This is a genomic window from Acidianus manzaensis (assembly GCF_002116695.1).
In the GTDB taxonomy this organism is placed as follows: Archaea; Thermoproteota; Thermoprotei_A; order Sulfolobales; family Sulfolobaceae; genus Acidianus; species Acidianus manzaensis.
On the sequence record NZ_CP020477.1, the window covers coordinates 1184217 to 1299559 of the forward strand.

100 protein-coding genes (1 of these 100 only partly in view) are annotated in these 115343 nt (G+C 29.7%); 41 read left to right on the forward strand and 59 right to left on the reverse strand.

Annotated features, from left to right (window positions below; all coding sequences use genetic code 11):
- Both B6F84_RS05520 and B6F84_RS05525 read right to left on the reverse strand, forming a co-directional pair.
- Positions 1 to 725, reverse strand: partial view of an enoyl-CoA hydratase/isomerase family protein gene (locus tag B6F84_RS05520; protein ID WP_148691315.1) — the 5' portion only. It extends 52 nt beyond the left edge of the window; only the first 725 of its 777 coding nucleotides appear in the window; the start codon lies at positions 723 to 725; its stop codon lies off the left edge, out of view.
- 262 nt (positions 726 to 987) lie between these two features.
- Positions 988 to 1761 (reverse strand): DODA-type extradiol aromatic ring-opening family dioxygenase, encoded by a 774-nt coding sequence (locus B6F84_RS05525; RefSeq protein WP_148691316.1) that lies wholly within the window; start codon positions 1759 to 1761, stop codon positions 988 to 990.
- Positions 1762 to 2041: 280 nt separating this feature from the next.
- On the opposite strand from B6F84_RS05525, the gene B6F84_RS05530 reads away from it, so the two are divergent.
- A complete protein-coding gene (locus B6F84_RS05530) occupies positions 2042 to 3841 on the forward strand; it encodes a phosphoenolpyruvate carboxykinase (GTP) (protein WP_148691317.1) in 1800 nt (599 codons plus the stop codon).
- Positions 3842 to 3848: 7 nt separating this feature from the next.
- Here B6F84_RS05530 and B6F84_RS05535 read toward each other — a convergent pair whose 3' ends face one another.
- The 14 genes from B6F84_RS05535 to B6F84_RS05595 form a co-directional block, all read right to left on the reverse strand.
- On the reverse strand, positions 3849 to 5522 hold the full coding sequence (locus B6F84_RS05535; RefSeq protein WP_236749107.1) for an AMP-binding protein: 1674 nt from the start codon (positions 5520 to 5522) through the stop codon (positions 3849 to 3851).
- Between the two features lie 253 nt (positions 5523 to 5775).
- Positions 5776 to 6768, reverse strand: coding sequence for a CBS domain-containing protein (locus B6F84_RS05540; protein ID WP_148691319.1), 993 nt, complete (start codon positions 6766 to 6768; stop codon positions 5776 to 5778).
- Between the two features lie 10 nt (positions 6769 to 6778).
- Positions 6779 to 8641 carry a 4Fe-4S binding protein gene (locus tag B6F84_RS05545; RefSeq protein ID WP_148691320.1) on the reverse strand — a complete coding sequence of 621 codons (1863 nt, stop codon included), beginning with the start codon at positions 8639 to 8641 and terminating at the stop codon, positions 6779 to 6781.
- A 769-nt stretch (positions 8642 to 9410) separates the two neighbouring features.
- Positions 9411 to 9605: a hypothetical protein gene (locus tag B6F84_RS05550; RefSeq protein ID WP_148691321.1), complete on the reverse strand. Its 195-nt coding sequence runs from the start codon at positions 9603 to 9605 to the stop codon at positions 9411 to 9413.
- 4 nt (positions 9606 to 9609) lie between these two features.
- On the reverse strand, positions 9610 to 9888 hold the full coding sequence (locus B6F84_RS05555) for a hypothetical protein (protein WP_148691322.1): 279 nt from the start codon (positions 9886 to 9888) through the stop codon (positions 9610 to 9612).
- Positions 9881 to 11986, reverse strand: coding sequence for an AAA family ATPase (locus B6F84_RS05560; protein ID WP_222703221.1), 2106 nt, complete (start codon positions 11984 to 11986; stop codon positions 9881 to 9883). The genes B6F84_RS05555 and B6F84_RS05560 overlap by 8 nt, the downstream gene beginning before the upstream one ends.
- A gap of 132 nt (positions 11987 to 12118) precedes the next feature.
- Positions 12119 to 13894: a cbb3-type cytochrome c oxidase subunit I gene (locus B6F84_RS05565; RefSeq protein ID WP_148691324.1), complete on the reverse strand. Its 1776-nt coding sequence runs from the start codon at positions 13892 to 13894 to the stop codon at positions 12119 to 12121.
- 85 nt (positions 13895 to 13979) lie between these two features.
- Complete coding sequence (locus B6F84_RS05570; protein ID WP_148691325.1) at positions 13980 to 15752, reverse strand: hypothetical protein; 1773 nt, start codon at positions 15750 to 15752, stop codon at positions 13980 to 13982.
- Positions 15753 to 15825: 73 nt separating this feature from the next.
- On the reverse strand, positions 15826 to 15981 hold the full coding sequence (locus tag B6F84_RS13840; RefSeq protein ID WP_187152762.1) for a hypothetical protein: 156 nt from the start codon (positions 15979 to 15981) through the stop codon (positions 15826 to 15828).
- Between the two features lie 64 nt (positions 15982 to 16045).
- On the reverse strand, positions 16046 to 16648 hold the full coding sequence (locus B6F84_RS05575) for a DUF1404 family protein (RefSeq protein WP_148691326.1): 603 nt from the start codon (positions 16646 to 16648) through the stop codon (positions 16046 to 16048).
- The gene (locus B6F84_RS05580; protein WP_148691327.1) at positions 16639 to 16836 is read right to left on the reverse strand and encodes a SepZ protein; all 198 of its coding nucleotides are present in this window, start codon (positions 16834 to 16836) and stop codon (positions 16639 to 16641) included. Before B6F84_RS05580 ends, B6F84_RS05575 begins: the two co-directional genes overlap by 10 nt.
- A gap of 84 nt (positions 16837 to 16920) precedes the next feature.
- A complete protein-coding gene (locus B6F84_RS05585) occupies positions 16921 to 17718 on the reverse strand; it encodes a hypothetical protein (protein WP_148691328.1) in 798 nt (265 codons plus the stop codon).
- A 43-nt stretch (positions 17719 to 17761) separates the two neighbouring features.
- Positions 17762 to 18214, reverse strand: coding sequence for a hypothetical protein (locus tag B6F84_RS05590; protein ID WP_148691329.1), 453 nt, complete (start codon positions 18212 to 18214; stop codon positions 17762 to 17764).
- Positions 18211 to 18417, reverse strand: coding sequence for a hypothetical protein (locus B6F84_RS05595; RefSeq protein ID WP_148691330.1), 207 nt, complete (start codon positions 18415 to 18417; stop codon positions 18211 to 18213). Before B6F84_RS05595 ends, B6F84_RS05590 begins: the two co-directional genes overlap by 4 nt.
- A gap of 815 nt (positions 18418 to 19232) precedes the next feature.
- Between B6F84_RS05595 and B6F84_RS05600 the strand changes: the two genes are divergently transcribed.
- The 5 genes from B6F84_RS05600 (at position 19233) to B6F84_RS05620 (ending at position 24570) form a co-directional block, all read left to right on the forward strand.
- The gene (locus B6F84_RS05600; protein WP_148691331.1) at positions 19233 to 19826 is read left to right on the forward strand and encodes a cupredoxin domain-containing protein; all 594 of its coding nucleotides are present in this window, start codon (positions 19233 to 19235) and stop codon (positions 19824 to 19826) included.
- A 3-nt stretch (positions 19827 to 19829) separates the two neighbouring features.
- Positions 19830 to 20087 carry a hypothetical protein gene (locus tag B6F84_RS05605; protein ID WP_148691332.1) on the forward strand — a complete coding sequence of 86 codons (258 nt, stop codon included), beginning with the start codon at positions 19830 to 19832 and terminating at the stop codon, positions 20085 to 20087.
- Complete coding sequence (locus B6F84_RS05610; RefSeq protein WP_236749087.1) at positions 20080 to 21756, forward strand: DOMON domain-containing protein; 1677 nt, start codon at positions 20080 to 20082, stop codon at positions 21754 to 21756. Before B6F84_RS05605 ends, B6F84_RS05610 begins: the two co-directional genes overlap by 8 nt.
- A 2-nt stretch (positions 21757 to 21758) precedes the next feature.
- Positions 21759 to 22763: a hypothetical protein gene (locus B6F84_RS05615; protein WP_148691333.1), complete on the forward strand. Its 1005-nt coding sequence runs from the start codon at positions 21759 to 21761 to the stop codon at positions 22761 to 22763.
- A 541-nt stretch (positions 22764 to 23304) separates the two neighbouring features.
- Complete coding sequence (locus tag B6F84_RS05620; RefSeq protein WP_148691334.1) at positions 23305 to 24570, forward strand: MFS transporter; 1266 nt, start codon at positions 23305 to 23307, stop codon at positions 24568 to 24570.
- Between the two features lie 97 nt (positions 24571 to 24667).
- Here B6F84_RS05620 and B6F84_RS05625 read toward each other — a convergent pair whose 3' ends face one another.
- Together B6F84_RS05625 and B6F84_RS05630 are read right to left on the reverse strand one after the other, a co-directional pair.
- Positions 24668 to 25663 (reverse strand): alcohol dehydrogenase catalytic domain-containing protein, encoded by a 996-nt coding sequence (locus B6F84_RS05625; protein ID WP_148691335.1) that lies wholly within the window; start codon positions 25661 to 25663, stop codon positions 24668 to 24670.
- Between the two features lie 128 nt (positions 25664 to 25791).
- Positions 25792 to 26427, reverse strand: a complete 636-nt coding sequence (locus tag B6F84_RS05630) for an MBL fold metallo-hydrolase (protein ID WP_148691336.1) — start codon at positions 26425 to 26427, stop codon at positions 25792 to 25794.
- Positions 26428 to 27016: 589 nt separating this feature from the next.
- Between B6F84_RS05630 and B6F84_RS05635 the strand changes: the two genes are divergently transcribed.
- Together B6F84_RS05635 and B6F84_RS05640 are read left to right on the forward strand one after the other, a co-directional pair.
- Entirely contained in the window at positions 27017 to 28822 is a 1806-nt protein-coding gene (locus B6F84_RS05635) for a S53 family peptidase (protein WP_148691337.1), read from the forward strand.
- 329 nt (positions 28823 to 29151) lie between these two features.
- Positions 29152 to 29928, forward strand: a complete 777-nt coding sequence (locus B6F84_RS05640; RefSeq protein ID WP_148691338.1) for a dienelactone hydrolase family protein — start codon at positions 29152 to 29154, stop codon at positions 29926 to 29928.
- Positions 29929 to 30407: 479 nt separating this feature from the next.
- Here B6F84_RS05640 and B6F84_RS05645 read toward each other — a convergent pair whose 3' ends face one another.
- Positions 30408 to 31115, reverse strand: coding sequence for a helix-turn-helix domain-containing protein (locus B6F84_RS05645; RefSeq protein ID WP_187152763.1), 708 nt, complete (start codon positions 31113 to 31115; stop codon positions 30408 to 30410).
- Between the two features lie 179 nt (positions 31116 to 31294).
- Between B6F84_RS05645 and B6F84_RS05650 the strand changes: the two genes are divergently transcribed.
- Entirely contained in the window at positions 31295 to 32287 is a 993-nt protein-coding gene (locus B6F84_RS05650) for a mannonate dehydratase (protein ID WP_148691340.1), read from the forward strand.
- Positions 32288 to 32295: 8 nt separating this feature from the next.
- On the opposite strand, the gene B6F84_RS05655 is transcribed toward B6F84_RS05650, so the two are convergent.
- Together B6F84_RS05655 and B6F84_RS05660 are read right to left on the reverse strand one after the other, a co-directional pair.
- The gene (locus B6F84_RS05655; RefSeq protein ID WP_148691341.1) at positions 32296 to 33438 is read right to left on the reverse strand and encodes an LUD domain-containing protein; all 1143 of its coding nucleotides are present in this window, start codon (positions 33436 to 33438) and stop codon (positions 32296 to 32298) included.
- The gene (locus B6F84_RS05660; RefSeq protein ID WP_148691342.1) at positions 33431 to 34333 is read right to left on the reverse strand and encodes a heterodisulfide reductase-related iron-sulfur binding cluster; all 903 of its coding nucleotides are present in this window, start codon (positions 34331 to 34333) and stop codon (positions 33431 to 33433) included. The genes B6F84_RS05655 and B6F84_RS05660 overlap by 8 nt, the downstream gene beginning before the upstream one ends.
- A gap of 327 nt (positions 34334 to 34660) precedes the next feature.
- On the opposite strand from B6F84_RS05660, the gene B6F84_RS05665 reads away from it, so the two are divergent.
- The 6 genes from B6F84_RS05665 (at position 34661) to B6F84_RS05690 (ending at position 41998) form a co-directional block, all read left to right on the forward strand.
- A complete protein-coding gene (locus B6F84_RS05665) occupies positions 34661 to 36007 on the forward strand; it encodes an MFS transporter (protein WP_148691343.1) in 1347 nt (448 codons plus the stop codon).
- Between the two features lie 189 nt (positions 36008 to 36196).
- The gene (locus B6F84_RS05670; RefSeq protein WP_148691344.1) at positions 36197 to 37219 is read left to right on the forward strand and encodes an NAD(P)-dependent alcohol dehydrogenase; all 1023 of its coding nucleotides are present in this window, start codon (positions 36197 to 36199) and stop codon (positions 37217 to 37219) included.
- A 206-nt stretch (positions 37220 to 37425) separates the two neighbouring features.
- A complete protein-coding gene (locus B6F84_RS05675) occupies positions 37426 to 38187 on the forward strand; it encodes an MBL fold metallo-hydrolase (protein WP_236749089.1) in 762 nt (253 codons plus the stop codon).
- 86 nt (positions 38188 to 38273) lie between these two features.
- Positions 38274 to 39386, forward strand: coding sequence for an L-rhamnonate dehydratase (locus B6F84_RS05680; RefSeq protein ID WP_148691346.1), 1113 nt, complete (start codon positions 38274 to 38276; stop codon positions 39384 to 39386).
- A gap of 162 nt (positions 39387 to 39548) precedes the next feature.
- Complete coding sequence (locus B6F84_RS05685; RefSeq protein WP_148691347.1) at positions 39549 to 40946, forward strand: MFS transporter; 1398 nt, start codon at positions 39549 to 39551, stop codon at positions 40944 to 40946.
- A 50-nt stretch (positions 40947 to 40996) separates the two neighbouring features.
- Complete coding sequence (locus tag B6F84_RS05690; RefSeq protein ID WP_148691348.1) at positions 40997 to 41998, forward strand: NAD(P)-dependent oxidoreductase; 1002 nt, start codon at positions 40997 to 40999, stop codon at positions 41996 to 41998.
- Between the two features lie 237 nt (positions 41999 to 42235).
- Here B6F84_RS05690 and B6F84_RS05695 read toward each other — a convergent pair whose 3' ends face one another.
- Positions 42236 to 43288, reverse strand: coding sequence for an AAA family ATPase (locus B6F84_RS05695; protein ID WP_148691349.1), 1053 nt, complete (start codon positions 43286 to 43288; stop codon positions 42236 to 42238).
- 232 nt (positions 43289 to 43520) lie between these two features.
- Between B6F84_RS05695 and msrA the strand changes: the two genes are divergently transcribed.
- Entirely contained in the window at positions 43521 to 44063 is a 543-nt protein-coding gene (msrA, locus tag B6F84_RS05700; RefSeq protein WP_148691350.1) for a peptide-methionine (S)-S-oxide reductase MsrA, read from the forward strand.
- Positions 44064 to 44286: 223 nt separating this feature from the next.
- Positions 44287 to 45669 (forward strand): cbb3-type cytochrome c oxidase subunit I, encoded by a 1383-nt coding sequence (locus tag B6F84_RS05705; RefSeq protein WP_148691351.1) that lies wholly within the window; start codon positions 44287 to 44289, stop codon positions 45667 to 45669.
- Positions 45670 to 45679: 10 nt separating this feature from the next.
- On the opposite strand, the gene B6F84_RS05710 is transcribed toward B6F84_RS05705, so the two are convergent.
- The 5 genes from B6F84_RS05710 to B6F84_RS05730 form a co-directional block, all read right to left on the reverse strand.
- Entirely contained in the window at positions 45680 to 47800 is a 2121-nt protein-coding gene (locus tag B6F84_RS05710; protein ID WP_148691352.1) for a hypothetical protein, read from the reverse strand.
- 195 nt (positions 47801 to 47995) lie between these two features.
- Positions 47996 to 48643: a hypothetical protein gene (locus tag B6F84_RS05715; protein WP_236749091.1), complete on the reverse strand. Its 648-nt coding sequence runs from the start codon at positions 48641 to 48643 to the stop codon at positions 47996 to 47998.
- Between the two features lie 61 nt (positions 48644 to 48704).
- Positions 48705 to 50000, reverse strand: a complete 1296-nt coding sequence (locus tag B6F84_RS05720) for a TrpB-like pyridoxal phosphate-dependent enzyme (protein ID WP_148691354.1) — start codon at positions 49998 to 50000, stop codon at positions 48705 to 48707.
- A gap of 231 nt (positions 50001 to 50231) precedes the next feature.
- The gene (locus B6F84_RS05725) at positions 50232 to 50957 is read right to left on the reverse strand and encodes a lycopene cyclase domain-containing protein (protein WP_148691355.1); all 726 of its coding nucleotides are present in this window, start codon (positions 50955 to 50957) and stop codon (positions 50232 to 50234) included.
- Entirely contained in the window at positions 50918 to 51766 is an 849-nt protein-coding gene (locus tag B6F84_RS05730; RefSeq protein ID WP_148691356.1) for a phytoene/squalene synthase family protein, read from the reverse strand. Before B6F84_RS05730 ends, B6F84_RS05725 begins: the two co-directional genes overlap by 40 nt.
- Positions 51767 to 51943: 177 nt before the next feature.
- Here B6F84_RS05730 and B6F84_RS05735 point away from each other — a divergent pair, with 177 nt between their 5' ends.
- Genes B6F84_RS05735 through B6F84_RS05745 form a run of 3 tightly spaced genes read left to right on the forward strand, consistent with a single transcriptional unit; the run spans position 51944 to position 54682 of the window.
- On the forward strand, positions 51944 to 52411 hold the full coding sequence (locus tag B6F84_RS05735; RefSeq protein WP_148691357.1) for a sterol desaturase family protein: 468 nt from the start codon (positions 51944 to 51946) through the stop codon (positions 52409 to 52411).
- Positions 52408 to 53799, forward strand: coding sequence for a phytoene desaturase family protein (locus B6F84_RS05740; RefSeq protein ID WP_148691358.1), 1392 nt, complete (start codon positions 52408 to 52410; stop codon positions 53797 to 53799). The genes B6F84_RS05735 and B6F84_RS05740 overlap by 4 nt, the downstream gene beginning before the upstream one ends.
- Entirely contained in the window at positions 53789 to 54682 is an 894-nt protein-coding gene (locus B6F84_RS05745) for a glycosyltransferase family 2 protein (RefSeq protein ID WP_148691359.1), read from the forward strand. The genes B6F84_RS05740 and B6F84_RS05745 overlap by 11 nt, the downstream gene beginning before the upstream one ends.
- Before the next feature lie 123 nt (positions 54683 to 54805).
- Here the strand turns inward: B6F84_RS05745 and B6F84_RS05750 are convergent, their stop codons facing one another.
- The 9 genes from B6F84_RS05750 to B6F84_RS05790 all read right to left on the reverse strand — a co-directional run bounded on the left by B6F84_RS05750 (position 54806) and on the right by B6F84_RS05790 (position 65455).
- The gene (locus B6F84_RS05750; protein ID WP_148691360.1) at positions 54806 to 55696 is read right to left on the reverse strand and encodes an aminotransferase class I/II-fold pyridoxal phosphate-dependent enzyme; all 891 of its coding nucleotides are present in this window, start codon (positions 55694 to 55696) and stop codon (positions 54806 to 54808) included.
- Positions 55671 to 56585 carry a radical SAM protein gene (locus tag B6F84_RS05755; RefSeq protein WP_148691361.1) on the reverse strand — a complete coding sequence of 305 codons (915 nt, stop codon included), beginning with the start codon at positions 56583 to 56585 and terminating at the stop codon, positions 55671 to 55673. The genes B6F84_RS05750 and B6F84_RS05755 overlap by 26 nt, the downstream gene beginning before the upstream one ends.
- Before the next feature lie 191 nt (positions 56586 to 56776).
- Positions 56777 to 57343, reverse strand: coding sequence for a hypothetical protein (locus B6F84_RS05760; RefSeq protein ID WP_148691362.1), 567 nt, complete (start codon positions 57341 to 57343; stop codon positions 56777 to 56779).
- Between the two features lie 107 nt (positions 57344 to 57450).
- Positions 57451 to 58569, reverse strand: coding sequence for an aminotransferase class III-fold pyridoxal phosphate-dependent enzyme (locus tag B6F84_RS05765; RefSeq protein ID WP_148691363.1), 1119 nt, complete (start codon positions 58567 to 58569; stop codon positions 57451 to 57453).
- Between the two features lie 217 nt (positions 58570 to 58786).
- Entirely contained in the window at positions 58787 to 60523 is a 1737-nt protein-coding gene (locus B6F84_RS05770; RefSeq protein ID WP_148691364.1) for a chloride channel protein, read from the reverse strand.
- Positions 60524 to 60774: 251 nt separating this feature from the next.
- Positions 60775 to 61458 (reverse strand): hypothetical protein, encoded by a 684-nt coding sequence (locus B6F84_RS05775; protein WP_148691365.1) that lies wholly within the window; start codon positions 61456 to 61458, stop codon positions 60775 to 60777.
- 179 nt (positions 61459 to 61637) lie between these two features.
- Positions 61638 to 62711, reverse strand: a complete 1074-nt coding sequence (locus B6F84_RS05780) for a glycosyltransferase family 4 protein (protein WP_148691366.1) — start codon at positions 62709 to 62711, stop codon at positions 61638 to 61640.
- A gap of 185 nt (positions 62712 to 62896) precedes the next feature.
- Positions 62897 to 64627: a prolyl oligopeptidase family serine peptidase gene (locus tag B6F84_RS05785; RefSeq protein WP_148691367.1), complete on the reverse strand. Its 1731-nt coding sequence runs from the start codon at positions 64625 to 64627 to the stop codon at positions 62897 to 62899.
- A gap of 45 nt (positions 64628 to 64672) precedes the next feature.
- The gene (locus B6F84_RS05790) at positions 64673 to 65455 is read right to left on the reverse strand and encodes a hypothetical protein (protein WP_148691368.1); all 783 of its coding nucleotides are present in this window, start codon (positions 65453 to 65455) and stop codon (positions 64673 to 64675) included.
- A 224-nt stretch (positions 65456 to 65679) separates the two neighbouring features.
- Between B6F84_RS05790 and tfs4 the strand changes: the two genes are divergently transcribed.
- Positions 65680 to 65946: a transcription factor S4 gene (gene tfs4 / locus B6F84_RS05795; RefSeq protein WP_148691369.1), complete on the forward strand. Its 267-nt coding sequence runs from the start codon at positions 65680 to 65682 to the stop codon at positions 65944 to 65946.
- Positions 65947 to 66179: 233 nt separating this feature from the next.
- On the opposite strand, the gene B6F84_RS05800 is transcribed toward tfs4, so the two are convergent.
- Together B6F84_RS05800 and B6F84_RS05805 are read right to left on the reverse strand one after the other, a co-directional pair.
- A complete protein-coding gene (locus B6F84_RS05800; RefSeq protein ID WP_148691370.1) occupies positions 66180 to 66416 on the reverse strand; it encodes a hypothetical protein in 237 nt (78 codons plus the stop codon).
- A gap of 348 nt (positions 66417 to 66764) precedes the next feature.
- Positions 66765 to 68225 carry an MFS transporter gene (locus tag B6F84_RS05805; protein ID WP_148691371.1) on the reverse strand — a complete coding sequence of 487 codons (1461 nt, stop codon included), beginning with the start codon at positions 68223 to 68225 and terminating at the stop codon, positions 66765 to 66767.
- A gap of 921 nt (positions 68226 to 69146) precedes the next feature.
- On the opposite strand from B6F84_RS05805, the gene B6F84_RS05810 reads away from it, so the two are divergent.
- The 3 genes from B6F84_RS05810 (at position 69147) to B6F84_RS05820 (ending at position 72816) form a co-directional block, all read left to right on the forward strand.
- Positions 69147 to 69878 carry an HAD-IIB family hydrolase gene (locus tag B6F84_RS05810; RefSeq protein WP_148691372.1) on the forward strand — a complete coding sequence of 244 codons (732 nt, stop codon included), beginning with the start codon at positions 69147 to 69149 and terminating at the stop codon, positions 69876 to 69878.
- Between the two features lie 121 nt (positions 69879 to 69999).
- Positions 70000 to 71010: an alcohol dehydrogenase catalytic domain-containing protein gene (locus B6F84_RS05815; RefSeq protein ID WP_148692850.1), complete on the forward strand. Its 1011-nt coding sequence runs from the start codon at positions 70000 to 70002 to the stop codon at positions 71008 to 71010.
- A gap of 459 nt (positions 71011 to 71469) precedes the next feature.
- Positions 71470 to 72816, forward strand: coding sequence for an FAD-binding oxidoreductase (locus B6F84_RS05820; RefSeq protein WP_148691373.1), 1347 nt, complete (start codon positions 71470 to 71472; stop codon positions 72814 to 72816).
- A gap of 22 nt (positions 72817 to 72838) precedes the next feature.
- Here the strand turns inward: B6F84_RS05820 and B6F84_RS05825 are convergent, their stop codons facing one another.
- The gene (locus B6F84_RS05825) at positions 72839 to 74236 is read right to left on the reverse strand and encodes a sugar porter family MFS transporter (protein WP_148691374.1); all 1398 of its coding nucleotides are present in this window, start codon (positions 74234 to 74236) and stop codon (positions 72839 to 72841) included.
- Between the two features lie 343 nt (positions 74237 to 74579).
- Here B6F84_RS05825 and B6F84_RS14060 point away from each other — a divergent pair, with 343 nt between their 5' ends.
- On the forward strand, positions 74580 to 76139 hold the full coding sequence (locus B6F84_RS14060) for a hypothetical protein (protein ID WP_236749093.1): 1560 nt from the start codon (positions 74580 to 74582) through the stop codon (positions 76137 to 76139).
- Positions 76140 to 76335: 196 nt separating this feature from the next.
- On the opposite strand, the gene B6F84_RS05835 is transcribed toward B6F84_RS14060, so the two are convergent.
- Positions 76336 to 77511: an FAD-dependent oxidoreductase gene (locus B6F84_RS05835; RefSeq protein WP_148691375.1), complete on the reverse strand. Its 1176-nt coding sequence runs from the start codon at positions 77509 to 77511 to the stop codon at positions 76336 to 76338.
- A 321-nt stretch (positions 77512 to 77832) separates the two neighbouring features.
- Here B6F84_RS05835 and B6F84_RS05840 point away from each other — a divergent pair, with 321 nt between their 5' ends.
- Entirely contained in the window at positions 77833 to 79416 is a 1584-nt protein-coding gene (locus B6F84_RS05840; protein WP_148691376.1) for an APC family permease, read from the forward strand.
- A 12-nt stretch (positions 79417 to 79428) separates the two neighbouring features.
- On the opposite strand, the gene B6F84_RS05845 is transcribed toward B6F84_RS05840, so the two are convergent.
- Positions 79429 to 80598, reverse strand: coding sequence for an MFS transporter (locus B6F84_RS05845; RefSeq protein ID WP_148691377.1), 1170 nt, complete (start codon positions 80596 to 80598; stop codon positions 79429 to 79431).
- A gap of 234 nt (positions 80599 to 80832) precedes the next feature.
- Here B6F84_RS05845 and treH1 point away from each other — a divergent pair, with 234 nt between their 5' ends.
- Positions 80833 to 82623: an alpha,alpha-trehalase TreH1 gene (gene treH1 / locus B6F84_RS05850; RefSeq protein ID WP_148691378.1), complete on the forward strand. Its 1791-nt coding sequence runs from the start codon at positions 80833 to 80835 to the stop codon at positions 82621 to 82623.
- Positions 82624 to 82631: 8 nt separating this feature from the next.
- Here the strand turns inward: treH1 and B6F84_RS05855 are convergent, their stop codons facing one another.
- The 4 genes from B6F84_RS05855 to B6F84_RS05870 form a co-directional block, all read right to left on the reverse strand.
- Positions 82632 to 83225, reverse strand: a complete 594-nt coding sequence (locus tag B6F84_RS05855) for a YkgJ family cysteine cluster protein (RefSeq protein ID WP_148691379.1) — start codon at positions 83223 to 83225, stop codon at positions 82632 to 82634.
- Between the two features lie 163 nt (positions 83226 to 83388).
- Positions 83389 to 83745: a NifB/NifX family molybdenum-iron cluster-binding protein gene (locus B6F84_RS05860; protein WP_148691380.1), complete on the reverse strand. Its 357-nt coding sequence runs from the start codon at positions 83743 to 83745 to the stop codon at positions 83389 to 83391.
- 377 nt (positions 83746 to 84122) lie between these two features.
- A complete protein-coding gene (locus B6F84_RS05865; RefSeq protein ID WP_148691381.1) occupies positions 84123 to 86135 on the reverse strand; it encodes a DEAD/DEAH box helicase in 2013 nt (670 codons plus the stop codon).
- Between the two features lie 65 nt (positions 86136 to 86200).
- Positions 86201 to 87385 (reverse strand): MFS transporter, encoded by a 1185-nt coding sequence (locus B6F84_RS05870; RefSeq protein ID WP_187152764.1) that lies wholly within the window; start codon positions 87383 to 87385, stop codon positions 86201 to 86203.
- A gap of 126 nt (positions 87386 to 87511) precedes the next feature.
- On the opposite strand from B6F84_RS05870, the gene B6F84_RS05875 reads away from it, so the two are divergent.
- The gene (locus B6F84_RS05875; protein ID WP_148691383.1) at positions 87512 to 87931 is read left to right on the forward strand and encodes a hypothetical protein; all 420 of its coding nucleotides are present in this window, start codon (positions 87512 to 87514) and stop codon (positions 87929 to 87931) included.
- On the opposite strand, the gene B6F84_RS05880 is transcribed toward B6F84_RS05875, so the two are convergent.
- Complete coding sequence (locus tag B6F84_RS05880; protein ID WP_236749094.1) at positions 87926 to 88810, reverse strand: DMT family transporter; 885 nt, start codon at positions 88808 to 88810, stop codon at positions 87926 to 87928. The two genes, B6F84_RS05875 and B6F84_RS05880, sit on opposite strands and share 6 nt — an antisense overlap.
- A 234-nt stretch (positions 88811 to 89044) precedes the next feature.
- On the opposite strand from B6F84_RS05880, the gene B6F84_RS05885 reads away from it, so the two are divergent.
- The 5 genes from B6F84_RS05885 (at position 89045) to B6F84_RS05905 (ending at position 94514) form a co-directional block, all read left to right on the forward strand.
- Entirely contained in the window at positions 89045 to 89740 is a 696-nt protein-coding gene (locus B6F84_RS05885) for a creatininase family protein (RefSeq protein WP_148691384.1), read from the forward strand.
- 59 nt (positions 89741 to 89799) lie between these two features.
- Positions 89800 to 91068, forward strand: a complete 1269-nt coding sequence (locus B6F84_RS05890; RefSeq protein WP_148691385.1) for a cryptochrome/photolyase family protein — start codon at positions 89800 to 89802, stop codon at positions 91066 to 91068.
- A 46-nt stretch (positions 91069 to 91114) separates the two neighbouring features.
- Positions 91115 to 92239, forward strand: coding sequence for an MFS transporter (locus B6F84_RS05895; protein ID WP_148691386.1), 1125 nt, complete (start codon positions 91115 to 91117; stop codon positions 92237 to 92239).
- 112 nt (positions 92240 to 92351) lie between these two features.
- Positions 92352 to 93149 (forward strand): zinc ribbon domain-containing protein, encoded by a 798-nt coding sequence (locus B6F84_RS05900; protein ID WP_148691387.1) that lies wholly within the window; start codon positions 92352 to 92354, stop codon positions 93147 to 93149.
- Between the two features lie 123 nt (positions 93150 to 93272).
- On the forward strand, positions 93273 to 94514 hold the full coding sequence (locus B6F84_RS05905; RefSeq protein WP_148691388.1) for an MFS transporter: 1242 nt from the start codon (positions 93273 to 93275) through the stop codon (positions 94512 to 94514).
- A 10-nt stretch (positions 94515 to 94524) separates the two neighbouring features.
- Here B6F84_RS05905 and B6F84_RS05910 read toward each other — a convergent pair whose 3' ends face one another.
- Together B6F84_RS05910 and B6F84_RS05915 are read right to left on the reverse strand one after the other, a co-directional pair.
- Positions 94525 to 96126, reverse strand: coding sequence for a cytosine permease (locus tag B6F84_RS05910; protein ID WP_148691389.1), 1602 nt, complete (start codon positions 96124 to 96126; stop codon positions 94525 to 94527).
- A gap of 339 nt (positions 96127 to 96465) precedes the next feature.
- Entirely contained in the window at positions 96466 to 97365 is a 900-nt protein-coding gene (locus tag B6F84_RS05915) for a pirin family protein (protein ID WP_148691390.1), read from the reverse strand.
- 313 nt (positions 97366 to 97678) lie between these two features.
- Here B6F84_RS05915 and thsA point away from each other — a divergent pair, with 313 nt between their 5' ends.
- Complete coding sequence (gene thsA / locus B6F84_RS05920) at positions 97679 to 99322, forward strand: thermosome subunit alpha (protein WP_148691391.1); 1644 nt, start codon at positions 97679 to 97681, stop codon at positions 99320 to 99322.
- Between the two features lie 167 nt (positions 99323 to 99489).
- On the forward strand, positions 99490 to 100941 hold the full coding sequence (locus tag B6F84_RS05925; protein ID WP_148691392.1) for a hypothetical protein: 1452 nt from the start codon (positions 99490 to 99492) through the stop codon (positions 100939 to 100941).
- A gap of 141 nt (positions 100942 to 101082) precedes the next feature.
- Here B6F84_RS05925 and B6F84_RS05930 read toward each other — a convergent pair whose 3' ends face one another.
- Positions 101083 to 101742, reverse strand: coding sequence for a DUF72 domain-containing protein (locus B6F84_RS05930; protein WP_148691393.1), 660 nt, complete (start codon positions 101740 to 101742; stop codon positions 101083 to 101085).
- Positions 101743 to 101848: 106 nt separating this feature from the next.
- On the opposite strand from B6F84_RS05930, the gene proC reads away from it, so the two are divergent.
- A complete protein-coding gene (gene proC, locus B6F84_RS05935) occupies positions 101849 to 102643 on the forward strand; it encodes a pyrroline-5-carboxylate reductase (protein ID WP_148691394.1) in 795 nt (264 codons plus the stop codon).
- A 131-nt stretch (positions 102644 to 102774) separates the two neighbouring features.
- Positions 102775 to 102927: an AbrB/MazE/SpoVT family DNA-binding domain-containing protein gene (locus B6F84_RS05940; RefSeq protein WP_148691395.1), complete on the forward strand. Its 153-nt coding sequence runs from the start codon at positions 102775 to 102777 to the stop codon at positions 102925 to 102927.
- Between the two features lie 48 nt (positions 102928 to 102975).
- Here the strand turns inward: B6F84_RS05940 and B6F84_RS05945 are convergent, their stop codons facing one another.
- The 6 genes from B6F84_RS05945 to B6F84_RS05970 all read right to left on the reverse strand — a co-directional run bounded on the left by B6F84_RS05945 (position 102976) and on the right by B6F84_RS05970 (position 108234).
- The gene (locus B6F84_RS05945; RefSeq protein WP_148691396.1) at positions 102976 to 103614 is read right to left on the reverse strand and encodes a CHAD domain-containing protein; all 639 of its coding nucleotides are present in this window, start codon (positions 103612 to 103614) and stop codon (positions 102976 to 102978) included.
- On the reverse strand, positions 103595 to 104212 hold the full coding sequence (locus tag B6F84_RS05950; RefSeq protein WP_148691397.1) for a dTMP kinase: 618 nt from the start codon (positions 104210 to 104212) through the stop codon (positions 103595 to 103597). Before B6F84_RS05950 ends, B6F84_RS05945 begins: the two co-directional genes overlap by 20 nt.
- Positions 104209 to 104835, reverse strand: a complete 627-nt coding sequence (gene tmk, locus B6F84_RS05955; RefSeq protein WP_148691398.1) for a dTMP kinase — start codon at positions 104833 to 104835, stop codon at positions 104209 to 104211. Before tmk ends, B6F84_RS05950 begins: the two co-directional genes overlap by 4 nt.
- Complete coding sequence (locus B6F84_RS05960) at positions 104832 to 106088, reverse strand: Ppx/GppA phosphatase family protein (RefSeq protein WP_148691399.1); 1257 nt, start codon at positions 106086 to 106088, stop codon at positions 104832 to 104834. Before B6F84_RS05960 ends, tmk begins: the two co-directional genes overlap by 4 nt.
- Positions 106089 to 106568: a phosphohistidine phosphatase SixA gene (sixA, locus tag B6F84_RS05965; protein WP_148691400.1), complete on the reverse strand. Its 480-nt coding sequence runs from the start codon at positions 106566 to 106568 to the stop codon at positions 106089 to 106091.
- Positions 106569 to 106665: 97 nt separating this feature from the next.
- Entirely contained in the window at positions 106666 to 108234 is a 1569-nt protein-coding gene (locus tag B6F84_RS05970) for a thiamine pyrophosphate-requiring protein (RefSeq protein ID WP_148691401.1), read from the reverse strand.
- Positions 108235 to 108428: 194 nt separating this feature from the next.
- Here B6F84_RS05970 and B6F84_RS05975 point away from each other — a divergent pair, with 194 nt between their 5' ends.
- Positions 108429 to 108710: a hypothetical protein gene (locus B6F84_RS05975; RefSeq protein WP_148691402.1), complete on the forward strand. Its 282-nt coding sequence runs from the start codon at positions 108429 to 108431 to the stop codon at positions 108708 to 108710.
- Here the strand turns inward: B6F84_RS05975 and B6F84_RS05980 are convergent.
- Together B6F84_RS05980 and B6F84_RS05985 are read right to left on the reverse strand one after the other, a co-directional pair.
- Positions 108705 to 109109 carry an acyl-CoA thioesterase gene (locus B6F84_RS05980; protein WP_148691403.1) on the reverse strand — a complete coding sequence of 135 codons (405 nt, stop codon included), beginning with the start codon at positions 109107 to 109109 and terminating at the stop codon, positions 108705 to 108707. The genes B6F84_RS05975 and B6F84_RS05980 overlap by 6 nt on opposite strands.
- 209 nt (positions 109110 to 109318) lie before the next feature.
- Positions 109319 to 109837, reverse strand: a complete 519-nt coding sequence (locus B6F84_RS05985; protein ID WP_148691404.1) for a DUF1286 domain-containing protein — start codon at positions 109835 to 109837, stop codon at positions 109319 to 109321.
- 77 nt (positions 109838 to 109914) lie between these two features.
- Here B6F84_RS05985 and B6F84_RS05990 point away from each other — a divergent pair, with 77 nt between their 5' ends.
- From B6F84_RS05990 to B6F84_RS06000, 3 genes are all read left to right on the forward strand, one after another.
- Positions 109915 to 110352 carry an EVE domain-containing protein gene (locus B6F84_RS05990; protein WP_148691405.1) on the forward strand — a complete coding sequence of 146 codons (438 nt, stop codon included), beginning with the start codon at positions 109915 to 109917 and terminating at the stop codon, positions 110350 to 110352.
- A 371-nt stretch (positions 110353 to 110723) separates the two neighbouring features.
- Entirely contained in the window at positions 110724 to 112139 is a 1416-nt protein-coding gene (locus B6F84_RS05995) for an MFS transporter (protein WP_148691406.1), read from the forward strand.
- Positions 112140 to 112287: 148 nt separating this feature from the next.
- Complete coding sequence (locus tag B6F84_RS06000) at positions 112288 to 112938, forward strand: HAD family hydrolase (protein ID WP_148691407.1); 651 nt, start codon at positions 112288 to 112290, stop codon at positions 112936 to 112938.
- On the opposite strand, the gene B6F84_RS06005 is transcribed toward B6F84_RS06000, so the two are convergent.
- Positions 112930 to 113982, reverse strand: a complete 1053-nt coding sequence (locus tag B6F84_RS06005; RefSeq protein WP_148691408.1) for an amidohydrolase family protein — start codon at positions 113980 to 113982, stop codon at positions 112930 to 112932. The two genes, B6F84_RS06000 and B6F84_RS06005, sit on opposite strands and share 9 nt — an antisense overlap.
- A gap of 14 nt (positions 113983 to 113996) precedes the next feature.
- Positions 113997 to 115286: a glutamine synthetase family protein gene (locus B6F84_RS06010; RefSeq protein WP_148691409.1), complete on the reverse strand. Its 1290-nt coding sequence runs from the start codon at positions 115284 to 115286 to the stop codon at positions 113997 to 113999.
- Positions 115287 to 115343 lie beyond the last annotated feature (57 nt).

Sequence of the window (115343 nt, forward strand, 5' to 3'; positions counted from 1 at the left end):
TCTTTGAAATCATCTGAGTATCTTAATAGACCGAACGTTTTTCTCTCTAGATCATAACCTACTAACGTCGGTGAATCTTGAATTAAATTTATAGTATATTTCATTGCTTTAATTGCTAGTGGAGATAATGAAATTAAGTCTTTAGCTATTTCTTTAGCTCTTTCGTATGGATTTTCTGATAATTCGTTTATTAAACCTAAATTTAAAGCTTCTTGAGCTTTTATCCTTTTCCCTAGTAATAAATAATATTTAGCTCTTAGTGGACCTAATGCTTTTACTATTTTAGTTAAACCTCCACTAGCAGGCACCATTCCTAATCTGATCTCTGGAAGACCTATTTCAACATTTGGAGAAGCTATTCTAATATCCGTAGCTAAAGCTATTTCTGTTCCAGCTCCTAAAACATATCCTTGAAGAATTGAAATTGTAGGTTTGCTTAAATTTTCTATGCATTCGATTGATTTCCCCCAATCAATCAAATCTTTTGGAGAAGTCTGTAAAAATTCACCTACATCGCCTCCACTGCTGAACGCTTTTTCACCTTCTCCCCTAATTATAACTACTCTTATGTTAGTATCATTATCCAATTCTTCACAAATTTTACCTAAATCTCTTCTCATTTCTAAAGATATGATATTTAATTTTTCCGCTCTATTAAGCACTATTTCTGCAATATTCTCATCTTTCTTTACAATTATTTTTCCATTAGAGTACTCTGTTTCCATACTTATCTTATTTTATAAAGATTTAAAAATTTATTTAGAAACATACTATGCTAATTTATCTGTTATGTTATCCTCATCACTTTCTATTAGTAGATTTAAAATCAAAAAACATTGTTAATCAAAAATTATGGAATAAGATATAAATAACAGTAAATAAAATCAGATATTATTATACTATCTTATATTAAAATAAGATATCCAGTATAATACATTGGTCACTCAATTTAGAATTTTTTTTAAAAAAATCAATAAAACTAATTATTTAATCGTAAAATTCTGACGCTATCATACTCACTCCAGCCCAAGGCGTATCGTAATTAAGAAGTTCCGCTTTTTTAGGTTTTACGTAACCTAATAGCATATATAATGTATTTAAATCACCTTCCGGTGTCGCAGATTTATATTCTTTGGGATATAATTCTTTTATATGCAGTATTTCATCGAATCTTCCTGATTTTATTAAATCTATTAAAATCATATCGAATTTTGTAGGTTTAGGTAATATTTTAAAGTAGAATAAATCTAGCCTATGAGTAGGTGATCCAGTAGCAATAAAAATTGCATTTCTTCCTATTTTATCCACTGCTTTTCTTATTATTTCTCCTATTTTATAGTGTTGTTCTGCAGAATTTTCTGTTATAGATATAGTTACAATTCTAGGTTTATTATCAGGGAACATATAATAAAGTGGAATCCAAGCCCCATGATCTAACCCCCATTTAGTATCTCCTTTAATTTTACCGTCAGATTCCTTGATAATTTCATTTACTAATTCAACATCGTTAAATGCATCATAACAGTACTTATATGTTTCGTCAGGAAATCCATAGTAGTCTTGTATACATTCTAATTTTTCACTTTGCTCTATATAATATGTTCCAGTCCATGATATAAAATGTGGACTTGCTACTATAATAGTTTCTGGCTTAAATTTTTCCATAATACTTTTACCTATATTTCTATATACATCTTTCCAATTGTTATTTTCAATTAAAATATTTGGAGAACCATGAGATATAAATAATCCAAAAGCCATATGTCTTAATTTATATATAAATTTTAAAGATTAAGTTTCCTTTAGGTAACTTACTTTAAAGAGAACTATTATGTATAATCTTAGTATTTCTATAAATTCCTAAATTATTAAGACAATAGTACCCAAGGCATATTAAATACTCAGCAAGCATAATGTATCTAAATTTTAATAATTTAATTCAATATAAAAATGTAATACTAACCTAAATTATTCAATTAAATTTTAATACATGTGTTAGTAAACCACAAAAAATTTATACTATTTAAATCTTACATATATTATGAGTCATAGTTTACTTTTTTTAAATGATCTATCCCAAAAGGAAAAAGTAAAGGAAATTGAAAGTCTTAATAATTCAGAATTAAATGAATTTATAATTAATACAGTAAAATTATGTAAACCAAAAAGTGTTTATATATCCATAGGGGATAAAGATGATAAAGAATACGTTAAGAAAAAAGCAATAGAAACAGAAGAGGAAATAGTACTAAAAACGGAAGGTCATACTATTCATTTTGATCATCCATTAGATCAAGCCAGAGCTAAAGATGATACTTTTATACTTTCCTCTTCTCCAATCCCTTACGTGAATACCAAAAGTGAAAACGAGATAGATATATACAAGTTATTTAATGGCTGTATGGTAGGAAGAGAAATGTATATAGGATTTTTCTCATTAGGACCTAGAAATTCTCCTTTTCAAATACTTGCTGTTCAAATTACAGACTCTCCTTATGTACTTCATAGTGAAAATATTCTATATAGAAATGCTTTTGAAGATTTTTATAAAAACTCTTCTTTCCTTAAATTTATTCATTCAAAAGGAAATTTAGATATAAAAAACAGAAGAATAATTATAGACAGAGAAAATAACACAGTATATAGTATTAATACCACATACGCTGGAAACAGCGTAGGACTAAAGAAACTAGCTCTAAGGCTAACAATAACGAAATCAGTAAAAGAAGGATGGCTATCTGAACATATGGCTATTATAGGATTTGAAGGAAAAAAAGGAAAACATTACTTTACGGCATCTTTTCCTTCAGGATCAGGAAAGACATCTACATCCATGTTAGGAAGATTAGTTAGTGATGACTTAGCATTTATAAGAGAATTTAATGGAAAAGCATTAGCAGTTAATCCAGAAATAGGAGTTTTTGGAATTATACAAGGTATAAATCAAAGAGACGATCCAATAATCTGGAAAGTACTTCATACTCCAGGTGAAGTGATCTTTTCTAACGTATTAATGACTGAAGATAAGAGCGTGTATTGGGAAGGAAGCGAAGTTGAAAAACCATATAGTGGAATTAACTATGAAGGATACTGGTCGAAAGAGAGTGGAAAGCCTGCCTCTCATCCTAATGCTAGATTTACAACTCCTATTACAGCTTTTGAAAACTTGGACGAGAATTATGATAATCCAAATGGTGTAGAAATAGAAGGTATTATATTCGGAGTAAAAGACTACAGTCTTTCTCCTCCAGTAATTGAAGCATTTTCATGGAATCATGGAATTATAACTATAGGAGCATCAATGGAATCAGCTAGAACAGCAGCAGTAATAGGAAAGAGTGACGAATATGAATTCAATCCAATGGCTATTCTAGACTTTATGCCAGTTTCTCTCGGCATATATTTAAAAAATTACATAGCATTTGGAAGAAAACTTACTAAAACTCCTAAAATATTTGGCTTTAATTATTTCTTAAAAGACGAAAAAGGATTTCTAAATAAGAAAGAAGACAAAAAAGTATGGATAAGATGGGCAATAGAAAGAGTAGAATCCAATTTAGATGCACTATTAACTCCTATTGGATTTATACCTAAATATGATGACCTTGAAAAATTATTTCTAGAAACACTTAATAAGGAATATAAAAAAGAAGAATATGAAAAACAATTCACAATAAAACTTAGAAAGTACTTAGAAAAAGTAGATCGTATAAAATTAATATATTCACAAATCTCCGATACTCCAACAGAGGTTATTGAAGAACTAGAGAAACAAAAGGACAGACTTCTAAAATATATGAAGCAATATGGAGATGCAGTATCCCCCTTTGATTTATACTGATATACCTTTATTTTTTCACTGAATCAGGATTCTCTAATGTACTAATATCGCCTAAATCTTTTCCGCTTTCGGCAGATCTTAATACTCTTCTCATTATTTTACCACTTAAAGTATGGGGAAGTTGATCTACGAATTCGATTTCCTTAGGATAAACATGAGAAGCTAATTTTTCCTTTACGTAATTTTGCAATTCCTGCTTCAGTTCTTCTGTCGGAAAATAACCAGCCTTTAAAACTACATAGGCTTTGATTTTTGATCCCCTTAGCTCATCTTCAATTCCTATGACAGCAGCTTCAGCTACAGCAGGATGTAAACTTAATATACTTTCTATTTCAATTGGGCTAACCCTATATCCTGAGACCTTAACAATATCGTCTGCTCTACCAATATACCAGAAATAGCCATCTTCATCTATGTACCCTTGATCTCCTGTTATATATAATCCATTCTTAAAGTTGCTTTTCCACCTTTCTGAATCATTCCAAATACCCTTAGCCATAGCTGGAAAATCAGGTTTTAATGCGATATTCCCTATAGTATTAGGTGGTAAAATATTGCCTTTATCATCTACAATATATGCTGTAACTCCAGGTAAAGGCTTTCCCATTGATCCTACTTTTATAGGCATAGAAATATAGTTGGCTATTACATAAGTTCCAGTTTCTGTTTGACCATAAGCATCGTGAACTGGGACTCCGAATACTTCTAACCCCCATTTTACTGTATCTGGATCAACGTATTCACCACCTGCATGAATAAATCTTATTGATGACAAATTATACTTATTAGCTAAAGTTTTCCCTTCTTTCTTTAGTAATCTTAATGCAGTAGGGGCAGTGGATATTATACTAACTTTATATTTTTCTATTATAGAATACCATATGTCTGGATTAAATCTTCCCTCATAGGAAACTATAGGAATTGAATTAACCCATGCTGTCCAAACTCCTGCAAATCCTGCAACCCACGCTGGATCTCCAGTATGCCAAAATATATCTTGAGAATGCATATCAAAATGATACTGACCAGATACGTAATAGAAAGTCAATAAGTCTTGAGAGTGCCATATACCTTTAGGCTTTCCTGTAGTTCCAGAAGTATAAAGAAGAAGAAAAGGATCATTTATATCCCTATATGTATAATCTATATCACTTCTAGAAGTTTCTCCTTGAATTCCTTCATCATATAAAATAATCTTTTTTATCGAGCTAATGTTATTAAACTTATACTTTAAATCATCATGAATTAGAGCTATTTTAGCTCCACTATTTTCAACCCTATACTTTATGGCTTCTTCTCCAAAGGAAGTAAATATAGGTAAAATTACTCCTCCAGCCATATTAATTGCTAACATAGAAAAATAAAGAGAAGGCACTCTCTTAGACATCAATACTACTACATCACCTTCCTTTAAACCATTATCTCTTAGCACTAAAGAAAAAGTCTTAGCTTTAGCCTCTAAATCATGAAAAGAAAATAATTTTCCTTCCATTTTTTCGCTAACCCAAATAAGACCTAATCCTTCTTTTCCAGCTATTGCAAACTTAGAAGAATTAACTAAATTATTATACTTTAACTTCTCTCTTATATTACTCCAACTAAACGCCTCCCTTAACTTGTCATAATTATCTAGATTTGGTTTGAGTATGATTTTCTTATCTTTAATTATCTCCACGAGTATTATTATTTATAAATCATATATTTAAGTATTCATAACATAGATACATTTTAAAAATAATCATCGACTAATATAATAGTAAAGAATAATATTATGAATTTTCAAAAGATCATTTCGACATATGTCAGTATTCGATAATTAATATATACTTACGCCACTATCAATATTAATCTAGTAATTAATTTGAAATATCTATAATTTCTCCATATATATTATTATAAATGAGAAAAATATATAATTCTAAAGGAAAACTACCTCAAATATATGTATTATAGTTTAATATTACCCATATAGCATGCTTTGTTATTTCTTTTACACTTAGTATTTTAAGTTCTCCATCATCGTTTACTGGTAAATGCCTTAAATTATGCTCTGACATTAAAGCTATCGCTTTAGACATTTCTTCATTAGCTGATATAGGTTTTATCCATCTAGGGTCGATATTGTCTTCTATTGATTTTCCTTCTGACAAATATTTTGTTAAATCTCTTATGGAAATTATACCTACTTTATCCATATCTTTTACTACTATCGCTTTCAAATTTTCTGAGAGTAATATTTTATACACATCTATTATTTTTATTATACCTATTACTGGAGATTTTAATGAGTATTTCCCTATTTTTTCTTTCGGATTTACAGAAATAACTGAATTACCTAAAGATGACGTAGAAGAAAGCGATCTTAATACATCTGTAATTGATAATACACCTGCTAATTTTCCATTTTCATAGACAGGTAAATGTCCTATTTTATATTCAAGCATAATCTGAAGTGCATCATTTACAGTTTCTTTACTATCTATTGTAATGGCATTTTTTGCGAAATTAATTATTCGCTCTCTTTCTTTCCCATGAATCCATGCTTCTAATAAATCAGTTTCAGTAACTATCATAGGCTTTCCTTGAATTATAAGCGAACCTATTTTTTCTTTTACCATTATTTCTGCTCCTTCTTTTACAGAAGCATTAGGATTAATTGTTATCAATCTTTTGTTCATGAATCTTCTTACTCTAGATAGTGTAATCTTAGCTCTCGTAGGTACTTCATTTTCATCACTCAATACAATTATACAATTATATGGGCACGCTCTTTCGCATGCTTTACAACCCGTACAGTCCTCTGGTCTTACTACTTCTGCAAATCTAGTAGCACTATTTATTTCTATGCATTGAGCTAATGCACATGCTTTTTGGCACATATAGCAACCTACACATCTATCTAAATCAATTATTACTATTGGATCCATTTTAATAACCTCAGAAAGGCGGCATTGCTTGGAATGGATTATATATCAGATTACCTAAGTATTGATTATAGAATGGTAATGATGGAGACGCTGGTGAAGACATCCAGTAAGTAACTAAAATGAAAATTATTCCAAAACTAATAACTGCGATGTAATATGATTTTTTGCTAATTCCATCTGTCTCTGATAGTATATTTGATGCCTTAATTCCAAGATATATTCCAAAGATTATTATGGCTTCCATCAGTAGTAATACCCACCATTCAGCTGTAGCATTCAATGGATTACTTCCTAAATAGTGTAGAATTGATCCCCAGAATGACTTGTATATTGCTTGATTATGTGTCCCATATCCAGTTGGATTAAATATTTCATTTAGTAATAATAAAGATCCTCCAAAGAATTTAGGTAAGTTTCTAGCTAATATCGTAGCAGCAAATATTGGTATTAAAGAATATGAAATCGATGTAAAGCTCCATTTTAATGGAATTCCTTTCTTCTCTTCAAATTTCGCCATTATTAATATTACTAGAAGTGGAATCATGGTTAGAATAACGTAATCTAAAGGATTGGGATAACCAGAAGTTGAGAATCCAAATTTTCCTAGTCCAGGCACTAGCATTTGTGCTATATTTTTCCATCCAGTAATATTATTTAACCAAGAGTCTAACATTGTGTAGAAAGGTAAAGCATTCAAGAATTGAAATAATACTACACCTAATAATATCGTAATAGATAAGGCTATGTCAAATCTTTTTCTTGATGTAAATATATCATCTAACCATGGAAATCTTTTTACATTCCAGTCTATATTATCGTAAGGGCAGGCTTTATAGCAGTCTGACGCTAATCCGCACATAGGCGAATTCTCTCTACTACCTGGTGATGCAAACCATGGACAACCATGAGCTTTTTCGTTTCCTTTCATACAATCTTTAGTATTACATCTTTTGCATGTTTCAGGATTTTTAGTTCTAAAAGTTCCTATTGGTGATATCATAGTATTTATACCGAGAGGTGCACTAAGTGGACACAATGTTCTGCAAAATGTTCTGTCTTGAAATAATATGCTAATAAATAATTCTAATGCTGCAATGTAAATTAAAACTACTGATGTTAACTCTGGCACTCCTGGTCCTCCAATATTATAAAACTCTTCTACCCAAGTTAGTATGGAAAATCCTATAGCAGAGTAAAGTATCGTGCTATACTTTATAGGCCATCTTATGTTTAAACCTAGTTTTTTATTCACTTTCTTCCAAGGGTGTAGTCTATGTATCCATTCCGCTTGTCCGCTAAAAGGACATGTTTGGCACCACATTCTACCATTACCTAACCAAGTTAATAACCATAATAGGGGAAACCAAAATAGCCAACTTATATCCGTAGCAAAATTTACTAAAGATATCTCAGTGGCATCTAATTTCTGATTGCCTATTAATCCAGTTATCATAACTATATAAAATATAATAAAGCTAGGGAAAATTATTGCAAAATGAGCCCATGATTTTTTAAATAATTGTGATATAAATTTACTTACAGGATTTTTGGAATTTAAAAGAGAAGGTATATGTTCACATTTTTCTGTTATAACATTATGATGATTTTTTTCTATTACATGGCTAGGAGGCGAAGCATATATCCATGTATTACTGTGAGATTTTACTTTCCAGTCTACGGCAAGATTTACGCTCAAAACTGTAATTAATGTAGTAAATAATAGTATTCCTGATTCTATCATTAAGGTTTCCTTAAAGACCATTGATATCCATGTATATATACCAGAGCATACAGTAGAAATTAAAATATAAAAATTGAACTGCCTTTCATAATTTTTCACTTTTTGAGTAATTTTATATTTCCCCTTTTCCATTATATCACCACATTTATATATATATGTATATATTTAACCATATTTATGTACTCCATATTATACTGTTAAAACACTTATTTATAAGTATAACTATATAATGATAATTATAAATTTAAATTAAGTAAACATTATAATTATAAAATCAAAATTATATAGACTATCATCAAGTAACATTAAAGATATTAAATCATTTAAATCCCTAGATAATGTGATGGAATCTCTAAAAAGAAATAATATATCAAAATTAAATTCTAGTTAAATTACAAGGAAAATAGATTGAGTCTTAAGAAGCTAAGAAAACTATTAAAGAAAGTTTGATACAAGTCAATACTCGCTCTAAAATAGAACCAACACGATAATCATACAGTGACTCATATTTTGAAAATTAAGATATTAACAAACTTTATAACTTTTTAAGTCTAAATCAGAATTATGTAAAATTAACGATAAGTGTTTACATAAAATGACACCGTCATAATAATTTAGCAGTATTTTAATATCAGTAAAAAATTTTTAGCGTAAGTTCTATGTCTTCGCTAATAAGTCGTTACTTATAGTACCAAAATATTTATAAGGTATATTTATATAGTTTAAATTTCTTAATATTTTTAACATAGAATTTTTCAATATTTTTAGTAGAATTTTGAAAAATTATCAACAAAATTCATTTTATATCGTAAGTAAATTCATGAGAAGCAATATGTACTATATCTATAAAATTATAGAACTATAATACATCATATCTAATAGTTACATTGAAAGATATTATTCAATAATTAAAATATTTTGATACGCTTTTTGCTAGAAGATATCCTAAATACATAGAAATTCCTACACCTAATATTAAAATAAGATAAAACAAAATACCATTCTTTATATATAAAATGTCAAATAAATATAGAAAGACAAATATAAACACTATTTCTACACTATATACCAAACTTCTAAATCCTTCAGATGTCATTTTATCACCTAATCTTTCCTGCGAATATTACAATTAAATATGGAATAGACTCTAAACTTAAAACTATTCCAAAGGGATTAAGTACAAATGCCTCTAGAACTCCTGCAAATATAGAATATAATGTTAATATAAATATTAATCTTAATTCTATTCTTGATATAAAATCTATATTTAATGAATCTACAATATCATTTTCTGCAACTCCTAACATGACTAACGTCATAATTCCGGCAAGTGTTAGTGAAAACGCTAATAACCCAAAAACAGCGTATACTTCAAGCATATCCACCGCCACTTTGTCTTATCCTGTCTGTAAAATGCTGATAATAAGAGAGCGTAGAAGCATTCAGGGTAGGTCTTATAAAGTTTATAGATGCTACAATATCGTCTTGGGTTAATTTAGGTTTTTGATTCGAAATCATACCTTTCCTTATAGCCAGAAGAACAGCTCTATTTACTACACCCTTTATGTCTGCTGGAGTATAAAATTCTGTAATTTTTGCTATATAATTATAATCTATCTCTTCTTCATGCGGATGCTTAGATATTAAATTGACAAAAATTGCTTTTCTACCATTAAAATCTGGTGGAGGAACATAAATTATTTTTTCTAATCTTCCTGGCCTCAAAAGTGCTGGATCTAGTATATCAGGCCTATTTGTTGCTGCTATACTAATAACTCTTTCATTTCTTTTGCTTATCCCATCCATTTCAGTTAGTAGCTGACTCACTATCCTTTCTGTAACTTTATTTGGATCACTCCCTCTAGCTACTGCTAAAGAATCTATTTCATCAAAGAATACTATCGTAGGTGATGCTTGCCTAGCTTTCTTAAATACTTCTCTTACTGCTCTCTCACTCTCTCCAACCCACATATTTAATAGTTCGGGCCCATTAACAGCAATGAAATTAGCTCCACTTTCGTGAGCAACTGCCCTAGCTAACATTGTCTTACCAGTACCTGGAGGACCATAAAGCAGTATTCCACTAGGAACTTCTGCATTCATGTACTCATATAAACTAGGATTTTTTAGAGGCCATTCTACAACTTCCTTTAACTCTAATTTGATATCATCTAACCCAATTATATCTTCCCATGTTGTATTAGGTATTTCTACCCTAAATTCTCTTAATCCAGATGGTTGAACTCTTTTCATAGCATCAATAAAATCTGATTGAGTTACTATAACATCTTCGTAATTCTTTACTCTCTTTAACGCATTCATTACAGCCTCCCTAACTAGGGCTTCTAAATCAGCCCCAACAAATCCATGTGTTATTTCAGCTAACTTTTCTAGACTAACGTCGTTATCTAGTTTTAGTCTCCTAGTGTGAATTTTTAAAATATCTAATCTTTCTTTTTTACCTGGTACTGGAATTTCAATTTCCCTATCAAATCTACCAGGTCTTCTTAAAGCAGGATCTATTGCATTAGGTCTATTAGTAGCGCCTATAACTAAAATACCACTTCTTGATGAAACACCATCCATAAGAGTAAGTAATTGAGCAACTATTCTTCTGTCAGCTTCTGATGATGCTGCATCTCTGCTTGGTGCTATTGCATCTATTTCATCTATAAATATAATTGATGGATAATCTTTTGCAGCTTGTTCAAAGATTTCTCTTAATCTTTTTTCGCTCTCACCATAATATTTTGATGCTACTTCAGGTCCACTTATATAAAAGAAATTAGCCATTGTAGAGTTTGCTATAGCCTTAGCTAGTAATGTCTTACCAGTACCTGGAGGACCATAAAGCAAAACTCCTTTTGGTGGCCTTAAACCAAATAGTCTAGGTATTTCTGGTTTTAAAAGAGAAATCTCTGCTATTTCTAAAAGAGTTTGTATCTGCTCTGTTAAACCACCCACATCTTCCAAAGTTACGTATGGAATATCTTTTTGAGCAATCTTAACCGACGAAGACGCAATATTTATAACTGTGTCTCCTGTAACTAAACCTACTTCTCCTTGAGGAGAAAACGCGACAACTACAAATTCACCGTCTTTTGTGTAAATAGGTAATCTTCGCATAACTGGTTTTCCTCTCAGATCTATACTTATTTTCCTTACATCAAATTGTTTCTGTGTTGTGGGAGATAATGTAATACTATCTAAAGAAATTGCATCTACTTTTCTAAAAATTACTTTTTCACCATCTCTAACACTAAGCCACCTCATATCTTCTTCAGATACAACAATTCCACCTTCATTATCCCTATTTTCTTGGACTAAGAAAGGAGCAAACTTATCTCCATATATTATTATAGTATCACCAGGTAGTATATTATACTCTTTCATAAGCGAAGAGTTAGCTAATGCAAGATATCTCTGTTTTATTTTTCTATTACTGTAAATGTTTGCAAAGTGCAGATCCTTTTCCATGATTATTATTAGTGATAACATAGGTTTTTAGATTTTCTTTTAAAAAACTATTGTGATGGTGTAATAAGGAAAAAATATATTTATTTTATATAAAACTTTTTACATCTTTTAAAGTAGTTGACTTTAGATTCTCTATTTCTTGAGATTATTAGGTTCTAATTTCTTTAAACTGCTATCATTAACTTTTATACTACTCATGCTCTTTCCTCCAGAGGCTTCAATTTCCCTTTGCTTCTCTGCTACCCTAATTCCGCCATTGTTCTCAGTAATTATTTTTATCATTCCGTCAGCAGGTAAAGCTATTGGCATTTCTTCTTCTTTGTATCCTTCCCTTCTCATTCCTAGCCTTTCTAGAGCAATAGTTTGAACAGCCCAGAGTGGTATGTCTGTTTCTTTAACTTTTTCTCCATATAATAGCGTCAATATTAGATTGTACGCAAATATTATAGTAGCAAATCCTGCTAACCAACCTCCGATCATTGCTAACTGATAATAGACCTCGTAGAATGCTGGCCATGCTACTTCTCTCCTTATAGCGCCATAGAATCCGCCTATAGCAAACGCAGTTACTAATAATCCCATTCCTGCTTGCCATCCCCAGAAATGTAACCAACCTAATCTTTCACTATACCATTTCTTACCCCATAAATCTGGACCTACTACATATAATACGCCTAATAAACCTCCTACTGAATATAATGCTAGCATTATATGGAAGTGACTAGGCAACCACAAAGTATTATGTACAGTTGGATCTACGCTTGGAGTTGGCTGAGTAGGTTCAGCTTGAATTCCGCCTATTATATTCCATACTGCTGCAGCAAATATAAATGCTAATCCTACATCCCACTTTAACTTTCTTGGATCTCCCAGAGTAATGAAGAACAATAACCATAACGCCGCAAATGGAATTGCTATTAATGCAGTTGAAGTCTGTGCGAATATATCTCTTAGAACTAATGGCCATGGATCGTCCACTAAATGATGAACGTATACGCTAGCACCTAATACGAAAAGTACTGGAATTAACCATCTAGTAAACCTTACACTATACATAGGCCTTTTCGCATATAGTGGAATTATTGCTATTATTGCTCCTGTTAATGTATAAGGAGCAAAATATACTAATGGATGATCCGCAAACCAGAATAATCCTTTCCATACTTCTGCGTTTGGCACTCCGAAAATATATAGTCCTATTCCTCCGATAGGAGATAACAAGCTCCATATTACATCAATAAAAACTGATATGTTAGCTAATGCCATCATTATCATATCCATTACTATGAATCCTATTGCTGTAGGAACTAATCTTCCTTGTATTCTGCCTAGGAAAGACGTCCCTAATACTGACGCCATCTCCATCCATTCACCTATTACCATAACAGCATAGCCTATATACCACGTAGGAGAAGCTTTTAACGGATTCAAGAACGTAAATAAGTACTGATTTTGAACTCCTCCTAGATTCATCATAAATAATCCTATAGTTGCTATCCACAATCCAGCATTAGCTATCTTAGGCCATTTTATTAGTCTAGATCCATTAAGTGCTGGTATAACGTAAAAAGAAACTGCAAATACTGTAGAAAATACTGCGCCAAATATCATATCCATAACATGGTTTGTCATTGCTTGAAAATAATATTGGGGAGATACTATTACTGGAGCTCCAGTTGATGTAAGTCCAGCTTGCGTTCTTAAAAACAGTGCAAATGCTCCACCTACAAATAACCAAAATATAGCAAATAATACGTTCTTTAAGGCTAGCATTTTGTAATCTTCACTATAAAACACCTTTAATAACATGGGTCTTTTGCTTTCTCTTTGTTTTACTTCTTCGTATTGTTGAGCCCATTCAGATAATTTTTCTAATTCTTGCCTTCTTAACTCTTCTCTAGATGCCATATTAAATTAATTAATAAGATTTCTGATATTTAAAGTTTATTAGCTTATTAATACAAAAATTTTTTAAAAAAAATAATAATCTATTTTAGTTAGAATGAGATACAGACTTAAAATCAACTTCACAATATCCTTTGCTTTTCCTTAATACTAGAATTAAAGATAAAAAGAGTATTATATCAGCTGAAAATGAAATTAATAGTTCGTTCGAAAGACTAAATAATATCGATGCACTTAATGACGCAGATACTGCTGCAAAAACATAAGTTGATAAAAAGCATGCTGGACAGATACCTAATGCTCCAAGACTAAGAGCATACGCGTTTCTTTTAAGCCCAGAGTAAACTCGTAATACAGAAATTAAATATCCTCCTACTATAGATACTAATATTAGCTGTAATAGCTCTAAGGGGTTAGCGTATATACCTATATACGGCGGAAAATATAGGAGAACTGCAGGGTTCATCATTGGAATTCCAAATGAAAATAGATAGAAATGAGGATAAGGAAATCCAGTTACATTAAAGTGAATTATCCCTCCAAGTACAGCCACAATAAATCCATAAAGTATAGAAAATAACATCATATCTCTCTTTTTAACTGTAATTAATGTATATTTTCTTTTTAAGATTTCATAAATCCCATATCCAATTGATACTGAACCAAATATAATAAGAAGAGTAGAAGTAATTGTCATTGATACTAAGAATATATAGTCGTTTCCATTATAATCGACAAAATACGCTGTATGTGTAATAAAAAATAGTACTTGAGACAATATTGCCAATCCTCCAAGAGTAATCCACTTAATATATGGCATGTCTTTTAAGTTACTATTTCCAAAGCTAATTCTATCCAAATTTATCTCAGACATAGAATCCCTTAAATATTGCAAGTAATAAATACCTGCGAACCAAGCTATTGGAGTTCCAGCTATCCATGTGTAAATCCATAATTGTAATAGATTAGCAGTGGAAAAATTGAAAAAAGGTATAGGATAACCTATGAGGAGAGAAATAGGCCCTGGCATTATCATCGTCCAAGCAGTAACATGTAATATACCTAGCTTTACCCATTTTTTCATATCTAAAAATCCTATACTCCCTATAAAACCAGTTATAAAAGATATTGGAATAATAAAAATAGATAAATACAACTGAGGATAAAATAAGAATATTAGTAATACTCCAGCTGTAGCTAAATAAAATAAATATTTATTTTTTCGATTTATAAGAGTAGCAAATATACCTCCAGCTAACATAGCAGAAATTATTTTTAAAAATGAAAAGGAAACGGAATATGGTATCATAAATGAAATAAATATGAAGATTATTGAAATAAGAATTTTCTTCGATAGTGTAAAATTTATAGATAAAGGCTTCTTATTATTAACCTCGTTATAGAGAACATAAGTAGACAATGAAAGTAAAAATATAGCTAGAATTACTAAACTTTCAGATAATCTGTCCATGAAGGAGAGTGAAAATAAGAAAGGCAAACTAGATGTAGCAGAGCCTATCAATGCAGTAAATAATTCACAAGAACAAGATAATGACGTGGCAATTAATCCTAACGATCCTACTAGCGATCTTTTAGCACCTACTTTTAGAAGTTTATAATACATAACATATAACGTAATGTTTACTGCTACAAGCAGTGACAAAAAAATAGATATAGATAGAGATACTGGAGTCAATGCCCAAGTAAAAAATGAGGTAGTTATAGACATAAATGGACCCCATAATGGAAATGGCATTTGAGATGGAGCTACAGGTGTAGATGTACTAACTATAATTCCTAAGTTAGAAGGAAATATTATTCTTGTAAAAATAATTAATCTATCAGCATATTGAAAGAACATAAAATAAATAAAAAAAACAGATAAAAAAATATATTTATATGGTTTATGCTTTATTATATCCAATATTTCCATTCTATTCACCGGACTCTTGCTTGGCTATCTGATTAAGATCTACTTGCTTATCTTTATCTGCAAATACTATTAATAAAATGAACCATATTGGATATATTAACGCCATCAGTAAAAAACCTATAATCCATAGATCTGCTTCACTCTCGAAGATAGCCATTTCGCATCACTTAAAAGAAAATAAAGAAATAATCATTAAAAAAGCTATCTTAAAAAAATTTACCTTAGAAGATATTCAAATCTTTCAGCCATTTTACCATATAAAACGTGGACGGCGCAAACGCCATAGCAAACAAAAAGTAGGATGTATCTACAAATTGCGATATAGAATAGGCAGAATACAAATTAGTTTCGTAATAAGTTCCTAATTCCAAGAAAATCTCAGCCATAGACGCCATCATACTAAATATAGCAAACATAGAAATGCTTTTCCAAACATTAGTCATTCCATACCATCCTATTCCACCTATTATTCCAGCTATAAAGAAAGATAATAATTGTAGAAATCTATATGTAATATAAAGAACTGAAAGATCAAACATATTTGGTACATACCATAAGCATACCATAGTTCCAGCAATACCCCATGCCAGTATTAATCCTCTTGTAGTAAAGTTGAATTGTAAAAATGATTTCCCGATTCCCTTTTTAAACATATAGTCGGCAATCCATATGCCTATAAGTCCAGTTCCCCAGACTAAGGACATATCGAATGATACTCTAATAATTTCTAGTAATTCAGCTAAATATAGTGACAAAGGATTTATTGATGCTATAACCATTGCTATGCCTATAAATAAATAAGGCTTTTTATCTCTCAACTCCATAACCCCACTAATAAACCGCCTACAACTAATACAAGACCAGAAATTGGAACTAGCGCTACTAATGTGTCGTCACCATATTCAGAATATGGCAATGTAAACGTTAACATTAAATCTGCTATCCACATTGAAACACCTATAGCTGCAATTACTGAACCTAGAATTCTTCTTGCTAATTTTATCCCAGCCATTATTCCTCATTATTTTTCTTTTTTAAGGTGATTTAAAAATTTTTCGTTAATTTAAATGTCATCAAAGTTTATGAAAGATAATCTCTAATGCTTATGTGCTCTTCTAGTTCTTAAATCAGGTAATATAGAAAAATAATAGAAAACCATTAGTATTGACATGATGCTTCCAAAAAATATATCTATATTAAATATAATTGGAATTAGACTTAACGTTAATATTGAATATAGAATCTTCCATGTTTTATTAGATTTTAAAATACCATATGCGACAAATATTATATCTATACCGATAGCTGAATATGTCCATAAGCTAAAATTAAGTATAGTTGGCGGAAAAGCAGAAACTGCTATCAACGGAAGTGCAAAATAAATCAAATCGTAAAATTCATTTTTTGATAAAAATATCCCCAAAACAATAGTGAAGAGCATTTCTATCATCATCGGATAAAAGAACCATATCGAATTAAGCGAAATAGATATGTCTGTTACAGCATTGCTAAATGCGTATTTTCCTAACTGAGCTAAGGAGAATGCCCCACCCATTAACGCTTCATTAATGACAATTAATATGGAGAACGTTATGTTTATTTTATTTGTTATTATCACTTGTTTTGATAAATTTTCTGCCACTGAAAAGAAAAACGCTAAAATTATTATCATAGAAATCATATTAATTGCAACAGCAATACCTAAAGAGAAAGTCGAAGGAGAATAAAGGTATACTATTGCTCCTATTAACATAAGACTCATCATTATTAATACAAAAAAGGAAAAAAATAACTGCGTATAGTTCTCAACTTTTGTTTCAGTATAGTAAATAACTCCAATTATTGTAGTAACCATTATTGAAGCAAAAAATACAAGTAAATATAAAGATACCATAATATATTATGTTATAAAATAAATTAAAAAGACTTACTTGCTTTTAACTTACATTAATGCTAAAGAAATTCCCATCACTTAAAATTACAGTATAGTTACCAGGAGAAAGTTTTATTGGTACTAGCACCGTTACTTCTCCTATATATACTTCTTTAGTTAATATGAAAGCAGAGATAACGTTGCCACTGTTAGATACTACAGATTGTTTCACATAAAAATTATTTATAGGTATAGTTGTTGTAGAATTTTGAATACATGTAATTGTTAGCTGTTGTTCATCGATATTATTAATTACCATCATTATTCCAGTTATATTTTCAGATTTTATACTAGAATTTGTATATACTTCTACTGTGTAAGTACCATATGAAGCCTGGTATATTGGAGATCCAGAATTAGGAGATAGAATTGATGAAATAGTAGGATATGTTAAAATAATGATTCCTACAACAGCAATTATGGAAATTAAAAAAATTACTATTTTTCTTTTATTCATCTCTTAAGGGCGCCTCCAATCATTATAAGCGCTAAGCCTACTACAGATAGAGCCATACCTAAATAGTCCATAGTTCCATAAGAAAAGTCAAAAGATGCTGGACTTGGTTGCAAGAACGAAAATCCATATCCTACCATCAATATGATCGATATAGCTATTATCACTGCACCTGCTAATATAGGACCCCACATTTTTAAGTTCATATCAAAACATTTGTTTTAAGCTATATTTAAAAATTTTTCCTTAACAGTTCCTTGAATTAGATTTAAAGAACTTTTTTACAATAGCATAACATTCGTTCAACTCTTCATAAATCGACAAAAATGTTAGTTCCTTTTCTCTAACATAATTGGATAAATTTTCTTTAATCGTTATCATAATTTTAGTCAAAGATATTTTAGTTCATGGATTGCCTTATTTCTCTTCTTCATCAAATAAAATTTTAATTTACGTAAATTTGGTTCAAAGGCTATACAAACTTCAGTTTTAACATAGATATTGCAAATTACACATATACTTTAATTTAAAAATAAAGAATCTATAACTTCAATTACGACATATCGTAATTTAAGAAAGTCTATACTGCCATAAAAACTAAAAATATGTTATTTTAATGCTTAAGAATTTTAATATATTAAAATAATGTAATAAAGTTTAAACTATAAACATTAGTGAATCTTATAAAACGATAAAGGTTGTTAATATTTTATCAGATTTCGTAAGTGACAAATAGGTTTTGTAGTTGTCTGAATATCAATAATGTTTTAGTTCATTTCTTCTTGTTAAAGAGAACGTATAATTCAATGTTTACAAAGATCACATAAACTAGTAATAAATATCTTATACTAAATCTATATTATTTTATCAATAAAATTTTGCGTTTTATGACTATAGTTTTGAAAGATTAATCTTTTCTTAGTTTTTTTATAAAAGTAAAAGTTTATTACTTTTATATCAAAAGAAACGAAAATCTTTTAAATTAAAGATTCAATCAATTTAGTTAGAGAGTGATAAAAAAGTGAAAAGAGGTACTGTTATAGCTTTATTTTTCATCTTAGTAATTATAGCTGCATTATCCTTAGAAATTCAGTATAGCTCATATGATTATATAGGATACAATCCACACAATAATGCAGGAGAAGGTGTAGTACATGCAGAATTCTCTAATGCTTTAGGCTCATATAAAGGACCATATGTTATTATTTATGTTACCGGACAGCAATGGCACTGGGACTTCTATCCTCATCAAAAAGTTTGGACTAATCTAACAGTAGTTCCTGTAGATGAACCAGTAGTCTTTGTAATACACAGCATTGATGTATTTCATGAATTCTTTATTCAATCAGCAGCTAGTAACATGTCATTAGGGTTTAATTTTGGTGCAGAAGCAGTACCTGGATATTATTCCTATATAGTTCTAGTATTCCCTAAACCGGGCTACTATCACGTAGCATGTGCTGAATATTGCGGAACTGCTGGATATGGACTAGGCCATTCATGGCTAACTGGAACAATATTAGCAACGTCTAATATGACGCTAGCTTCAGAAATTACTGGAGGAGTACTACCACAAGGAACATGGGCACCATACTCAGTTAATGGGACGGTGTAAAAAATGAACAAGGTAATTGTTTATATATCTGCAGTTCTTGTAATAATTGGAATAATCCTAATGATAGCAGGGACTAGAACAGTGACATTCGCAGAAGAACATTTTGCAATAAATGGTATGTATGAGACAGAAGGTAGTACAACTAACTACTTTTGGAACTTTTTCGGATTAGCTATATTTTTATTTGGTATAGGTGGATTTTTATCATATTTTGAACTAAATAAAGGAATCAATAATAAAAAAGGTGGTATAAATGGCTAATGGATATCTAAAATTATTTGTATTAGGACTGATTATAGTATTAGTTATATTAGGAGCAGCATATGGCATAGATTACTTACTTAATGCTGCATCAAACGCATCAACTAGTCTTACTGCATATTACGTACCTAACGCTCAAATAGATTTAGGTGCTCCTGGCCAACAATTATTTTGGCAATCTATACCATGGTCTACTGTTCCGTTAGTTCCTACTGTACCTGTACCAGGTGGAATATCTGGACATACCAAAGAAGTAGATGTTAAAGCAGCATGGACATATGTAGATGGTGTTCCTTATATTATGATATTAATGAAGGCACCAGTAGTTGGACAAGAATCTTGGATGGCTTGTGCAGAACAAACGCCAAATCATATATTTTGGCAACCTGATAGTGATGTAGTACCAGAAGGATGGTGGGTAGTAAATGTCTCATATAATGCATCGGATCAAGGAATAGCTTCAGTATATACTTTACCTAAGTCAGAACAATTAGGATATCCACCTGGCCAAGCGTTAACTAACGCAATAACGATATATGTGTATAATGTAAGTGGAAAATTATATGGCCAGATAGATGGTGCAATAAATCCAGATGGATATCCATTAAATAATGGACAACCAATAAATATTACAAGTATAGACATAGATTACAATGGAACTAATATTACATCATTGAATCAATTTCTCTCTTTAGGATTAAATGGTACAACATGGTTCCAGGATGAATATAATAACTTTTATCCAGAAGATACTGCTGGCTATGTATCATTATATTATAATAATAGCTATATGTATCCAGAAAGATTTGCTATAATGTGGTTATTAGGAGGAGTTCCTAGTGATTGGACTCAAGTTGCTTATACACCACATATGATGCCAGGAACTTCTGGAGCTTTATCTGCTGGAGAAGCTGAATTATGGATATTTAATGATAATCCTAGAGGTAATAATACTCAAGATTTTGGCTATCCTGGACCTACATTCTTTAGTAGAACTTCTCCGCCTCCATATATACACTGGCCTACGTATAAAGATCCATTAAATTTAGGGTATCTACCAGATCAAGGTATAGCTGCTGATGCCTTTGTAAACGGATCATCAATATACTACATTGGAGGAAACTACTTAACTTCATTTCCATCCATTGATAATCCTCATGTAAATCCTTGGGCTGTTTGGAATGGAAAAGCTAATGATTCTCTATTGTGGGATCCTTCAGTAATAGCTACTGGATTTACATTCGTTAACACGCCTACTGGACCATATATGTGTCTAGAATATGCTAGGACATTCACTACTACTGGTGTTTCTAACGGTCAGGGAGAATCTCATTATCAAATTCAGTTACAACAAGGAGAGACTTATCATGTTGCGTTTGCAGTTTTCCAAGGAGGTGCAGGAGAATCAGTAGACTTTAAGTCCATATCATTCTGGTGGACTATTTACATACAACCAGCTAACTCAAGTAATAGTCAATTCTTACCATTATTCTTAATAGGAAATTCAATAACAGCTCCTGCAATAGCCTTGCTATTATCTAGAAAATACTTCAACTTTAAGTTAGACGCTAAACTTGCCCCAATAATATCTCCAATATTACATATGATACAGCAGATAAGGAAACTAGAAATTAAATTACAATACATAATGCAAGATAAGGGTAACTGAAAATGAAAGGTAATATTTTTAATAAAGATATAAATTTTTTAAATGTTTTATCTTTTATTTTTGTTTTCTCAGTATTATTTGAGCTTTTCTTTAATAGAGAATTTCTAGCAGGAACAATTCCAATTGGTTACGCTTCAGTAGTTAATCCTATGGTTAAGCAAATTTTATCAATATCTTTTTTTATAGGCGCTATTGCTTTTGGATTAGTATTAATATTAGAACCAATTTTAATCGCTGGTGCAACCATATATTCTAAGATATCTAAAACAAGCAAAGCATTACTAGCTACTTCACTATATCTATCAATATTATTGGATGGCGTACACTGGTATTATGGAATAAATAATACCGCATTTCAACCACCAGTAATTTTTTCCCTTATCTACATAATAATAATGATTACTACTTTGATAATGATTTCTATAGAATTTAAAAATTCTCTATTACTAGTTGTGCTAATACCAGACTTCTTAGCATATTTTACCTTAATAGGAAATTGGTCAGTTGAATTATCTAGAATAAGTTTATTAGGTAATATAACATTTTGGAGCTCTTTTCTAATGCCTTATACGATAATGGCTGTTGGAACTATTTTTACTATTTATAGCATATACTCTAGTCACAAACTAGGGCTATTAAATAAGAAATATTTAGGATTATTCTTATCTTTTGCGTGCTTAGCAGCAATAATAGGTAGTATAGTTTACTTAAATTTGGTACCAGGATTAGGAATTATGATAGGTATTATGTTTCCTTATATATTAGGAATCTTAGGAATAAGAAATTGGATGCCTCCACTATTATTTGGCATAGCAATACTATCAATAGGAGCTAGCTTCCTAATGTACAAGAGAGATAAAGGAATGGCATTATTTGCATTAACATTATTCTTTGGCGCACTAATTTTTGATAGTGTCAGTACAACAGTATATCTCTTAATTCCATTATCCGCCATATCGATATATAGTATAGTAAATAAAGCGAATAAGCTTAAAAGTAAGATTTAGTTTTTTTTAAAAGATTTTCATTTATATAAATTGATAATAGATTTGTTAGTATTTTTAAAGTCTATAATCAGAAATATATTCTGCTTATTTATTTTAAAACTATATATACTATTAAGTAAATCATAATGGCCAGAATCGTTTGATTAAATAAAAAAGACTTTTTTAACTAATTATTTTTACTACACTAAATTTGTGATTAATATTAAAAGATTTATAATTTTTCCTGGTAAATTATAAATATTTTTTAATTCATATTAAATAGGTAAAATGAGATTTTTGAATAGCCGATTTTTTATGAGTATAATTAGGTATTCTAAACCTTATAACTTACGACGTTAAAAAGATAACAGTTTTAGTTGGACTATATTTAATCACTTCATAATTACAATAAGATTAATGTTTCTTCGTAAAACTAAAAAATTTTTTTATATTTTTTATTAATAAATAAAAAAAGAGATAAATATACATAATAATCTTAAAACTTAATCTTCACTTTTACTGTTAAACATTTATAAATAATTATATAGAGAATGTGAATCTGATGAAATCATTAATAGATGTATCTAGACCAAAGAGATTAATTAGATTGCTTCCTATACTTTTCTTCTTGTATTTAGTAAATTTCTTAGATAGAGTAAACATCTCATATGCTATAGATGCAGGTATGTTTCAGTATCTTGGTGTTTCTAAGGCTGAAGTTGGGATTATAGCATCTTTTGCTTCTTCATTATTCTTCGTTGGATATTTCATACCTCAAATATTTTCTAATCTTGGAATAAACAAATATGGAGTAAGAAAAATTTTCGCTATAGCATTCACAGCTTGGGGTATAATCACTATCTTAACTGGATTTGTTACTAGCGTAATTCAGATTGAAGTACTACGATTCGTTCTAGGAATAGCTGAAGGTCCGTTTTATGCTGGAGTAATATTTTATCTTAGCTTATGGTTCTTAAAACCTGAAAGGGCAACTGCTAATAGCCTTTTTAATGCTGCTATTCCAATAGCTGGAATATTTGGAGGCCTAATAGCTGGTGGTATATTTTCTGTATATGGAGATTATCCTGGATGGAGATATCTATTCATATATGAAGGAGTACTAGCTTTAATTGGAGCAGGATTAGCGTATTTTCTTTTAACTGATTTCCCTAAGGATGCTAAATGGTTAAGCAAAGATGAAAAGATTGCATTAGAAGAGGCTATAAAGGAAGAATCAGTGAGTAAAGCTAAGATAAAGTGGACTACTGCACTTAAAGATAGAGATGTAATTCTTTTAACTATAGTATATTTTTTAGGTGTAACTAGTCTATATGGATATTCTATTTGGTTACCGAGCATTATAAGTTCTATAGCTAAAGTTAACGCTAGTTTAGCCAGCTTTCTCTCTATAATACCTTATGTAATAGCTTCAATTTCTCTAATATTTATTGCTAGATATTCAGATAATCACGGTAATCATAAATTCATTACTTTTATCGTATTTTTAATAGCTGGAATAGGATTAGCATTAAGCGCTTTAACTGAAAGCATATTTATTGCATCATTTATACTGTTTTCCTTAGCAGCAATAGGAATATTTAGTTTTCTTTCTCCATTTTGGGCAGTGCCACAAAAGTTTCTACAGTCTGATGCTGCAGCAGCATCAATAGGTTTAATTAACGCTGTTGGAAATTTAGGAGGAATTGCTGGACCAATAATTGTAGGTGGATTACAGAGTCTTACCAGTTCCTTCGTAGCTGGAATCTATTCTATGGCAGTTTTTGCATTTCTAGCTGGAATTGTAATGCTTTTGGTAAAAAGAGAATGAGTGAGATTTTTTGTTTTAGATTTATCTTTAAAATATTTAAAGTATGTCACTATTAGTAGAGAAATACTAAATATATTTCACTTTTTTCTAAAAATATTTAATATATTTTTATCATTATTCTTCCGTCTCTGTTTTTATCTTGTAAACTATTTAGAGCTTCTTTACCTTCTTCTAGGGAAAAGGTTCTCCATACTTTCAATTTGCAGTCTTTACATAAATCTAGTAATTCGACGAAATCTTTTCTGTTTCCTCTATTAGTACCTAATATTGTCTGATGCATGTTGTAAAGTTTGCTTAGGTTTATTTTAACTTCTGATCCTGTAAGTGTTCCGAATGTTATAATTCTACCTTTTACACCAAGTATTGATAAGCCTTTTTCCCAAAATTGCTCTCCTAAACTATCTATAACTACATCTGCCATTTTTCCTTTGGTGAAATCTCTTATTTTTTCTTCTGCTTCTTCATAATTTACTATCAAATCTGCTCCAAAATCTTTTAGCCAAGATTTTCTGCTTATCGCTATTACTTTTGCTCCAAATTTCTTACCTAATTGGACTGCAAATTGTCCTGTATTTCCTGAAGCACCGAAAACAACTAGTGTTTCTCCTGGCCTTAAATTTGCTTCTTTTAACGCGTGATAAGCAGTAAGGCCAGCTACTGTCATACTTGATCCTAGTTCCCAGCTGTAATCTTCTGGAAGTTTAAATACGTATTTTTCTTCTACTGATATATATTCTGCCATACCTCCATTAGTGTTAACTCCTATCCTTCCACCGTTTCTACATAACGTCTCATACCCAATCATGCACATGTCACAATTTCCGTCAAATAATCTACCATAAATTGTTACTCTATCTCCGGGGCTTACTGAATTTACATGTTCTCCTACTTTTTCTACTATTCCTGCAAACTCTACGCCAGGTATATGGGGAATTGGAGACACACTAAGTGAATTTACAGTTATATAGTCTACTGGGTTTACTCCTATCATTTTTACCTTAATTAAAACGTCGTGCGAATTAATTTCTGGTGTTTTATATTCGGTAAGTTTTAAATTATCTATTCCGCTCTTTTCGAAGACTAATGCTTTCATAGTATATTATTTGGCATAGACTAAAATTAAGTTCTTGTGCACGATAAAAATCTACAAAAAATTGAGAATTTATTCATCAAGGAAAATTGCATATTCATATCTAGAATTAGAATGTTATTGTATTTTTATTATAATTCGCTAAGGTCTATTTCTCCATTTAGAAATGGATTATGTAATTTTTCATATCCTAATGTAGTAAAGTTTCCGTGACCAGGATATACGATAAGTTCATCAGGTAATTGTTTTAATTTTTCTAGACTATTTTTCAGAAAATCTGTTGACCCGCCCAAATCTGTTCTTCCTACTGTTTCGTTAAATAGTGTATCTCCAGTAAATATGGAATTTTTAGTTAAAATGCAAATGCTACCCATAGTGTGACCTGGAGTTTCAATAATTTTTAGTTCTTCGTCATTTAATATTATCTTATTTCCATCTTTTATAAATTGGTCTGGAAATGGGATTTCTTCCATTTCTACACCTAGAGAAATTGCCATACGTTTTGAATCTTTAACTAAATCTATATCTTTCTCATTAATAATAAAAAGTGTTGAAGGATAAAATTTTTTAAGCTGTGGCATACCTAAAATATGATCAAAATGACCGTGCGTAGCTATGATGATTTTTGGTGTAATGCTTTTTGCTTTAAGATAGTTTATTAGTTCTGACATGTCTCCTCCGGCATCTATTACTATAGCCTCGTTATTGGAAATTAGTAAATAGGAGTTAGTATTTAATGGGCCAGAAACAAAGTTTTCTATAATCATAAATATTAATTGATTAAAGAGAATATAAAACTATACTAAATTCCATAATCTTATATAATTAGTTTTTAAATATCTTCTAAGAATTATTTTGAATTAGTTTGTTAGAGACAGAGTAGTGAAACTCCTACATTTCGCACGAATTCATTAAGGTCAAGAGAGAAGCAGCCAGGCATTGACAATGATTCAACTTTGTCTTCTGCTTTAGACAAGATATGGAAAAATAGTTCGATTATAAGATGTGAAGCATATAATACTTCTTTACTCGAATAAACTTATATTGTATTGCTTAAAGATTTTAAATATAAAAGTGAAATTGATAATTTTTATGTTTCTTAACATTATTTTAAGTATAATGTATCTTTCAACTCTGATTACTTACTAGCTGGATATATAACTTTTTCATATGTTTTGTTCTACTATTTTTTAGTTAAGTGCAAAATGTTATACGTTTAATTTTTACAAATATTTTTATAGTTTTTAAATAGTATAAATAGTTTTTAAAAACCTAGGCTTCATATACAATTTTTTCAAAGAAAAATTGCTTAGATGTTCCACAAAGTTTATAAAATTACGTTATTACTTTAACATAATGAAGTCTATATATGCTGTTATTTTAATCAGCTTTTTATTAATAATTAGTTCTCTAAGTTTTATAACTATAGCAAAAGCACAAGGAGGATATTATTGCATCCAAACTACATCACCTCAATATTCAATAGTACCAGGTTCAGTGTTTATTCAACCGCTTAATTCAAGTTATCAACTTTATATTGCTATATTGCTCAATTTTACAAACTATGGATCATTACAGTCCTATCTATACAATATATATAATACGCCTAATAATTTTCACAAATGGTTAACTCCAAATCAATTTGATAAAGATTATTATCCTTCATCATCATACGTCCACAATTTGATAAAGTACTTGACTTCATATAATCTACAATACGATGGACAGTATGGCTTAGTCTTAGTGTTTAACGGCACTGTAGGAAATATAGAACAAGCTTTCAATACGTATATTAATATATATTATTATCCATTTACTAACTTATACTGGTTTGGTTTACCTGGAATAACGAATATAGGACCATTCTATTACTACGCTAATAATGTTACAGCTTCATTGCCATATAATGTAGGCAAACATGTACTAGGAATTGTTGGATTAGACAGTATAGATCCTAAAATAATTCCGGCAATAGAAGAAAGTTGGCAAATAAACATAACAAAGCCTTCCTCCGATTCGCTTGTCTCACCAGTAATAATTTCTCCAAATACGATTCAACAGTACTTTAATTTTACCGAGGCGTATTCTCACGGATATAATGGCAATGGAAGTACAATTGCAATAGAAGGAGTACCAGAGTGTTTCGTAAACACTTCAGATATTTATGCTTTCTGGGAATTATATCATATACCTAGGACTGGACATCTATCAGTGATCTATTTTGGTACTGATACTTCTGGAGGTCAATCAGCAGAAAATGAGTTAGATGCAGAATGGTCTGGCGCCTTTGCTCCAGCATCTAATATTACTATTGTTTTTAGTGATGGATATGTAGGAGGATATCCTCTAGTTGGAAATCTGTTAAATTATTGGTATGAACTATATTACATGGTTAATTATCTTGATCCTACTGAAATATCAATTTCTGTAGCATTACCTGAATCTTTTCTTGCAGCTTACTATCCAGCTATGCTTGATATGATTCATAATACAATGATGCAAGCTGCGGCAGAAGGAATAAGCGTTCTGGCTGCATCTGGTGATTGGGGATTTGAATCAGATTATCCACCACCCAACTTTATTATAGGAACGTATAATACTATCTGGTATCCTGAAAGTGATCCATTTGTAACTGCTGTAGGTGGGATATTTCTTGACGCAACTTCTAACGGAAGTATAGAAAGTATTAGCGGATGGGATTACAGTACTGGTGGTATAAGTGTCGTATTTCCTGTACAATCCTATGAGTTTACATCATTAATTCCATTTACTCCAGTAATAGCAAGGACATATCCTGATATTGCATTTGTATCTGCTGGAGGATATAATATTCCAGAATATGGTTTTGGATTGCCTCTTATCTTCCAAGGTCAATTATTTGTATGGTATGGGACAAGCGGAGCAGCACCAATGACTGCAGCAATGGTTGCATTAAGTAGTGCCAGATTAGGGGCTCTTAATTTTGCTCTATATCATATTTCATATCAAGGATTAATAATATCTCCAATAGGTATATTCCAAGGTTTTCCAGCGTGGATTCCTATATCTTCTGGAAATAATCCAACTCCTGCTCATTATGGCTGGAATTTTGTCACTGGACCAGGAACATATAATGCTTATAATATGGTTAGAGATTTGTTAATATATTCTGGAGAGTATTAAAGATAAATAGGAACTTAAGAAATAAAACTTTTTTATTTAATTTTTTCTATAAAAATTAACTAATATATGTCATTATAAGAATACAAATAGACAATTATTCATATAATCGTTTAAACTAAAATAGTTATCGCATGCTGTGTAGAATATACCTTATAATAAATATGCGTATTTATTAATGAGAGAAAATATCTTAATTATAGTTCTTCAAAAGAATATATCACGAGTTAGTTTGCATGTTAGACGAAAGTACTAATTGTTAAGGAAAATATGTAACTGCTACTCTTCAAGTTAAAAGTTAAATTTTTTATTTGGTATCAAATTATTAACTTATGAAAGAATCAGAAGTTTCATATGATTCTTATAATTCTAAAATAAATTCATTCATAGCCTCTTCTGAAAATCCTAACTTAGGTGTAATTTTAGTCCATGAAATATGGGGATTAAATGAAAATATTAGAGATGTTTCAAGGAAGCTAGCTAATGAGTTAGGGGTATTAGCATTAGCTCCTCATCTTTATTCTAGATATGAGTTTCTAACTCCAGAAAATATTCAGAATGTAATGTATAAAGTTTGGAATCTTCCTCCGGAAAAGAGGACAGATCCAAATGCATATCAAGAATTAATGTCGTCGTTAGATGAAACTCAAAGAAAGGTTGTTGAAGTTTTAGTCACAAATAGAAGTAATCTTGAAGAACAAATGATGAAAGACTTAGAAAAAGCTTATGATTATCTCAATTCTCAAGGTATTAAAAAGATAGTTAGTATGGGTTTTTGTATGGGAGGAGGATTAGCGTTTCAGTTAGCTACTGAAGTACCATTAGATGGAACTATAGTGTTTTACGGAAGAAATCCCCAGCCTATAGACTCAATCCAAAAAATAAAAGGGCCAATTCTAGGTCTTTATGCATTAGAAGATCCTCCAATAATATCTGGATTACCTGAGTTAATTTCATCGATAATAAAATATAAGAAAGATATAGAAATTAAGCTATATCCAAATGCTTATCATGCATTCTTTAATAATAGAGGGAGAACTTATAACAAAGAAGCATCAGAAGATGCATGGGAAAGGGTAAAGAGCTTCATAAGGAGGTTATCTAAATGAGTGAAAATAAGCAGAAAGTAGATCCGTGCTTTCTAGCATGGGTACATGTACTAGAAGTACTAGAAAAAAATAAATCTGAAGGTACTAAAGATAAAAAAGAGGTACCATAACAATATCCTATATTCTTTTTTAATTTGTTCTGAAAATTAGTGCTATTTAAGTTGTTATAGAGAAAATGCTCTTTAAAAGAGTAAGAGAGTTTCTATTATTCCCTGATTAGTGCTTATTGATGTGACAGTAATTCTAATTTGATGTAAATATAAATTTTACTTTTTGCATATTATATAATATTTCCAATTATAAAATATAATGATTTTTTATAGATATTAACGAAATATCATTATATATCTTAAACAGATAGCACCTTATATAAAATCTCTAAATAAGTAATATGTAATTAGTAAGTAATAATAAATATTCTCAAATATTTTTATATATTTTATTTAACTTAATTTATGAGTAATATTGAGAAATAGTAATTAATTTTCGTCGTTTAATGAATCTACTACGCTTTTTACTATTTTCTTAAGTGCTTTTCTTAAAAATTCATTAAATGAAGATTTAGATATTCCAATTTCCTTTGCTACATCATTAATATTATTTTCTTTTGGAAACTCGAATAATCCTCTTTTATATGCTATATTAAGAATTTCAAGTTCTCTAGGAGTAAATATAGATATATTTTTGAATTCATACTTAGATAATATATTCACAGTTTTTATTTCTTTTATCTTTAAATTTCTTATCTTGCCATGTATTTCCATGTAATTTTTCATTGCCTCTAAACCGTATTTTTGTAAAAATATAAAGTTCCAATATTCTTCTCCTTCATAATAGATTGCATTATCTGCAATTGCCCCTAAAGTGTAAGCTGTAGCTCTAATACTATCTCTAAGATCGCCTATTACACCTAATTTTAGGATTTTAGGATATCCATCATTAATAGGATTAAGGAATAATATTCTCTTAATTTTCCAGTTATTTTTTAGAATCTTTTCTAATAGTTTTAACACTTCTTTTGAAGTTACTCTAACTGTAGATATCTCTATTTCTCCTTCAGGAGACAAATAACTGCTAAAAGGTGAGACTTGCAAGTCATGGCGATCAGTATCTAAGAGCTTATATGTCCAATCATTCTCATGAAAATACCTAGCAGACAGCTCATATAAAGTAAGCTCATCTTCCATGACATTTAGTATGTTTAATAAATTAATATATTTTATCATTTATACATTACATCAGCGTTTAAACTATTTTGACATTAGTAAGAAAGATATATAATTGCTGTATATGTTGTATTGTTAAAAACTTTAAATTGTCTTATAAAGAAAGAAAATCTAAAAAAGAACCAATGAAATATACTTGTATGGAGCTAAATATAGCTGAAATAATTTTAGAGAATAGACCATCTCCTTTTTGGGATATTTTAAAGCAAATAGGAGTAGATAAAGCAGTAGGTGTATTGCCCAGAAATTTTAAGGACTGGAGACAACAGATGGAAGAATATCCTTGGGAATATGGGCCATTATTAAACTATAAGAATATGCTAGAAGATAATGGAATAAAGTTAGTTGCAATAGAAGACAATCCACCAATGGACGGAATAAGATATGGTATTAAAGAAAGAAAAGATGAAGAATTGGAATATGTATCTCATCTGATAGAAAATATGGGAAAACTCGGTATTAAAATATGGTGTTATAGTTGGATGGCTGGATTTGGATGGAGCAGAACTCATACTCACATAAAAGGAAAAAATGGAGAATACATAACCGGATTTAATATTAAGGACATAGAGAACGCGCCTCCTCCAAGATTAGGTAAAATCGACTCAAGGACTTTATGGAATAATCTTAAAGATTTTTTAGAATATATTGTACCTATAGCTGAAAAATATGATGTTAAATTAGCTATGCATCCAGATGATCCACCAATTGAAGAATATAGAGGAGTAGCTAGAATCATGAATAGCATAGAAAATTATGATAAATATCTAAATCTAGTAAAAAGTGATAATGTAGGAATTACTTTTTGTCAAGGTAATTTTACTTTAATGACAGATGACTTACCTGGAGCAATTAGGCATTTTAAAGATAGAATCTTCTTCGTTCATTTTAGAGATGTTAAAGGAGATAAATATAATTTTGTAGAAACGTTAATAGGAAATGGAAAAACTAATCTGGTAGAAGTTATGAAAGCCTATATAGATATAAATTTTAATGGAATAATGAGAGTAGATCATACGCCTACATTAGAAGGTGACATAGAATTTCTTCCTGGATATTCTTATTTAGGCAGAATATATACTATAGGGTATATAAAAGGACTATATGATTCATTAACAAGAAGTCTAAAATAGAAAGTAACTTATTGTTTTCTTATTGATTCAAAATATTTCGATTTTAGATATTCTAAAACCTTAGGTATATTTATTTTCATTGGACATACTTCTCTACAATTTCCAGCATGACTACACAATAATGCAGGCTTATAATCTTGATAAACTATTCCACTCCACATAGCACCCATTGGCCCAGAATATGGTGGATCTCCCATTTTGCCATCTATAGCCCTATAAACTGGACAGTGGAAATGACATCTACCGCATCTTATACACAAAAGTGCTTCTCTCAATACAGGATCTTCATTAGCTTTTTTTCTTCCATTATCAACGAGAATAAGATGAAATTCTTTTGGTCCGTGAGCTGGAGACACTCTTTTCTGTTCTACATCACCAGTCGAAGATGGACCAGATGTAATATTTACATAAGTAGGAGGATATAGGCCAGCATATGCAGCTTGAACTAAAGCTTCATTCATAGCGTATTCTAGATTGGGCAAGATCTTCTCCACTCCAGTAATTGCTATATGAATAGGGGGAACTACAGTAGTCATTCTTATATTTCCCTCATTTTCAACTAAAACAATTGATCCACTATCTGCTGCTACAGCATTAGCTCCAGTTATCCCTATATCTGCTGTAAGGAATTTCTGTCTGAGAAAATCTCTAGCAACTTTTACAATATCTTCATGCGTATCTCCAGGGTCAACGCCTAACTTTTCTTTAATTAGATCTCTTATTCTCTCTTTCGTCATATGAACTGCAGGAGCTATAATATGAGATGGTGGTTCATCAGCTAACTGTATTAGTAATTCCCCTAAGTCTGTTTCCCATACTTCATTTCCTTTAGATTGAAGATACTTCCTTATTCCAGATTCATAAGCTACCATTGATTTTCCTAAAACTACTTTTTTATTAGTTCCAACTATTTTGCCTACTATTTCTCTTACGTCCTCTGTATTTTCTGCAAAGTATGCCTTACCTCCTATACTCTCTACAGACTTCATTGTCATATCAATGTAATAGTCTAATTTACTTAGAACCTCTATCTTTCCTTCCCTTACTTTTCTTGCCAAATCCTCTAGATAGGGATGTTCTTTCAGAACTTTATATACTCTTGGTATATTATGTTCAATTCCTCTCTTTATTGCTATATCCCAATCACTCATTACTTATCACCTCAGCTATATCATAAGATTCGACATACGGAGAAAGGTTAACGTAACAAAAGGGACATGCTAACAAAACTTTTTTGCTAACTGTTTTTAAAGATTCTGCTCTATTTTTTGCTATTTTTTCACTAATCTCTTTATTTATTGGAGCTAATGGACCACCACAACACATAGAAGTTTCCTTTCCCGTAATCATATCGTCTTCTTTTATTGTTATTCCTGCATTCTTGATCACTTCTCTTATTACGTCCCTCATTCCTAAAAATCTAGAATATAAGCAAGAGTCGTGAAATACGTATTCTTCTTTATATGTAGAATGTAAGTCTTTTCCTGATAATATCTCTAAATAATTCTTTATTTCTACATCAAAAGAAAGTAATTCCTTTAATCTATATAAAGTATAATGAGTATGAGGATCGACTGTTATTATATTCTTTACTCCATGAGAATTAAATAGATCAATGAGTTTCTTTCCATATTCCTTAAATTCTTCGAGCATTCCCATTTCAAGAAGTATAGTACCACTATATGGTTCATCTTCATATAAATATCCAAAATCTACGTTGGCTTTCTTTAACAATAATGAAATGTTTTTTAGAATTTTAATAGCTCTTTCATCCCTAATTTTAAGGAATTTCTTTCCGAAAGTTGATAGACTTTCTATTCCTTTTATTTTATATATTTTTGGTAGAAAATCGTCAAATTTCTGACCTATTGATGCTAATTGATAAGAACAACCAGTATAAAGAATAGTTTCTCCTCCTTTTTTAATATTTAAACCATTTGCCCACTCGTAACAAGACGTTTTATTTACAGGGAAAGGCATGTAATCCTCCATCAAATACTTAAAAACTAGTCTTCTAATGAAATCTAATTGGCCTTCTTCAATCATGATTATAGATTAAAATTTACCATAATAAGCATTGCACCTTACTAGTTATACACGCTTTGAACAAATGAATGTAAAGGTAATGAATACTAGACAGTAAATGTAATTTCAGAATCAAACTATTTTTAAGATAAGGAGTAAAATGGATAAATATCTTTTGCTTTAAGTATAAAAACCAAAATATATATTTTTCTAGAACTGTATAAGCTTTTACTTTTCTTATTAGTATATTTCAAACTTATTTAATGATTATGCTAGTAAGAAAAGAAATGATATACGCTTTTTTCTTATTTTTTGCTTATTTACCACGGTAACTATCATTTTTTTGCGATGACTGAAGAGAAGAAATCACAAATTAATTCTATAGGAAGATTAGAAAGACTTCCATTTACTCTAATGCATACAGAATTTCTTCTGCTTATAATGGGCGGAGAATGGGTTGAAACGATGATGCTATTAGGAAATGGAGTTATAGCTGCATTATTAGCTAAAACTACGTCTTTAGCTATTGCAGTTACTGCAGTTACTACGTCGTTCTTTTTAGGTGAAACAGTGGGTAGTATATTATTCGGAAGATTAAGCGATTTGAAAGGAAGAAGATTTGTATTCCTATATGATTTATTAATATTTGGAATAGCTTCAATTATTGCTGGCTTCATGAATAATATATACGCTATAGCGTCTTTCATTTTTATTTCTGGAATTGGAGTAGGAGGAGAATTTCCAGTAGTTGATGCTTATAGTTCAGAGATGATGCCTGGCAAATTAAGAGGTAGAGGAGTAGCATTAGTGTACACTTTAGCCGTTACTTCAGCTCCAGTTATAGCTTATTTAAGTTATTATTCTTCTGGTTTTGGTTACTATTCATGGAGAATTCCGTTATGGTTTATGGGTGCTTCTGCTATAGTAGTGTGGGCATTAAGAACAAAGTTAGACGAGTCTCCTAGATGGTTAGAGTCAAAAGGAAAATTTGAAGAAGCTAATAAAATAGTGGAAAAATGGGAAAATTACGCTGAGAAAAAGTACGGCAAATTACCTCAAGCTCCCTTAATTGATTCTGGGGAAACAAAATCTCATTTTAAGGAATTATTTTCTAAAGATTTAAGAAAGAGAACAATAATGATGCTAATTTTTCAGTTTTTCCAGAGTGGAATATTTTATGGTTTTGTTAGTTTAGCTCCTGAATTACTATTAGCTAAGGGAATAAGTTTAGTAAATACTTTATTCTTCACAATGATAATCTATACTGGATTTATAGTCGGTAGTATATTTAATATCTTTATAATAGATAAAATATCAAGAAAATATGGAATAATACTATCTGCAATAGTTGCTGGTGTTTTAGGTACTATTTTTGCATTAGTTGATAGCAATTTATTAACAGTTATATTAGGATTTCTAGTAGCTTTTACTCTGTGGAACTTTTCTAACTTCTTCCATACTTATCAAGTAGAAATATTTCCTACTAGAGTAAGATCAAGTGGTGCTGGATTAGTATATAGTGTCAGTAGATTCTCTACATCAATATTGGTATTGTTAATTGCGGCATTTTTCCTACCTCATGGTCTATTAGCTACGTTCGGAATTATCTGGATGTTCATAGCTATAGTAGGATTAGATATAGGTATTCTAGGACCTAGCACAACTGGTAAAAAATTAGAAGAAATTTCTAAATGATATGAAATAATACATTTTTTATTAATAAAAATTATGGATTTTTTATCTCTATTATCAGATATAAGTATATTCATACTTTTAATTTACTATCTTTTTTATATGATAAGAATACATATATCCTATAATGTTTATTTCTATTCCTTCTTTGTAAGGATACTGATTTAAAGACATAATAAAATTTATTGATATATGGAATCTAAAGCTGCGATATTGAAGGAATTTGGAAAGCCAATTGAAATAGGAAACATAAACATACCAGAAATTAGAGATGAGTCAGTACTTATAAGGGTAGAAGGAGCTGGTATGTGTAGAACTGATTTAAGATTATGGAAAGGAACAGAGCCTAGACCTGGTTTAAAGTTGCCTTTCGTTTTAGGGCATGAAGTTGCAGGTACTGTAATAGAAACTGGAGAAAATGTAGAAGGTTTAAAAAAGAATGATAAGGTAATAGTATATGCGGTATGGGGAGATCTTACTTGTAAGTATTGTAGAGATGGCAAATATATGCTTTGCAAGAATCAAACTATTCCAGGTCAGTCAATATATAATGGTGGATTTTCTGAATATATGTATGTACCTAATTTTAGGTTCCTATATAAAATAGATATTGATCCAGTATTAGCTGCACCATTAGCTGATGCTGGTTTAACTTCATTTTCTGCTGTAAAGAAGGCACTAAAATTCCTGCAAACTGACTCTACAATAATTCTTTATGGCTTTGGTGGATTAGGAATTTATGCTATACAAATAATTAAAGCTCTAGCCCCTTACGTTAACATAGTAGCTGTAGCAAGATCAAAAAATAAGCTTGAACTTATAGAGAAACTTGGTGGAATACCCTCAACTCCAGAAAAATTAAATGAGACCATAAGGAAAATTAATGAAAATGGAGCTTCAGTAGCAATTGATTTTGTAGGTTCTGAAGAGTCAACTTTCTTGATATCTCGAAACCTAGAAAGTGGGGGTGGGATAATAGAAGTAGGTATGGAAGGAAATAGTTTAAGGATGCCAACATTTGATAGCGTAGTATGGGAATATACCTTGATAGGAAGTAATTATGGTACAATGAATGAATTAGGCGAGATAGTTAATCTGACTAAGAAAGGGTTTGTAAAACCATTTGTTATAAAGAGGAAACTGGAAGAAATAAATGAAGGGTTAAAGGAACTTGAGAAAGGAGATGTCCTAGGAAGGCAAGTTTTTACCCCGTAAAAATATTTTTATTTCCTAGAAAATTGAGCTAACAAATTTATTACAACTAATATCAATATAAAACTTTCTAGAACTAATAAACTGTATCTACAATTTAATGTTCATGGCTTTTTGGATAATTTTAATTGTAAATAACTTTACTTGTAAGGAATAGTCTTTATTAACTACTGCTTTAGTTTATCTTCTCTATGATAAAGAGAATTTATATGTTTAAAGTAGGAGATCATGGCGAAGTACCAGGTGCAGAAGTATTCTGGATGAGAGATTTTAATAAATGGTATAGGTTATACTTTTACTCTTTCTTATTAGATACTACTGAAGGATACATTTTAATAAATACTGGATTGCCAGATGATCTTAGCCTAAGAAATAAGTTTTTACATGAATGGGCAGGAAGCAATAGATGCAATTTTTCCTTTAATGAAGATGAGAAAATAGAAAATATACTTAATAAAATCAATTTAACTGTGGGAGATATTTCTCATATAGTTATTACTCCATTTCAAGATTATACTATTGGTAGACTCAATTTATTTAAAAATGCATACATATACTTTTCTCAAACGGGATGGTATCATGATGTGGTTAATCCTTTACCTTCTCCATTTCTAAATAGAGATATATATTTTCCAAAAATTATTAGGAATTATTTGTTTGAAGAAGCATGGAATAGAATTAAATTAGTTGAAAATCAAAAAGTGATAGATGATATTTACGTTAAATGGATAGGATGTCATCACAGAAGCTCTATGTTAATTAAATTATACTACAATAATAAGAAAATTTGCATTAGTGACTCAGCGTTTCTTATGGCTAACTATGAGCAAAACATACCAATAGGTATAGCAGAAAATGTATACGAATGTATAGAATCTTATAAATACATGCAAAACGAATGTAATATTGTAATTCCTGCCTATGATCCAGAAAATATAAATAGATATATGGAATATTTTCCAAAAATTTAAGAGAAAACAACTTATTTTATAATAGAATCAGATAGTGGACAAGTATGGTTATGTAATTAAATTTTTTGATTATAAAATATGATCTCATGAAAATCAGTAAAATAAACGTCATCAAAACAGAACATGTCTTAAGAGAAAACTTTCCATATGCAAAACCAACTGATTATTATAATGAGTATTTAGGTACGTTTAATCCTTTTCAATCAGCTTTTATGGATAAGATCTGTTTTTTGAAATTAGAAACCGAAAATGAGGAAATCTCGTCTATAGTGGAAACTTCTGAAGAAGTGTGTAATTTAGTTGTTAGTCAATTAGCTAATGTAGTTCAAGGGATAGATCTTTCTAAAATAAATATGGCATGGGATTTACTATATAGATATACTTTACCTATAGGTAGAGCAGGCATAGTACTTCATGGAATAAGTGCTATTAATCTTCTAATGTACGATGCTTACGCTAAATTTCTCGGAATACCAGTTTATGAATTATTAGGAGGAAAAACTAGAGATAAGATTAGAGCTTACGCTAGTCACCTACATCCTACAAATAAGGAAGCTTTAGAGAATGAAGCTAAAAGTTACATAGATCAAGGCTATACTGCAATGAAGATGAGATTCTGCTGTGGTCCTTCAGATCCTCTGGGTGTAGATAAAAATGTTGACTTAGTCAAGATAATTAGAGACAGTATAGGTTATTCCGTAGATTTGGCTGGAGACGCATGGATGTCTTGGAATTTACATTTTGCATTGAAAATGCTTAAAAAATTGGAAAAATACGAAATGAGCTGGATAGAAGAACCATTATTGCCAGATGATTTTGAATCATATAAATATCTAACGAGAAAAACTGATATACCCATATCCGCTGGCGAGCATCATTATCACATTTATGATTTCAAGAGGCTTTTAGATTCTGGAGTTAGAATATTACAGCCTGATGCATTATGGGTTGGAGGAATTACTCCAATGAAAAAGATTGCGGGATTAGCTGAAGCTTATGGAGCTATTGTAATACCTCATACATCTAATATTTACAATTTGCATTTTATAATTTCTGAGCCTGAAAGTGTAGCTCCAATTGCAGAATATCTGACTAAATATAGGTGGCTAGAAGATAAGGTATTAAATCCTCCAAAACCAATTAATGGATATTTTAGACTAAATGAAGAAAAAGGATTTGGAATAAAATATGAAATTTAAAATTTGCGTTATCTATACCATATAATATAATGTTTTAAAGAATTAAGATAAATTAAAAAATAAGTACGTTTTACATTTTAGTATATGAAATATTAGATACTATTTAAACAATCCTTACTTGTAAGGATGTGATAATAAAAATATAGAGAATGAGTTACTGTTATGAGTAAAGATTTTTCGCCTTTCGATAATTCACCTATAAAGGGAATACACTATAGATGGACAATATTAGCTGCAATGGGAGATTATCTAGATGCTGGATCAATAGTAGCTGGTGGAGCATCTCTAACTTTCTGGATTACATATTTCCATTTAGCTTCGTTAGTTCAAGGACTTATAGCAGCATTAGGACCTAATGCATTTGGAGCATTTATAGGAGCTTTAATAGCTGGACCTTTAGGAGACAGATTTGGGAGAAAAGCAATATACACTTACGACTTGATAATTTTACTTATAGGTGCAATAATAGTCACAGCTAGTACTAATATATTTATGCTAATTCCTGGTTATATATTAATAGGACTTGCAGTAGGTATTGACGTTCCTACATCTTGGTCGTTGATAGCCGAATACGCTCCAAAAGTAGGTAGAGGCAAATTAATGTCTTTTACTAATATTTTTTGGTATATTGGACCTATAGTTATTCTAATCTTGGGAATAGCTACTTCGCCTCTAGGAGTAAACTCATTTAGAGTATTATTCGGAAGCTTGGCTCTAGTGGCTGCAGTAACATGGATATTAAGAAGAGGTATGATAGAGTCACCTAGATGGTCTGCAGTAAAAGGAAAAGAAACTGAAGTAAAGAAAGCAATGGAAAAACTAGGAGTTTCGCCTACTAGCATAGACAAAGATTCTCAATCTTCAAATTCACAACCTATTCCGTCTAGTTCTATGAATACTTCAAATGTAAATACTGCGAATGTAACTTCTAGTAAGATATCTATCTCTAGGCTACTTAAAGGATTTGCTTTCATTATACCTATTTATATTCTATGGGGAGTACCTGCAGGCACATTTGGATTCTTCTTACCTTTCTTCGTAGAAGATTTAGGCAGTAAAAGTGTTGTTCTGGGAGATGTAGTAGATATAGGATGGTTTGCTACTGCAATTATAGGAATATTAGCTATAACTATGCCATTCTCAGATAAAATAAGCAGAAGAATTCTTTATGCTATTTCCGCTTTAGTATGTGCAGTTTCATTTGCTATACCAATAACACTTCCTTTCAAAATTTTAGCAGTTGCAGCTGCTAACGTTATTCTATTCGGTTTTGGACAAGGTATCGGATTATGGCCTATAACGAGGATGTGGTCAGTAGAGCTATTTCCTACTGAAATAAGAAATACCGCCCAAGGAATAACATGGGCTTCAATGAGATTTGCTATAGGCGTATGGAGCTTATTTGTACCAACAATACTTAGTATAATAGGCTATTCAGCTATAGCTGCAATATTCACTGCGTTCTTCATTGCAGCAGCAATAATAGGAGGATTATATGGACCTAAATCGCAGGGAAAATCCTTGGAAACAGTACTAAAGGAATTCTATGGTGAAACATAACCTTACAAGATAGGTTTCTCTTTTTTAATTTTGAACCCTATATTATTTTTATGGAAAAGTTAATTACAGAAGGCGATTTGTCAATATTAAAAAATAAAGATATAGCTGTAATAGGATATGGGAATCAAGGATCAGCTCAAGCAACAATAATGAAAGATAATGGACTAAACGTAATTGTTGGAAATATTAGAGACGAGTATGCAAAGAAAGCTGAAAAAGATGGCTTTAAGGTTTATGATATACCAGAAGCTTTTGAAAGAGCAGACTTAGTTTTAATGCTAATTCCTGATGAAGTTGCTCCAGAAGTTTACAAATCTGTCGAAAGTATAGTAAATAAAAAGGAGGGCTTAATTTTAGATTTTGCCTCTGGTTACAATGTTGCTTTTGGTTTTATTTCTCCACCAAAAACTTCTGATGTAATAATGGTTGCTCCAAGGATGATAGGAGAAGGAGAATTACTACTTCACAAGCAAGGAAAAGGATATCCAGTTTTTCTAGGAGTTAAAAACGATTATTCTGGTAAAGCTTGGGAATATGCTAAAGCTTTAGCAGTAGGTATAGGAGCAATAGGAAAACCTGGTGGAATAGCAGTTAAGTCGTCTTTTGAAGAAGAGGCTCTATTAGATTTATTGAGTGAACATACATGGGCTCCTATTCTTGTAGCATCTATAAAGGCATACTTTGATATTGTTACTGAAAAATATGGTGCGTCACCAGAAGCTGCTATATTAGAACTTTACGCGTCTGGAGAATTGGCTGAAATAGCAAGAGCTATGGCAGATGTAGGAATATTTAAACAAATGAAATTTCACTCTACCACAAGCCAATATGGACAATTTAGTAGAGCGGAAAAGTACTATGATATTCTGAGAAGGATTACTGAAGATGAGGCAGAAAAAATATGGAATGGAGAATTTGCTAAGGAATGGAGTTTAGAACAGATTGCTGGCAAACCAGTATTAAATAGACTATGGAATATATATACTGAAAGTAAATTATCTAAATCGGAAGAATCACTCTATAAAATTTTAGGAAGAGACAAGAATGAATAAGAATCAGTAATGCTAGAAACAATTTTTCTTTTCTTACTTATTGAATTAAGTTTTTATGAGTTAAAAGGAAGAAGTAGATTTGTTCAACTTTGCTTTATAATTCAAAAGAAATGTGTTTAATTTTTTCTACCTTGGTTTTCATGATTTGTTCTTAATAAATTTATATAGATAATTAAAAATATAATAGCATTTTTATTATTAGTTTTAAAGTTATTGAAATAAAAAGTCAATTTATACCTATAACCTTTTAACAGCCTCTTTATAAACTGGATCTAAAAAGTCATAATTGTAAATTATACTCATATTTTCAAGTTGTTGCAAAATATTACTTAAGGTACTAGATGATAATGTTGAATTCTCTCTTTTACTAAGACAATCATATAACTTAGTCCAAGAATTGTTTCCTTCAGAAATACATTTTAATGTATTCTTATATCTTTTAGCTACAATTTCTGAAACATTTCTTTTACTTTCAATTAGGTTTGAAATCTCATTAACAGCTATTCTTATGCTAATTTCCTTAACTTCCTCTATGCTCTTTCCTGAAATAATATAGTTACCAGCTAAGGTTAACCAGCCTGGGATTCCATCAAAGAAATTTATAATTTCTTCTATTGTGCTTTCATTGGCTTCTTTCTTGTTCTCTTCAAATCCTTTTTTCAAAAACTCTATTCCTTTTTCCTTTGAAAATCTATCAAGTTTTATTTCATAAAAATATCTACCATAAAGAGGAGATTTATCATTTTCTATTCCTATTAAGTCATATAATAATCCAACTTCTGATCCAGTTAAAATGAAAGTTAAATTTCTATCATAGTCATAAGCATGCGCAATAGCCTCCTTAACTTCTCTTGATAAAGGCCCTCTTAACCTTTGAGCTTCATCAATAGCTATTATAATTCTCTTCTGATTCAAATGATCGAAAAGATCAGCCAAAGAAACGTAATTTTTTCCCTTCCATGAAAGTTCCACTGATGTTCCTAAAATACTTACACCCCTAATATTTCTTATAATATCAGCTATTTTATCTAGGGAGGAAGACAAAGCTTGAGAGAATAACTCGTATATATCCTTCCATCCATAATTATCTTTTAGCTTTCTAGCATCTATTAAAATGAATGGAAGTTTACTTTCATTTAACGCAACTAAGAGAAGAGAAGTTTTACCAATTCTTCTTACGCCGGAAAGAACAATTAACGGTCTATATATGTTCGTAAGAAGTCCATTTAATTCATTCTCCCTATCGAATAGGTCTTCTCTTTTTGTTTTAGGTCTTTCATCAAATAACAACTTCAGCCCCTGTATATATATTCTGGGGGTGAAGTACTAAAATTTTGTTATAATGATACACTATACTTTCATAATAATCTGTTTTTGATGCTAATAATCATAAAAGTATAATAATTAAGGAAAACTATTGAGATTATTGATGAGATTTTCTTTATAGTAGAGGTTAATGTACTTATATTAGTTCAACGTTATTTATCATAAGTTAAAAAATGAGTAAAATCTAATACTATTCATGGAATTAGCTACTTTAGGTGGAGGATGCTTCTGGTGTACGGAAGCAGTATATTCTAGAGTTAAAGGAGTAATTAGCGTAAAACCTGGATATTCTGGTGGTCACGTTCCAAATCCTACATACGAAGATGTATGCACGGATAAGACTGGACATGCAGAAGTTGTACAAATAACATTTGATCCTTCAATAATTTCTTATAAAGAAATCTTAGAAATATTTTTTGCTATTCATGATCCAACTACTCTAAATAGACAAGGAAATGATGTAGGTACACAATATAGATCAATAATACTTTATCACAATGAAGAGCAAAGAAAAATTGCTGAAGAGATGATTAAAGAAGTAGAAAAAGAATTAGGCAAAAAAGTTGTAACTGAATTAAAACCTTTTGAAGCATTTTATGAAGCCGAGGACTATCATCATAATTTTTATGATAAACATAGAAATTATCCTTATTGTAAACTGGTAATAGATCCAAAAATTAAAAAATTCTTGAAATATTTTCCTAACAAAGTAAAAATAACTGAAAACGCTCAGTCGTAATATTTTTCTTAATTATTTCTTATCTATGAGTTTTTTTATTAAAGTAAAATGAGAACTTATATTTGTTTATTTAACTTTTAAAGTGTTATAAGTAAGTTCTAACTATTTTTCAAGAATATAATGTATTATGAGAAATAAACAATAAAAAAGTCTTTAAATGATAAACTTGTATATACTTTTATGTATAAAGATATAATAATATATACTTTTATGGTGATAAATAATGCCTAAAATAAGAGTATCTACACTGTACTTCCTTTTAGCATTAGTATGGCTAGGGATTACAGGCATTGGAGCTATGAATATTAGAACTTATTTGACAAATGAAGGATCAATAAAATTTGATGAAATCTATTACTTCTTTTTAACTCTACATGGAGATTCTGGTATGATAGCTTTTATTCAATTTTCTACATTAGCTATAATACTTTTCTTCTTGGAGAGAAGTCAGACAAAATTGTCATTTCATTTATTGCTATTTTCTTCAGTCTTTACAAATTTAGGCTTAATAATGTATTTCTTAGGCGGTCCAATTATAGGATGGTATATGTTATATCCCTTAAGCACCCAATCTTTCAATTTTATAGGAATTTATGGAAAATATTTTTGGATAAGCTATCTAGGAATTCTAATAGAATCGTTAAGTGTAGAAATAGCTGGAATTTACTTGCTCCTAAAAATGGAAAATAATTTGAAAAATATCGCTTATATATTTCCTTTAATATCATTGATCTTAATTGTATTTTCAGTACCATTCTTAAGTAGTGTTTCTATACTTTACATTCTACATGTTCTAATAAAATTGAAATTTTCAGCCATCTTACTGACATCACTATTTTGGGAATATGCTTCGCCGTCAACTTATTATCTTACAATTGGAATCCTAGGAGTTTTAACTTACATTATGAAGCCATTTAGCTTAAAATGGATTAATTGGTCTAAATATCCCGTTAGCATATTGCCTTTCGCAATCTTTGCTAATCATTTACAAACTTGGCCAATTAGTATTTATCTTAGAGAATTTTCTGATTTTTGTAGCATAATACTTTCAGGATTTCTTGGAATAATATTCTTAAATCTAGTAATTCCTTTATTTTACGAAAGAATGTTTAGTTTTACAAAGGTTTTAGGCATTGTATGTTTGATAGGATTTTTAGCTTCATCATTTTCATTTGTTTTACCATTTAATACTATTGATCCTTTCTTACATAATACGTACTATGTTGTAGGAAGTTTTCATTCAATAGTTTGGGATTTCCTAATACCTGGCTTTACTTTAGCGTTTTACCTTTTAGTTATAGGGGAAAATGGAGATAATAAAAAAATAGACAAATTAGTATTATCAGGTATAATAGGATGGGAATTATCATCTACTGCATTAGCTATTCTAATGATGTATGATGGATATTCTGGATTAATAAGGAGAGAAGTTTTATTCCCTCAATTATTCTTACCTTCCATGGTTACTATGTCGTTCTTAGCTTTTGTAGCAATAACGAGTTTAGGGGTATCGTATTCTGCTATACTGTCTAAAATGATTCTCTCCATTAGACCAAAATCTGAAGCGATAGAAAAATATATTTTAAAAGTGAAAAATAGAATATAAAAACTCTATTTTATTTTTTTCCAGATAATATCAGTAATAAGCTAAGTGTAATCGTTATTAATAATATTCCTATTATTCCTCCTAATATTACAAAATTAAGTGATGTTACTAAATTCTCAGTTATACTACGATTTACCGTGATAAAAGAGTTTACTGGAACTTTATACGTGCCTTCGAACTCTCCACTCTCATAGAAAGGAAGTTTAGCACTTAAGTAAATACTACTTCCAGCATTATACCATTTCGATACGCCGTTTATAGTAACTAGATATTGCTTTTCTATTTTAATGACAATATTAAGCGGTTTATTCACTAAATATGAGAGTTGATAAGATGCTATAACATATCTCTCTGTAGGACTTATTTGATACTGAGTCAATATAAATATTCTCGTACTATCATTATACCAAGAAGAGTTCAAGTAAGTTTCTTTTCCATTTATAATTGCTTTAATAGGTATTTTGGACGTAACATTTACATAGAACTGTAGAACCTCATTAACTGAAACATTTAATGGAGACGTAACGGATATATTAAAAGCAGGGTTTACAGAAATTACAAAAATTCTCTCCGACGGTATCTGGGTAACATTATGTAGAAAAATTATACCGAAAAATTTAGGAATAGTACTAATATTAATATAAATATGGGATATTCTATTAATGTCTATAATAGAGTTAGGAGTAACCCATATAGATGATGTACCATTAGGAATAAAAATTTCATTTGTTTTGCCAGAGGGTGTTATTATTGATGCTGATACTCCATAAGGAGAATGAAACGTTATCAAATATTGAGTTAATGTATATATTAACACAGTTACTGACCCATTTACTGTAAATTTAGAACCATTATATGGTATAGATAGCATAAGATAATTTATATGCATTGAAGGAATTACACTAATTGATGTAATTACGCTTCTCACAGTAGAATTATAATACTGCGTAATATTCTCAATCTGAATAGAAGTACCTTCATCATACCAACCACTAGAAAAAGTAGTATTAACACCATTAACCAAAGCAAAAACAGTATAGTTAGTATTTTCCAGACCAGGAAATATACTAGATACAGGTTGATTAATAGCTGTGCTATATATATTATATTCAATGTCTATATTAGAAAATATACTTTTAAAAATTACAACAGAAATATAATATTGAATTACACTATTTATCTTGATAGTTTCCGAGGAATTTACTATAAAAGATGAAGATGGCGATATTGATGTAATTACGCTTCTCACAGTAGAATTATAATACTGCGTAATATTCTCAATCTGAATAGAAGTACCTTCATCATACCAACCACTAGAAAAAGTAGTATTAACACTATTAACCAAAGCAAAAACAGGTATACTTGACGAAACTGAAATATAGTATTGCTTCTCGTAGTATACGGTTATTTTTGTCGGCGATTTTATTATTCCAGTATTTTCTGAAGTTATCCATCTTTCTTCAGAATTGGAAGTTGAAATTATACTAGGAAATGAGTAAGAGGAATTATAATCTACCCATACTGTGGCAGGAGTTCTAGCGAAAGCTAAACTTCCAAAGTAATAGTAAGTAACTAGTGGTGGAGAAAATCCTGTACCTTGTGCAGTATAATTAAATGTAACTAAATCTTGTTCATAATATATAATTGGAATATTTTCTGATGTAGTAATATTTCCAAAAGTGATATTATTAGTATCCCATCTTACATTACCAAGACATATAATGTTTTGAATATAATATTCTGTATTATAAGGTACTTTAAGTGTAAGATTCTGACTAAACGTTAAAATAATACCTGTGCCATTAGGAAATTCTAAAACTATTTTTGGAGTTTCTGGTAAATTCTGCCCTATCACTTTATAGGAAAATGAAACATTCAGAAATTTACTGTACATATAATTTTTTTCACTGGGTTTATTAAGTATAGAATCATGATCTCTATAAGCAGATTCAACTGAGTTTCTAATATGCCAAGCTATATTAGCTTTATTCCTAGAAATACTATGTGTTACAAAGTGGAATGAATTTTTGTCATGTATATGTTCATTGACTTGAGAATTTAAGACAGAACTTAAGAGTGCTATAGTAATTACAATAGTTACCAAGACTAATATAGTAAAATGTCTACCCATGTATAGTATTAACGAGAAAGATAATAATAAGAATTGTCCACATATATGCTATTGGTTAAAATTTAGTATTTTAAAAAGTCTTTAATACTCATTAGCGGTTCCGAAAAAATCTGAACAATAAAGATTAAGATCATATTGAGTAACTGAAAACTTATGAACAGCTATGACTTAATTATTATAAACATGAAATTTTGACTATATTAATTGTTTTATCTCTTCTACATCGTTTATAAGATATGCCTCAGCTTTAAAGTTTCCTTGTTCTATTCCAGGAACATATTCTATAGAATTTCTTGTTTTTATTTCTACATTTTTCAGTTTGAATAGTTCTTTAGGATTTTCAATATCTTCTTTCCAAACATGAACATGAAATCCTCTCCTAGTGGTAATAACGAGCCTTGGTTTAATATTCTTCAATGAATCTATAATACTAGGGTTCTTTTCATCAATATCAATCATGAATATTTTAAAATCTACGTTTCTAGCTAGCTCAGACTCGTAAAATTTCTCAATATCTGGACTTGTTTTACATTGTTCTATATATCTGGCTACTGCTTTTTGTGAAGCCTTTGCATAATTTATTGGATTTAGAACATGCATTATTTTAATCCAATATTTTTCAACTTTGATCCCTCTTACTTTAAAAATTTCTGGATGTTCTCTTAAACTAATTAAAATATTAATTGCTTTCAACGGCTCTGATTTTTCCTTGACTTTAAAAAGTATTTTATCTATTGAAAATCCTAATTTTTTCTTTGCTTCTCTATCTCTTGAAATTAAGTAGAACATATATAATTCATTTTCACCTAATTTAGGGAGATAATTTAAAAAATATTCTTCCAAGGAAATCCTTCTCATAGGAAAAAATAAAAATCAAAGATATAAAAGTGAATTATATGAAATTTTATTTCTTATCAAATCCTAGTACATCTGCATAGTTTCCTAGATCTAGTAATCCGTGTCCAGAAAAGCTAATTAGTACAGTCTTCTTTTCGCCAGATTTCTTGGCTTCCTCATTCAATTCTCCTAAAATCGCTAAAGCGTGGCTAGTTTCTGGAGCTGGAACCCAACCTTCAACCTCAGAGAATAATTTTGCCCATTTAAACGCTTCTTCTTGATGATAATCCCTTGCCTCTACTATTCCTTTATTCATAAGTAAAGATAATGTAGGAGCTACTGCATGGTATCTAAGTCCTCCTGCATAAACGGGTGGAGGAATAAAATCTGATCCTATAGTATACATCTTCAATAAAGGAAGGACTTTGCCAGTATCTGGATAATCGTATCTATAAACTCCTTGAGTCATTTTAGGTACCTCAATAGCTCCGGAAGCAATGTATTTTCTCCTAACTTTTCCTTTCCTTAATTCTTCTCCTAAAAATGGATAAGCCAAGGCAGCATAATTTGATCCGCCACCTACTACCCCTATAATATAATCCGGATCTTCTCCTATCATTTCCATTTGCTTTTTAGCTTCCATTCCAGCTATTGTCTTATACAAAATATCAGCATTAACTACACTACCTACTAAATATTTTCCACCGTTTTCTAATGCATAAGTTACAGCTTCAGTTATAGCTATTCCTAAGGAACCAGGTGTATTGGGATCTTTTTGTAAGACTTCTTTACCATATCTAGTAAATTCTGATGGACTAGGATGTATTTGCGCTCCATACATTTGAACTAAGTATCTCCTATAAGGTTTAGCATAATAGCTAGTCTTCACCATGAAAACGTGAGCAGGTATATGAAATAGGGCAGCTGCTAAAGCTACAGCTGAACCCCATTGTCCAGCTCCTGTTTCTGTAGAAACGAATTTTGCGTTATCTTGCAAAGCGAAGTAAGCGTGAGCTAACGCACTATTTATCTTATGTGAACCAGTATAAGTGTGACTTTCCATTTTCATAAAAATCTTTAAATGGCCTCCAAGATATTCTTCTAGCTTTCTTGCCCTAATTATTGGAGTAGGCCTTCCTATTTGAAGATATCTTTGTAATACTTCTTCTGGAATTTTAATATATCTTTCTTGACTAAATTCATATTCAAGATCTTTTGATGGTAGTGCTTGTTTTAGTATTTCAAAAGATTTTCCAGATTCATCCTTAGGAGGAGGTAAAGGTTCCGGTAAGTCTGGTAAAATATTGTACCATTCTGTAGGGATTTCGTCTTGAGGTAAGTCGTATCTGACTTTTTCTAGCATAATAGTAATAAGGATCGATTATATTTAAACTTAAAAATAGGTATTGCGATTGGTATTATCTTTTCAATATATATCTATTATGCAATAAATTAGAAGTAATTCGTTCCTCATAAGATTATAAGAATATAAATATAGTTTACTAAATCATAAAAAGAGATTTTCCAATTTTTCTCTTCATTTTTCCCTTACTATAGATAATCTAATGTCATTTTTAGAACATAAACTAAAATCCTAATTGGAATTTTCGTAATTATTACAGTTTCTAAAATGTTCATAAAATGTGATGTAAAATGTTAGCATGGAAAAGGAGTAAATGAAATCCTCTATTGGAATAGTTATTACTCTTATACCTATTATGCTTTTGTCACCATATATAACTATAGGTAGGGATGTTAAGAAAAAATCAAATACAAAAAATGGTATGTAGCTTAATAAAATAAATTCCCAAAATATTTTTGAAAGCAGTAACTTGGAATAAACTACTAAAGAAGTTAATAGCGATGCAGACAAATAAATTAAATCCATGCCCATATATGAATAATTTGGTAATATAATAATACCTAAAGCAATTAATATTATAGAAATTAGAAATATGATTTGCTTATATTTTCTAGTAACATTTACATGATTATTTAATTTTAAACTATATGATTTTAAAAAATCATAAATTAGAAGTGTAGCAAAGGGAGTAACAAAAAAGAATATTACTTCCTCTATAGGCAAATCTATAACGTATAAACCTAATACATATTTAGGATTAAAACTCCATGAATCTTTCCATGTAGCTATAAAATCCCAAGCTAAATAAAGAGGAGAAACTATGAGAATTGATTTAATCAAAGCCTTATAGTCTCTTTTCCCTCTAAGGAATAATAATGATATTATTAATGTAGGAAAGAAAATAAGGGAATCGATTTCTAAGTATGCATACCTAGGAAAAAGGAAAGGGATCTCCATATGTTAACACCTATGGCGTTTTTTATACCATATAGGAATACTTTTTGTTTTTTTGGTCTTACTTTTACATGTAAAACAACACAAGGATCTTTCTTAATTACATAACTTGTCCATTTATACATATCAGAAGCAGTCTTTATTGGAATTAAAAATCTTGAAGGAATGTACTTAAATCCAATTTCTGCTTCTTTCTGATATTCCATGTATCTATTTATCTGATATCTCATATATTCTTTAAATGCTTCATTACATTCTTCAAGACTATTTAATCCTAATTCTTTCATTTCCTCGACAGGTAAATATTGTCTTCCTAATTGAATATCTTCCTTTACATCTCTTATAAAGTTCAAATATTGCATACTTCTACCTAATAATCTAGCATAATACGATGCTTCATCAGGTAAATTTAATATCTTTAACATGAATAAGCCTACTACTTCTGCTGAACCATACATATATCTAATAGTTTCATTAATAGTATAGTAATAATGCTTATAGATGTCGCTTTCCATAGCATCTAAAAAAGCGTCTACCCATTCTTCTTTAAAATCTTTTCTAATTTTTAATTCAACAAAGTTTTTCAAAACTAAATTATTAGTATTTATTCCTTTACTTTCGATCTCATACATTTTTCTTAGCTCATAAAATTCTTTGACCTTAGGTGGTATCGAATCAACTAAATCATCAAAAACTCTTACAAATGCATAAAGCTTTGTAACATCCTCCCTAATTTTGGGAGGAAATAGAATAGAACTGTTATAATAAGTTATACTACCTTTCTTGAAAATCTGCAGAAGATAATTATTCATCTCACTCAAAATCAAAAAGTAGTTATATGGATAAAACAATGTGCAAGAATTATTTTAACACTCTTTAATAAGACTTTAGAAGTGATCTGCGAAAATAAAAACAGAGAATTCCTTAACGTCCAAATGATAAAAATTTTCTTACACATATTTATAGAGATTCCTCCTAGTTAATATCTTATGTTACAATACGTGATTTTTGCTAGTGTATTTTTTGCATCATTCATAGGAATGGAATTTTTAGCAAGAATAATGCATAAATACTTAATGCATGGCTTTCTTTGGAAATTACATGAAGACCACCACAAAAATGAACAGAAAGAACTAGAGAAAAATGACTTATTCGGATTAATATTCGCTATAATTGCTATAATATTAATATTTAAGGGATTATTCTCAAGTAATTACGTCTTCCTATCTATAGGTCTTGGAATGACGGGGTATGGAATAGCTTACTTCTTTATTCATGATATGATTATTCACAATAGACATTTACACTTAAGATCTTGGGGATTGAGACACGAACCATTTAGAACTCTAATTTTAACTCATGACGTTCATCATAGTGAAGGTAAAGGAAATTGGGGATTCTTAATAGCAATAAAAGGTATTGATAAAATTCCTAAAAATCAGGAGGAGAAAAATTGAAAGCAATAGTAGTAGGTGCAGGAATAGGCGGAATGTCAACAGCTTTACTCTTAGCTAAAAAAGGGATTGAAGTTTTAGTTATAGAAAAGTTAGATCAGCCGGGAGGTAGAGCTAGATCATTTAATAATGATATATTTTCATTTGATATGGGTCCATCTTGGTATTTAATGCCAGAGATTTTTAATGACTTTTTTAAAGAAATTGGAGAGTCTACTTATCCTACTATTGAAGTTAAACCAAAACTAAGGCTTATTAGGGATATGCAAGGCTTTGTTGAATCAATAACAGATGAGGAAATACCCGAAGATAAAGCGTTTGATGAATATCTTCAGGATACTAAATTACTTTATGAATTATCCTTGAAAAAATTCCTTTATAAAGAGTTAAAGTTTACAGACTTCTTAGACAAGGATTTGATTTCAAATCTGAATAAATTCCCTATTTTCCTTAATTTAGAAAATTTTAATAGAAAATATTTTAAAACTGATATAATGCAAAAGCTAATGGGTTTTTCCTCTGTATTTTTAGGAGGCTCTCCCTACGACATACCTTCTATATATTCAATGGTAAACTATTCTGTATTTGGAGAGGGCGTTTTTTACCCAAAAAATGGATTTTCTGGATATGTAAAAAATTTATTTGAGATATGCAAAAAAGTTGGAATAGAGTTTAAATTTAATTCTCCAGTTGATAAAATAAAAATAAATAATGAGAATAAAGTAGAGTGCGTTGGAGTAAAAGATCAATGCTTCAATGGAGATTTGTTTATTATTAATATGGACTATATTTATGCTGATTCTCTTTTACCTTATGAGTATAGAAATAATTGGAGTAAAAAGAGACTGGCTCCTTCAGCAATATTAGGTTATTTAGGAGTTGAAGGAGAAGTAGACTATCCTCATCATACTGTAGTTATTAACGGAGACTGGAAAAATCATTTTAATTCAATATTAGAAGGAAATTTACCAGATCCAAAAAACATGTCATATTACGTTAGTTATAGAAAAGCTACGGATAGAGAATTAGAAGGAAAAGATTTAGTATTCTTAATTCCAATATCCCCAATAGAAATAAATAGAGAAGATGCTGAAAAATTAGTTAGAGCATCAATAAATGATTTCTTAGAAAAAACTAAAACTCAGTTTAAAATAAAGTATCAGAGAATCTACACACCATCAGACTTTAAAACAGACTATAATGCGTATAGAGGTACTGCATTTGGATTAGCACATACTTTAAATCAAACAGGGCCCTTTAGACCTCCAATGAAACATAGAAAATTGAAGAATCTATATTATGTAGGTCAATATACACAACCAGGTATAGGGGTACCAATGGTAACATTATCTTCCATAATAGTATCGAAAAGGATAGAAAATGAACTCTGAAGAAATAGAAAAATTATATAGAGGTTCAATTAAAGAACTATACACTCTTTATTCGAAAGCGAGCAAAGACGATATATTAAATTGGATGAATAGTAGACCTTCCGCAGAAATGAAATTTGTAGAAGTAGAAGGAGATAAAGAAATTGTGGTCGTGATACCTACAGCAAACGCTTTTGGAGAATTTGCTTCTCATGTTAAAAAATTATATAAAGGACTCCAAATAATTTTCGTAGAAAGTAATGGACCATTATTCAATTATGCACGAAGCGTAAATGCAGGAATAAAAGAAGCTATTAAGTATAAACCTAGATGGATTGTTATATCAAACGATGATATAATAAGGATAGAAAGTATTGAGAAACTTAAAGATGAACTTTCTACTGTATCTAATGTTGAATTAGTTATGGCATCTAAATCAGATTATCATACCTATAATGTTTTAATTATAAATCCCAAAGACTGGTTTATTAAAGGAATGAGAGCATTTGGTAAAATTGCCAATTTAGCACCAGCAAAAGTATATGGAGAAATTCTAAAATATAGAGGAAAACTAGGGGTCAAGTATATCACAATAATTCAGAAAATGGTACCATTCTCTAAATATATAGGAAAAGGGATAGTAACATTAAATTGTGGTAGTTTTGCCATAGTCAAGCCTAAAGAAAATTTAATGGATCCTACTTTTATAAACTCGCATGAAGATTTACTCCTTTCTTTAAGCTACAAGCACGAGATAATTAATTTCAAACTTAAAGAGAAAAAAGGTGCTAGCTTAGGTTTCGGAGAATTAAGATTTGCTAAAATATTCGTTAATGAGATTTATTTCAATTACCTAATTGAGAAAAATAGAATCAGGCTAGACGATCTAGTTATAGGAGACTAAAACTATACTAATTTGCTTTTTAATTAACAATCACTGACAGATAAAGGATGAAGACCCAATTTCTTCATTAAGTTAGTTACAAGCCAATATATCTAATATATTTGCAGGAAATAGCTTTCATTACTATATTTTTACACTTTGTATAATATCTGATATTTCGTATCTACTTATAGTAATTCTTGTTAGACTAAGCTTTTTCCTAAAATATCTAGAGCCGTCAGCTACTTTAGCCTTAAATTTATCTTTTGGTAATGTCAAAAGTAACGAAACACCGCCTTCAGGCTTTCTGAAAAGATATTTCTCAAAAAATTCTGATACTTTTTTGAGTCTAGTTGAATAAATATATCTTTCAGAATCTATTACTCTTTGAAGAACGCCCATTTCGTATAGTCTTTTCACTATATATTGAGAAATAGTAGAAGGCTTAGACTTAGTCTTAACATTTGTAAAAGCTAATCTTATGCCAGGACCTAAAATTCTACTTAGACTACTTACATATATTACGTTTTCATTAAAAAATGCTTTTGTTTCAGAAAAATATCCATATACATCGTCGAGTATTATCTTTACTCCTTTATTCTTTACATCTTCCAAAAATCGTTTTAACTCGTTATTTTTAATTACTACACCAGTAGGGTTATTAACTATAGAAAAATAAAAATATTTCTCGCTCAAATCCCATTTACCATCAGCTACTAAACCTTCATGAGCTACTATTTTAGGATTCTTTATTACTCCATCATGAGTAGGCTCTTCACATCCTATGGATTGTGCATTTGAAATAACGTCGTTTATAATTTCCATCGCAGATGTAGCTAAATTGAAATCAAAATTAACACCTCTAATTTTTTGTAAATAATATATTGCATCATCTATTCCTTCTATTTTATCTTCAGTATTCACTATAGAATAATAATCTGTTTCCTTAAGTATTTCCTTTATTTCTTGACTAGGAAAAATTTTAGGATCTGGAAAACCTCTGCTTAAATCAATATACGTAGTATTTGACTCCATTAAAGACTACTTCTTTAACAGTGCTTAATATGTCATCTATACTAATATTATATACTTTACATAAATTGAGTACTTCTTCCTCAGTCATAGGTTGAATTTTTAAGATATTGAGAATACCTTCTTTAGGAGAACTTTTATCTACGTAAAACTGTCCTCTTTCAATATAATCTATAACGTAAATCTTATTTTTATCTATATATTTGGAAAATATATTCGCAGCTTTTATAATATTTTCTGAGCTAGGAGATAAAGCCCATGATTCTGCAGGAGGCCTAGTAGGAACCATCACGTGAACCTTATCTGGAGAAACATAACTAAGAGCTTTTCCAATATTCTCTAACTCTACATCATTATCATTAACCTTTTTTACTAGCATTACTTCTGCCCAAATTTCTCCGTTAAATTTTTCTCTAAATTTCTTTATTCCATCTATTAAGTCTTGGAATTTTATATCACGATATGGCCTATCAACTATTCTAAAAGTTCTTTCATCGCCAGCATCAATGCTTACTTTAACTACATCAGCTAGACTCATGTAGCTTCTAACATGATCAAATTTTAATCTAGCACCATTAGTAAAAACAGCCACTTTTTTATCTTGAATTTTCTTTCCAAATTCTATTAGCTTATCTAAATCTTTATAAAGAGTAGGTTCTCCATCACCTATAAAAGTCAAATAATCATATTCATAAATTTTAGTTGCTTCTTCTATTTCTTTCTCTATCTCAACATACGAAAAAAATTCTTGTTCTTCATTAATAAAATACGAAGTTCTACCTAATTGACAATATACACAATTCCAATTACAATATTTTAGAGGAACTACATTTACACCTAAAGATCTACCGAATCTTCTTGAAGGAACAGGACCAAATACATACTTAAACATAAGTAAATAATATAAAATTCAATATAATAAGCGTTTCATTAAAATAATCTATTAACTTACTAGGAAAGACTTATTTTTCTTATTAAAAAAGTAATCTAATACTAGATTTAATTCTTTGATTTAGTAAAAATATCAATAAAAACTAAATATTCTTTAAACTTTAATTGTATATTTAAGGATAGGAGAAAAACTTACTTTACGTTTATAATTGGTTCTTTTAACCTTGGTGTTATTAATTCTAACAATTTTTCTTGTTTATCTTTACCTACGTTCTGTATTGCTCCTTGTGTAGAAATTGTAAAACCCAGCTGTTTCATTTCGTGAAATGTTATGCAGTTCTTTAGTAGATAATATATTTCTCTAAATAATAGATCTTCTTTTTTGGCTTTTTCTGGAAACTTTATTTTAGAAATTTTAGCATAATCTCCAAACCACCACATTTCGCCAAATACTATTCTTAAAGGCCTAAGGTCTTTTGGTTCATAAAACGATTCTTCATCTATTCCTAACTTTTTCTCTTTTATCACTCCCACACCTATAATTCCTGTTTCCACATTCATTTGCATATGTTCCGGCTTCATTGAATGAAAAATGAAAATATCTCCTTGCTGAATTTTTTCCCATTCCTTTTTTAGTCTATCTTTTTCTCTGAATCCCCAGTCCATAGAAGTAAAAGCTTTTAGCCAATCCTCTGGTGGTCCAGTAAGTTTTTTGAAGCCTTTTCTTTTCATGCTTTCTAATAGTTCTTCAGAATTCATACGGATAGAAAAGTTCAGAAGAAAAATAAGATTATTTTGTAACAATAGAATCGAATATCTTCTTTTCTCACTTAATATTAGTTCTGTTTACTATAAAAAACACAAATTTAATTGCTTTTTTCAAGCTCTTTCATTTTTCTTATTACTTCTATTGCTACATCAATATGCTTTTGTATATCGCTATCTTTATGAGCTGCAGAAATTGTCCACTGTTCATCGTAATCCATCATTGGAATTATTCCTTTTTCTAACATTTGATCAAAATAATACCTCCATTTCTTTATATCAACTTCAAGAAATTCTGAGTAATTCCTGGGTTTTCTATTTAAGAAGTATATTGATGAACTAATACCAAATGATGATAATGACACATCAATTCTTGAGTCTTCAATTAAGTCTTTGTAAGCCTTAGTTAATTTTTCGTTCAATAGTTCCATTGTATGCATTGTATTTTTAGTTAAAATTCTCTTTAAAACAATTTCTAACGCTTTTACTGAAATTGGAATTGCTAACCTATAAGTCTCGTTTGATTTCATGATTTCTTTCTTTCCTGCAACTATTCCTATAGGAAAACCTCCTGCTATTTGTCTACCGAATATCTTTAGATCTGGTTCGAATTTCAAAATAGATGAAGCTCCAGAATACGTTTTCCCTCCTGTTTTAGTTTCATCAAAAATAATTGGAATATTATTTTCTCTTGAAATTTCAAATAATCTAGAAAGAAATTCGTCTTCAGGATAAATTATTCCCATACTCATTGCTACTGGTTCTATTAATATCGCACCAACTTTTTCATCAATATTTCCTAGTTCTTCCGCATTATTCCATTCTAAAACTAGTGTTTGAAAATCTGAAGAAGAATTTGGAAATATTGTACTATTTCCCTTAAATTTTACTATTATTTTTTTACCTGAAAATTTAGTTGCTAGTGATATTGCATAAAGTAAAGCATCGTTTTCGGACATTAGAAACTTAACTTTCTCTACATTATATCGTTCTTTAACTATCTTTTCTGCTTCTGGTTTCTCAAAATTTTGTATCTCTAAAACTTCATCTACTAAGAGAGGATTTCCATATCCTATTTCCACGTTACCGTAACACATATCAAAATCTATGTATTTATTTCCCTCAGCATCCCATACTTTGCTTCCTTTTCCCTTCTTCAGGAAACGAAGATTAGTAGTATTTAAGGATTCTTCATAAAACGGGTCTTCGACACTCTCCATTATTTCACCGCAAACTTAGAGCCAATAAAAATTGGCCGTTTAGATTTATGCATAAAACCCACTTAATATGTTTAATAGGATTACTATATAATATATTTTTCGCAGTAAATTTTACATATTTTTTATTCTTATCCGCTGTAACTTTAAATTTTTTTAGAGAAATATGAGCTAGAATTATATGATATGTCGAAAAATGTATAAATTTTTGTAAAGTCTCTTATACATTATTACTTTTAATATTCTTAGACTCTCTTTCATATGCATCAAAAACTGAGTCTATAGTAACTATTCCTATTAATTTATTATTTTCTACCACTGGTATCCATCTTGCTTTATTTCTACTCATAATTTCTAACGCATGCTCTAGTGAAGATGTAGTAGATACGTATGGGGAACCAAAAGTGATATATTTAAACACTGTATCTGATGATTTTTGATTTTCTATATCTCTAAGATAAACTATACCAATAAAGGTATTATTTGAGTCTACTACAGGTAAACTGTTCAACTGGTTTTCAGTCATTACTCTAATTGCGTTTCCAACATTATCATGTAAATAAATTTTAATATCATCGATTTTACAGTCTGCGATCTTTAATTTCTCCATAACTGGAACTTCATATTCAGATTTATGCACTGGAGATTCTTTTCTTGTATTGTACTGTGCTGGATATAAGGAATATTTTCCAGAAATAACGTAAGCTATTGCAACAGCTACCATTTCACCGGGAAGTAATTGAAGGGAGTTAGTCATTTCTGTTACTATAATCATTACTGAAACTGGAGCTTTTGCTGGAGCTCCAAACATTGTTAATATTCCTATAATTACAAATGGAGCTACTACTGGCACTATTGCTGGAAATAAAATATGAAATACTTCTCCTACAGCTGCTCCTACAAGACCACCTACTTCAAAAGCCGGTGCTTCAATTCCTCCGCTTCCGCCTGAACCTATACTTAACGAGGATGAAAGGATCTTAGCAATTGACATAATTATAAGAAATAATATTAAAGATATACCGTAAGTATTTATTAATTTAAAATCGCCTTGTTCTAATACATAGTCCCATCCATAACCCGTTCCTATTAGTTCTGGAAAAAATATCATCAAACCTCCAGCTATTAATCCACCTATTGCAGGTTTTATAAATTTAGGTATTTTAAGTTTTTTAAAAAATAATGTTATGGAAGAATAAATTTTAACGAATAAAATTGATAATAACCCAATTATTGCTCCTAATATGGCATAAAAGGGTAAACGTAAGGGAGAGAATGAGTAAGGATATATGCCAAAAATTGGCTGAAATCCTACGTAAAGTCCGTAAATTGAATAAGAAGTAGCTGAAGCTATCATAGAAGGTAAAATAACTTCAGGTTCAAAGTCTCTTTTATAAAGTATTTCAGCTGATAGTAAGGCTCCTCCTATTGGTGCTTTAAATATTGCTGCTACTCCACTTCCTATTCCTATGCTTATTGCTTTTCTAATATCTTCCGGCGTTAAATGAAATATTTCTGATAATGAAGATGCTATCGAAGCTCCTATTAGTCCCATAGGGCCTAAATCTCCTGCGCTACCACCGCTTCCCAAAAGCACTGTGGAAGATAAAAGTTCTACTAAAGAGATTCTTTTTCGCATTTTTCCTACGTTATGATAAGCGTAAATTGCGTAGTCTATACCTCCTCCTGCTGCTTCTGGTGCTATTTTATATACTAATATACCAGAAATTAATCCTCCTAATCCTACTATTAATGGAAGGAAAATATTGATTTTATACGAAAATTCTGGACGTAAAGGCTCAGGTAAAAATAAATGTAAAATATCAATAAGAAATAAATCTTTAAAAAATTCTAAAAGTAAAGTAACAATTATAGTAAAAACACCAATCCCAATACCTATGATAAATCCCATGATTATCCATTTCTCGAACTCTGGCAAAGAACGAAAATTAAACATAGTATAGTATATGTTAATTGGCAAATTAAATATATTTTTAATAGACAAAAGTCATCGAGTAACGTGTCCTAGCTTTTTGGAAATACTTTTTAATTTAGAGAATAAAGTTCTATTCCGTTAACTCGTAAATTTACGATAACTTCCAATTAGCAAAAAACATTGAAAATTAGTATTTCGCTTTATTCTTATTAAAGAATTAATTTTAATATCAATAATCAGATATATACGTTATCTCTATATTAAATATGCCTTTAATTAGTCGTTGCACTTGTTTCTCCTTGTCCTAAAATATCTGAATAGTATAGTGTTGCAGAAATATGTGTTGCGTTAATAATAGTTATTGAGTTATAGTACCCTTGATTTGGAAGATACCAAGAGTATATATAGATAGTATTCATGCTTTCTTTAGTTATATTATTTACCTTATATTGATAAGTTATTACAATATATCTAAAGTATTCTGGTATATTACCCTCATTATATGCATTAATAAATAAAGTATTATTATCTTTATAGTATATTGATAGTGAAATATCTACGTTTATTTGTTGCAAATTGGATATACCAACAATGTAATTGTTATATCCTCCATAATAAACATATAGTAAGGTTGTTTTTGCTTCTTCTGGTATTTCACCTAAATTCCAATAAAATCCTTTTACTTGTTTATTTATAGGAAATAATAATGTTCCATTAACATTTGTTATATTTTCTAATAATACATTTACTGAAGAATTTACAGTGAAATAAAGATAGTATCTATTATTATAGCAGAGAAGTTCTGGATGATATTTAACGCTTAATAATGTCATTTCTTCTTCTAATTCTCTCGAACTATTATATGCGTCATTATAAAAGAAAGAATACAAAGAATATATTATAAATATCCCAATAATAGCTAAAGCGAACATAGCTACAGCTAATTGACCTAGCATAACAATTAAGATTTTTAAAAATAAGAGATGAATGAAAATATTAAACAATTTTTATATAAGGACGTTCCAATTAGATTTTATTCTCTAAAGTAATTTTATTTAGTATAATATCTAAATTCCTTTTCTTTACTGATATTAATTTAAGAAAAACTAATTGAATCTCATAAAGTAAGAGAAAGTTAATCCTCTACTCCAATAATCTCTTTTAATTTTTGTGTATGATTTTGCCATGATAATTCCTTTCCTGTATTCCAAGCATTTTTAGATAGTTCATGTGCATTTTCTAAAATTTCATTTATCCTATCTGTTGCGTCATCTATATTTATATCAAAATTGTTACTCTTTATTACGTAACCATTATATCCGTCTTTTATTAATTCCTTACCTCCTAATCCGTCATTTACTAATATTGGAACACCATAACCTAATGCCTCTATTATTCCCATTCCAGGACCTCTTTCATTAAAACCAAACCTAACTAAAGCAGAAGCTTTAGAATAAAGCCTAATTAGCTCTTCTTCTGGAATTTTTCCTGTTACTGTTACATATTTTCCATATTTTTGTAAAAAAGTATCCAAAGTATCTTTTCTAGCCCAATTCCCTGCAATTATCATTTTGCCTTTTATTCTTTTGCCCAATTCGCCGTACAATTCTGGTCTTCTGCCAGAATCCCAAGTAGATACAGCTAAAACAATTTTTTCTCTTTCATTGCTTATTTTTTCTGCTGGATAGCAACCTGGATAAATTACTTCGGATTTAATTCCAAATGATGAAAGAACTTCTTTATTCCAAAAAGAATTAGTTATGACTAGTTTAGCATTACTTAAAACTAATTTCTCCATTTTTTTAGGAAAATACATTTTTACCCCACTAGATGGTAGTGACGTTTCGTGCAAATATACTGCATAATCTTCTCCATACCTTTTCTTCCTTAGATAGCCTGTTATTCCGGCAAATTGATCATGAAATAACGCATATCCTTTAATGATACTACTTGCTTTTATTATTAAGTCAAGATCAACAGTAGCATCTTTCCCTCTTTGTCCTGCGTAAAGCGAAGTAATTTTTTCGAATAATGGAGTAAAGAAGCCTTTGCTTCCTCTTCCACGCAAAATTTCATATTTTACGTTATTTAAGTTATAATTTCCTCCTGCGTCTCTATAAATATAAAGTTTCCACCCTGTAAGCCTAGCTTCTTCTACTGCAATTTTAGGTACAGCACTATTCCATAATAACCTTACTGCAATATTCATTAGTTAAAAAAACGTAAAGTAGATTTTAAACTTAAAGAATTAGGACTAGTAAATAAGTTAGAAAAATTGAGCTGTTAGAATATAGTTCTAATGTTTTGGATTTAGACTAAGGATAAAGTATTCTTACTCCTCTTTAAGTTAGCTAAAGAAACAGCTATTTTTTAACAAAAAATATAAAAAGAAATTTATAACTTATTTTCAATACATTCTTCAATAAATGCTATTTCGTAACTGAATTCTTGTGCTGTAGATTCTGGATCTGAGATTGCGTGACCTTTATCTTGAGTTAATAAGAGTACATTTTTATCGTTAAATTCCTCCTTTCTCTTTGCTACATATTTTAATGCATGAGCTGGATGAACTCTATCGTCATTAATACCAGTAACTACTAAGGTCTTAGGTAATTTTCCCTTTATATTATGATATGGACTATATGACAGGAGATATTCCTTATATTTAGGATCATCAGGATTCCCATACTCCTCTAGCCAATATTTTCCTACGTAGAGCTTATGATATCTCATCATGTCTAGCACTGGATGAGAAATTATAGCACAATCTACTGGTTCTTCATTTATTGTTGCTCCTACTAATAGTCCTCCATTGCTTCCTCCCATAGCTATTACTTTACCTCCTAAATGTTTTACTAATTTTATGAAAGTTTCAAAATCTTTGAAAACGTTCTTTTTATTTAGAAGCATACCAGCCTTATGCCATTCTTCACCATTTTCATATCCTCCTCTTAAATTAGTAATTAATACGGAATATCCATTTTTAATTAAATAACTAAATGTTACGGAATAAAAAGGCAAAAGCGAAACTCTAAATCCTCCATAGCCATAGACTATAACTCCTTTTGGTCTGTCTTGTTGTGATACTAGAAAACCATGAAGTAATGTCTCGTCTTTTACGTAAATATCATTGACTGAAAAATTCTCTTTTTCTTCACTCTCGAGAATCGTTTTTCCATTTTTTATAATTCTATATCTAAAATTAAAAGAAGTTTCTATCAAATATAAATTATCATTATTTGCATCCATTACAGATACGTTATCGTGGTTTTCTTCCTCTTCTCTTTTCTTTCCATTTATATCATAATATAGGATAGGAGTTCTATAATCCTTTATAACCTCTACTGCAATGAAGTCCTCGCCCGATACTACATCAACAACCGGATAATCTATTTTTATCATTTCTTTATCTTTATTCTTAATCATATTGTTTTTAAGATAAATAGGACCATCCTTTATAGGAATTATTATCTCTCCTTCATCTATTTTCTTTAAATTATCTAATCTTTCACCATAATAGAGTTCTTCCCATCTCCATCCATTAGATTTAACTAAAAATATCTCATCATTTATCACTTTTACTCCTATAAATTGACCTGGCTTAAGGTCTTTTCCGTAAACTATTTCCCCATTACATATTATCCTTTGAGTCGGAATTTCTCCTCCATCAGGAGGTGTATTCTCTGTATACGTCTTTACGTAACATAATTCGTTATTTAGATAAAATGGATTATCAGCCATTTCATCGATTTCCTTTCCTCTGGGTAAGAGAATTAATCTTGTCTTATCACTTCCTTTTTTGCCTATAGTTATCGCAAACTCTTTATCACTTCCATAAACTCTTTGTAGAGAAGATATTACATATTCAGATGAAGAATAAACTTCCTTATTATTATTTAGAGAAACGATCCTGCCTTTTTCACCATAAAATAGTACTACTGCGTCGTCTTTCAATGCTATTAAAGATAAAGGATTTTCCCTCTTAAGAGATTTCAGAATTTCATTATAAATTTCTGAAGCCTTTTCCCCTAATTTTTGCACAGTTTCTTTATTTGTTTCTTCAATAAACTTTTTTGTTCTAGAATCTTCCAAATTTTCTAAATATATGTATGGATCTTCAACCATAAATAGATATAAAAACAGAATAAATAAAAAATATACTTGTCTTTTTTATTGTCCAACAGCTTTGCTTATTATATAAGCAAGAATTCCTCCAATAACCCCTGCTATTATATCTCCAGGCAAATATGCTAATATATTAAAATCTACATAAGCCCAGTCGACATAACCTCCATAAATAAACGGCCTTAAAAAAGCATCATAAAATATGGGATCTGGAATTGCCCATAATGCTCCTATAAGTGCTCCTTCTAATGCTGGAACTATATAAGACACTGATCTAATTGGTTGTCCAATTCCCTCCTCTTCGTCTATTTTTGTAACTGATACACTTTTTATAGATTTTAAAGATCTAGAAGAAAAAGATATTATACCAAAAGTTTTCCCTCCAGTCACTGCGGTTAGAAGATCTAAGAATAAGCCATAAGTTAATGCCTCATAGAAAAAATAAAGAGGTTCTCCACTAAATCCATAATGAAATATATCAGATAATAAAGTATAAACTGTTAATGTTAACATACCTGCGCCAACTTTTCTTATAAGCCCTACAATGATGAACACTATTATTAATCTTCCCCAAAATCCTATACTTACAAACGGAGTACTAGGAACAAATTTATCCAAAAAAGCTCCTATATAAAATTCCCAAACCACTGAAAAAGCTGCACCAATTCCTATGTAAACTAAGTCTAACGTTGTAAATCCTTTTAATCCTCCAGTCTTTCTTCCAAAAAAGAATGCTATGGCAAGAGCTATCGCAAAGTAAGCAATTACTAATTCTACAGGTATTTGGCCAGGTGCATTTAATATTCCTTTAATTCCATTAAAGGACATACTTATCTAGATTAAGGATATTTTATGTATTTAAAAACATTATGTATAAATTTATTATAAACTATACAAATCTATATAGTGTATATAAAAAAGTGCAAAAGAACAATATAGTCATTATTCTATATAGAATGAAAAATTTTAATCAATTTATATAGTTTTAAAGTAAATAAGGCGTATTGTATAATGATGATAAGATATAAATATTATATTTGTAAAATTATCTCATGAAATTCTGCCCTAAATGTGGATCTTACATGAAACCTAAAGGAGAATTTATGGTTTGTATTAAATGTGGTTACAAGGAGAAAGGTGTAGAGAAAATTATCTATACTGAAAAGAAAAATCATGATAGAGACGTTACAGTAGTAGCAGATGGAAAAACTGTAAAAGGATCTATAGCATTAAATCTTTGTCCTAGGTGCGGTAATGCAGTAGTAATAAAAATAGGCAAAAAATATAAGTGCAAATCTTGCGGATATATTTTTAGCTAATTACCAAAAATTATAAATACACTAAAAAGTAGTTTATCATTAAACTTCTTGTTGTATGCAAAAGGCATAAATAATATTCAAGTAAAAACAATCTGATCTTTATATTTTGAATTAATAATATAGTTATTTATAAGAAAATGTGAGATTCTTAAAATTAAGTTAACATGTTATAAAAAATTATAATCTTAAATAGATATATCCTTCTTTCTGTCATTTAGCTATTTCGTAAAAACTTATAGGAGCAACTTAACACCATTTGCTAAGTCTTTCTCAGTTAAATTTTGCATCTTCATTGCTACTCCACATGCATATACTTGAATCTTTGGATGTGATAATAATTCTTCAATATTCTTTTCAGTATTCTTAATAACACCAAAAATACCAGTTTCAGAATATACTGCAATAACACTTTCTACATCTTTTTGTGATGCCATGTTTTTACCGCTAAATAAGATAATGGTATTTTTCACTTTCAGAGACCTGAAATAAGATCTTCATAAACTAAAATTATAGTAAAAGTAATTAAATATTTCTAGAAATCTAGTTTATAGATTAATTATAAATATATTAAGATCTTTAACTTTATACTTCTTGATAAGATTTTAAACTAAAATTTAAGGATAAGAAAAATCAAAGATTTTTTAAGAAAACTTATTAAAACTGTTTAAAAGTTTTCAATTTAATCTAGCATGTATAAAAAAGTAATAAGACTTAAAAGAAAAAAAGGATATTATCTATAATTATAGATGGATATTTTCTAATTTTAATAGTGATAAAAGATTATCTTTTCAACAGTTATTAGCAGAGATTATAAAAAATTACTTATTTGAATCATCAAAGTCATCAGAATTTGTATCAGAATTATCTCTTAAATTTCTAGATATAATATCATCTTTTGGAGTACCCATAGCATAAGTTAATCCTTCTCCTACATATTTATCTTGAATTTCTTCTAACGTCATTTGCTTAGTTTCTAAAGCTAATATAAAGAATACTACTGCACCTATCACTGATAATATTGTATCCAATAACAATGAATTAGCAACACCTAATAAACCATATAATGCTAACATTGGTAGTGCAAGACCAAATTCAAATAATTTCTCCCATCCTACTGATAGCCCTCTTAACCCAGTTGGAAATACTTCAGCTGCTGGTACATATTGTAATGTTCCTACAAATCCTACATTTATGAAGAAGAACAATGAAAACATAGCTATCACTAGAGGTATTGATAACATATGATATATGTAAGCAGCGTAAAGAACAGCCATTGGAATTGCACCTAATCCAAATCCTAAAGTTCCCAGATTCTTTCTTCCTACCTTATCAGCTGCAAATACTGTAACTATTACTCCAAAAGTTCCTAGGATATCAATAGATAATGTTCCTAACAGTGATTCAGTAGACGTTGCTCCTAAATCTGTGAGTACTTTACTAGAGTATACTGAAACTAAATTTACTGTCAACGCATATGCTGTACCAATCCAGAATATATAAACTACTTGCCTTATGTAAGTTTTGCTAAAGAATGTCTTTAAGTTATTTGCGATAGATGACGCTTTAGGTGTCATAGCGTTCAAATCAATCTCTGGCGCTAGTCCGCAATTCTTTAATGAGTCTAAAATTTGTTGAATTTTACCTTTGTCTCCTTTATCAACTGCCCATCTTAGGCTTTCAGGCATTTTTCTCCTTAAAGCTAATAATATTAATGGAGGTATTGCAGCTATAATAAAATCTATTCTCCATGCAGTATATACGCCTACTAATGTTGTAAGTCCTAATCCTATTCCAACTGTAGCTATAGTTCCTAGCATGAAAAATACTTTTTCCATTGATAATAATCTTCCTCTCTTATCCGAAGGCGCATATTCCGATACTAAAGGTACTGCTGCAGCATAGTCAATTCCAATGAATGCACCTAAAAAGAATCTAAAGATGAAGAATGAAATTCCATCAAAGGACGCAGCACTTAGCAGGGCAAATATTGCCATTCCAATAGTATCATAAACGAATAGTTTCTTTCTACCGATTTTATCTGATGCTAATCCTCCTACTATTGCTCCACCTGCTACTCCAGCCCAATAACCGCCAGTAACTATTCCTAACATTACCGGACTAAGATGAAAAAGAACGCTTACTGCTATTAATGATACTGAAGCTCCGAATTCGTTAAATGCGTCAGTAAATGGACCTAGTGCAGCTAGCACTGTTAGTTTCTTGTGAAAGGAAGCTACTTTCGAAGTATCCAATATCCTATAGTCTACATTATTTGACATAAAGCATCAGTTATAACTCTATGAAAAAATCATATTTAAACGTTAATGAAACCTAACTGATTATTAAATACGCTTTATACTAACTTTATCCATTAAACAAGAATATTTCTCTTGTAAAATTTAAGTAAAATGATATTAGTAATATTGATTATATTTATTAATAGTTGATATGCTATAAGTTAGCTTAGAAACTATTAAATATAAAAATACAAAATATTTTAGTAACATGAGTTCTCTTAAATGATTGCAAGTTTTCTACTAGATTATATGAAGTCATTAAACAACATTTCTATTATTAATAATTATGTTTAGATAATATTAATAATAGTTCACGTAATAATCTAAATAACTAATTAACTAGAATTTTTATATTTTAGAAAATTTTTATTTTTTCTTTGTATCAAAACCGACACATTTATAAGTGATGAATCTATATGATATAACCACGATAGCAAAAAATGATTTATTAGGTAGTGGTGCTAGGTACCTTTCCTAGCTGTATTTATACTTAGTACTGAATATTTTCAATGTAATTAGCAAAAATGTTTATTATTTTATTAATTCCCAAATTTACTCTACGCTATAATTGATAGATCAATTTAATTTATTCTATAATTTGATCTTGAATATATTAATTCAAGACTATCGATAATATAAATGGCTATATATGTATATTCAATTATTAATATGTTCAAGATATCGTAAATTAACATTCTTCTCTTCATAAGGATTAAACGTTAAGCTCTAATTAAGTTTTTCAAAAGATATGCATTATTATTCAATATATGATAGTTAATAATATCATTTATTAAGCATAAAAATAATTATTGATTTAAAAAAACTGATATTTTTACTTCTAATCAATATTAAAATCATGAAATGTAGTTACTTTTAAATATATATGTTATAATAATATATAATATGGAAAAAATTTTAGTTTTATCTGATTTTGATAGAACTCTAGCAGATGAAAATGATGGATTTGTGATAAAAAAAGATATAGTTAAAAAAATAAATGATTTTATACAATCTCATAGGAATATACTATTTTTCGTTGTAACTGGTAGAGAAAGAAAAAATATAAGAGGAGTTAAAAGGAAAAGTGTATTTGAATTGGCTAATGGATTAAAACCTACAGGTTGGATATTAGAAAATGGTTCAATAATTATTATAGATAATAAGGAATATATTGAAGTTTCTAAAGACTGGTTATCTGATATTCAGAAAATATCTGAGCAATTAACGAAAAATGGTATTGACCATGCATTAGGCGAGACAATAATTTTCGCTGATAATACTTGGGATAAAAGAGATCTACTTAACAAAATAGTTAGTAAAGTTAGCGAAGGAAGAGGTAAAATAGAATGGAATACTGACGATGCAATGATCTTAGAGAAAAATATAAGTAAGGGAAGAGGAATTGATAAACTAATGCAATTATTAAATTGTAAATGTATCAGAATAGGAATAGGTGATGCTCAAAATGACATACCACTATTTGAAAATGTTGATATAAAAGTAGCAGTATCAAATGCTTTGCCAGAAATTAAAAAAATTGCTAACATTGTAGTAAATAATGGTCCAGGCTACGGTGTCTTGGAACTATTTAATTTAATAGAATCAAATAAAATTCAAGGAAAAATAAGTCTTTGAAAGTAGCATATGCGAATATATAGGATATTACCCAATTAGTATTGAAATGCCATTCGAAGAATCTTATACTTTAAATGAAGAGATTTATACAGAAATAGAAAAATCAAAACAACAAGAAGATATGATTGCATACGTATTAGAAGACGGTAAAGTAAGAAAAAAGATAATGAAGAAACCAGAAATTCATGAAGGAGAGATCCTAGTAAAAATGAAGGCATCAGGCCTTTGCGGAACAGATATGGAAAAAATTTGTGGGCAATATACTGCAACAACTTATCTAGGACATGAAGTTTCGGGAATAGTAGTAGAGTCTAATTCAAAAGATTTTAAAGAAGGAGATAGAGTTTTTCCTCACGTTCATACTCCTTGTTATGAATGTTATTATTGCAGAAAACACAGCGAAACTATGTGTCCAATGTATAGATCTACTAACATTTATCCTGGAGGATTTGCAGAATATTTTGCTGTACCAGAGTGGAATGTAAGAAAGGGTGGTGTCATAAAGCTTCCAAAATGCGTTAGCTTTGAAGAAGGCGCATTAATTGAACCTTTATCTACTGTAATTAGAGGCTTAGACAAGCTACATTTAGAAGATGATGATACTATATTTATAGCAGGTTCTGGATCTATAGGATTGCTTCATTTACTTACATTAAAAGCAAAGGGACTATCAGTTATAGTAAGTAATCCTCCAAACTATAAGTTAGAATATGCTAAACGATTAGGTGCAGATCATATAGTTTCAACTGATCAGAATGTGCCAGAAAAGATAAAAGAATATACTAACGGTAGAGGAGCTGATGTTGCAATAGTTGCCTCGGCATCACATAATGCGATAATATCAGCAATAGAATCAGTAAGAAATGGTGGAACGATTCTATTATTCGCTGTACCTCCTAGAGGTATGAGATTAGATTATGATTTATCTAAATTATTCAATAGAGAAATTTCAATAATTTTAACAAATTCAGCAGATGATAAAGATACTAGAAAAGCATTAGAGTTAATTAGAAGGAGAAAAATTAGAGTTTCATCAATCATAACTCATAAATTTAAATTAAACGAATTTGATACCATGATTAATGAGCACAAAACTAATAGATCAGTAATTAAAGCTATGATAATTAACTAAAGTTTTAAGCATCAATAATATCTATTTGTAAATATTAGATTCTACAACAAAGAGAAAATGCATATTTTTAATTCTCCTTAAATTATAAATCGTCCATGTGGTTTAGTATAAATTACTTGATTTAAATTTTCTAGATTGACTCGATCTAATATCATTTGTACTTCATAATATACAATAAAAGTTATATTTATTAACAAAATTCTATCGTATATTGATATAAATTTAATATATTAGCATGAAATGGATTAAAAAGATTATATAGATGAAATTTTTTCAAATATAATAACGATGTCAAGCCTTCCTATTATGATGCAATATAACGCGTAAAAAAGATGATAAAAACTATATAGTTATAATGCCTAGATAACTAAAATATTTTTTAGTAAAATATGAAATGAGACGATAAAATATCTAAGATCTTTATGAAAATTTTATATTCTTTGCAATTAATTTATTTTCATGAATAATGAAATCCCAAATGTTGAACATGTTATAGAAGAGCGAGAAGACTTTTCTGGAGAAAAAGTAGTTCCATTTCTAATTTTCTATCCAAAGAATGAAGAAGATATAGTTAAAATCATCAATTTTGCATTAGAAAATAAATTATCCATAATACCATGGGGATATGGAACTAGTTTAACTGGAGCAGTAAAATGTGATAAGTCTTGTATTCTCATAGACATGTCCAAAATGAATAAAATTTTAGAAATAAATGACGTGGATTGGTACGTAAGAGTTCAACCTGGAGTTAGACTAATAGATCTTTTCGAAGAATTAGAGAAAAAAGGATTTATGCTACCTCCAGATCCGGCTTCCTTCTTTCTATGTTCCGTTGGAGGAGCAACTTCAGAATCTTCTGGAGGAATGAAAGGAGTAAAATATGGTTCTTTTAGAGAATGGGTTTTAGCTTTAAAAGTAGTCTTACCAACTGGAGAGATAATAAAAGTTGGAGAACCTCTACGAAAAAATAGGGCTGGATATGACTTAACTCATCTATTTGTTGGAAGTGAAGGAACTTTAGGAGTAATTACTGAAATTTGGTTAAGAATTACTCCTCTACCTAGAAGAAAAATAGTAACAATAGTCGCATGGTTAAAAGACTTCAAATCTGCAGGAGAAGCAATTATAGGATTAAGAAAAAATAGAATTTTACCAGAATTATCTGAATATATTGATATAGATGTAATAAAAGCTCTAAATAAAAATCTTAATGCTGGCCTAAAAGAAAGTCAAGGTGGAATGCTCATTATTTCAGTTGAAGAAGATCTTGTTAATGATGTAGTAAAAGTTTTGGAAGGTAAAACTGAAGAAATTAAAATTACTAAGGACGATGAAGCAGAAAGAATTTACTCCTTAAGAGCTCAAGCAGCAATTGCAGTTAAAGCAGAATCTAAAACGTTTTTCGCCGAAGATATAGTAGTGCCGATCTCTAAGTTACCTTATGCTATAGAAGAATTAAATTCTATTGCAAAGAAATATAATACAAAGTTTTACATTATTTCACATATAGGAGATGGAAATTTACATCCTAATATAGTAATAGAAGATCCTGATATTAGGCAAAAGGTTTTTGAAGAAATTGGAAGGATGGCAATTGATTTAGGAGGTTCAATAAGTGGAGAACATGGAATAGGAACGCAAAAAGCTAAATTAATGGCAGAACAAATTTTGAAGCATAATGGAGCAAAAGTACTTGATTTAATGTACGAAATAAAGAAACTTATAGATCCAAACGATTTAATGAATCCAGATAAGTATGTGGAATTAGCCTGGAAATATAGTAATTCCAATAATAATTATAAATAATATACATAAAAATATAGAAAAGTCATGATTTATTTGCTTGTTTTTCAAACATTTCCACTATTTCCTCTACACTTAGCCCTTTTGTTTCCGGCAGTATGAACAAAAATATAATTTCTGCTATTATAGACAGTGCTGCAAAACTAAACATTACTGATGCTAAGCCTATAGCATCCTTCCATATCGGAAATACTTCTATTATTACAAAATTGGATATCCAATTTATGAAAGCTAATATTGATGCCATAGTTCCTCTAATACGTGTAGGGAAATATTCTCCTTGAATCGTCCATCCTATTCCTCCTACTCCTAACCCGAAGAAGATCATATAACCTATGAAACTTACTATTAATCCTATTACTTTACCTAGGCCAGAAAATATTAGTAAAGATGCGCCTCCAAATGCTAAGAATATTCCCATTCCAAGATAACCTATTCTTCCTAAACCTTTTCTTCCTATTTTATCAACATATTTTATAGCAAATAACACTATAATTGTTTGAGTAGTAGAAATGATTAAAGTTGCTATTATTCCTGCGGTTATCGAAGACAAGTCTCCTCCACCCTTAAAGAATGGTGCAAATATATAAGGACCATAATAGAATGGAATATTTATTCCAGTTATTTGTTGGAACATCATCCATAATCCAGCAACTAGTAAAGCTCTTTTTACACCAGGCGTTAACCTAGATTTATTAGATTTTATTCCTGATGAAATTTTTTGAAGTTCTTGGTCAGTTATACCTTCTATTCCTAATTTAGATAATGTATCTTTCAATTTATCAAATTTACCTTTTACGACTAACCATCTTGGAGATTCAGGCATTCTCATTCTATAGGCTAATCCTATTAAAGCCGGAATTGCTGCAATGCCTAAAATTATTCTCCAATCTAAGTTAAATGCTAAAGAAGGTAGATAAAACAAGATAAGAAATCCTATTATATAAGAAATAGTCTGAGCACCTGTTATCATCCATTCTTGTAACATCTCTAAGCTTCCTCTTTTATTTTTTGGAGCATATTCTGCAATATACGCTGTTGCAATAGCTGAATCTGCACCTACTGCCAAACCTATAAATGTTCTAGCTATAAGCAACATATTTGCGTTAATTGTAATAGCGGAAACTGTTGCTCCTATAGCGTAAATTAAGGCATCTATTAAAAGTATAGACTTTCTACCATATTTATCTGTTAGAGGTCCAGCCATTATAGCCCCTATAGCAGCACCTAATGACACGCCTGCAACTAAATAACCTAAAGCAAAAGCAGATAAGTGATATGGTATTAAATCTAAAGATGTTCCAATGTCTGCAGTATCGTAACCAAATAAGAATCCCCCAATTGTAGCTAAAATTGTCAAAGACCAATATATTTTTGTAGTATGGTTAGAATCCATTTTATTTAATAATTCTTCTTCGTCCATAACAATATGTTAACTTACAATAATACTATATAATTTTATCTTGTAAAGTACAATAAGTTTTAATAAATCTAAATCTTTTAAGTGAGTTATAGTACAGTATAATATATAATGTATATTTTAAACTAATGAAATAATTTATTCAAACATCAGCTCTAACTTATATTCTTACTATTTTTAATTCAATTTATTTATAATTAAAAGCTAATATTATCACATAAGTTAAGTAAAGAGTTGCTTCAAGTATGCTTTATAGTCAAGTCTAGTTATTTCTTATTTCAAAGTATCAGTTTTATTCACGAATGATAAACTTAAAAATAGTATCTCCTTAGTTTTTATGAAATATATGATTGATAAGATTAAAGAAGAAACGATCTTGGGGACTTTGCTATTTATTTCTTCTTTTTATCTTGGAGAACATTATTTTTATCTATCAATAATACTAATATATGCATTAGCTTCTTATCTACAGCTAAAATACTTCGCACCTATAGTATCCTCTATTCTTCTAGTTTTCTCTCCGCTTCATTCTTTACTTGTTTTAATACCTTATCCTCTTCTATTTTTGAATAGAAGATTTTCAATATCTTTCTTGCTCTCTACCTTTTTTGCTTTACTCACTGAAAATTATCTTGTTCTTTTATTGTCTTTTTCGTTAGATAGAAAAGGATTAATATCGTCTGGAATATTTTTCTTAATATTATCAGGTATTTTTATGAATGTTGGATATGGTAATTTGGCTTTTTTCCTTTTAGTTTCCGGAGTTATCTCAACTTTAGTAGAGGAGAGAATAAAAATTGACATTAAGACTTCTGCAGTGATTTATTTATCTTCATTACTTATGTTCTTTAAATTACCTTACGTAATACCTTTCCTTCTATCTTTTTCTCCTTTATCGTCTTTGCTGTCTTCACCTTTTTATCCATTTTTAGCTTTAATTAGTCTAAAATATTTAGCTAAAAGAATAAATAAAATTAAGTTTATGAATATTATACCTACAATTTTTTCCTTTCTATATCCTTCATTAAGTTTTTCCTCATCCTATGATATGATTAGTGCAAACAAGACAAACATTAACAAGTATGATAAGATGTTGGATACATTATATTATTTAGTTCCATTTATCTTTTCATTGTATTTCTTTATAGAAGGAGATTATGGGCTATTTCAATTCCTAAGTATATCATCAATATTTCTTATTTTATTACGATATTGGAAATATCTACTTAGAATAAAAAATCAAATAATAACTTTTTCACCATATATTATATCTATAAGTCTAATATTTTCTGCATTATATTTTTATTATATGGATTTATTTAAATTCACGCTATTAATCGTGTCAGCAATAGCTATGAGTTTTCCAATAAAAGTTAATCCTATTGGATTACCAATAAGTTTCCTCAGTTTAATAAATCCTATAGTTGGTATAGCATCCTCAATAAACAGATATTCGTTTATATTTCTCATAATTCCACTAATAGGATATTTATATTTTCATATTTCTATATTAACTTGGATTTTTTATGCGATAGGAGTTATACTATATTTAATAGCTCATGAAAAAGCATTAAGGGAAAATCTTATTCTATTATTTACTTCTGTTATTTATTTCAGTTATGCAATGTACTTATTTGTTATCGGATATTTGACAAGTAGCGTTCCATTTTTAATTATATCCATAATATTGAGTCTACTATTTATGAAATATAGATACAATTCAAAGGAAAATCTAATTCAACTAATAGCTTATTTAGCAGTTTCTTTTCCTTTGCCTATAATATCATTGCCGTTCTTTTTTGCTAGGAAGAGATTAGGAATTATAGCATTATTATTAGAGGGTATAATAACTATATTATTGATTAAATATTTGGCTTTTATTCATATTATTACAATGTCATACTGAATTTATAATAACGACTAGATAGACCTCTAAATACTAGTATTTTCTTAACATTATGTGAAATTAAATATACTTAAGGCATTCCAAAGTGTTATATGGATAGAAATAATACAGAACTTTATATAAAGGAGGAGATTTGATATTTAAGAAATGAGATATAAATAAATTATATAAAAAGTTATAATAAAGAATAAAAAAGCTATAAATACTTATATCCGAATAGTTTTTCTAAATATGCTTGTTCCCATTTATCTTTTTGTAAAGTATATTCTCTCTTCAATTGCGGATCTTTGCTAGGTTTAGGAGGTTGTGACGTTAAATCCATTTGGAACTGCAAACTTAATGTCTCTAGTTTTCCTTCTAAATTACCCATGTATGCCCAGCCTACGAAAGCATACTGTACTGGCACTTTTTCTGATACTCCTTCCATTTCTAAGATTTTATTTGCAGCAAATAATGAGCTTTCAAATGCTATTTCTTGATTCTTAGGGAATGGTAATTTCGCTGCATCTCCTGCTGATAAAATATCGTCATATTTTGGATGCCTTAAGTCTTGTGGTGATCTAATTTCTACAAATGGAGTTCCTAATCCTGCTTCTTCTATAAACTTCGGAGCTCTATTAGGTTCTAGTAGTGCTAAAATTGTGAAATTGTATTTCTCTCCAGATTTAGTTACAACGTAATTCTCTCCTATTTCTGTAATTTCTTGACCAGTTACTAATTGAATCCCAGCCTTATCATACGTTTGTTTAACTATGTCTGCTGCAAAAGGAGGTTGTGTTTTATCATTAGCATCTATATGAATTATGTTGAATTTGCTTCTTACTCCTCTATAAGCTAAAACTGTGTGAGAAAGTAATGCAGTTTCAGTAGGTGCTGGTGCACATCTGTATGGAGCTTTTGGAGCGTATACTAGAACTGTACCTTCATTTTCTGTCCATAGTCTCTCTTTTAATACGTTTACTCTACCTGGATCGTAAACTGTAGTGTTTTTCCACCAATATTTGTCAAAACCTGTTATAGAAGAATCATCAAAGACTATGCCTGGAGTCAAAACTAGGTAATCGTAATCGATTTCTTCATTTCTATATCCTATTGTAGACTCTGAAATGTAAACTTTCCTATTGTCTGGATCTATTTTGTACACGTTTCCTATGGTTACTTTTATTCCTTTTTCTCCTACTTTCTCATAACCTCTAATTATTCTATTGTAATCTTGTTCTTTGGTTAAAAGTAATGGTCTACTAGGACCAGCAAAATAAAAGTCTTCTTTATTTATTACTGTTATTTCTGTATTTTTCATCTTTTCTGCTAAGGTGTTAGCTATTCCCATTCCAGCTATTCCGCCACCTACTATAACAATCTTTTTGGACATAATTCCATTTTCACTTTAACAATATTTAGAAGTTTTTAGAATCAAATATTTCAGAAAAGGTTTTTAGTTTAGTTTGAGTATATTTATGTTTTGAAAAATTATTCATTTTTTATAGAATGTTTCAATAGTTTAATTTTTTAACATAGTTATAAATGTTTTAATCTAGACAGATTCTTGTAAATTTTTATGTATGTCAAAGAAGATCAATCTATTTATCATAAATAAAGTATAATAAGTGAAGAGTATAAATTTTTTAAATTTACTTATGCTTATATAAAAAACTGAGACTAAACTTAAATGATATAATGATAATATATTACTATGCCCAAACAGTCTAAACCTAATAATAGATTAAGAAAAGAAATAAATTTTGTGGAATTGTTTATAATAGGTCTTTCAGGCGCAGTAGCTACTGCAGTATTCTTTAGTCAAGTCGAAATGACTGCTTTTGCCGGACCAGGTAGTTTAATAGCATGGATTATTGGAATTCTTCTATACTTTACTATAGGATTAACATATATTGAACTTTCACAAACTTATCCAGAAGCTGGAGGACCTTCTAGATATTCGATTTATTCTCATGGTATTGTAACTAATTTGATAAATGCTACTTCTGATTTAATATGGTATCTATTCATTCCTCCAATAGAAGCTTATGCTACAATAGAGGGATTGGATTTCTTCTTTCCACAACTTTTAAATAAGGAAGATTTTCCTACTTTATTAGGAGCATTAGTTGGAGTAATAATTCTAATAGCTTATATTCCATTCAATTATTATGGGATAAAAGTATTCGCGCGAGTTACAGCAGGATTTGGAAGCATAAAGATGATATTTTACGCATTACCTGCATTGGCGCTAGTCGTATTATTTGCTAAGCCTTCAAACTTTACTGCTTATCATGGAATTCTTCCATTCGGAATAGCTGGAGTATTCGCTGCTATGCCTTTTGCTATGTTTGCTTTTGGTGGAGCTAGAGTAGTTCCAGATTTTGCGGAAGAAACTAAAAATAAAAGAGATATCATTTATGCGTTGCTTTTCACTATATTAGGGCAAGCAACAATATATATTCTTTATAATATAGCACTATTAACTACAATAAATTGGAGTGCATTCGGAATAAAGCCAGGAGATTGGAGTGGGTTATCAAATGTTGTAGGAAATCCTTTTGTAATATTAACGTCATCATATGATTTGAAGATATTTCTAATCATAATACTAATTGGAGCAATAGCTGGACCTTTTCTTACTGGATATATTTATATGGGAAGTGGAAGCAGAGTCCTTCTAGCTATGGGAAGATCTAAATTTATGAGTAGTGCGATGAAGCAATTGCATGAAAAGTATGCTATCCCATACTGGGGATTGATCGTATTTGCTGTAGTTGGAGCTTTAATAACATTTCTATTTGCTCCTATACCTAGTATTTATGGTTTAATTTCGGATAGCGTAGTAGCAGGATATTTAGGATTTGCAACTAATCCAGTTGCTTTAGTAGTTTTAAGAAGACAAGGAGTAACTAAATATAAGATACCTTTTGGAAATGTTATATCTGCTATAGCTTTTATTGGAGCTTCATTAATAGTATTCTGGAGCGGATGGCCATCAGTTCCATATTCTGTTGTTCTTTTAGCTATAGCTTCAGCAGTTTTTGCTGTCTTAGGAAAAGCTACAGCAGATTTTAAGGAATCTATTTGGTACGTAACGTATATAGGATTTCTTACATTAATGACTTACATAGGAAGCGATGGAGCCCTAAGTATTATTCCATTTCTGCCAGCTACAATAATTACTGCAGTTGTATCGCTTGCAGTATTCTATCCTGCAGGCATATTATCTGGTTTAAGGAAAGAGAACTATTTAGAACATGAAATGGAAAAAGAAGAGGAGCCTAGAAAAGAATGAGATAAAAATTTTTTAATTCTTGCTAAGTAAAACTGTTTGTTCTAATTCTTCTAAGCTTTTTCCTTTTGTCTTTATGCCCTTTGTTATTATCATGATTCCAGAGATTGCTGACACTATACCTACTACAATGAAAGATAGCAAAATATTAGAAGAATATAACGCAGAAAATATTATAGGACCTACTACGCCTCCTAAGTGTCCTATTCCATCAGCTATTCCGTAACTTAGAGATCTTATTTCTGTACTAAAGTTTTCTGCTGTATAGGCGTACATTGTAGGGAATTTGAATCCTTGGAAAAACATTGCGATAAAACCTACTAAAATAAATGGCACTCCTCCAAATAATGGCATGGTCATTATCAGTAAGCCTCCTAAAAAGTTTGCTGTGAATGTTGAGATTTTCCTTTCTATTCTATCATTTATTATTGATCCTACTACTACTCCAATAGGGTCTCCATATAGTATATAAGTATAGTATAATGTTGCATTTGAAAATCCTTTTAATGAAATAAGTGAAAATACTGGGGAGGCAAAAAGAGAATATCCAGCAAAATAACTTGTAAACCAAATTAGTAAGAAGATTAGAACTGTTTTATTTAATTTAAAGATAACTTTTTTGGAATTCTTTGTACTTTTTTGAATCCACAATGTTGATTCTGGCAAGTTGATTCTAAATATAAATGCAAAAATTGATATTACCAAACTAGGTAAGAATAATAATCTCCAATTATCTCCTGCTATTACTGCTATTGGTCCGACTACCAAACTCATTAAAAATCCTCCTAATGTGCTTATACCTACAGCTTTCCCCCTTGAATTAGTTTCTGTCATCTCAGAAACATAAGCAGGTATTGTAGCTACTTCTCCTTCTATTCCGAAACCTATAATAAATTCAGCTAAGAACAATTCTATATAACTAGTAGATATAAATCCTATAAATGATCCAATAGCTATTAAGCCCATAGATAAAAGCATACCAAACTTTCGTCCTTTTATGCTTGCCAGATAGCCATTTATGCTTCCTCCTATAAAATATCCAAACATTTCTGCTGAAAGTATTAAAGAAGAATAAAGTCCTATAATTTTAGAGGCATCGTCAACTATATAAGGAACATTAAAAATATCCCAAAAACTTAATGATGTACCTACTGCGATTAAAACCAATTGTGTTTTACTTAACATATGGGTTCATATTTTTTAAAAAATTTAAATTTATCTTTTCTACGCATGTAGATTTGTCTAATAAAATTTAATATTCCTTCTCCTATAAAGAACTAGTAATTAAATCTATTGCCCTATTTTAAAATTTAAACTGTTATTAACTTAACCAAATAATTTTTGTTATATTTTATGTCCTATTATTAGCAGTCTAAATATAGTAAATCTTATTATTTTATTTTATAGAGTAGAGTAAACGTGAAATCTTTACCTTGTATTAATAATGAATTTACAGGAGCCTTAATTGATGGAACAAAAATTGTTTGGTTGCCTTTTCCTAGGTATGATTCATCACCCGTTTTTTCATATTTATTGGATGAAAATAGAGGAGGATTTTTTGATATTTCAGGTGAAGTTTTAAAACAAGAATATATTATACCTAATGTGCTTTTAACAACGTTAAAGGATGGAAGTGAAATTACTGATTCATTACTTAGAGGAGAACATAGTTTAATTAGAAAGATTGTAGCTAAATCTCCCTTAATAGTAAATATTTATCCTACATTTAATTACGGAAAAAATAAAGCAGTTGTAGAACAAATTGGAAAAAACGTTTATAAATTTTCTAATGTAGAAAGCACGGAATTTCTTGAAGTTCACTTTGTTTTCGACAATATAGAAAAAATCTCATCAAATTCATGGAGAATAAATGGAGAAGGATATATTTACTTAGGATACTTCCAAGATGAGAGATTCGGAATTTACGGTAAAAATATAGTTACTTTTGATCCTGCTAGAGGACTGGAAAGAACTATAAATTATTGGAAAAATGAAATGAAAAGAGGAAGAAGTAAAGGAAAACTGCTTAACCTTGATATTCCAGGATTTTCCGGGGAAGAGATTTTAGATGCTTATCAGAATTCTTCAGGAATACTTTTAGGATTATTGTATAATCCTACGGGGGCAGTAGTAGCTGCGCCTACAACTTCTTTGCCTGAAATAGAAGGAGGAAGCAGAAACTGGGATTATAGATTTGCATGGGTTAGAGATTCATCTATAATTGCTGATGCTTTAATATCTGCTGGATATTCTAATGAAGCTAGACGTATAATAGAATTCTTATCTAGAATGGTATCATTTACTACTAAGCCTTTTATGTATCCATTATATGGTGTTGATGGTTCTGTTCCTCCAAAAGAAATAGAAATACCATGGCTTTCTGGCTATGCTAATTCAAAGCCTATAAGAGTAGGAAATGCAGCAGCTGCACAATTGCAACTTGATTTAGAAGGATTCTTTTTGGACGCAATGTACAAATACTATAGGGCTACAGGTGATGAAAATTATATAAAAGCTCACTTAGACGTTATAGAATATATAGCTGATTGGGTATCAGAAAACTGGAAATTAAAAGACGTAGGAATATGGGAAGAAAGAGGAGTCCAAGAACATTTTATACACTCAAAAGTTATGATGTGGGTAGCGTTAGATAGAGCAGGAAAATTATTAAATGCTATTGATATGGAAAATCCTTGGAAAGATGCTAGACATGAACTTAAAGAATGGATAATGGATAATGGAGTTGTAAATGGAAAATTTGTCAAAAAAGTTGGTAGTGAAGAGGTAGATTCATCATTGCTTGCTTTACCAATATATGGTTTTATAGAACCAAATAATGAAATATTTCTCAATACTTTAAAACAGATAGAGACAGATTTAATGGATCATGGACTAGTTAAAAGATATAAAAGGGACTTTTTAGGAGAAGCTAAATATCCATTTACGTTAACTTCTTTATGGTTAGCTAGAGTTTATGCTATGTTAGGACGTTTTGATGAGGCTAAAAACATAATAGGAACTATAATAAGTATCAGTAAGCCTACGTACTTGATAGGGGAACATGTAGATCCAATAAGGAAAGAATTTACTGGAAATTATCCTCAAGCTTTTGCTCAAGCTAATCTGATATTAGCTTTAGATGATTTAGCTGATGCAATAGATGAAAGAAAGAAGGAAGAGGAAAAAAGAAAATCGGAGCAGAATGAATAACTTATTATCTATTTATTTGAAAATATTCTCTTTATCTCTTCATATAATTCCTTAGGAGATGGATCTCTGTTAAGTTTATTCTTCAAATTCGTATAAACTTCTTTCATATATTCTATTACCATTTTACCAGAAAGACAATACTCAGGAACATGAAAGTTTGGAAGCCCTTTTCCATTGTACTCCTTTATAGTATTCATCTGCTCATCTTCTGTAGCAAAGGGATACGATAAACATGCATAAGGTTTAAATTGATGAATAGTACACATCCAATCTTTTTGAAAAGGACAAGGTCTAGGTAATAAATAAATATCACCTTGTTTTTGTAGTTTTAATTGAAGATGTTTTTTCATTTCATTGTAATCAAAGTTATATACTGGTACTGGATATCCAACTTTACAACATTTCCCTCCACATTGCCTACAAAGTTTGCCAGTCTCTTCATGAGTATTAAAGACATATTGAAAAATTATAGAGTATATTCCAAATTTAGCTATTGGAGAATTTTCATATTTTCCTAGGAAATTAATAATTCTACCGAGACTATCTAGATTAGATCTCAACGCCTCTTTAGTTAGTTTATTTATTTCTTCTTCGTTAATCATAAAATACATGGCTAGTTCTAGAGATAATAAGGTTAACTATATTAACAAATATACATGATAACTAGTTTATTCTATGTTCTTCCATTTTATCGCTTTTATTTTTTAAGTTACAAGTTTAGATTATTTATTCTCAATATGATGTAATAAAAAGATAGAATTATCTTTAATAAGAATTAGTTATTCTTTGATATATAGCTAGAAAGCTAGAATACGTTACTTCTTTAATATTTACCTCCCACGGAGAAATATTATTAACGTGCTTTCCGGGATTGTCTATTAATATCTTGACATTTGATTTCTTTGCCATAGAGTAGGAAGGAAAACATAAAGATCCATGGGGAGCAAGTAAGACATCTGGTTTAAGATCAAGACATTTTTTAGTTACTTTTGGTCTAGCATGTTCACTGTTTTTAACAGCTCTTATTATTTCTTTTTTATCAGTATCATAAAGTATTAATAGTGAAGCTTTAGGGAATATTTCAAGTTCGTATTGGTCATTTACTGATGTGCAAATAATCATTAAGTTTACTTTTAACTAAGTTATATTTAACATGATCTACAATAAATCTCATAGAAAAATTATAAAACAGAAATATCTTAATTTTCTTGATATCTTTTCTGTATATAATAACATAGAACACAAGTTGTGTACCATTTGGAAATTTAAATTACTAAATGAAGAGAAGAATGTTAATTTAAATAGTCTATATATTATCTTAGGAGTAATATAAATTTTAATAGTAGAAGATATAAAAGTTTTTAGAGAAAACTCGATTTATAATAAAATATAGTAAACGATAAACGTAATTCTAGTTAAAAATAATAATATATTACATAAAGGTTTCACTAGCTATTGCATGCCTAATCCTAAAATTATATATTTCAAGTAATAGTCTTTTATTTATCAAAATATTTATAAAATAGATATACTCCTTTATAAGCTATTATTTGTGAATTAATTTTAGCAATATCTTTTTCTTTATCTCTAACATCATAATAATCTATCTGAATTTTTGGGTATACTGTAATTCCATTTATGCTTACAGAAGTATTTAATATGACTGAATAAGTAGTACCTTTCTCTGAACTGGATATATTAACATTGTAATCTTTACCTTTTAGCTTCTCTATTATATCATTTTTTATGTTTTCAAAATTTTTTATTTCATCATCAATTTTTTCTGGAGACACTAACGTCATATACATTCTTAAAATAGCCTTTTTTTCAATTCTAATTCTATTCTTCTTTTCCAATACAATTCTACTTATTCCCCTAATATCATTCGTACATAAATTATTACATTGCTCTCCGTAACATAAATTGCAGTATCCAGCTAATAAAATCTTAGAGACAAAATTACCTAATGAGTCTGTATTATAATAATAAAATAATTTACCTTCTTTAATTGCTCTATCTATATAATTGTTCATCTGATCGGATGTTTCTTTTGGAGAAAGTAATGCTTCAAAAACATCTAATGCTTTATTTCCCGTTAATTTTTCATATGATATTACATTACCAGATTTATTTACAATATCTATAACTCTAGCTATTGGACCTTTTCCTTCTTTTTTCTCTACAATGTAACTCACATCAACACCTTCTAAGTAAAGATTTCTTAAGGCATCGTCTAGGTTATCGTACTCCGGAGTTTTAGGAGTTAATGCTACTACCAAGTATTTTATTTGATCTTCACTATTTTCTTTTCCATCACTTTCTTTCTTTTCGTCTGAAGCTTTACTCCTAATTAGTCTGCCTAATCTTTGATAGAATCTTAAAGCACTCTGAGGTACATCAGTCATTATTAAAAGCTTAGCTTCTGGTATGTCTATTCCTTCTTCTCCGACTAAAGTAGATATTATAACGTCTATGTCTCCTCTTTTTGCACTTTGCACTATTTTTTGTCTTTCAAATCTTGTAGAATCTCCTGTCAAAACTTTTATCCTTTTAGGATCTAAATCATAAATTGCTTTTTCAAATTCATATGCTGTGGCTTTTCTGGAAGTAAAAATTAATACTGGCTTAAAATCTTCAATCTTGTAGATTGTTAATATTTCTTTTAAAGCTCTAGCTTTATGGCTTAATTCTTTTGATTGACAAAGGAAATCAACGTAAGGGTTCTCCTCTACTTTGCCTGAAAGTCTATTAAAACTTTCACAAAAAGCTTCTTTACCATAACTGTAAAGAGTACCTTCTAGAAATTTTAGAGTATCTTTATTACCTTTTATTAATCGTCTAAAGAAAGCATCATATACACTATCCTCTTCTTTATTCATTTCGGCATCAAAAATATCTGCAATAGCTTTAGGAGGATTAAACGTTTTATCAATTTGAGATAATGCCTTAAAATCATAATTTAGAAATAATGGATTTCCAAGTTCTTGAACTATTCTAGGCTCAATAAGATATTTCTTATATGATGGTAACAATGCAGTAAATCCTAGTAATATTTTCGGTTCTAAATCAGCTATTGTCTCTTCATATCTCATGTCACCAAAAGCATGATGAGCTTCATCCACTATTATCGCATCAAATTCTGGAGCGCACTTAGATGCTGTAAAAGGAGTTGAAACTATAATTTTTTTACCTTGTTCAAATGCTGTACAATCTCCTTCATATTCCATACCTACATTATCGAAAACTTTTTTCCAAAACTTGTAATACATTTGATCACAAAGTAATCTAGTAGGTTCAAGAACTAGGACATTTTTTATTCCTTTTTCTAGAAGATAATATGCCATTAGTAGTTCAATTATTGTTTTTCCACTCCCAGTAGGCATAGAAACTACTATGAACTTTTTATCCTTCTGTTCTATAGATTTTATTATTTCATCGCTAACATATTTTTGATAAGGAAAAAGAGAAAATCCAAGAGATTTCTTTATCACGTCTTCGAATTCTTTTATCATTTCTTTTGCACTTCTTTCACATTATACATAATAAAGATTTTTCTTCGCTACTTGATTTGGAAAAATTATGAGACTGCTATTTTAGTTGGTTTAGGCCAAGTATACATAGAAACAAATACTACTGATAAAGAAGCAAAGTTTATTGCATCAACAAAATAAGGTAATGATGCCATTCCAAATGACGCTATTATTTCTCCTAATAATGCTGAAATTATTCCTCCTGCTACAGCACCTATATTATAACTTGTTCCAGTTAGAAATGCTCTAATTTCTGTTGGTACACTACTTGCTACTATCCCAGAAATTAAGGGCCAAAAACCTACAGTAAAAGCATATAAGTAAACTCCTGTAGACATTATAGGAATAGAATGCAAGAATGAAAACATTGGCATAGATAGAAATGCTGAAACTATAACTCCTACTATCCCAATATATACTAATTTGAAAGGACTCATTATAGAAGATAACCTACCAAAAGTTATATATGAGATAGCTTGCAAGCCATTAGCTACTGCCATTAAAATTCCAATATATGATGCTTGAAAATTTTCAGCTGATGCAAAATCAGGATATATACTAAATACTGATAAATATGCTATAAACATTCCAGACATTGCTAGAGATGCTTTTATTAAATAATTTTTGTAATCTTTTATATTAATTTTTTCAGTCTTTACTGTTGATTTGAAATTTTCAGTTACTTTGAAATAAATATAAGGAACTAAAATAAGAGGTATTGATCCAGTTAGCATAAATAAACGATATCCAAAAAGCGTATGCAATGAACTACTTAAGAAGAAATATGATACACCAGTTAGTGCATATCCTATAGCATATCCTGCCTGAACTATGCTATTAACTAGCTGTATTTTACCTTTTGGTACTTGCTCTATTGCCAGTACTGTACAGGCTGTCCATTGTGCACCCATAAAAGCTCCTTCTATTGTTCTAAATAATGCCATTAGTGGAAATATAGTAGAAAATGCGAACATAGTTTGAAATATACCGTATCCTGCAGTTCCAGTTAGTGCGACAATCTTCCTTCCTCTTGTGTCTGCAATTTTACCGAAGATGGATGCTCCTATTACTCTTCCTATTAGCCCTAAAGAAAATAAGAGTGTTAATTCAAAATAAGTTAATCCTAGATACTGATGAAGAAAAGTATATGCATAGGTAATTAAAACTAAATCGTAAATATTACCTGCCCATGCTAAAGTTGAGGAAGTTACTGAATGAATATATTGCTTCATACTAAATAATGTAAATAAAGATTTAAAAAAATTTATTTCTACACTAGAGAAAATATAATATTTTAACTCTAAAAAGAGAAAATGAAATAAAGATTTAAAAAGTATAATACTAAACCTTAACTTAAAATGGACCATCTAGATGATGTAATATTACAGCAAATATATAATGAATGTCTAAAAAAGAATAAATACTGGAATTGTATAGCTAATGAACTAAACTTATTGCCATATTCAAAAGAAACTAAAAAAATATTTATGCTAAAATATATTAAAAAATATCTAGGCATTAACACATTTATAGCCGGGATATTATCAAAATCTATCTTTAATTGTATAAATTCTAACAAAAACAATGATGAGATTGAATGTTATATAAGAATTTACGATCATTTAGAAGATTTGCCTCCTTTATTGCCTGATGAAATATTAATAAGAATTCATAAAACAGTAAGAATTTTATTAACGGAAAAAAGAAATGATATAGAAAATCTTTGTAATAAAGGTAATGAAATTGCTTGCGAAATTTTAGAAAACGATCTGCTATAATTTTGTCTTTATCACTTTCCTATTTCTTCTTATTCCTTTATCAATAATGGATATGCCAGTCCTCAATCTAGAAACTAATATTCCAATAAACATAATTATAATTCCGGCTATTTGAAATCCAGGTGGTAAGTCGTCATTTTCTACCATTTGTATTACAGTCGAGAATATTGGAACAGAAAATGAGGATACTGTTAATTTTGATATTCTTTCTGCTTTAGCTAATAAATTCCATAAGAAGAAAGATACTGCTCCTCCTAAAGTCGAAGTATAAATTATACCTTCTATAAATTCTGAAGTAAAACTTATTGTATGAACTGAAATAGTAAAAGGTGTTAACAACAACGAGCCAATAACAAATTGAGACATATTTATATCATAAATATTATAATCTTTCAATTTCCTATAGTATACCGTAAATCCTGCCCAAAATATAGCATTAGCTATAGTTAATATCGCACCAAATAGTGAACCCAAATGAGAAGCTAAAGGTATTGAATACAATATTACTCCTAAAAAACCTATAGATAATCCAGCATATTCTATATAGCTAGGCTTCTCTTTTATTATAAGGAAAGCTAAAGGCAAAGAGAAGAGAGGCATAGAATAGCTTAATACTGCGCTAGCAGCAGGCGACACATAAATTAGACCATAAGCCCATAATACTGAACTTGTAGTAGTAAAAATAGATAGGGTAATAATATCTCTATTAAATATAAGCTTTCCTCCTAGAGCAAAAAATATACCTGCTGATACTGTGTATCTTATTAGATTAAAGATAAATGGTGAAGATGAAGCTACTGCCTCTTTAGCGAATATGTAATTAAAAGATGAGATTATGACATAAGGAATCAAATAATATATTGACCTCAATTTTGACAAATGAAAGGACAAGTATCGAATTTAAAAGATTTTATCTAATTAGATGTAGGTCTTTTAGGCTTTAATTTCTAGTAAAGAGATATTTTTCCTTAACTTTTACTAATTACTAGTTAAAACAATCAAACTTAATGTACTAATCTTTTATTATTTAGCGTTAAATAAATGAATGGATTATAAATAATAACGTTATAATAGAAGAACATTTTTATCTTAGAAGATTAGTATAAAAATATCATGTATCTTTTATATTCTACAAGAGATGAAATAAAAGGGAAAATAGGACTATTACCAGTTGGGAGTATAGAACAACATGGCCCTCACTTACCTATGGGAACTGATATAATAATAGCAGAAGAAATCGCAAAAAACGTTGAAAAAGAGTTTCCAAACGATGTAGTATTATTTCCTTCTATCTATTATGGTTGCTCATTAGAACACAACGGATTCCCTTACTTAGGTGTCCAATATATTAGTTTTCTAAACTATATGCTAGATATAATAGAAAAATCGAAAGAATTATTCAAATCGATAATTATAATAAATGGACATGGAGGAAATGAATCAATATTAGATATAATACGAAGACAGATTAACTTTACTTCAAGTGAGTTCAAAGTATATATATTTAGCATGGTAGGTAGAGATAGTAATCTATTTGAGGCAATTGACATGCATGCTGGATCGCTGGAGACTTCTAGAATGAAATATCTCCATCCAGAATTAGTTAAAGAAGATAAGATAAAAGAAATAAAGAACCTCACTGTAAAAGATGGCGTATTTAAGGAAATCACTACTAAAGAAGCTAATCCTTATGGGGTTATAAACATTGGAAAATTAGAAATAGATCCTGAAAAAGGTAAGATTTCAATTCAAAAAGCTAGCACAGAATTAAAAGAATTAGTGATAAAAATACTGGAAAAAGAAAAGTAGATAGCTTATGATTAATTATTTTTAACAAATAGCTTTAACATGCTTGATAATCTTCGAATATGAATTGTGCATTTATATTTCGAAGAGATTTAAGAATTTACGATAATACTGGACTATTACATGCAGGAGAAGAATGTGAAAAAGTGTATCCAATTTTTATCTTAGATCCTAGACAAGTTGAAAATAATCCCTATAAATCAGAAAAGGCTGTTCATTTCATGTACAACTCATTGAAAGACTTAGATTTGCAAATTAAAGAAAATGGAGGAGAAGGATTAATAATATTCCATGGAATTGCTGAAGAAGTAGTAAGAAATCTATCTTCCAAAATAGATTATTTTTACGTTAATGAGGATTATTCACCTTTTAGTATAAAAAGAGATCAAGACATAGAAGCTATAGCTAATTTAAAATCTTATCAAGATTATTTGCTATCAAGTAAAGATATTATTCCAAGATCTTTTACTTCATTTTATTTAAAGGTAAAGGATAAAGTTAGAGAACCCAAAGAAGTAAAGGAAATAAATTTTGGCTTTTTAGAGGGAGACATAAATATAGGTGAATTGAAATCTGAAAATTTAAGAATAAAAGGAGGAAGAAAAGAAGGACTCGAATTACTTGAAAGAGCAAAGCATGTCAACTTCGAAAAAAGAGATTTTCCTAGCTTGGAAAACTATACTTACTTATCGCCTCATTTAAAATTTGGAACTATTTCGATAAGAGAAGCATATTTTGCAGTAAATAACGAGAGTTTTAGAAGAGAATTGTATTGGAGAGATTTTTACACACTTATAGGGTATCATTATGATGTTTTTGGAAAACCTTTCAAAAGAGAATATTCAAATATAAATTGGGAGAATAATAAAGAATATTTTGAGTTATGGAAAGAAGGTCGAACAGGATACCCTATTATTGATTCTGGAATGAGAGAACTTAACGAAACTGGTTATATTAACAATAGAATAAGAATGCTTGTATCTTATTTTCTAGTAAAAGTTCTATTTATAGACTGGAGATGGGGAGAAATGTATTTTGCGCAGAAATTAATAGATTATGATCCACTTATTAACAATGGAAACTGGCAATGGATAGCGTCAACAGGAACGGATTATATTTTTAGAGTTTTTGATCCCTGGAAACAACAGAAGATTTATGATCAAAATGCTGAATACATAAAGAAATGGGTAAAAGAATTAAGAGATTATTCAGCAGAGGAAATTCACTCATTATGGAAAAAAGGAAATATTATAGATTGGAGAAAAAGGGTAAATTTAGTTAAGCAAGAGTACGACAGAGCAAAAAATAAAGATAATAAATTAAATAACTAAGAAAACGTGAGATAACAATATATACATGAAATTTTTTCTATCAGTTGTGAGAGAAACAACTAAGCTAGCTTTGTTAGGAGGAATGAGATCGCTAGGAGGATCTATGGTATGGCCATTTATAGGATTTGCATTATATGAAACTTATCATTTTAGTTTTACCTTCGTCTCAATATTTTATATTCTTCAAGGCATTGTAAGTATAATAGCGTACATTTTAGGCGGATATCTAACAGACTTTTTAGGACGAATAAAAATTATGATATTATCGTCTATCTTTTCTTCCATTTCCTTATTTTTAGCTTTTTTAATAAATATACCAATAGCAGTAAGTTTACTTATTTTAATTCAAACGTTATTTAATTCAATCTATAATGTAGGAAATACTTCAATAATAGGAGATCTAAATAAAGAATTCACCAATCTAGTTAGATCATTTAGCAAAATAAGAGTAGGTATAAATGCAGGATGGAGTGTTGGACCTGTTATAGGCGGATTATTATTCACTACTCTGGGATTTAGAGATATATTATTCTTCGCTTCAATTCTATCTCTTTTGGCACTTCCATTATTATTCAAGTTCCCTGAATTCAAAGGAAAAATAGAAGTTTCGTTTCATTTAACTAAAAACCTAGCTAAGTTTTTGATTCCAACATTTTTCACATTTATGATTATGGGCCAATTAGGATTTTCTTTATTGACTTACTATAATTTAGTTGATAAATTTACTACTTTTCAAGTTAGTTTACTCTTCATGATTAATGGCTTACTAATAGTTATGTTTCAAAATATGATAGGAAAGAAACTAACAACTAAAATGATAATCCCCGGAATGGCTATATATTCTATTGCATATTTTAGTATTGCTTTCATAACTAATTTCTTATGGGCTTGCATAGATGTTGGAGCTATAACTTTAGGAGAAATGATTGTTTCTCCTTTATCTCAAGCAATAGCTTCATCCCTAACAGATAAGGAAACTAGAGGCAGAACTATTGGAGTATACGGAATGATTACCGCATTGGGCAGAGTTAGTGGATCTTCCTTTTCAAGTTACTTAATGAACTATTTTCTTTATTCTCCTTTATTATTATGGGGGGCAATAGCAAGTTCTGGAGTTATTTCTATTATATTTTACTATATCTTTAAGACATATATGCAAAACTTAACATAAGATTCTTTTAATTAGATATTATCTAAGGAATTAACTTTCAATAACTCTTTTTCAAAATAATAAAAGTTAAGGTTTGAATGTATTTAAATATAATAAAATATAAGAGAATACCATGAAAAAATGTCCTATTTGCGGAACAGAAAATCAAGATGATGCTAACTCTTGCAGTAATTGTGGATATATTTTCCCTTCTTTAGAGCCTTTTCCCAGCGAACAATCAAACTCAGCTTCAATGCCAGAAGGACAACCACAATCTAATGGAGCTCCTCCAGAAGGCTCACCAACCAATGTAAATAATACATCTAACAAGAGAAAAATAACGCTAGGAATACTAGGAATAGTAATTATAGCGCTAGTAGCTTTTGGATTTCTAGTCTTACCGTCCTTATTATATCATAGACCTAACAATATTCTAGGTATTACTGAAAAATATTATGGTAATGAGTGGTATATTTTGAATAGTGATTCAGGATCAGAGATTATTTATTCAAATAATACTGCTAGAGTATCATTACTTAATGGGACATCACAAATAATAAGTTATAATTCTAGTGGGCTAGCAGGAACGACATTACAGATTACTATATTGAACCAGAAAACAACTAATTACTCAATATATATACTTAATGTAAATTTTTCCAATATTACAGTAGCTAATGAATATTTTAATTATTCTACTTCATCATTAAAAGAAGAAATATCAAGCCTAAATATTCCTTTAAATAATATGACGTTTCAGCAATTCTCGATATTCTATATTACTGGAGGAAATATAACTATAGATGGAACGCAATATCCTATTCCTGGTATTGCAATGGCTGGATATAATAATCATTTTATAGAAATAGAATCTAAAGGTATAATATTAAATCAGAATTTTATTAAAGCAATAGTTTCTTTTTTAAATTAGACAACTTACGCTAGCCAGTATAAAATGTTAAATTAAAATCTTTAAAAGATAACGGGAAAAATATAAAAGATTTTTAAATTTAGAAGAGAAATCTTTAAATTTAAAATATTATTTTTCTTACATATGAATAGAAAAGATCTAATATTAGCTTCAATGATGGGAACTATAATTGAATGGTATGATATATTCATATTCGGAACTGGAGCTATTTATATTTCAGCTGAATTATTTCCTCCAACGAATAAGACTGTTGCGTTACTTAATACTTTTCTAGTGTTTGCTTTAGGATTTGTAACTAGGCCAGTAGGAGCTATAGTTTTCGGGCATTATGGAGATAGAATAGGAAGAAAAGTTATGTTACTTTTTACCTTATTAGCTTCGGGTATATCAAGTGGATTAGTAGGACTACTTCCCACATATGATCAGCTAGGATTATTAACTATTATACTCCTCGTAGTTCTTAGGTTAATTTTAGGATTCGGATTAGGAGGAGAATGGGGAGGAGCTGTCTTATTGCTTACCGAAAATTTTTCTTCTAGGAAAACATTTTGGGTAAGTTTTGTTCAGTCTACAGTAGGAATAGCATTAGTACTAGGAAGTAGCATTTTTCTTATACTATCTTTATTAACTCCTTCACAATTCATGTATTCTATAGGATGGAGAATTCCCTTTTTATTATCATTTTTAATAACAATTGTAGGGATCGTAATACGGTTAAAAATAGAAGAAACTAAAGAATTCCTAAAAATTAAAGAAAGAAATGAAATATATAAATTACCTGTAAAAGAGTTATTTAAATTCCATACTAAGGAAGTAATATTAGGTACTTTATTATCTGGGGCATTAGGAACTATATTCTACGTTGGAGCGATACTTCTTCCTGCAGTAATGGAAGGTCTAGGAGTTATTTCACCTTCACAAGGTTTCACAGCAACATTAATAATGGGAGCGCTAGATTCTATCTTTGTCTTCATAGGTGGAAAATTAACTGAAATCGTGAATAACAAAATAAAAATACTTATCTTATCAAATATTATTGGTTTAATATTATTATATCCATCATTTTATATTAAAGATCCATTAATTGTAGTTACGCTAATATCTTCTTATGGAATAGTTCATGGAATAGGATATTCTCCTTTAGCATCATTACTTTCTGATTTATTTCCTACTAATATAAGATATTCTGGCTCATCAGCAGGATATCAATTCGGAAATTCATTTATTGGAGGGCCTGCTAGTTATGTTTCAGACTTTTTAGGAGCAATAAGTTATGCATTGTATCCAGTTTTTGCTGTAAGTATAACATTAATATCTCTGATTAGTTTGTTTACTAGTAAAGAGAAAAATACTTTAGAAAAATAAATTAATACATTCATTTTTTATTAATATTAAAAATTTTTCTTGTATCTTCTGAATAATATCCTTCTTTTAATGAACCTTTTAACTCTGGCTGATATTTTGGAATTATCCACAAAACCATTAATGGAATATATATTAGACCTGAAAGAATGAACGATAGAATCCAAGCATTATCTAATACTATATTTTCTCCGTTGTATGGTAAATAAATTATTAGAGAAACTATAAGGAATGTTATAACAGCAGCTGGATTCATTCCTCTCCAATATCTAAATCTTCCTTTTGACCAAAACACGTCAGTTAATTCAAATTTAAATCTTCTTATTAGAGCATAATCAAAAATTATTATTCCTTCTACACTTCCTAGTAAACCTCCATATGTTAGTAACCAATTATCAATAAAGCTATATGCATTGCCATAAAAACTCCATGCCCCTATAGATAATCCAATTAAAATCAAAATTAATGATCCCTTAAACCAAGATAATACTCTAGGAAAAGTATTAGCAATATCATATGCTGGACCTACTGCATTAGCAAATACGTTGACTAAAAAAGTAGCTATGATAAATGTAAAAAGTATTGGAATACTTAAAAATGGAGGCATATGTAAGGTTGCTAATATTATTGGATCCCATATTGCCTTGCCATAAAGGGTTAACGATGAAGCAGTTGTCATAGTTGACATCAAAGCGATAGATAACATTATGAATGGCATAGGAATTTGACCTATTGCTTGAGAAAACTGGTTTTTAGCAAATCTAGTATAATCAGGCATAGTTAACGCCATAGTTGCCCAAAATGCTATGTTAGCATTAAGAAAAGCTAGTATAGACAGTAATGAAGGAGAAGATGATGAAGAAGATATAGAAAATAAAGAAGAAGTGTTCCAGCCTATTTTGTCCATAAAGAATATCCAAAGTGTTAAATATCCTGCTAGTATTAGTGGACCTCCTATTCTAGCTAACCATTTCAATACTGGCTGTGACTTATTTATTGGAGAGAAATAAAATACTATTATTTGCATTACAATAATAAGTATAAAAGATAACCAAAATATTAAGGGAAAATCCTTGCTTAAGATAAATGGATAATCGGAATAATTATTTACTGCATAACTTATTATGCCTAATTTATTTGTAGTTATAGCATATATTCCAGTTATTGCTTCAGCTATAATATAACTCTCAATTCCCCACCAACCTGCGCCTATTATTGCTCTTATCCAGCTAGGAATTATTGCACCATATATTCCCCATCTTGTTCTAGTTAACTGTGGTTCTGCTAAACCATATCTAGCTCCTCCATGAGATTGAATTAACATTGGAATTAATACAATAGCGTTTCCCAGAAATACTATAAAAATAGATTGAATAACACTTAAACCTAAGGACAATCCAATACTAGCTAAGCTCCACGATGGAATAATAAAAGCCATAGATATCCATATCCAAAAGTATGTTGACCATCCCCATGTTCTTTTATTAACTTTGATTGGGTGTATCTCAGCATTCCACAGATATTTTTCCCTTGGAAAAACAGTTTCTAGATCTACTTGTCCAGAATTTTTATGAAAAACTGTGACCGAAACCCTATCTAGGGTTTTTTCTGCCATTAGATATCAGATGGATAATAAGATTCTCTTATAAATGATTTTCTTTAAGTATGCCCAACAGGAATAGCTACTCTTCCAAGTAGATATCATCTAAAAGCCAAAATCTTAACTTGAGCTTTAGCAGATATAATAAGGTAAATCGTCGTAGTTTTAATTTCACAAGAAAGGGTATAACTGGTACCTTGAATATCATTCTAAATATATTAATTTTATAATTCCTAAGATAGAGTTACTAATGACAAAAATATTTTTGCGTCTTCAAGAAATAAATTGTTTCTAAAAATAGTAATACTTTGAGTCTCAAGATTACTGAATTAAATGTAATAAATTAAAAAATATTTACTCGAAAATTGGAGTTTTATTTCTTATGAAAGTTCCTTTTCTAAGATCTGATAACGCTTCTAAAATTTGCTGTTGTGTATTCATAACTATAGGACCATACCAGGCTATGGGTTCTCTTAGTGGTTTACCTGCAAGTAGAATGAATTCTACTGAGTTATTTTCTGTTGTATTTACTTTAATTTCATCTCCTTGATCAAAAATAACTAGGTTTCCCTCAGAAATTTCTGGACTATTAGGATCAAATTTAGCCTTGCCTTGAATAACATATGCTAAAACAGTATAACCTTCTTTTACCTTATGATAAAATTCGCTTTCTGGTGAGAGGCTAACATGAAGGTATGTTGGATCTACATCTTTTCCAGCTTTAACTGGCCCTGGTATCCCCTTATATTCTCCAGCTACAATCTTTACATATCCGCCTTCTATATCTTCTTTTGGTATTTGAGTATTTTTTAATCCCCTATATACTGGTGTTGTCATTTTTTTATTCGCAGGTAAATTTATCCATAATTGTAAGCCTTTGTTGTTTGTATTTAGAACTTTAGTATGTAGTACTTCTTTATCGTCTAATGGCTTAGGCATTTCTTGATGAAATATACCACTTCCTGCGGTCATCCATTGTATATCCCCAGGATAAATAACTCCTTTATTCCCTTCACTATCTTCATGCTCTACTTTGCCTTCCATCACATACGTTACTGTTTCAATTCCTCTATGAGGATGCCATGGAAATCCCATAATATATTCTTCTGGTTTTGACGATCCAAAAAAGTCTAATAACAAAAACGGATCTGTTATTTGAGCTACTTCAGTACCTCCGAATACTCTGTAAAGCTTTACTCCTGCACCGTCCATAGTGTGTCTGCCTTGTATTAATCCTGAAACTTTTCTTATCATTTTGATCGTGACAAACTTCGTTTTTATTTTTATAAAACTTTTTAACCATATTTATGGTTATTTTATAAAGAGAATAGGTACAAACATTAGTGTGTTTATTTGTCTCGTAGTAGTATCTAATCTAGTGATCATAGAGATTATAATTATATAGATTTCATTCCTTTTATAAAAATAAAACTTGACTCTAAAAATAGGTAATAGAGTATAGTAAAAAAATAGAAATAGAGTTATTTTTACTTTAATTAACTTTTCTGTACTGTAGTGATTATGACTAATTATAAATATATGGATTTCGAGTGTTATGTGTGAAATAATGGCTAATGTATTATTTAGGGAGAATACTAGTAGAGAATCAGGAAAAGACGTAATGATTTCTAATATAACGGCAGTAAAAACATTATCTGAAATGCTAAAATCCAGTTTAGGACCAAGAGGATTAGATAAAATGCTAGTATCATCAACAAATGATATAATAGTTACAAATGATGGAGCTACTATAGTTAAAGAATTGGACATACAGCATCCAGCAGCTAAAATTATTGTAGAAACTGCTAAAGTTCAAGATTCAGAAGTTGGAGATGGAACTACAACAGCAGTAGTTTTGTCAGGATTTTTACTTGAAGAGGCAGGAAAGTTATTAGATCAAAATATTCATCCTACTATTATTATTGATGGATTTAAGCAAGCTCTTGAATTAAGCTTAAAAATATCTAAAGATATAGCAATAAAAATAAATCCAGAGAATAAAGATTTTCTGAAAGAGATAGCATATACAACACTCTCTAGTAAATTCTTTTCCGGAAAGGAAGAACTTGATAAAGTAATAGATATAGCAATAAATGCTATTCTAGAAATAATGAACAAATATGGAGATAATTATAGTATTGATTTAGACAATGTAAAATATGTGAAGAAAAGAGGAGAATCAATTAGTGATGTTGAACTAATTAAAGGCTATGTATTAGATAAGGAAGTAGCACACGAAGGTATGCCAAAAAGAGTTGATGAAGCTAAAATAGCTATTTTAGACTTCGCATTAGAAGTTAAAAAACCAGAAATTTCAGCTAAACTAAGTATTGCGTCACCAGAACAAATTAAAAGTGCTCTAGATGAACAGGCAAGATATATAAAGAGTATTGTAGACAAGCTAGCATCAATAGGAGCTAATGTAGTTATATGCCAAAAAGGAATGGATGATATTGCACAATACTTCTTAGCTAAGAAAGGAATAATGGGAATAAAAAATGTTTCTAGAAGTGATATTGAAAAAATAGCCAAAACTACTGGTGGTAATATTATAAGCTCACCAAACGATCTAGATTCTACATACTTAGGATATGCTAAAACAGTATCAGAAAAAGAAGTAGGAAAAGAAAAAGCTATATTCATAGAAGGAGTAAAACAAGCAAAGGTTGTTACAATATTAGTGAGAGGAGCTACAGATATATCAATGGATGAAGTAGAAAGAAGTTTTAACGATGTATTAAATGCTATTAGAAACGTGATTATATATCCATATGTAGTAGCAGGTGGAGGAGCATTTGAAGAAGAGATTGCGATGAGATTAAGAAATAATTCGTTACCGGGCAAGCAGCAATTAGCATTAGAAGCTTTTGCAAATGCAGTAGAGGAAATAGCAGTAACACTAGCTGAAACTGCCGGAATAGATCCCACAGAGGCGTTAGTTAATTTAAGAACCATGCATTCTAAGAGCTTAGATAAAAGTGGAGTAGACGTAATGAACGGAAAAATTGTAGAAGATATAACAAAAATTGGAGTATTAGATCCTTTAAAGGTTAAAGAGCAAGTATTGAAAGGAGCAGTAGAAGCTACTTCAGCAATACTAAAAATAGATGACTTAATAGCTGCAGCTCCAAGTAAGCAACCTCAACAACAAGGAGGAGAAGGCGGATATCCAGGTATGGGAGGATATGGTGGATATCCTGGCATGATGTAAAAAGTTTTTTATATTTCTTACCTTTATGAGAGAACACATCTAAGATAATAGTAAGTAAAATTAAAAATATATTATATTTTTATAGTTTAATACTATAAAAATGATGGAATTAATATTGCATCTATTATTAGCTAACCTTATTAGTCTAATTAGATATCACGAATTTTATGTACTTTGCTAGAAAGACATCAGGGCTTTTAAAAGAATTATCATCTTTCGACGTTTTTATGTTAAATTTATCATTTATGGGTGCTATAGCTGGCATATCCTATCCGCTATATGTAGCGTCTACTTTACCTAAAGCAAGTTGGTTAATAGCTACTGTATTAGGTTCAATAATGGTTTTACCTCTTATCGTAAACTATTATTTAATATCAATTAAATATAATAGAACTTCTGCTGACTATGTATTTGTTTCAAGAAAATTAGGTGGTTTTATAGGCACTGTAATGGCTATGGCTTTATACACTTCTTTTGCTATGGGTTTTCCAGTGCTAAGTATGCTTGAAATTATTTATGTTATTGTTCCTGGATTACAAGCAATAGGTGCCTCTTTTCATATTCCATATTTGATTAATTTGGCTAATGACATTTTGAGCACTAATTTGTATTTATTTGTTACAGCTTTGTTATTTAGCTCATTAAGTTTTATTCTATCTCTAAGAAGACTTTACTTTAAATCTATCAATTATTTAACGATCATGGAAATTATAAGTACTATAATTATTATCTTTTCATTAATCTTTGGAAAATTAAATGTTGGTGATAAAGTGACGTTTATTCATCCTTTTAATTTACAAAGTGTAGTATTAGCACAAATTTTTATTTTAAGCTATTTTGCCTTTATAAATGCACCTGCATACTATGCTGGAGAGGTTAAGAAAACAAAGAAAACAATGTTTTATGGATATTTTGGAGCCTGGATAGCTACTTTTCTTATGAGCGTATTTATTATATTAAGTATTGAACTAAGTATAGGAAAGGCTTATTTTTTAGAGGTAGAAACACAAGGATGGAATCTACCAATTCTTCCTAACTCAATTTTACCTTTTGCTTTTGCTTCCGTATTAAATATCCCAATTTTAGTGTTAATTCTATTTATTACATCAATATCATGGTACTTGCTTTATGCTATGCAGAATTTTACTATGTCAACTAGGTTGCTCTTTTCCTTATCTTTTGATAGAATTCTGCCAGATTTTCTATCTAACGTAAAAGGAGGAATGCCTGCTAACGCTACTATAATATCTTTTATTGTTTCGTTATTCTTCTCCTTTATTGAAATTTACTTAGGTTTTTCTATAAGTTTTGCCGTTGATGGTTTATGGTTTATAATTTGGAGTTACTTATTAGTAAGTATAGCTTCTATAAAAGAGAATAAAGTTATAGCTATATTATCTTCAATTTCTATGATATTTACTGCATTTATCACTATATACTATGGACTAATTAATCCATCTTTTGGGACTTTGATATTCGCAGGAAATACGTCTTTTGATCTTCTTACTATCATTATACCTCCTATAGTTGGGGTAATTACATACGTTATTTCGAAATCGTATAGAAAGAAGCAAAAAATAAATATTGATATGAATTTTAAGGAAATACCTCCAGAATAACTATTTTTTATTTAGTAATTTTTATTTCTCCTTTCATATTATAACAAGTTGTTTAACTATGATGTCTTTCGAGGTTTTAGTTTTAATTCTAAATATAATGCTTAAGTAATTAACTTTATTTTTGATTTGATCACACTCTTATTATTTATTATCATTGAATAGTTCTAGCATTCTTTTTCCATTTTCTAGCATCCACAAGTCATTATTGAAAAAAATGTAAATCTTCTTTGGATTTAATTCAAGAATTTTACTAATATCATCTTTTAATTCATTATCATTATATTCATAGAAATACCAATTATCTCTACCATGCATTCGTAAGTATACTGTTCCTGAAGTATTAATTATATAAACTCCTATAGGAGAATCAATTGAAACTACTGTAATTTTCAAATCTAGATCAGTTTGATACCATTTAGGATCTCTAAATTCTATTGCCATTTTCTCTCCTACAATTTTTTCGAATTTTTTGACTTTATCAAGATTATCATCGTTAAATTTGAAAGATGGGGGCATTTGAAATAAATAAAAATCAGGATTAAGATCTTTTACTATTGATTCAAATTTATTCCAAATTTCGATATCAGTTAATCTCTTTATATGGGTGATTATTCTATTAACTTTTACAGCCCATTTTATATTATATTTTTTCCAAGATGAAACTTGCTTATATGTAGGAAATCTGTAAAAACTGGCATTTAGTTCAACTGCATTGAAACCTGAATTTTCTACATACCAGCTCAAACTTCTCTTAGGATTCCAATTATACATCCAACCAGATGTTCCTACATAAATTTCCATACTTATTTTCTTTTGCGATTGGTAATTTAACCTTTAGGAGCTGTTTCCAGTATCTTATTTAAGAGACTGTTGTAAACTTTAATTTTAGTGAATATAATTTCTTTTCATGAGAATAGCAATACTAGGTTCAGGGAAGATTGGATATGCAATCTTAAAGGGGTTAAAAGAGAATGATATTGCAGAATATTTAATTGGTACTGGAAGAAGCGAAGCAACTTTAAATAAAATTAAGAACTTAGGAGTAGAAGCTACATCTGATAACAATTATGCAGTAAGAAATGCTGATTACATAATTATTTCAGTCAAACCCCAGCATTTTATGTCTCTCATAAAAACAATAGATCCAGAAAGTTGGAAAGAAAAAACTGTAATATCAGTAATGGCTGGAATAAAAATCTCTACTATCAAAAAATTAATAGAAGCTAGAGAAATATACAGAGCTATGCCTAACATTAATGCGTTGATAGGTAAATCTACTACAGCTATAGCGGAAGGAAGAAATGAGAGTGTAGATAAAATATTCAAAAGTATTGGTTCTACATATTGGATTCAAGAAGATCTATTAGATGTTTGGACTGCATTAATAGGTAGTGGACCAGCTTTTGTCGCAGAATTAGTAGATGCTTTTGTTTTAGGTGCAGTAAATTGTGGAATGCCTAGAGAATTAGCGTATAATACTGTTTTAGACATGATTAAGAGTACTTCAGATATGCTTTCGAAGTCTAATTCTCATCCCTTAGATTTAAGAGATAATGTAACCACTCCAGCTGGTACTACAATAAAAGGATTGCTTGTAATGGAGTCTGAAGGAATAAAGGCTGGAATAATTAAAACTATAGAAGCTTCATATAAACGTTCAATAGATTTAGGAAAAGATATGCAGAACAATTTGATTTCTTGAATTTTTTCCTACCTAATTAATTATTTGGATAACTAATTCATTTAAAAATAAAAGTAGTTTCCTTTTAATGTCTGAGTATGGAATAAAAATTTTTAAAGGCTGAAAACTAATATTACATGGTGTAGTGTAAAGTGTCAGTGGTAAAAGTATCTAAGAACTTCCAGGTTACAATACCGGTTGAGATAAGAAGAAAATTCCAGATAAATGAAGGAGAGTTCGTAAAAATAGTATATGATGAAAACGAAAAAACCGTAAAAATAATTAAAATGAACGAAAAACAATAATACGTAGAGCTTTTTGGAAAAATAAAAATATAATATTTTAATATCAAGTTATAGACTTTTTTGATTTGTATTCTTAAAATGGTGAAACTCGTCTTGAGCAATTATAACTTTTAAAATAGCTTTTCTAGCTTCTTCAGAATATATAGAAATATTAACTTCAGGTGATGTCAGACCATTACATTCAGATCTTAATATTTGATCTCTTAAATCCCCCATTTTTTTAGCTAATGCCTTTATTTCTTTTGAGTCATAACCAAGGGATTCAATCAAATCTCTAGCCATTCTTACGTTTTTTCTTAACTCATGAAAATCTTCCATTTTAGGTATGGATAAATATATTTTAACTATTCTATCATAAACTAGGAGTCTACTACCATAAACTTTTCGTATTACACAATTACTTAGCTTTTTTGCTTTTTTTATTACTCTTAATGCAATTAAATCCCTATTTTTTAAATTAATTGAGCAGATATCTGCGTCCCTTATTTTACCTAAAGTATGTAGTATATCCTTAGTTAAAAGTAAACAATCTGGATTATAGTAAATAGGATAAATGGAATATAGTACATCAAAGTATTTCCTTATATAAACTCTCATGTCATGAATTTCATTTTTACTTGTGCCATTAATTTTTAATGCTTTGTGTAAATTATTATTGGCGTAATATTCAGGACGTAATATTCTCAATTTTACTCACTATTTCCTTATTAACTTCATCAAAATTTCTATCAGTATTTACTATATTTTCTTGATTTGATAAAGAAATTAAGGCATGTTGGAATTTGTTTATATAATCTTCATAAGCGCTGAAAATATCTTCCTTAACACAGATATCTATCCCTGCGCTTAAAGGGTCTAAATATCCTTTTTTCTTAATAATTCTTTTCATTATTTCTTCTGGCTTAGATACTAAGGAAAAGTATGTTACTGGTTCTGAAAATACTGATAACACGTCTTTCATCCAATTTTCTTCTAATCCTCTAGCTAGTCCCCACGACATTAAAGTTAAGACATAACCATCAGCTAATGCTATAAATCCAGAATCTATAGAAGGTTTAACGTAATTTTCCATCTGGTCTGCTAAATCTGTAACATAGGCTAAAAACAATGTTCTTCTTTCAAATACTATATTCTTCTTAACTTGTGATATTCTTTCTCCCATTAATTTAGACATTTGTATTCCAAAAGTTATTACTCCATAACCTTCTTTTTCTAAATATTTCCTTACTGCTTCTAGATGTGCTGTTCTACCTGATCCTTCTATTCCTTCAAAAGCTATTATCAAATATACTCACCTAAAATTTTTCTTATTTCCATTTGTATTTCCCTTGGTGTTTTATTTCCATCTATTTCAATAAAATTATTCTCTTTAGAAATTTTATCATAAACCTCTACCACAAGACTTTGATATTTTAGAAAACCTTCTTCTGGAGTTAAATTAGGAAAAATGTCATATCCAGCTTCTTGAGGCTTTATTCCTCTTTTGGATTTCTTTATTCTTTCTAGCGCAATTTCTGGAGATACTCTAATATAAAACGTAAAATCTGGCTTTATTGCAAATGAATATAATTTCTTTACCCAATCTATGTTAACTCCTCTTACGCTATCTCTAGCATAAGCTGTATAAATATATCTATCGGAAATTACTACAAAGCCAGATTTTATCATAGGAAGTATATATTTCTCATACCTATCTGAGAAATCTGTAGCATGAATTAGACTGAAAGTTAAAGGAGTTAACAAATTCTTCTTTTTAGCCTCTTTTATTATGTCATGAATCCATTCTGATGAATTCCACTCGGTAAGATAAACATCTTTTCTCATTTCAATCCAATCTTTAAGTAGTTTAGCTTGGCTTGACTTACCTGAGCCATCAATGCCTTCAAAAGCAATTAATAATCCTTTCATATTCTGACGCCTGCTATGTATTTATTTACAGCATTCTTAATTATTTTACCAAAATTATAAATCTCTTTTTTACTAATATCTTCATTTATTGCTTTTATATATCTCTTTTTAACCTTAGAATTAACTGATTTACATAATAAACCAATTAAAATTGCTTCGTTTAAAGTAAATCCTGGCATTACAGCATTCTTAGTAAATCTATAGCAAATATCATAAGGGTTTAAGTATCCGGCCATCTTAAATACTGATGCCAAATATGTCGCAGATGCTATATAAAATGAATATTTTCCGTCTATCTGACTTAATATATCTTCCATTATAGCATGTGGAGGATCAACACAATGAGATAATGCTATACCCTCTAACCATGAATTTCTGTCAAGTTTTTTACCTTCTGTTAAAACTCCTTCTCTCATTCCAAATGATGAAACCAGAATATTTTCTACACCAAAGTATTTAGCTAACTCATCCAAAATAATTGCAGCAGAATGGATAGTTAACGCTCTATCTTTACTTATTCCTGGCAGGGATGATCTGTCTTCTAAATCTAATGTCTGAAGTACTGTAGCGTATTTGTTAATCTGTTTTGATGGTAAAAAGTAACCATGAATAGAACGAGAATTAAAAGAAGATAGTTTTTCATCAAGTTTAGCCAATGCTCTAACGTTTCCTCCAGATCCAACTAATATTTTTGTATTTTTTAGATTAGTAGTAGAAAGATTATCATCTACTTTTTTTCTGATTTCTTTTTCTGAAGATTTTGACAATTTAAGAGCTCCTAAAGGTAATTGATATACTTTACTTATATTTCCTGAATTTACTTCTATTATTTCTAGTGATCCTCCACCTAGCTCAAACAAAATTCCACTTGAAATAGGCAAAGTGTTTAACATTCCTATTGCTGAATACCTCCCTTCTTCCTCTCCTGATACAATTCTTATTTCTTTTCCTATAACCTTGCTTAATCTTTTTGAGGCTTCTTCACCGTTAGATGCATATCTAAAAGCACTTGTAGCTACAATTTTAACGTCTTCTATTTTTTTATTTGAATCTAAAATTTTCTTGAAATTCTTTAACGCTATTTCTGCTTCTTCTATTCTATCTTCTGATATAAATTTTCCTTCTTCTAATCCTTGTCCAATTCTTACAAAATACTTCAAAGAACCAATAGTCCTAAAGGTTCCATTAGAAAATACTTCATAAATTACAATTCTAAAAGAATTATATCCAGCATCTATTACTGCATGATACATTCATATCAGCTTTAATACCTTTTGCGTAAGAAGCATTTTTAATTCTCCTTTATTATCTGCCAAGCTATATTCTACTACTGCTATTCCTCCTTTTTTAATTTCCACTTCACCTCCAGTTATCAATTTTATATAGTTAGATAAATATGGTTCATGTCCAACAATCATAATAGTAGAATTATCTGCAAATTCTTTCATTTTTTCAATAAATGAACTTGGATCTTTGTCTGGTGAAAGTTCATCCATTGTTTCAATTTTCTTATCGTCTATTCCTAATTCATCTAATATAGCTTCTGCTGATTGGTATGCTCTAATATAAGGACTGGTTATAATTCTATCTATATTATATTCCATTTCATCTATAAAATTTGCAATTCGTTTCATTTGTTTTATTCCTTTTTTTACAAGTTTTCTATCTTTATCCTCTTTTCCATCAATTTTAGGTTCTGCATCGCCATGTCTAACTATCAAAATAGTTATCATAATTTATAAGGCGTAAATAGGGGTTAAAGCTTTTTTCTTAATAGTCTATTTTAACTATATAGATATAAATAAATGTATATACATAATCTTAAAAAAATCAAATTATTTTAGCATGGACAATTACAGGTTTACCTAATCTAATTTTTTCTACGCCTTTTTTGAGTGATTCTAACAATTCATCAGGCCTTTCTGCATATTCGTAATAACCTCCTATAGATTCTATAGATGAAGGAATTTTCTCTATATCAAAATCGGCTCCAGGATATTCCTTCAAATCAATATCAGGATAAACTTCTCTAACAGCTTTCCTAACTGCATTCCAACCTTTATTATCAAAAATTACAGTAAGTATAGGGTATTTCTTCACTATATAATAAAAAGCTGAAGGTACTCCGAAAATAAAAGATCCATCACCAACTACAGAAATCACATCTTTACCAGTAGCAATTTTATAACCTACACTAGCGCCTAAAGCCCATCCTAAATGCCCTATAGCCGGATCTCCAAAATAGGAATTAAATTCATTAAAAATTCCATATTTGGGATTTAAATCGTATTCATTAAAAATGGGAAATCCAAGTCTACTTACTACATAAGACGCATAGTTTTTATCTATACTATCTCTATCAGATAATTTTTCAATAGATTTTATTTTCTCTTCTTTCTCATGTAATATTTTATCTAAAAAATTTTCATCATACTTTTTGTTCGATAGCTTAAGCCTATTGAAGAAATCGTCTACAGACGTTTGCACACATAAGTCACATTCAAAATCATAATATGGTATATAAGAATATGAAGGATCTGAATCAATTCTAATTATCTTTGCATCTATATTTTCCTTCTTGGGAATCCATGGAACTTCAGTTTCCACTTCGATAATAAGATCAGCATTCCTTAAGTCGTAATTATCGACCGCCATTTTCCCTGATGATGGATAATTAACTCTTTCACCGATATAATTTACTACAGGTATATTATATTTATCAGCGAAATCTTTTATAGCTTCAAACCAAGATTCTTTTCTTCCACTTCTCCACGTTACAATTACTGGATAAGAGGATTTTTCTATCATTTCTTTAGCTTTTTCAATAATATTCTCTGGTGTTCCAGGATAATAATAAGACATTCTAATTTCCTTAGATTCTACATTTGAAATACTTATTTCTCTCGGAATAGCAATATATACTGGACCTTGAGGTTCGCTTAATGCTATTTGAACAGCTCTAGAAAGAACATAAGGTATCTGAGAAGGATCTCTAACTTCATAAGCGAATTTTACGTATCTTCTTACTAATTCTTCTTGATCAGCGTCTTGAGTCCAATGTATTCGTAAATCTCTACTTGCAGTACTACCCTTAGAAGTATAAGGAGACTTACCAGCTATAATTAATAAAGGAATTCTAGATGTATACGCATCAGCAATTATACCTAGAGAGTTTAAAGTTCCAGGTACTGTGTGAACCATTAAAACTCCTAGCTTACCAGACAAAGAATACCCAATAGCAACACTAGCTGCAGTGATCTCATGGGGAACTATAACAAATTCTGGTTCTTTTAACTTGTTTTGAGCCCTAATAAAAGCTGGGTAATCTGTACCAGATACAATAAAAACTTTATCTGCATATTTTTTTATAAATGTTAAAATGTATTCTCCTACTTCCATAAGTGAATGTTACTTTTATTTCTAAAATAACTTACTGCATACAAGTTTTATATCTATGGTAAATAGGAAAATAATTTCTTAAAACATATTCAAATTTTTTAGTAGTAAATATTGGATATACGATAACAAAACATTATAAGTTGATTTTGACTTTTAAAGCTAAATTTATTTTTAATAAATTAGTATACTCAACTATGTTTGAAGAAATCTCCTCTAAATCTATAGAAGAATTATTAGATAATTCCGCCGAATTTGATTACACTAAAGAAGAATTCTTCCAAGTATTAGATATTATTTATAAAAAAGCAAAAGAAGAAGAACTACAAATAATAGGACCGTCATTGTCCTTAGAGAATGGCCTTAATAAGCTAACATATATCATAAAAAAGGGTAATATAAAGGTAGGAGAGATTGGATTTTACTATGGAAGTAATTATCTGAAATATAAACATTATGTAAAGTTTTCTAGACTATAAAGAAATAATCTTATTTAAGATATCGTCTGGAAGTTCTATAGCTTTCCACGTCTTAGGATCAATAGAAGCTTGAATTACATATCCTTCGGTAGTTTTTTCACCTTTTCTTATTATCGATATATCAAATCTAATAACCTTCTTTGATAAGACCTTTGGTGAGAGAACCACATCTATTTCATCTCCTAATTTTAACGGTTTTTTATATACTGCATGAGATTCAACTATTACAAACCAAAAATTATCACTAATAGGATAGTTTATGCCTAATTTTTCTGTCATCAGTTTCTCTATGGCATTAGTAAAAAATCTATAATATGATGCGTAATGTGCTATACCTTGAGCATCAGTATCATATATTCTTACTGTTTCTCTAAATACGAACTCTATTTGTGCAGACATAAAATAAATTAATTATTCTAGCTTATTAGCTTCATCTAAAGATAGCACTATATAAATATAAAGAATATAAAAATGAAGTAATAATCTTAAATGAGTTAACATTTCCATATTTATTCTATATAAAATATAATATAATTTCAAATATATAGTATTATCTACATTATTGCTAAATCGAAAATATAATACTTCAGCTCGAAGCTTACATCAACTTATAAACTTGATATACTACTCAATAAGAAGGAGTAATACAACATTATTATTCCACATAATATAGCAATTCCATTAATTATAGGGTTATTATACTTGAAATGAGCTATAGCAAATCTATTCCAATGGTTGTTTTTCTTCACATAAATTCCTTTTTCAGTGAAGACATCAAGAAGCATATGAGAAGGGCCTACTATTATTCCATCTAAAAAAATACAAACGAAATACGTTTCGAATGAGTAGTCAGTCTCAAATATTATCGTAACAAGAATTTCGGAAATAACAATTAGTATGATAGAAGGAATTATTCCCCAAATTATACTTCTTGGAATGGTGTGAGTTCTAGGAGATCTGGCTATGTATGGTCCTTTTATTTCATGTCCAATTCTATCAATTAAACTATTACTAATCACTGAAATTATGCTAGATATGAATAAATTTATATAAAATTCATGGATTATCATAGAATTAAATAATGCTAGGAGCCCGGTAGAAAAAATATAATGTGAACGAAGTTTCATTAACATTACTTTAGCGAACACTTATATATGAATATTAATGGTAACATTTATAAGAGATCAAAACTATATAGCATACCGTGACCTACTGGTTAATACCAATTCAAGAGGATATGTGGGACACAATAAGGGATGAAGGAGTTTATGGATATAAAAGTAAATTAGACCAGTATATACAAAAGGGAGACTTCTTAATCATTTATGTTAGCAAATACTATGCTAAAATTTATGGAGGAAAGGTAGTAGGAATAGCTAGAGTTATTAGTGACTGGTATTTTGATGAAACACCTGTATTTCCTGAAGAAAAAGTAAGAAATAAAGGAATATATCCTTACAGAGTTAAATTACAAATGTTAGTCTCAGGAGTTTGCGATTTTAAAACTATATTAGATAAAATAAATTTCATAGAAGACAAAGCACAAATAGCAAAATATTTAAGAAATGCTCCTGCTAATTTGAAAAGACCTATACCAGAAGAGGATGCGAAAATAATAGAGCAATGTGTAGCCCAAGGTTGAAAATAAATCATTTTTTTCTTATAACGGAAAGTGATACTATAACATATTCATAAGAAATGATAAAGTTACTATAATAACTGTATTAATATTATTGTTTTATCAAAATCTCTGCACTAAATCTATAATAATGATGCAAATAATAGTAATTTTCAATAAAAATGCTTATGAAATAGGACTTATGAATGAAAACTCGTAATTAGCTGTTTTAATCATCTAATTTTTTGTTTATGATTTTATTAGTGTAAAGAAGAAAAGCTAATTGTTTAAGCTATATTATATCTATAGAATTTATATAGTTATATATAGTTCGAGTCTTATATAAAGATAAACTATATAATATAACTCTCGAATGGATACATGAAAGAAGAAATATGAATACGCCGTTTAAGAATCTTGACGATCTAAAGTTAAGTTTCAATCATATAAAAGTATGGTATACCTCAGGTATGGGTTTTTTCACTGATGCATATGATTTGTTAATTATAGGATTCATTTTAGATATATTTACAGCGAATAAACTACCTGGATTTGACTTAGCTACAGCATCTGGAAAAGCATTAGAAGGATTACTAGCATCTTCTTCATTTATAACAGCAATATTAGGTCAGTTAGTCTTTGGCTTCTTAGGTGACAAAATAGGAAGAAAAACAGTATATGGAACTGAAGCAAGCTTAATGACCGCTGGAGCTTTCTTATCAGCATTGTCCCCTAGTCTGATATGGTTAATAATTTTTAGGATGATTATGGGCTTAGGTATAGGAGGAGATTATCCAATATCCGCAACAATAATGAGCGAATATGCAAATACAAAAGACAGAGGAAAGTTAATCGCATTAGTCTTTGCTAATCAAGGTATAGGTAGCTTAGCAGCAGTAGCAGTAGGAGCTATATCTGCATTTTCTTTGCCACCTGATATCGCGTGGAGAGTTATGGCTGGTGTTGGAGCTATACCGGCTGCTACAGTTATTTACCTAAGAAGAAAAGTTCCAGAAACTCCTAGATATTCAGCATTAGTAAAAGGAGACTTAAAAGAAGCAGAAAAAAGCGCAAGCTTCTTAGGTACTAAAATAGATACTAGTAATAAAGTAGTAGAAAAGAAAATTGGCTTAGGAGAATTCTTTGCTAAGTATGGATTATTATTAGTAGGTACTGCAGGAACTTGGTTTATGTTAGATATGGCATACTACGGAACTGGAGTATATTCAGGACCTATAGTAACGTCAATTTTAGGAAAACCAAGCAGTATAGGCTTAGAAATCGTAGAAGCTGGAATACCATATATGGTTGGGTTCTTTGGATACTTCACAGCTGTAGCATTAATGGATAAATTAGGTAGAAAGTGGATACAAGCTCAAGGATTCGTTGTAATGGCAGCAATATATGGAATAGTATCATTAGTAATGCTTACATCTGGTGTAAAAGTAACTGGATTTATAATCCCAGTAGACTTAGCATTTGGTCTATACGCATTATCATTCTTCTTCATCGACTTTGGACCCAATACTACAACATTTGTAATTCCTGCAGAAGTTTATCCAACATCTTACAGAACTACAGGAGATGGAATATCTGCAGCTATGGGTAAAGTAGGTGCAGTTATTTCAACATATTTATTCCCATCTTTAGAAGCATCAATAGGACTCAAAGGAATTTTAGAAATGTTAGCAGTATTAAGTATTATAGGAGCAATATTAACTATAGCATTTATAAGAGAACCTAAATTAAAGAGTTTAGAAGAAGTATCCCAAGAGCCATTAGTTGAAGAAAAATCAAACGTTCAACAATAAATAATTTTTATATTTAAATTTATTTCATTATAATATTTTTTAAGTATATAAATCTATCTTTCTTTTAAAATATAAAATATACTAACTATATAGCTATATATAGTATATTTACGTAATATTTATTTTAATCCATCATTTATATATAGACATGCCAATAGCAATTTCATTAGATTTAACGGAGACTATAGTAGGATATAGACCTAGACCATATGAATACATGCTAGGTATCTTTAAAGACTTTGGATATAAAATAACTGAAAGACAGTTATTTAGAGCAATAGCAAAAATTCATGGAAAGATAAACTTTGCTAATTCTGAAGGATTACCTACACTGAATCTTTATACCTTATTATATGAACTAGGAGTACATCCATGCAAAAAGTTAATAAAATATCTTTCTCAAGGGGATAAGTTTCATGATTACTTTGTCTATGAAGATAGTTTAGAATTTTTGAAAAAAATAAAAAATAAATATAGAATATTTATTATAACCAATTCAAGCTCTAAAGTACATAAAATTGTAAGAGAACTTAATTTGACTAACTATATAGATAAAATAGTTGCATCATGCGACCTGGGAATTGTAAAGCCTAATCCAAAAATATTTGCCTATGCTAAGGGACAGTCTAACATTCTTTTTCATATAGGAGACGTATATGAGGTAGACTATATAGGAGCTAGTAGAGCTTTTATAAAACCTATTTTACTAGATAGATTCAATTTCTATCCAGAAATAAAACAGAAAGCTATAAATTTCTATGACATACTGAGATATATGGAAATCAATAGGTTACTTTGAAAAATATAATTCTTCTGCATTATCATTACATATCATACGTTTTATTTTATTATAGTCTTTATCATTGATAACATCCCATTCTATCATTTCTTTTAGGACTTTATTAATAGCTTTTGTGAACAGTTTTGCAGAGATCCACGCTATTTCTGGAACATCAAAAGCATCAGAACCATACATTATCTTATTAAATGGAGCTACCTCCATAACTTCCCTTAAAACATCATATCCAGCGATAGTAGCAAAAGGAAATACTTCAGAAACATCTAGATATACTGAAGGAAATAAATACGACATCCAGGCAGTTTCTCTATGCCACGGAAATCCTGCATGGACAAATACTATTTTCCCTTCATACTTTCTTACTAAATTTGTAAGGTATGATGGTTTGCTTAACTCTAGTTTTATATCCCTATCTCCTGCCCCAGTATGAACTTGAAAAGGCACATTAAGTTCTTTTGCTATTGCCATTGTTTTGCAAAATAGAAAGTCTCTAAATCCTTTGGCTTTTCTTCCGTACCATTCTTTTTCAGCGTTGGTAAAATCTTTCTTTGCCTTTTCTTCACTACATACTACTTTTAAACCTGTTCTATATGCTATAATACTCTTGAAACCTGCATATTTTTCTTTTTTAATTTTTTGTATTAATGTTTCTTCAAAGATTTCTATAGCTTTATCAAAGCTCTTAGAAAAAAGATCGTCATTTATTATACTTTCTATCCTAAATAGTAATGCATAAGGAATAGGTATTTCGGATTTTTTTCCAAATCCCTCGTCTATAACTAACTTCTCCACGCCTGCATCTTTTAGAAGGAATTTCGTATATTCAATATTATCATCTTTTATTCTTTTATTTCGTTCTTCAATAAAATTCTCTCCTAATAGTTTCCTTAGCTCATTCCTTAGAAGAAAGTAAAATGGTCTAAAATAATTCATTTCTATTACATTTTTCATTTCATTGGTTTTCCAAGATTCTGCTGTAGCCATCATAAATTCTTCTTCAGTCATAACTCTAGCATAAAACCAGTGGGCATGAGAGTCAATCATATATTTAACTCCAATTACATTTTCTTATAAATATCGTATTCTAAATCAGTAACATAACTTTCAAACATCTCAACTTCAGCCAACTTTACTTTTATGAATTCGTCTATAATTTCTTTGCCTATCCTTTCTACTAATTTTGTATCTCTTTTCAATTCATTTATTGATTCTCTTAAATTTCTTGGTAGATCATCTATATCTTTTCTAAAATATGCGTTCTCATTAACTGGATTACCTGGTCTTAGTCCACGTTCTATTCCGTCTAAACCTGCTTGTATTACTGATGCTAATAAAAGATATGGATTTACTGTAGGATCTGGAACTCTATATTCTATCCTTTTGTCTTTTCCATATGTTCCAGAATATGAAGTGGGAATTCTTAGCATAGCTGACTTATTATTGTCTCCATAAGTGATTTTTGTTGGAGCCCACGATCCTGGAACTAGTCTTCTGTAAGAATTAACTGTAGGTGCAGATATAGCAGTTAATGCTTTAGCATGTTCTAGAATTCCTCCTATAAAGTTATATGCTAATTCACTTAAGCCCAAGGAATCATTGGGATCGTAAAATAAATTTTTGTCGTCTTTCCATAAGCTTAAATTTAAATGTAAACCAGAACCAGCTATATTGTTAAAAGGTTTTGGCATAAAATTAGCTTCGACTCCGTATTTTGACGCAACATATTTAGCTATTTGCTTAAATATTATTACTTCATCTGCGCTTCTCATTGCATCTTTATGAAGTATATCGAACTCGTATTGCCCTGGACCATATTCTTTTATTACTCTTAAAATGTCTATTCCATTTAAATTTAGATTTTTTGTAATATCAGAAATAATTGAATTATTATAGAAAGCTACGGGATCAAAGCATCTGGCATCATCATAAGGCTTCTTATCTTTCGTTAAATAAAATTCGATTTCAAAAGAAGATAAAACTCTAAATTTATTTTCATCATCTAATTTATCTAAAACTTTTTTCAGCAAACTCTTAGGATCGTAAATCCATGGTTTACTTTTCTCATATAAATAGCTTAAAACTAAAGCAGAAGGTGGTATAATAGTTAAGGATGAAATATCTGGAATAAGGAATACGTCTTCATCTTGAGGTCCAAAAGAACCGTAAGGAGAAATAGTATCCATAGGAGTAAAACTCATCATAGCCTTAGTTAGCCCAATGCCAGATTTTATCATTTCATCTACATTATCTACGTATGCACTTTTTGATCTAATGTACCCGTCTAATCCTACCCAGGTAAAATGAAGAAATTCTATATTTTTATCCTTTAGAGTTTGTTCTATAGTCATTTTTAATATTTTTAAAAGAAAGAATATATAAACTTTCAATTGATCTTTCAATTAGTC

Excerpts from the sequence above, each read along its gene's own strand:
- B6F84_RS05620 (WP_148691334.1), top strand. The coding sequence starts at position 23,305 with ATGAAATCATTAATAGATGTATCTAGACCAAAGAGATTAATTAGATTG.
- B6F84_RS05805 (WP_148691371.1), bottom strand. The coding sequence starts at position 68,225 with ATGTCAAATAATGTAGACTATAGGATATTGGATACTTCGAAAGTAGCT.
- B6F84_RS05860 (WP_148691380.1), bottom strand. The coding sequence starts at position 83,745 with ATGATTATTTGCACATCAGTAAATGACCAATACGAACTTGAAATATTC.
- B6F84_RS05705 (WP_148691351.1), top strand. The coding sequence starts at position 44,287 with ATGCCTAAAATAAGAGTATCTACACTGTACTTCCTTTTAGCATTAGTA.
- B6F84_RS05840 (WP_148691376.1), top strand. The coding sequence starts at position 77,833 with ATGCCCAAACAGTCTAAACCTAATAATAGATTAAGAAAAGAAATAAAT.
- B6F84_RS05670 (WP_148691344.1), top strand. The coding sequence starts at position 36,197 with ATGGAATCTAAAGCTGCGATATTGAAGGAATTTGGAAAGCCAATTGAA.
- B6F84_RS05820 (WP_148691373.1), top strand. The coding sequence starts at position 71,470 with ATGAATAATGAAATCCCAAATGTTGAACATGTTATAGAAGAGCGAGAA.
- B6F84_RS05630 (WP_148691336.1), bottom strand. The coding sequence starts at position 26,427 with ATGATTATAGAAAACTTTGTTTCTGGCCCATTAAATACTAACTCCTAT.
- B6F84_RS05675 (WP_236749089.1), top strand. The coding sequence starts at position 37,426 with ATGTTTAAAGTAGGAGATCATGGCGAAGTACCAGGTGCAGAAGTATTC.
- B6F84_RS05870 (WP_187152764.1), bottom strand. The coding sequence starts at position 87,385 with ATGAAGCAATATATTCATTCAGTAACTTCCTCAACTTTAGCATGGGCA.
- B6F84_RS05625 (WP_148691335.1), bottom strand. The coding sequence starts at position 25,663 with ATGAAAGCATTAGTCTTCGAAAAGAGCGGAATAGATAATTTAAAACTT.
- B6F84_RS05815 (WP_148692850.1), top strand. The coding sequence starts at position 70,000 with ATGATTGCATACGTATTAGAAGACGGTAAAGTAAGAAAAAAGATAATG.
- B6F84_RS05555 (WP_148691322.1), bottom strand. The coding sequence starts at position 9,888 with ATGCTTGAAGTATACGCTGTTTTTGGGTTATTAGCGTTTTCACTAACA.
- B6F84_RS05610 (WP_236749087.1), top strand. The coding sequence starts at position 20,080 with ATGGCTAATGGATATCTAAAATTATTTGTATTAGGACTGATTATAGTA.
- B6F84_RS05710 (WP_148691352.1), bottom strand. The coding sequence starts at position 47,800 with ATGGGTAGACATTTTACTATATTAGTCTTGGTAACTATTGTAATTACT.
- B6F84_RS05560 (WP_222703221.1), bottom strand. The coding sequence starts at position 11,986 with ATGGAAAAGGATCTGCACTTTGCAAACATTTACAGTAATAGAAAAATA.
- B6F84_RS05570 (WP_148691325.1), bottom strand. The coding sequence starts at position 15,752 with ATGTTCTTTCAATATGCTGATAGATTAATTATTTTTACAAGAATAATA.
- B6F84_RS05755 (WP_148691361.1), bottom strand. The coding sequence starts at position 56,585 with ATGTTTAAGTATGTATTTGGTCCTGTTCCTTCAAGAAGATTCGGTAGA.
- B6F84_RS05655 (WP_148691341.1), bottom strand. The coding sequence starts at position 33,438 with ATGAGTGATTGGGATATAGCAATAAAGAGAGGAATTGAACATAATATA.
- B6F84_RS05865 (WP_148691381.1), bottom strand. The coding sequence starts at position 86,135 with ATGATAAAAGAATTCGAAGACGTGATAAAGAAATCTCTTGGATTTTCT.
- B6F84_RS05970 (WP_148691401.1), bottom strand. The coding sequence starts at position 108,234 with ATGGAAGTAGGAGAATACATTTTAACATTTATAAAAAAATATGCAGAT.
- B6F84_RS05660 (WP_148691342.1), bottom strand. The coding sequence starts at position 34,333 with ATGATTGAAGAAGGCCAATTAGATTTCATTAGAAGACTAGTTTTTAAG.
- B6F84_RS05605 (WP_148691332.1), top strand. The coding sequence starts at position 19,830 with ATGAACAAGGTAATTGTTTATATATCTGCAGTTCTTGTAATAATTGGA.
- B6F84_RS05720 (WP_148691354.1), bottom strand. The coding sequence starts at position 50,000 with ATGCTAGAAAAAGTCAGATACGACTTACCTCAAGACGAAATCCCTACA.
- B6F84_RS05885 (WP_148691384.1), top strand. The coding sequence starts at position 89,045 with ATGTATCTTTTATATTCTACAAGAGATGAAATAAAAGGGAAAATAGGA.
- thsA (WP_148691391.1), top strand. The coding sequence starts at position 97,679 with ATGGCTAATGTATTATTTAGGGAGAATACTAGTAGAGAATCAGGAAAA.
- B6F84_RS05980 (WP_148691403.1), bottom strand. The coding sequence starts at position 109,109 with ATGTCTGCACAAATAGAGTTCGTATTTAGAGAAACAGTAAGAATATAT.
- B6F84_RS05680 (WP_148691346.1), top strand. The coding sequence starts at position 38,274 with ATGAAAATCAGTAAAATAAACGTCATCAAAACAGAACATGTCTTAAGA.
- B6F84_RS05835 (WP_148691375.1), bottom strand. The coding sequence starts at position 77,511 with ATGTCCAAAAAGATTGTTATAGTAGGTGGCGGAATAGCTGGAATGGGA.
- B6F84_RS05525 (WP_148691316.1), bottom strand. The coding sequence starts at position 1,761 with ATGGCTTTTGGATTATTTATATCTCATGGTTCTCCAAATATTTTAATT.
- B6F84_RS05785 (WP_148691367.1), bottom strand. The coding sequence starts at position 64,627 with ATGGTTGAAGATCCATACATATATTTAGAAAATTTGGAAGATTCTAGA.
- B6F84_RS05565 (WP_148691324.1), bottom strand. The coding sequence starts at position 13,894 with ATGGCATCTAGAGAAGAGTTAAGAAGGCAAGAATTAGAAAAATTATCT.
- B6F84_RS05790 (WP_148691368.1), bottom strand. The coding sequence starts at position 65,455 with ATGTCCTTTAATGGAATTAAAGGAATATTAAATGCACCTGGCCAAATA.
- B6F84_RS05650 (WP_148691340.1), top strand. The coding sequence starts at position 31,295 with ATGGAGCTAAATATAGCTGAAATAATTTTAGAGAATAGACCATCTCCT.
- B6F84_RS05665 (WP_148691343.1), top strand. The coding sequence starts at position 34,661 with ATGACTGAAGAGAAGAAATCACAAATTAATTCTATAGGAAGATTAGAA.
- B6F84_RS05690 (WP_148691348.1), top strand. The coding sequence starts at position 40,997 with ATGGAAAAGTTAATTACAGAAGGCGATTTGTCAATATTAAAAAATAAA.
- B6F84_RS05735 (WP_148691357.1), top strand. The coding sequence starts at position 51,944 with ATGTTACAATACGTGATTTTTGCTAGTGTATTTTTTGCATCATTCATA.
- B6F84_RS05725 (WP_148691355.1), bottom strand. The coding sequence starts at position 50,957 with ATGGAGATCCCTTTCCTTTTTCCTAGGTATGCATACTTAGAAATCGAT.
- B6F84_RS05910 (WP_148691389.1), bottom strand. The coding sequence starts at position 96,126 with ATGGCAGAAAAAACCCTAGATAGGGTTTCGGTCACAGTTTTTCATAAA.
- B6F84_RS05900 (WP_148691387.1), top strand. The coding sequence starts at position 92,352 with ATGAAAAAATGTCCTATTTGCGGAACAGAAAATCAAGATGATGCTAAC.
- B6F84_RS05540 (WP_148691319.1), bottom strand. The coding sequence starts at position 6,768 with ATGGATCCAATAGTAATAATTGATTTAGATAGATGTGTAGGTTGCTAT.
- sixA (WP_148691400.1), bottom strand. The coding sequence starts at position 106,568 with ATGATAACTATTTTGATAGTTAGACATGGCGATGCAGAACCTAAAATT.
- B6F84_RS05760 (WP_148691362.1), bottom strand. The coding sequence starts at position 57,343 with ATGAATTCTGAAGAACTATTAGAAAGCATGAAAAGAAAAGGCTTCAAA.
- B6F84_RS06005 (WP_148691408.1), bottom strand. The coding sequence starts at position 113,982 with ATGATTGACTCTCATGCCCACTGGTTTTATGCTAGAGTTATGACTGAA.
- tmk (WP_148691398.1), bottom strand. The coding sequence starts at position 104,835 with ATGAAAGGATTATTAATTGCTTTTGAAGGCATTGATGGCTCAGGTAAG.
- B6F84_RS05825 (WP_148691374.1), bottom strand. The coding sequence starts at position 74,236 with ATGGACGAAGAAGAATTATTAAATAAAATGGATTCTAACCATACTACA.
- B6F84_RS05875 (WP_148691383.1), top strand. The coding sequence starts at position 87,512 with ATGGACCATCTAGATGATGTAATATTACAGCAAATATATAATGAATGT.
- B6F84_RS05770 (WP_148691364.1), bottom strand. The coding sequence starts at position 60,523 with ATGTTTAATTTTCGTTCTTTGCCAGAGTTCGAGAAATGGATAATCATG.
- B6F84_RS05930 (WP_148691393.1), bottom strand. The coding sequence starts at position 101,742 with ATGGAAATTTATGTAGGAACATCTGGTTGGATGTATAATTGGAATCCT.
- B6F84_RS05765 (WP_148691363.1), bottom strand. The coding sequence starts at position 58,569 with ATGGAGAGTGTCGAAGACCCGTTTTATGAAGAATCCTTAAATACTACT.
- B6F84_RS05925 (WP_148691392.1), top strand. The coding sequence starts at position 99,490 with ATGTACTTTGCTAGAAAGACATCAGGGCTTTTAAAAGAATTATCATCT.
- B6F84_RS05810 (WP_148691372.1), top strand. The coding sequence starts at position 69,147 with ATGGAAAAAATTTTAGTTTTATCTGATTTTGATAGAACTCTAGCAGAT.
- B6F84_RS05985 (WP_148691404.1), bottom strand. The coding sequence starts at position 109,837 with ATGAAACTTCGTTCACATTATATTTTTTCTACCGGGCTCCTAGCATTA.
- B6F84_RS05575 (WP_148691326.1), bottom strand. The coding sequence starts at position 16,648 with ATGGAGTTGAGAGATAAAAAGCCTTATTTATTTATAGGCATAGCAATG.
- B6F84_RS05745 (WP_148691359.1), top strand. The coding sequence starts at position 53,789 with ATGAACTCTGAAGAAATAGAAAAATTATATAGAGGTTCAATTAAAGAA.
- B6F84_RS05635 (WP_148691337.1), top strand. The coding sequence starts at position 27,017 with ATGAAGTCTATATATGCTGTTATTTTAATCAGCTTTTTATTAATAATT.
- B6F84_RS13840 (WP_187152762.1), bottom strand. The coding sequence starts at position 15,981 with ATGGCTATCTTCGAGAGTGAAGCAGATCTATGGATTATAGGTTTTTTA.
- tfs4 (WP_148691369.1), top strand. The coding sequence starts at position 65,680 with ATGAAATTCTGCCCTAAATGTGGATCTTACATGAAACCTAAAGGAGAA.
- B6F84_RS05580 (WP_148691327.1), bottom strand. The coding sequence starts at position 16,836 with ATGGCTGGGATAAAATTAGCAAGAAGAATTCTAGGTTCAGTAATTGCA.
- B6F84_RS05975 (WP_148691402.1), top strand. The coding sequence starts at position 108,429 with ATGTTTGAAGAAATCTCCTCTAAATCTATAGAAGAATTATTAGATAAT.
- B6F84_RS05545 (WP_148691320.1), bottom strand. The coding sequence starts at position 8,641 with ATGGAAAAGGGGAAATATAAAATTACTCAAAAAGTGAAAAATTATGAA.
- B6F84_RS05960 (WP_148691399.1), bottom strand. The coding sequence starts at position 106,088 with ATGTATCATGCAGTAATAGATGCTGGATATAATTCTTTTAGAATTGTA.
- B6F84_RS05640 (WP_148691338.1), top strand. The coding sequence starts at position 29,152 with ATGAAAGAATCAGAAGTTTCATATGATTCTTATAATTCTAAAATAAAT.
- B6F84_RS05595 (WP_148691330.1), bottom strand. The coding sequence starts at position 18,417 with ATGAACTTAAAAATGTGGGGTCCTATATTAGCAGGTGCAGTGATAATA.
- B6F84_RS05915 (WP_148691390.1), bottom strand. The coding sequence starts at position 97,365 with ATGATAAGAAAAGTTTCAGGATTAATACAAGGCAGACACACTATGGAC.
- B6F84_RS05780 (WP_148691366.1), bottom strand. The coding sequence starts at position 62,711 with ATGAATATTGCAGTAAGGTTATTATGGAATAGTGCTGTACCTAAAATT.
- B6F84_RS05905 (WP_148691388.1), top strand. The coding sequence starts at position 93,273 with ATGAATAGAAAAGATCTAATATTAGCTTCAATGATGGGAACTATAATT.
- B6F84_RS05775 (WP_148691365.1), bottom strand. The coding sequence starts at position 61,458 with ATGCTAGGTCAATTAGCTGTAGCTATGTTCGCTTTAGCTATTATTGGG.
- B6F84_RS05585 (WP_148691328.1), bottom strand. The coding sequence starts at position 17,718 with ATGGTATCTTTATATTTACTTGTATTTTTTGCTTCAATAATGGTTACT.
- B6F84_RS05550 (WP_148691321.1), bottom strand. The coding sequence starts at position 9,605 with ATGACATCTGAAGGATTTAGAAGTTTGGTATATAGTGTAGAAATAGTG.
- B6F84_RS05730 (WP_148691356.1), bottom strand. The coding sequence starts at position 51,766 with ATGAATAATTATCTTCTGCAGATTTTCAAGAAAGGTAGTATAACTTAT.
- B6F84_RS05590 (WP_148691329.1), bottom strand. The coding sequence starts at position 18,214 with ATGAATAAAAGAAAAATAGTAATTTTTTTAATTTCCATAATTGCTGTT.
- B6F84_RS05855 (WP_148691379.1), bottom strand. The coding sequence starts at position 83,225 with ATGATTAACGAAGAAGAAATAAATAAACTAACTAAAGAGGCGTTGAGA.
- B6F84_RS05530 (WP_148691317.1), top strand. The coding sequence starts at position 2,042 with ATGAGTCATAGTTTACTTTTTTTAAATGATCTATCCCAAAAGGAAAAA.
- proC (WP_148691394.1), top strand. The coding sequence starts at position 101,849 with ATGAGAATAGCAATACTAGGTTCAGGGAAGATTGGATATGCAATCTTA.
- B6F84_RS05645 (WP_187152763.1), bottom strand. The coding sequence starts at position 31,115 with ATGGAAGATGAGCTTACTTTATATGAGCTGTCTGCTAGGTATTTTCAT.
- B6F84_RS05845 (WP_148691377.1), bottom strand. The coding sequence starts at position 80,598 with ATGTTAAGTAAAACACAATTGGTTTTAATCGCAGTAGGTACATCATTA.
- B6F84_RS05615 (WP_148691333.1), top strand. The coding sequence starts at position 21,759 with ATGAAAGGTAATATTTTTAATAAAGATATAAATTTTTTAAATGTTTTA.
- B6F84_RS05995 (WP_148691406.1), top strand. The coding sequence starts at position 110,724 with ATGAATACGCCGTTTAAGAATCTTGACGATCTAAAGTTAAGTTTCAAT.
- B6F84_RS05685 (WP_148691347.1), top strand. The coding sequence starts at position 39,549 with ATGAGTAAAGATTTTTCGCCTTTCGATAATTCACCTATAAAGGGAATA.
- B6F84_RS05750 (WP_148691360.1), bottom strand. The coding sequence starts at position 55,696 with ATGGAGTCAAATACTACGTATATTGATTTAAGCAGAGGTTTTCCAGAT.
- msrA (WP_148691350.1), top strand. The coding sequence starts at position 43,521 with ATGGAATTAGCTACTTTAGGTGGAGGATGCTTCTGGTGTACGGAAGCA.
- B6F84_RS06010 (WP_148691409.1), bottom strand. The coding sequence starts at position 115,286 with ATGACTATAGAACAAACTCTAAAGGATAAAAATATAGAATTTCTTCAT.
- B6F84_RS05890 (WP_148691385.1), top strand. The coding sequence starts at position 89,800 with ATGAATTGTGCATTTATATTTCGAAGAGATTTAAGAATTTACGATAAT.
- B6F84_RS14060 (WP_236749093.1), top strand. The coding sequence starts at position 74,580 with ATGATTGATAAGATTAAAGAAGAAACGATCTTGGGGACTTTGCTATTT.
- B6F84_RS06000 (WP_148691407.1), top strand. The coding sequence starts at position 112,288 with ATGCCAATAGCAATTTCATTAGATTTAACGGAGACTATAGTAGGATAT.